Here is an 87,098-nt window from a genome sequence, read left to right on the forward strand (position 1 = left end):
TAGTCTAATGGCAATAGATAGAATTATTTTATTTTCAAGATTAATTCCTTCAGGTTCATTTAAACATAAATCTGCAGTTTCAAATATTATATCTATTATTTTATTTTCTAACTCAATATCTTGAAATTTTGCATTTCGAATATATTTTTCAATAACATTTTTAATATCCTTTAAAGTTATTTCTTCTGTCTTATTTTTATGGTGCAATGCTGATGTAAGAAGCAAATAATCATCATTTTCTTCACCTTGAGTATATTCAACAATATTTCTTATAAATGGAATTGAAGCTATTAACTTCTTATTATTATCTAAATTTTTCTTCCAATCATTAGCAAAAGGATTCTTTATATATTTGGCTTTTTCTAACTTTATCTCTTCATTATTCTTTATTGCCATGAGACAATTCTTATAACCAACAACACCTCTACTTTCAATTGTTCTATAAAAGTCAAAGTTATGCGTCAAAATTATCATATAAAAATTATTTATTTCTGACATATATTTCAAGTATTCAATTATCGCATATTTATTTTTATAATCAAATGAATCTGCAATATCGTCGATAATAAAAAGTGTTTCAGAATAATGTTTTTTTCGTATTTCTACATTAAAGATTATATTTAAAATATATAAAGCTCTTTGTTCTCCTGTACTTAAAACCTTTAATAATTCATCTTTTTCTTCAAAAGTTTTTTCAAACTCACCATCTTTAAAAATAAATTCTATAACAGGAACATCATCTTTAAGAATAACATCTGCTTTATTTTTTATTTTTAAATAAAATGGTAGATGTGAAAAACGGATATTAAACATTTTAATAACTTCTTCCCAGTCTGTTTGTTCTTCTTTTGCTTTATTAATAATTTTTTTTATTCTACCCTGTCCGTGTTTGTAGTGATTTATCAAATTCAAAGTTAATTCTTTTTTATTTATAAAATATGATAACCATATTTTCTTTTCAAATTCCTCTAAATTAACTAATTCTGGTAATATTTCTTTATTATCAAGTAAATAGTTACGAAAATTTCTTAAGTCAGCATTATTAGATAATTTTTTATCTATTTTATCAAACTTTATCTGAAGTTCATTATTTTCAAAAATTTTATTTTTTTCTTCTTCCAAAAGCTTTTTTAATTCTTCACTATTTTTGTATTCAATCTTTTTATTTCCATTAAATAAATTTACTGAATGGCCTGCTTTAAAAAAATTATTTGATGTAAGTTGTTTTTGAACATTTTCTGCATGATAAAAATTAAAATCTTTCTTTAAATATGGAGATTTATCTATAAGTTCATAATACTTTTCTATATATTCTTTAATAGCTAATTTAAAGTCCTCAGTTTCTAAAAATTTTCTTACCTTATCATTAAAAATCTTTTGATACTCAACATTATAATAAGGTAAATCTTCAGTTTCTAAAAAAATTTTTTCGTTTTCAAGAATAAAATCAAAAAAATCAAGGCCAAATATCCTTTTTACAATTTTTTCTACGTCAAAATTTCTACTATTTATTCCTGACAATATCTTCAATTCTTTTATTAAATTTGCTTTTACTTTATTAATATCTTTATGAATATTTTCATATTCTTTTCTTAGATTTTTATTTACAACTAACGTTGAGACTTTATCAAAATTAAAATCTCTAACATAAGATTCTATAACAAAGATATTATCAGGTTCAATTGGAATGATTTCTCTTATAGTTCTTCTTTCAGTAAAGACAAGGTCTTTCGTTTCTTTATCCTCAGAAAAATCTTTAAAAGTTTTAGCAAACGATGTTTTCATAACTCCATTTGGAGCATAAATAGCAAAAACTCTTTTAATAAATTCAAACTCGTGTTCAAGATTTTTTATTCCATAACAATTACGAAACTTTATTTTTAATTTATTCATTTTTATTCTCCTTTTTCTTATTTCTAAATTATTCAATTCTTTCATAAGGATATACATCTTTAAAATTACGATGCAAATAAGCCCCTACAGACGATGCGTGTAATAGCGCATTAAATTCTGATTCAGGAACTCTTTTATAAATATAAAGTACTCCATTTTTAAACCTCACATAGACAGTTCGATTTTCATCATCATATCCTACACTATCTATATTAGACGATTGAACTGGAATCATTTCCGGAATACTCATAACTATCCCCCTAAAAAATCTTTGATAGACATTTATATATAACACTCACATCAAAATTTTATCACTATTACCCATAATTTTTTACGATATTAAAAAAATTAATAGAAATTTTACTTTATATTTATTAATCACTTGATATATTAAAAATTTAACTTTTTCACAATTAAAATCAACCAAATCATTATAAAACTCCCTATTTAATCCAATAACAAAACCGGGCACTGCGCCCGGCTTTGTTATTTCACAATTATCTCTACATTCTTTCTATCAAATGCAATTGCTACTTTTATTACTTTTTCTATTCCATAACTCTTTATTTCTTTTTCATACCCTTTTTCTTCTATCTGTTTTATTCCTAACTCTGCACTATTTTTTAAATCCCTTCTTTTATGTAATGCTTTTTGAATTCAAATATTATTCCTGGTTCCTTTTTTTCTTTGGGTATTAATATTACATCTGCTCTTCCATATCCGGCTTCTCTATTGCTTTTTACTATGTATTTTTTGCTTAATCCCACTACCATTCCTAATATTAATCCATGATAAAACCTTTCCGGTTCTTCTCCACTTACGTCAAAATAACTTATTGTTCTTTCCACTATTTTTTTGAATGCTATTTTGAATTCTTCATAGTTTTCATGTATTAATTCCATTATGATACTTTCATAATGTATTTTACTTTCTTTTATTATATCCACTACTGTTTTTTTGAAGAATTGTAATGTTTCTTTGTTTGTTATTCTTAAACTGTATCTTGGCTCTCCTTCTTCTCCTGTGTGTTCTACCCAGGTTAAGTATCCTGTGAATAGAAATAATGTCCATATGCTTTCTTCTGTGCTTTTGTCTAAGTCTCCATATACTAAGTTTTCGTCTATACTGCTTTCTATTGTTTTTCCTTCTATTAATTCTTCTATTTTTGTTTTGACTTCTGCTGTGCTCTGTTTTATCAACCTTTTTATTAATTCATTTCCACTGCTGTTTATCCAGTAATACGCTATTTTCCCTTTGTTTCTTGCCAGGTTTATTATTGAATATGGATTATATATTTCTAATCCTCCAAAGTTATATCCGTTATACCATTCTATTACCTTTTCTTTTTCATATTCCAATCCATAATATTTTAATGTTTCTTCCACTTCTTCCCAGGTTAATCCGAATTTGTCATTGAATAATTCTCCTAATACCGTTGAGACATCAAGATTATTTACTCCTGTAAATATGCTTTCTTTTGCCACCCTTGTTATTCCTGTTAATACTCCTTTTTCTAAATACTCATTATCTTTTAATGCATTTCCTAACATGTTTCCCATGAAATTTATGAATTCTTTATAATATCCATTTAAATATGATTGTTGTATTGGTGTATCATATTCGTCTATTAGTAGTATTACTTTTTTTCCATAGTAGCGGTATAAGTATTCCGATATGTTTTTTAGACTGTTTATATATTCTGATTCATCTGCTTTTTTGTACATTATTTTGTTATATACTTCTTTTTCTGGTCCATATAATTTTTCCATTATTTTTTCATTTAATATATATACTTTCGCTATTTCTTCTATTATTATATCCTTTAATAGTTTTATATTATCTGCTTTTGCATCTTTAAAAGTTAAATATATTACAGGATATTTATTTAAATACTTTTCTATTATCTCTTTTTCTTTCCATATCTTCAGGTTTTCAAATAAATGTTTGTTATCCTGGTCATTTCTGAAAAAGTATTTCATCATGCTCATATTCAATGTTTTTCCAAATCTTCTTGGACGGGTTATTAATATTACATCTCCGCTTTCTATTATTTCTTTTATTAATAAGCTTTTATCTATGTAATACATATTATCTTCTATTATACTTTTAAAATCACTTCTTCCTATTGGTAATTTTTTCAATTTCATCAGTTTCACCCCCACAACCGAATTATATCACAATTCAATAATAAAAACCCCTCTGAAAATCAGAGGGTTTTGGATTATTCAACTGAATTAATTATTTCCATTATCTTTTCTTTCATCAAGGTTAATTTTTCTTTTGATTTATCTTCTTCTTTATCTTTTGAATATATGTAAATTTTTAATTTCGGTTCTGTTCCAGATGGTCTTACAGCATACCATGAACCATCATCAAAGAAAAATCTTAATACATTTGATTTTGGAACATCTGTTTCTTTAGTTTCTCCATTTACTAAATCATAATCTTTCTTTTCAAGGTAATCTATATATCTTACAAGTCTCATATCCCCAATTTCTCTTGGGAATTCTCTTCTATATACTTCCATGATTTTTTTCATTTTTGCCATACCTTCTAAACCTTCAATAATTATAGAGAAATTATTTTCAAAATAATATCCAATTTCTTTGTACATATCATTTAAAACATCAACCAATGTTTTACCTAATTTTTTATAATATCCTGCTGCTTCTGAAACAAACATTGAAGAAATAACTCCGTCTTTATCTCTTACAAAAGTTCCTGTTACATAACCTATACTTTCTTCATAACCAAATTCAAAATCATATTTACCTTCTAATTCATTTTCTAATCCACAAATGTTTTTAAATCCTGTTAATGTTTCAAATGTAACCACACCATATTTTTCTGCTAATTCTTTTCCCAAATCTCCTGTAACTATGGATTTTATAATCATTCCTTTATCTGAAAGTGTTCCTTTTTCTTTTCTTCCTTCAATAATATATTTTATTAATATTGCTCCTGTTTGATTACCATTTAGAGGAACATATTCTCCATTATGTTTTACCATAACTGCAGTTCTATCACAATCTGGATCTGTTGCTATAATAATATCTGCATCTTTTTCTGATGCCAATTTTTTAGCATATTCAAATGCTTTTATATCTTCAGGATTAGGATATCCTACTGTTGTAAAATCAGGATCTGGATTTTCCTGTTCTGGAACTACAAATATGTTTTTAAATCCTCTTTCAGCTAATACTCTTCTCACAGGTTTATTTCCTGTTCCATTTAATGGAGTATATACTATTTTAACTTCTTTATCAATGTCTTCTCTAATTGCTAATCCTTTTACTTTTTCTATATATTCATCTTCTATTTCTTTACCAACATATTCTAATAAGCCTTTTTCCAATGCTTCATCTTCTGATATTTTCTTTATCATTGAAAAATCTGTTAATTTTTTAATGTTTTCCATTACTGGAATTGCTACGTCATCTAATATTTGAGACCCTGTTCCCAATAAACCTTATAACCATTGTAATTTTTTGGATTATGACTTGCTGTAATAACTATACCTGCTGCAGTATTTAATCTTCTTACAGAGAAAGATAACAATGGTGTTGGTGCAATATGATCAAATAAATACGCTTTAATACCATTTGCAGCTAATATTAATGCTGCAGTTTTGGCAAATACATCAGAGTTATGTCTAACGTCATATGCTATAACCACACCACGTTTCATATATTCTTCGCCTTTTGAAACAATGAAATCTGCCAGTCCCTGTGTAGCTTTTCCAACTGTATAAATGTTCATTCTATTTGTTCCAGCTCCAAGAACTCCTCTTAATCCAGCTGTACCAAATTCCAATTCTTTATAAAATCTTTCCATAATTTCTTTTTCGTTATCTTTAATAGATAATAGTTCTTTTTTTGTATCTTCATCTACATATGGGCTGTTTAACCATTCCTCGTATACTTTCATGTAATCCACTTCTATCACTCCTTCACTTAATTTATCATCCACCACCAAGTAATGGCAATATTTGTAATTCACCATCTTTTATTTTTTTATCAATATTAATGAATTCGTTATTATGTAAAAATTTCACCCTCATTGTAATAAAACTTTTTTGACCCATGATTTCAATAAACAATTTTAAAACCATATGGTCTTTCTCTTTTTTATTATTTCAAATTTAGAATTTATTTCATTACCTATAATATCTAATAATTCTTCTATATTTTTTTCTTCATCAAGTTTAATTTTTATAGATTTTTTGTCTATAATGGTCCTTAAATTACTCATAAATTTGACATTTAGCATTTTTTCACCTCCTTTATATTATATCATAACAAATAAAAAATGCATCTAAAATCCGATGCATTTTTAATTACAATATCTTTAATTATTTTTATTATTCTTAAGATTTTTCATTTTATACATTTTTTCATCTGCTATTTTTAATGCTTCTATGTAATTTCTACCATTAAATTCCGAAATACCATAAGATATTGTTATTTCAAAATCGAAATTATTATCTCTTAATTTTTTACTTATCGTTTCCATCTTTTTTTCTATGTTCTCTATAGAAGCCTCTGGAAATACAAGAAGAAATTCATCTCCTCCAAATCTAACACCTATATCCATGCTTCTTATATTTTCCAAAAAACAATCCGAAACAAATCTCAACACTTCATCCCCTACAAGGTGTCCATATGTATCATTAATTTGTTTAAATTTATCTATATCTATCATTACTAATATGGACATTTTATTTTTCCTTTTAAGATATTCAGCATGTTTTATTATCCATTCATTAAAATAATATCTGGAATATAATTGAGTTAATGCATCTTTTGTGGCAAGTTCTTTAAAATGATTTTTCTCCTCATTATATTTTTCGAGAACATATTGATATTTTATAACAAAATCAATATGTGATGCAATCGAAGTCAATATCTTTTTATCTTTTTCAGAATATGCATCTCTACCTTTTTTTCCAAAAGCAAATAATCCATGAATTTTATTTTCAAAATAATAAGGAAAAATATAAAGGGTTAATTCATTAAAATTTTCATCCAATTCATATGATTCAATACTACTTTTATATCCATCTTTTGAAAAAGAAAAAGCTTCTGGAACATATAATTTATCCAAATTCTTATCAAAAAAATACCACGATAATGTTTTTTCTGTTCTAAAAAGTTTCTTTTCCATTTTTTTATTTTCATAATAAATTGTCACTTTTGCACTTTCATTATCTGAAGATAAAACATTATATGCAAAAACATCTATTAAATTTATTTTTCTTAAATAATTAAATATACTTTCCATTGTACCACTTAAATTAAAGCTTTTTGTATATGTTAAGTTTCTAATATTATCCAACACTTCTACACTACGTTGCATTTCTTCCAATTCCCTATTTTTATTTGAAAGTTCTGTTATATCTTCAAAAACCTCGAGAACAAAATCATTATTAAAAAAGGTTATTTTTGATGCTGTTATATAATATGTTCTTCCTTTTATTTTTCTAATAGTACTCTGAAGAAGTCCCTTTTTTTCATTTGAAAGAACTTGCAATATCTGTATCCTTTCTTCTTTATTAAAAAGATCCAAATATTCTTTTACTTTATTAATCTTTTTACCTATAACCTTTTCTACCCTGGACTTAAATAATAGATATCTTCCATATTATGAATAGCAATAAAAAATGGTAGTTTATCAAGAATAGAATAAAAATTCCTGATTTCTTTTTTTAACTTATTTTTTGTTTTTAAAAAGAGGTATACAAAAAATGATGTTAAAATAATAAACACAATAGAAATATATATCATTTTATCCTCCTACATCAGGAATCGTCAATTTCTCAAATGGATTTTCTTTAAAAAGAAGATACTTTTTTTCTCTACTAAATCCATCTATAAACTCCGGGAAAAATGTCATGTTATATATAATATATTTCAAAGGTATTCCAAAATTACTTAATATCTTTGCATCTCTAAACCAATCAGGTGTTTCAACTGGAGCATCTGAAGAGAAAAACATTGGAATTTTATTATTATATATATCTTTAAATCTATAGGCTAATTTTGTTCTTTCATCCAAACGCTCTTTTAACATTTCCTTATCGGATTCAACAAATTGTGGTTGCATATCAAGAATTAATTTATGTTTTTTTATAATCTCTAATTGCTCATCGTGTAAAAGAGAAGCATGAATAATTCTGTGATATTTAGACGGTTTTAACTCATTAAATATTTCCAATATTATATCAACAGCTTTATCTCCAATAGCATGCATGCATAAATGAAGAGCATTATTTTCACAAAATTCTAATACCTTTTTTAATTCTTCTTTTTTCCAAACCAAATAACCATTATTATCACCATCATTATATTTTTCTCTTAAATATGCTGTTTTTCCTCCAAAAGACCCATCAATATATACTTTTACTGCTTTAAAAATATTAAAATATCCTTTATTATAATAATCGATCAATTCATTATAATTATTTATAGCAACCTTTTCAAAAACTTTTAAATAATCATCAAAAGGTAAATCATTTTTGTTTATACCGTGTAAATCATCAGAATGAATAAAACCATATCCTTTATTTAATAAATATTCTTTTGCTTTTAAATATGCACCTTTTACATCAGAATAAAAACCATATATTTCATGAAATTTTTCCAGTGCTTTTTCTTTAATTATCTTTTTCTTAAAATCTATATATTCACTATCTACCTCTTTTGCGAGTTTTTCTAAAATGACAGAATTTACAATAGCTATATGGCCACATCTCCTTATTAATATTATAGGTATATTTTTAGAAAATTTATCCAGATCTATATCTAATTCACTCCATCCTCTTAAAACAATTTTTTCTGCATTATCCTTCAATTTATTCTTTATTATTCTTTTTATATCTTCTTTTTCTAAATTTTCCAGATCAGGATTTAATAATTTTTCACCAAAGCCCAAAATATGCATATGTGTATCTGTTATCAATGGTGTGATATACTTATTTATGTTATGTTTTGTATTTTTATATATAAATTCACCTTTCCTGGTTAAATAATACATCTTCTCACCTCTTTAATTTTTATTAATTTATTATTAATAAAATAATAATCTTTCACACTTTTATTATATCATATTTTGTAATACTTTTTTCTCACTATTTAAATTTTCTTGAAAGAAAATTATTATATTAGAGGAATATTATATAAACTGTTCTTTATATAAAAATATTTTTATATAAAAGGGGTGATAATATCTCTGAAAAAGATATTGAAAAATTAGCTAATATTTTTGCTTTATTAGGATCTCCTATTCGCATTAAAATTTTATCTTTACTGTCAGAAAGACCTTATTGTGTAAATCATATTTCAAAAAGCTTGAACATTTCTCAACCATTAGCTTCACAACATCTAAAATTATTAAAAGAAAATGGTTTTGTTGTTTGTGAAAGGGATGCACAAAAGATTAGATATAAAATCTCTTCTGAAGAAGTAAAAAAATTTCTCAATAAACTAATTTCTGAAACTAAAAATCTCGAGGTGATAAGATGACAATCAATGCAATTTTAGTATTAATAATCGTTGCAGCCGCTTATTTGTATATCATTTTTGGAAAGAAAAGCAAACCTGTAGTAGTTTTTAGCTTAGCATTGTTGATTTCTGCTTTAAGATTAGTAGAAGGATTAGATACAGAAAATTTTAGTCATGTTGTTGATGTTGACACTCTCGGATTATTAACTGGAATGATGATGATTGTTGCTTTTTTAAGTAAGTCTGGATTTTTTGAATATTTTTCAATAAAGATAATAAAACTTGGCGGAAAACGCTTTTTTTTAACTGTAACAATGTTAATGGTCATCGTCGCTCTAACCTCTGCATTTTTAGATAATGTTGTAACTATTCTGGTGATGGCACCTATGATTTTTTTAATCTCAGATATGCTTGAAATTAGTCCTATACCTTTAATTTCTTTAACTATTTTAATGGATAACATCGGTGGAGCTGCAACTTTAATTGGTAGTCCTTTAAACCTTGTTATTGGTTCTATAAGCGGGTATTCTTTTAATGATTTCATTACCAAGATGGGACCTGTTGCTATTTTTGCTTTTATAGGTGTATTGATATATTTCAAAAAGCATTTAACCATAGATGAAAAAGCTTTGAAGAATATAGAAAAACTGAAAGAAATGAATGAAAATAAAGCTATTACTGATAAAAAAATGATGATATATTCATTAATAGATTTTATAATAGTTATAATTCTTTTCATATTGCATTCATCACTTCATGTGGAATTAGCTGTAGTTGCACTATTAGGTGGGTCTATTCTTGTATTTAAATTTGCTCACGGATATGAAGATATCGCCAAAGACATTGATTGGGATATGCTATTTTTCTTTGCAGGGTTGTATATGACTTCTTATGCATTAGAAGAAGTAGGATTTACAGAAAAAATCGCACATATGTTTATACCTCTCGAAGGAAACTTGTTATTATTATTAGGTATATTTTATTTAATATCTATAATAACAATACCTATATTAAACAATGTTCCTTCAGCTCTGATATTAGCACCTGTTATTAAAATATTGGTTGGACAAGGGATAAATCCTGTATTATGGTGGACTTTTGCTATTGGTGCTAACTTCGCTACAAGTTTAACACCTCTTGGCGCAGTTCAAAACATTGTTGCAGTAAATTACCTTGAAAAAAACCTTGGAAGAAAATTCGGATTTGTCGAATATATGAGATGGAAGATAGTCCCAGTTCTAATCTCGCTCATTATAGGTGCATTATACATTGGGTACTTGCTATATGTTTAATAAAAACGGCTCAGCGAGCCGTTTTATAGGTATAATTAATCTTACAAAAAATTAAAAGCATCTATAATTGAAAATTCATAGAATGCTTTAAGGAGGCAATTATGAACGAAGTTGTATTAATAACCGGAGCATCATCTGGTATGGGTAAAGAAACGGCTATTTTATTAAAAGAAAATGGATATATTGTATATGGCGCCGCTAGAAATATGGATAAAATGAAAGATTTAGAGACATACGGAATAAACATATTATATTTGGATATTACTGATGAATATTCTATTCAAAAATGTGTGGGTGAAATATTAAAAAAAGAGGGAAAAATTGACATTTTAATTAATAATGCAGGATATGGTTCATATGGTGCAATCGAAGATGTTCCTATTGAAGAGGCTAAAAGACAATTTGAAGTAAATATATTTGGATTAGCAAGAATAACTCAATTAGTTTTACCAAATATGAGAAAAAACAAAAAAGGAAAAATAATTAATATATCTTCTATAGGAGGAAAAATGTATACCCCTTTTGGTGGATGGTATCATGCAACCAAACATGCATTAGAAGGTTTTTCTGACTGTTTAAGATATGAAGTAAAAGATTTCGGTATTGACGTAATTATAATTGAGCCAGGAGGAATAAAAACACCTTGGGGAATAATTGCAGCTGAAAACTTAAGAAAAAGGTCTTTAAACGGTCCATATGCAAAAAAAGCTAAAAAAATTGCAGATAGCATGGAAAAAATGTACTCTAAAAAAAATTTAACACATCCTAATGTTATTGCTAAAACAATATTGAAAGCTATAAAAGCTAAAAATCCTAAAACCAGATATTTGAAAGGATACATGGCTAAATCTTCTGTATTTATTAGAAATTTATTAGGCGATAAAATATTTGATAAACTTCTTGATATTATGTATAAATAGCTCCCAAACGGGAGCTATTATAATTTGAATTCTATATTATCTTCATTTTTTGACTTACCCATATTAAATGTTCCACCTAAAGCTAAGACTGTTGCAAGCTCTACAGGCAATCCCACTTTAATTATCTTCTCTACAGTAGTTTTTACATCATATTTCACCTTTACAAATTCATATTCATATACTTCATTATCTATATCCAAAATTAAATATGTTGCTAAAGGTTCTCCATCTTTTGTTCTTCCAACACTACCAGGATTTAATACGGTCTTTCCATTAATATGTTTAGCCATCATTAAGTGTGTGTGTCCATTTACTATTATGTCTGCGTCTAAATTATCTGTTAATTCCTTTAATCTTTCAGAAGTAATATTGGGTTTAACATATTCTAACAGGTGATTTAATGGGCTGCCATGAACTAATAATATTTTTACTCCTTCAATTTCTACTTCTTTTTTCATAGGTAATGATTTTAAAAATTCTTTATTTTCTTTTGATGTATTTTTTATTGTCCAGTTGATAGATTCATCTCCAACCTCTGTTTCTCTACCAGGATTATATGCACAACCACAACTTTCTTTTTCATATCCTATAGCATCATCATAATTTCCCATTACACTTTCTATTTGCTTTTCTCTAATTGTATCAACTACTTCATTTGGATTAGGGCCATATCCTACCAAATCACCTAAACAATATATCTTTTCAATACCTCTTTTTTCAATATCTTTTAATACTGCATTTAATGCTTCTATATTGCTATGAATATCTGAAATAAATGCTATTTTCATATTATGCCTCCCAAATAAATTTATTTTTCGTTTTATTAGCTATATTCACCAGTGTTAACATTACAGGAACTTCTACTAATACCCCTACTACAGTTGCTAAAACTGCTCCAGATTCCAAACCAAATAATGATATAGCCACTGCAACTGCTAATTCGAAGAAATTACTTGCTCCTATCATTGAAGCTGGTGCAGCAATTTCATGCGGTAATTTCCATTTATATGCCCATAGATACCCTATTGAGAATATAAAAAATGTTTGAATAATCAAAGGTACAGAAATTAATAATATATGGAAATAATTATTTAATATTACTTCTCCCTGGAAAGAGAATAATATAATTAATGTTAATAATAATCCGATAGTAGAAACAACAGAGAACTCTTTTAGAAAAACATTATTAAACCATTCTAACCCCTTTTTATTAATCAAATATTTTCTTGTTATAACAGCTGCAATTAATGGAATTAAAACAAAAATAATTACTGAAAATAATAATGTATCAAAGGGAACATCAACATTTCCAACCTTTAACAAGAAAGATACTATTGGAGCAAAAGCGAATAAAATAATTAAATCATTAACAGCGACCTGTACCAAAGTATATGCTGGATCGCCATCACTTAAATAACTCCATACAAACACCATAGCTGTACATGGCGCAGCACCTAACAATACTGCTCCTGCTATATATTCACTTGCTAATCCTGGAGTAATAAATGCTGCAAAAATATATTTAAAAAATACCCAGGCAAAAAAATACATCGTAAAAGGTTTAATTATCCAATTTACTGTAAGAGTAATTATTAAACCCTTAGGATTTCTTCCAACATTTTTTATACTGGAAAAATCAATTTTTAACATCATTGGAAATATCATTAACCATATTAGAATTGCAACTGGTATAGATACATTTGCATATTCCCATTTACTTAATGTTTCAGGAAAAGCTGGAAAAAAATTCCCTATTAATACACCTAAAATTATACACAAACCTACCCAAAGAGTTAAATATTTTTCAAAAAAACTTATCTTTTTTTCGGTCATTTTTTCACCCCTTTTTTATATGACATTTTTTTGGCAATTGTTCATGAATTTTAAGCTTTTTTAAATCACTTTTAAAAGGTTCAACTTCTTTTATCTCTTTTAATAATTCAAAAATAAACTCATGATTTTTTAATATTTCCTCATTCAAAGAATAATATGTCCAATATGATTCTTTTCTACTTTTAACAATATCCAATAATGCTAATTTCTTTAAATGCTTAGAAGTATTAGCTTGAGATATTTCCAACACATCTTCTATATCACAATTACAATATTCTCCCTGATTCAAGATATTTATTATCCTTAAACGTGTCTCATCCGAAAAAGCTTTAAGCAATTCGATAAACTTATTCATAATACCCCCTTCCACATAACTATATAACTATATGGTTATATGGTTATACAATCATTGTAGTTATACCGATATAATATTAAGATAAAGTTAAAAAACAATTAAGAATTATGTGGTGTTCTAAAATCATTTATTTAAGATGATTTTAAACAACAATTTTTTTCATCTTTTTTATTTTTGAGTTGACTTTTTATTTTTTTAGGTATATAATATTTGTAGATGGTCATATCGGCAGTTGTTCATATGTTAGTATGATGATATATCGATGTTTCTTAAAAAATTTTTTATGGAGGTGTTTATTATGACATGGAAAGGTTGGACAGTTTTAATTTTTGCAGTTTGGCTAATTATTGCAGCATTCATTCCTGGTGTTGTAGGTTCATCAAGTGCTAATTTAACAAATTTTTTAATCTCAGGTATTGTATTTATAGCAGCGGGATTACCAATGCTTAAAAATGCTAATAAAACAGCTGCATGGATAATATTAATTTCTGGTGTATGGCTACTTATTTCCGCTTTTATCCGGGAGTTACTGGTTCAAAAGCTGGAGCAATGACAAATGATCTATTATTTGGTATTTTAGCAGCAATATTTGCTTTCTTTGATAGAAAAACTTCTCCTGAAGTGTTCTTTGAACAGGATAACCGAAACAATCAATGACTTCTATTTACTAACCCTGTATTCTGTACAGGGTTTAATTTCAAAAAAGAAGGTGAGAATTTGGAACTTTCAATAAATAATCCTGAAATTTATGATATAGCTTCTGTTTTTTATATTTTTTCTGATCCTACCAGATTAAAAATCATGATTGCTTTACTTGATGGTGAGAAAAATGTAAAATCTATTTGTGAATCTTTAAATATTAAGCAATCCACGTGTTCACATCAATTAAAAATATTAAAACAGTTTAAATTTGTTGGAACAAGACGAAAAGGACAAAAAAATTTTACTATGTTATTAATAACTATATTAAAAATTTTTTGTTTCTTGGACATTCACTGGTTTCTCGTCTTTAAAAAAATAGTCCCCATATCATAATGATATGGGGACTATTTTTTATTATTCTATTTTACCTACTATTTCTACAGAATCTTTTAAAGTGTTATAAGTTGTACTTTTTCTTTCAGCCTTATTTTTTATTTCTTCCAAATTTAATCCTTCCAAATTTCCATCAACTTTGATATAGTATTCGATTTTAACTAACTTTGGAATTTCAGGATTTCTATAACCTTTTAATTCCATACTAATATCAGAGTATTCAATATTTTTCTCTAATAATATTCTTTGTAAATTTATTAACACACATGATCCTAATGCTGCAATTACCATTTCTACAGGAGTATGCGCATTTTTATGTTTCATTTCAGGGTTTACAGATATCTTTGTTTCTAAATCCTTGCGAGATGCAAAGCAACCGATTCTTCTGGTAAAAATTTTGTTTTTAATTTAAACTCTTGCAAAAATTCCATCATTCTTCCTCCCTTACAATATTGTGATGATAATGCTTTTTATTAAAGTACTTCCTTATTAAATTCTCCATGTGAATATACACAATTAATAATATTATTTGAAAAATTGGTAATACAGCAGCAGGAATGGCCACTAATGGTCCAAATGCCATTGTTGCTATTGCTACAGCTGTACCATTATTTTTCCCTGTACTTAAAAATATTATTCCCATATGTTCTTTATAATTTAATCCAGCTTTTTTATTAATAAAAGTTTCAAGTAATAACGCTAAAACAATATATATAAGGGTAATTATTCCTAATTGTATCAAAATTTGCCACTTAGCTAATAACATATTTCCTTTTAAGAAAAAAATAAAAAATATAACAAATAACATGGAAATTAATGTCATTAGACCTGTTAGTGGTTTTATTTTCTTTAATCCTTTTTCACCTTTTGACTTTACTATCAACCATCTGGTTATATAACCAAATATCATAGGAAAAATAACAACAATCAAAATTGATTTAAAAATTGAATTCATAGGAACATGAATATTACTTCCTCTTGCAACAAAATTTAAATAAATAGGAGTTAATATTGGAATCAGTAAAAAATTAAATGCCTGAGATATCATAGCAACTTCAACGCTTCCTTTAACAATGCCAGTATATCCAACACTTGAAGAACTTACAGGTATCATCATTACCAGCATAAATCCAAGAGCTAATTCTGTATTATGAATAAATACCTTTGCTAAAAAATATGCAATTAGTGGTGTCATTATATAATTATAAAAAATACTTAGCAAAACCGCTTTCGGTTCTTTAACAACTCTTTTTACTTCTCTCCAATCCATATTTATCATCATAGGATAAATCATAAAAAATACAAATAAAACTATCAAATTAGAATAAATGCTTTTATGGGATGATGCATATGCTGAATATTTTACTCCCAAACTCCATCCAATTATTATCGCTAATACTGAATATAAAACAAGAAATTTCTTTATATTTGCTGTTATCCTTTTTATTGTTTCCATTTTCTCACCCCCACATACCAATAATAATATAATAATTTTTCTTTTTGGTTAAAATTGCAAATAATATTCATATAATATGGTGACAAAATGTCACCATATTATATGAATATATTTATTATAATCCAGATTGCTGCAATTAAAATTACATAAACAAATATTTTTTTCAGATTTTCAGTTTTTACTTTTGTAGAGAAATGCGAGCCAATTAATGATCCCATCGCTGCAAATGTTGCCATAATAATATTAAATTTCCAGTCAATTCCTACACTTAATCCCCTACCAATAAAACCTGTTGTTGCAGAAAATAAAACCATTATGGAATTTGTTGCAAAAGCTAATCGCATTGGCATATTTCCAAGAATAATCAATAATGGAACTATCAATCCTCCACCTGAAATTCCAACCATTCCTGCTATAAAACCTATCAAAAAAACTGCCGGAATAACAATAAGAAGAGGAATATTGTACTCATGATCACAACATTTTCTTTTGAGTAATGGACCAAATTTAATATTTAAATTCTTTTTCTTTCTTGAAATAAGAAATGCCGATAATAGCAATAATAGTGAAAACGTAACTTTAAGAATCGTTACACTAATCTTAGCAGAAATAAAACCTCCTAAAAAAGAACCACTTGCCACTGATAAAATCATTATTATACCAGTATACCAATCTATTAATGCCTTTTTATGATAAATTAGCATCATCATAAACCCTGATACCATTAAAATAAATAAAGAGGCTGAAGCTGCTTGCTGATATGAAATACCATAAGCTAAAAATATGGAACAAAAAATTCTCCTCCACCTTTACCTAACATAGACAAAACAATAGTTATAAAAAATAAAATAATACCAAGAATAATCATTGGTTCATCTCCTATTCATTTATATGTTCTTCACCCACTTCTATTAAATCTTTAATATGTTCATCATCTAATGAATAACGTATAAACTTACCTTCTCTTTTAGCTTTAACAACTTTGTATTGTCTTAAAATTTTTAATTGATGTGAACATGTGGATTGATTCAATCCAACAATTTCGCATATTTTCTTGACACATTTTTCACCATCTAATAAAGCATGTAAAATTTTTAATCTTGTGGGATCAGCAAATATCGAAAAAAATTCTGCCATATCATAATAATAGTCATGCTCATGTTTCAATTCTGTCATTTCACCTTTTTTAGACATATTTACACCTCCAATATAATCAATTCACATATGAGAAAATGATAATATGTACATAATGATATTATACACCAAATTAAAGTTTTTGTCAATAAAAAAATAACAGTTGACAAATACAAAAATATGTTATATAATACATTTGTTCATATTGACATCTGTGCATATATGATAATTAAAATATTTATAAGGAGGTATTCAAATGGCACATACACATCATCACCATCATCATAATCATGGTGAAATAAAAGGAAAAAATTTAATTATTACTATGTTACTTAACTTTTCCATCACCACAGCTGAAATAATTGGTGGAATTTTTTCTGGAAGTTTATCTTTAATTTCTGATGCATTACACAATTTAAGTGACGGTATTTCTGTAATAATCACTTATATTGCTTTAAAATTAGCCCAAAAGAAAAATACTGAAAAAATGACTTTTGGATATAAGCGAGCAGAAATTTTCGCTGCGTTATTTAATTCTTCTGTATTAATTGTTGTATCTGTTTATTTGTTTAAAGAAGCATATTTAAAATTCATCAATCCTGAACCTATTAAAGGTGGCATAATGATAGCTATTGCATTAATAGGATTATTTGCAAACACTTTTTCTGTTTTTCTCCTGAGAAAAAATGCTAAAGATAATGTAAACATAAAATCTACTTATTTACATCTGCTTTCTGATGCTTTATCCTCTATTGGAGTGGTAATCGGTGGTATAATGATCTATTTTTACAATATAAATTGGATTGATCCTGTATTGACAGTAATAATTGGAATTTATGTTTTGAAAGAAAGTCTTGAAATTTTGTCTGACACTATAAAAATATTAATGCAAAAAGCTCCTGATCATATTGATGTTTATGAAATAAAAAAAGATATAGAAAATTTAGATAAAGTTGAAAACATTCATCATTTACATATCTGGCAGGTTAACGAACATGATATACATATTGAATTTCATGTAAAAGTAAAAGAAGATATAAAATTAAGTGCAGCTGATTCTATTAGAGATAGAATAAATAAATTATTACATGATAAATTTGAAATAAATCATTCTATAATTCAAATCGAATTCATTCAAAAAGATGAAACTACATTAATAAAAGTATAAAATTTTTTTCATAAACATATGCATATATTTTCATATTTACATATTATACTTTTATTATATATACTCTTGCGTTAGGAGGTCTTATAATGCTTGGAATAGATATTGGTTCTTCAACAGCTAAAATAGCTTTATTAGATAAAAATAAAAAACTAGTATATAAAAAATATATGAGGCATAATGGAAAAGTAAAAGAGTCGTTATATCATCTTTTGTATGATTTAAAAGATATTTTAAAAGACAAAAAAATAAAATTTTCCATAACTGGAACAGCTGGAATGGGAATTGCTAATAGAAATAATTTTGAATTTATACAGGAAGTTATTGCCATATCAAAAGTTATAAAAACTTTCTATAACCATGTACACACTTTAATTGAACTTGGAGGAGAAGATGCAAAAATAATTTTATTTGAAGAAGGTAAAACACCAGAAATGAGAATGAATGGGAGTTGTGCCGGAGGAACTGGATCTTTTATTGACCAGATGGCAACATTATTAAATACAACCCCTTCTCAATTAAATGAATTATCAAAAAATCCACAAAAAAGTTATATATTGCTTCAAGATGTGGTGTTTTTGCAAAAACTGATGTACAGGCATTATTAAACAGAGGAGAAAGCAAGGAAGATATTGCAAAATCTATTTTCATAGCTGTTGCTAATCAAACCATAACCACTTTATTATCAGGAGCTGAAGTTAAAGAAAAAGTCCTTTTTGCTGGAGGTCCCTTGACTTTTTTATCCGAATTAAGAAAAACTTTTCAAGAAACATTAAACCTCCCAGAAGATGCTTTTATTCTTCCTGAAAATTCCGAAGTTCTTGTTGCTATTGGTGCAGCTTTGCACTCAGAAAAATCAGAAAAGTTATATACAATTGATGAAATTTTAAATTATTTAAATAATGAAAAATCTTCTAATAAAACCATTCGTGTTTTAGAGCCGCTTTTTAAAGATATGAAAGAATACGAAGATTTTAAAATGAGGCATGCAAAAAGAAATCTTAAAAAAATAGAACATATTGATAAAAACAATACTAAAGAATTATATATTGGTATTGATGCGGGTTCTACTACTACTAAATTGATTTTAATTAATGAAAAAAATGAAATAATTGATACCTTTTATAAGAATAATATGGGAAAACCTCTTGAAATAGCTATTGAAGGATTAAAAAAATTCAGTAAATATATAAATAGCAGTAATTTAAAAGCTGTTTTTTCTACAGGGTATGGAGAAGAATTTATAACAAAAGCATTAAATCTTGATGGAGGAATAGTTGAGACAATTGCCCACTTTACTGCTGGAAAATTATTTGAAAAAAATTTAAGTTTTATTGTTGATATCGGAGGTCAAGATATTAAATCAATAAAAATAGAAAATGGTATAATTTCAGATATTCAATTGAATGAAGCATGCTCTTCAGGCACAGGTTCATTTATAGAAACTTTTGCAAAAAATTTAAATATGACAATTGATGAATTTGTAGAAAAAGCTATTAAAACAAAAAATCCTGTCGATCTTGGAACCAGATGTTCCGTTTTTATGAACAGCAAAGTTAAAGAAGCTCTAAAAGATGGTGTTGATGTTGGAGATATTGCAGCTGGTTTGGCTTATTCTGTTGTAAAAAATGCATTGTATAAAGTTATAAAGGTTAAAAATATTGATGAATTAGGTAATAACATTTTTGTTCAGGGAGGGACTTTTAAAAACGATGCTGTATTAAGAGCCTTTGAAAAAATCACTAAAAAAACGTATATAGATTAAACATATCAGAATATATGGGAGCTTTAGGAGCTGCATTATATGCAAAAAAATTCTACAATGCTCATAAAAACTACAAAACTAAATTTAATATAAATTCTATAGATAATATTCATTATGAAAAGAAATTTTTGAGATGTAATGGATGTGGAAATAAATGTTATATTACAAAGTTTATATTTGATAATAATAATATCTTTTATACTGGAAATAAATGCGAAAAAATTTTCTCAAATAAATCAAAAAAAGAAAAAAGTTCTGTTCCAAATTTTTTCATAGAGAAAGAAAAAATGTTATTTAGCATGAATGAAACAGATAATTTTGATCCATCAAAACCTATCATTGGTATACCAAGAATTCTTTCTATGTATGAACATTTTCAGTTTTTTTATACTTTGTTTAATAGGCTTGGTTTTAAAGTTATATTATCAGATAAATCTACAACTCCTCTATATTATAAAGGATTAAAAACTGTTTCGGCAGATAACATATGTTTCCCTGCTAAAATTTCGAATGGACATATTATTAATCTTTTAGAAAAAAAAGTCGATAGAATTTTTCTTCCAACTATAATATTTGAAAAAGAAGAAGGTAAAGATTCAAAAAACGCTTATAATTGTCCTATCGTTACAGGATATGGCGAAGTTTTAAAAAGAAATATTTTTACAAATATACCTATTGATACAATACCACTTAGCTTTAAATATGAAAAAGGTTTAAAAAAGAATTTATTCAATTATTTAAATAAAATTGGTAATGTAGAAAAAAATGATTTTGAAAAAGCTTTTAATCAGGCTAAATTAGCTGAATCTAATTTACAAAAGGAACAGATAGAACTCGCTAAAAAAATTATCGAGCAGGCCAAAAAAGAAAATAAAATTTTAGTAATACTTCTTGGAAGACCTTACCATTTAGATCCCATGGTAAATACTGGAATTATGAATCTTATATATGAACTTGGAGCATACGGTATAACGGAAAATGCCATTCCTGAATTATATAATATGGATTTAAAAGGCGTTTTACCGCTTACGCAATGGTCTTATCACAATAGATTGTATTTAGCTGCTAAATGGATTGCGAAACAAGATTATGAAAAAATAACAGCAATTCAATTAAATTCATTTGGATGTGGTCCCGATGCTGTAGTTGTAGATGAAATAAAAGCTATAATTGAATCTGGAGGAAAAATATTTACTGCTATTAAAATTGATGAAATGTCAAATTTGGGTGCTGCTAAAATACGTATAAGATCTACTTTTGAAGCTTTGAATCAAAATTCAAATATAAATCTCGCTAAAAAAAGAAAGTATACTAAACCATATACTAAAGAAGATAGAAAAAAAACTATTCTCGTTCCTAAATTTTCTAAATTTTATTCAGAATTATATGAAGCAGTTATGTATAATCTTGGATATAATATAAAAACTATAGAAAATCAAAGTCGGGAATCCATTGAAGAAGGATTAAAATATGTAAATAATGATATGTGTTACCCTGCAATAGTTGTTATAGGTGATATTATAAAAACTTTAAAGAGCCCTGAAGTTGATCCTGATAACTCAGTTGTAGCCTTATCTCAAACAGGTGGTCAGTGCAGAGCATCAAATTATGTTCCTTTATTAAAAAAAGCTTTAATTGATGCTGGATTCGAAAATACTCCTGTTATTTCTCTTGGAACAGATGCATCTATGGAAGGAATTAAAGTTAATCCTATAAAATTATTAAAATATAGCATAATTGCTTTTGCAGCCGGAGATTCATTATTAAGATTAAAACTTTCAACAAAACCATATGAAAAAAATCCAGGTGAAACATTAAAAATATTCAATTATTTATTAGGACATTTCAAAGAGCAAATGATTTTAAAACCACCTACAACAAAAATGCTAAAGAATTTTTAAAAAAAGCTGTTGATGAATTTAATAAAATTGAAGTTAATGAACCAAAAGAAAGGAAAAGAATAGGATTAGTTGGAGAAATTTATATGAAGACTAATTGTTTTTCAAACAACTATCTTATAAACAAGTTAGAAAATGAAGGATATGAAGTTGTAGTTCCAACATTCTTAAAATTTTTAGAATATGATTTTTATAGTAAGAAATTTAATAAAGTGGAAAATATTGACAATAATAAAAAAGCGTATTTAACAAAATATGTAATAAAAAAAACAATTGATTATTATAGAAAAATTGTAGAAACTGAACTTTCAAAGTTTAAAAGGTATACTCCTGATACTCCTTTAGAAGCGTCAATAAAAAATAAAAGAAATATTTTACCCCTTTCATTACAATTTGGAGAAGGTTGGCTGTTATCAAACGAAATTGGAGAAATGGCACACAATAATATTAAAAATATTATATCTATTCAGCCATTTGGTTGCATTTCAAATCATATTATCGCAAAAGGAATTTACAGAGAATTAAAAGAAAATTTTGATGTTAATTTGCTTTTATTAGATTATGAATCAGGAACAAGTGAGGTTAATATAGAAAATAGGTTAAAATTATTTCTCGAAAATATTTAACAAATGAGGCTAACGCCTCATTTGTTAAAATTTGATTCTGTTTGTTCGTCATCCAATGGTGTATCACAATGTATTAACGGCGCTATTTTTTCAAAAGACTTTTTTACTACATTATTTTTCCTGAGTTTGACAGTATTTATTTCAATAAAATTTGGAAAAGCTGTATTATTCTAAAAAACAGTTATTGTTAATTTTTTATTAAATACAAAAGTGTCATTACACCCCCTAAATTTTATATTTTTCTTTGAATTCTGTATAAGGTGATATTATTTTTGGTACAGGGATATTTAATGTATTTAATATTCTTTGTCCTAATTTATTTAAATTCATTCTCGCTACAAGATGTTGCTTTTGTGTTTTAAATTCAATGTATTCCATATTTTTAATAGCTTCTCTTATTTTTTCATGAGAGTATTCAACATTATTTTTTTCCAGTTCTAATTCTAGTGTTCTTTGAATTATGTAAGATATGAAACTCATTACAATATGTCCTTTTATTCTTTTTGGTGTCCAATGAAATACCGGTCTTGTTTCAAGATAATTTTTTAATGTTCTAAATGTTTCTTCTACTTTCCATAATGTATGATATTGTTCTAATATTTCTTTTGGAGATAGTTTTGTGTTTGTTATTATTCCATAGTATCCATCGTATTTTTCATCATTTTCTATTTTTTCTATGTCCAATATATAATTTTGTTTGTTCTGTTCTTTTAAATATTTTTTCGCTCCTCTTTTACTTTTTGAATCTATATTTCCTTCTTCTAACATTTTTTTCGCTTTTTCTATTAATCGTAGTCTATCTGCTCTGTCTTTTTTGGCTCTTTCTTCTGAATATATTATGAGTAATCTTTTATTTTCATATTCTACTTCTCTATATTTTATTCCTTTTGCTATTTCTATGAATTCTCCTTCAAATATATTTACTTTTTTTAACTGTTTTATTGATTTTCCTACTATGAATTCATAATTAGAATTTTCTACTACTTCTATATTTTTTTTACTCATCATTCCTCTATCTGCTACTACTATTACTTTTCCTAATTGATATTCTTTTTTCATTTTTTCTATTGAATCTTTAAATGTATGCCCTTCAAATGTATTTCCTGCATATATATCAAAACTAACTGGCATTCTATCCTGATCTATTGACATCCCTAATACTATTTGTGATTCATTAAATTTCTTATCTTTTGAATATCCCATTTGTAATATTTCATTTGTTTGTTGTGGTTCAAACGCTAATGTTGTTACATCGTAAAATACTAAATCTACCGTTGTATTAAACAAACTTATCCTTTGATTATACATATGTTTTTCTATCGACTCTTTATTATCTGCCAATATATCCAATGTTCTGTATAACCAGTGCAGCATTACATCTTTTTCTTCCAGGTCTTTTTCTTTTTTAACTTCCACTTTGTTATATCCAAAATACTCTAAATTATTAAATATTCCCAATTTACTTTTCGGTTCTACTATTCTATTCATCACCATTATTTTTAGCATCTCTTCTGCATTGTATTTTATTTCTTTATCCAGTCTTTCAAAATATCTTTTCATCTCATATCTTTCGAATATCTTATTTACTATTACTTTGGCTCCGTAATTCTTTTTATCCGGTGCCTTTTTTATATCTTCTGTATCAATATAATTTTTTAAATCAAATATTTGTATGAGTTTATTTACTATATTTTTCGCTTCATTTTCGCTAAAAGAGTCAATCCTTCCTAAGTTTGCAACAGTTCTTTGCTTTATCTTACCATTTTCCCTATAACTTTCAACAATTCTTAAATATTCAACACCTTTGTTATTTTTAACTACTCTCAAAAACACAAAAATCACCTCTTGATTTCATAATACCATTACTTATTATACCACAAAAATATTATGAAATCAAGAATATAACGCTATTGTTAAAAATATTTGTGTCACTACAAAAATTTTTCAACCCCCAATTTTCACCCTTTTCATCGTCGCAAACCCGCATTCTACCGTTTCGATTTTTCAAAAATCTTGAATTTGCTGTCAAACTCAGGTGTTAATTTGCTTTTATTAGATTATGAATCAGGAACAAGTGAGGTTAATATAGAAAATAGGTTAAAATTATTTCTCGAAAATATTTAACAAATGAGGCTAACGCCTCATTTGTTAAAATTTGATTCTGTTTGTTCGTCATCCAATGGTGTATCACAATGTATTAACGGCGCTATTTTTTCAAAAGACTTTTTTACTACATTATTTTTAGCTACTAACTTTTTCATTTCACTTACATCAGGGAAAGATATTGCACTGGTTGGGCAAAGATTTGCGCAAGTTTGACATCCAACCATACAATTATATGGTTGGGCTACTACAGGTTTTGATAACTTTTCATCCCAATCAAAAACCCTTCTTCCACATGTAATAAAACACAAACCACATCCTGCACATTTATCATGATCAATAGATGGATACCAATTTATCTCTTTTCTATCAACTCCCCACCATGGAACTTTTGTTAAATCTTTCACTTCTCTACCAAGGGCATCTTTACCTATTACAGGCATATTCATTGGTGACGACATATTACCACCTCCAAATGAAAATTTTCTCAATTCAATGCTATAACTTTTATATGTATATATTTTTTCTTTCTATATACAATTTGGTTAAATATGCAAAATAAAATATATATAAATGGTGCTAACAAATAGCACCATTTTTATATTCCAATATCATTGTTTTTTTCTAAATACAAAAATTGTTACGTTTATAAATGTTATTAACCATATAAAAGCCAAAAGAAAATATAATCCAAATCCTATATAATCTATTAATTTTATTTTAAACATCATTGAAATACTATGTGTTGATGCGACATATGCTCCCAATGGGAAAATAAATGCAAACCAGGATAATGTAAATGGTATTTTCATTCTTTTAATATAATGCAAAGTAAGAGAAATTGCCATAATTAACCACCATATTCCAAAACCCCAGAATATAAATCCAAAAATAAAAAATGGTTCTTTCACAGTTATAAATGGTGAAAATTTTACCAGATTTATCAATGCAATTGTGCCAGCACCTATTGGCCCTAAATTAACCCATACAGTTGGAGACATAACATTTGGTAATGGATGATGCAAAATAAATCTATACATTGAAATAGCTGATAATATAATAAATAAGAAAAATCCTGCTCCTAATCCAAAATAATTCAATAATATAATAAACTCTTTAAAAATTCCAGAATACATATTAATAAACACACTACCAGAAACCGGAATTACTATTAATGCAACAGGAGGAATAAACCATGCGGGACTAATATGATCTAATTGTACATGCGATTCTTTAAACATTACATAAGGTGTTAAAATACTAAAAAATATAGTTAATATGCTACCTATGAACCAATAAGCAAAAGAGGTTGTTAAATTATTAAACAAAACCTGATATGTGGCTGATATAACTATCATCGCAGCACCTATTGTTACATAAAAATTTGATAATACAGGATGGTATAAATCTTTTATCGCTTCTTTTGTATGCATAAACCATCTTAAAGTCCATGGAATTAAAAATACATAAAACAAAATCAAATTAAGATAAAATAAAACATATGAAAAACTTTTTAAAAATGGCATATATGATGAATATAAAAAACTTGATAAAGCAAAAATACCTGTTCCCATAATACCTGCAAACCATGATGGTGCAAATCTTTTAATTCTTTCTTCCATTTTTCTACCTCCTTATTGTATTTTTTTACAAAAATCATTATAATATTTTTTAGTTTAAATTTCTTTACTTTGTTATATTTTTTATATTACCAAAAATGCATATATACCTTGAATAATATATAAGCGAATATTTTTTCACTTATTATTAGTGCATTTTATTCTTTTTTATTTTTCTTATTTACCAAATTTTAATATTATAGAAATTTATAATTAATTTTAACATTTTATAATGAAAGTGAATTTAATCACCTGAATAAAGTTTTTGTTTTAAAGTGAATAAAATCACATTTATAAGGAGGGATTTTTTATGGGTAAATATGAAGTTACAAAAAGTATTGATGTTAGAGGTGAGGTTTGTCCAGTTCCTGACGTTGAAGCAAAAAGGGCTGTAAAAAAAATGAAACCTGGTGAAATTTTAGAAGTTTGGATTGATTATCCAATGTCCAAAGAAAGAATTCCTGAAGGTATGAAAAAAATGGGACATGAAGTTTTAGAAATAGAAGAAGTTGGAAACAGCGAATGGAAAATTTATATCAAAGTAAAATAATACCCTGAAACGAGGTGAATATTATGGCTTTGACAGGCATCATTTTTGGAATATTTTTTGGTATAGTTTTACAAAGAGGTAGAATTTGTTTCAATTCTGCATTTAGAGATGTTATGCTTTTTAAAGATAATTATTTAATGAAATTTGCTGCCTTAGTAATAGCCTTGCAAACTTTAACTTTTCTATTATTTGCACAGTTTGGATGGATTACTTTGAATCCAAAACCTTTAAATTGGGTAGGTAATATTATTGGTGGATATATATTTGGATTAGGAATGGTTTTAGCTGGTGGTTGTGCTTCCGGTGTTACATATAGATCAGGTGAAGGTATGACTACTGCATGGTTTGCCGCTATGTTCTATGGTTTAACAGCTTATGCTACAAAAGCAGGAGCATTCAAACCATGGTTGGACTGGATTTCAAAATTTAATGTAAAGGTGGAATATTCAACACCTATTTATGCCTCAAATTCAGGTCCAACATTACCAAGTGTCTTACATCTTAATCCTTGGATTGTTGGAATATTATTTTCCGCATTATTACTATGGTATACATTTGGAACAAAAACTACAGAGAGACATTCCAAAATGGGAATGAAAACTGCTGCAATAATATTGGCAATTTTAGCTCCTATTGCATGGATGTCAAGTGCTGCAAGTGGGAGAAATTATGGTTTTGGTATTACTGGTGGATGGATCAGCTTATTTAAAGGATTTCTTGCCGGTGCTTCAGTAAATTGGGAAGGGTGGCTGATAGTTGGAATTATTATTGGAGCTATGATTTCAGCAAAAATATCCGGAGAATTTAAATTAAGAATGCCTAGAAATCCTTTCACTTATTTACAGGTCATGATAGGTGGTATCTTAATGGGATTAGGCGCTGTTACAGCTGGCGGATGTAATATCGGGCACTTTTTTACCGGTGTTCCTCAAATGGCTATAGGATCAATTTTAGCTTCAATATTCTTTATTTTAGGAAATTGGTCTATGGCATGGTTATTGTACGGTAGAGATTAAGGAGGGTTATACTATGAAAATTGCAATTCAGGTTATGGTACAACCATATACTTATCAGGACATAGATACTGCTGCAAAACTTGCACATGCAGCTTTAGATAAAGGACATGAGGTTACAATATTTTTATTTTGTGATGCAGCAATTGCTTCTAACAAACAAATAAAACCCGTTAGATCAGATAGAAAAATACCTGATTTATTGAAAGAAGTTATTGATAGAGGTGGAAAAGTGGAGATATGCGGCATTTGTATGGATTACAGAGGAATTACAACTGATATGATCGTTGAGGGGTCAAACCCCAGTGGATTACCAGAACTTGCCGCATTAATATATGAAAGCGATAGATTTATTAGCTTAATGGCGTGAGGTGAGAATATATGGAAAAAAAAGTTTTATTTGTCGTTTATCAATCTCCAGTAGGTTCAATATGGGTAAATGAAGGATTCAGAACTGCATTTGGTATGTATGGAGAAGATATTGAGCCTGCTGTATTATTAATGGAAAGTGCTTCTGTTGCTCTATCAAAAAATACATCTCCTGAATCTTTAGGATTATTACCAGTAAAAATTGTTCAAAGATTTATAAAGCGTTATGAAACTCCTGTATATGCAATAAAAGAAGATATCAATAAGTATAATGTGAAAAATATTGACGAAAACTTTAATGCTGAAATTATAAATAAAGATTCATTATCAGATTTTTTCCACAAGTTTGATTATGTTATTTTCATGTGAGGTGAAACTATGGCTTTAATATTAATAAAATTTGGTATTGATCACCCTATAGAAAAACTTAAGATTAAAAGTGCAAAAAAAGAAGATTCTGTTGTGTTTATTCAAGATGGAATTTATTGGAATTTTGAAAACCTATCTGAATTAACCACAGGAAAAACTTATTTAATAAAAGAAGATTTTTTTGCACGTGGATATACCGAAGAAGAGGCAAATACAAATTTAATAAATTACCATGAATTTATAGATTTGATAGAAAAAGAATCTAAATTTATTGGATAAAGGGGAGTTTTCTCCCTCCTTTTTAAATCATTTAACCTTTTTGTAAAAGAAAATTGCTGTACAAAAGGTAAAATATTTGCGACAAAAAACGCAAAGGGGTGGATTATATGTATGATGTTATTATAATCGGAGGCGGACCTGGAGGATATGTCGCTGCTATTAGATTGGCTCAATTAAATAAAAAAGTAGCTTTAGTTGAAAAGGAAAACCTCGGGGAACATGTACAAACCAGGGTGTATTCCAACAAAAGCTATGTTAACTGCTGCACATTTATATACAGATATTATTTCCAAATCAAAAAAATTTGGAATTAAAGTAGATAATGTAACATATGATTTAAAAGGAATTATGAAACATATGAATAAAGCTATTACTATGTCCCGAAAAGGTATAGAATTTTTAATGAAAAAAAATAAAATTGATGTATTTAATGGAATAGGGGAAATAATTGATAAAAATCATGTAAAGGTTAATGATGAAATTATTGAAGGGGAATATTTGATTTTAGCTCACGGTTCCATCCCTTCTGTTTTCCCTCCATTTGATAAAGTTGAAGGATTATGGACAAGTGATGATGTGTTCAAAATGGCAGAATTACCTGAAAGTATTGCTATTATTGGTGGTGGAGTAATCGGCATAGAATTTGCTACATTTTTCTCTTCATTAGGAAAAAAGGTGTATGTAATTGAATTAGCTGATCATATTTTACCTTTTGAAGATAATGATATTGCTGATGCGGTAAAAAAATCATTAATAAAAAAAGGTGTTAAAATATTTGAAAAGTCAAAGGTAAAAGATGTTATTAAAAATGAAAATGATTATACAGTAATTATAGAAGGTGATGAAAACTTTGAAATCATTTCTGAAAAAGTGTTATTAGCTGTTGGGAGAAAACCAAATATTCCAGAAGATATTAGAAAATTAGGGTGGAGATTGATAGAGGAGTTATTACTGGTAATACAATGAAAACAAATATCGACAATGTATATGCCATTGGCGATATTAGAGCACAAGTTATGCTTGCTCACGTTGCAATGTATGAAGGTATTGTTGCAGCACATAATATTGCTGGAGAAAAAACGGAAATGGATTACTCTGCAGTTCCATCAATAATTTTCTCTTCTCCAGAGGTTGCTTCAACTGGATTAAAAGAAAAAGACTTAAATCCGGAAAAATTATTATAGGAAAATTCCCAGTTTCTGCTAATGGTAGAGCCAGAACGATGGAAGAACGAGAAGGATTTGCAAAGGTTATAGCAGATAAAGAAACAAAAAAGTATTGGGATTTGCTGTTGTTTCACCTTCAGCAACAGATATGATTATGGAAGGTGTTATCGCTGTTAAACATGGTTTAACTATTGAAGAGATCTCTAATTCTATTCATCCACATCCAACATTAACCGAAACCATTTTGGGTGCTTTTGAAGATGCTGAAGGACTGGCTTTACACATATAAAAATTCATTATAATAAAAAACTCAGGAAGATTTCAACCTTTCCTGAGTTTTTTTGCTCTTTTGATATATAATTTAGTTTCTCCTGGAATTTCATTAATCTTTCCTAATAATGTATGTCCTTCTTTAGCAATTGAAATAGGAATTCTTTCAGCTGAAAGTGGGTAATCCACTATTACTAAAAGAATTTGCCCTTTTTTCATATTTTTCAATACTTTTCTTGCTTTTATATCAGGAACTGGACATATTTCTCCTCTCATATCTAAAATCATATCAGGTTCAATATCTAAAGAATTTTGATCTAATAAGCATTTCTCCATTTCTGTACAATCTATAATCTTATTTCCTTTTATTTCAGAAATAAAATCAATAGCATTCTCTATTATATGAAATATTTTAGTCGAAGAAAAATCAAAAAATTCTATTCCATTCCTTCTTTCAGATTTCAAAATACCCAGTTTTTTCATATGAAGTAAATGTCTATATATTGTAGATATATCATAATTTAATTTTCTAGCAATTTCTGAAGCAGTTAGATAATTATCAAAAATAGCCATTAGAATTTCCAATCTTGTTTGGTTTGAAAGCACTTTAAAAAGATCCTGTAATGATATGTTTTTTTTCATTATTTCACCTTACTTTACAGCTTTTCTGCTTCTTTTATTAACTCCATTACTTTTCTGGATGAAATCGAAAGTATTTTTGAGGTCCCTGTCTTTCTTCTTTCACAATTCCAACTTTTTTAGCATGTTAAGATGTCGGGATAAGGTACTTACATCTAAAGGAAAATCTTTTTGTAACTCGCATAAACAAACACCTTTATTTTTTGCAATAGTTTTTACTATTTCAACTCTCCACTTACATCCAGAGCTTTAAATACTTTATAAGCTTCCATAATCAGTCCTCCAAAAACTATTTTTTATATTATATCATTTTTTTATAACATAAGATAAAAATTGTTATGATATATCGTTATTTGCTTAAATATGCATATTTTAATATATTATGATTTTTCACTATAATTATCCTTAATCGTTTCTTAATACTTTTATTCTATGAATATACATAATTTTTTCTTGGAATTTTAAAAATTAAAGGAGTATAATCTTACACAGGAGGTGGTAAAATGAACTTATCCCCTAATGAGATATTGAACAAAATAGTAAATGCTGAAGTAGAAACAAACAAAAAATTAAAAAAAGCCGATGATGATTTTAAAAAAGAGCTGAAGGAAAAAATATCGGCTTTAGAAAAGAAAAAAATGAGGATATTAAGCGTATAGATGAAGAATGCAATAATATTATACAAAATGCAAAAAATACCGCTAAAAAAATTATGGAAGACTCCGAAAAAGATATAATTTCTTTAAAAGAAAAGTTTGATGCTTTTGATGAAAAAATAGACGCCATTGCTTCTTCCGTCATTGAAAAAATAATTTCATAATTGGGGATGATTAAATTGAAATTTCCAGCATTAATGGCAAAAATAAAAGTTTTAAATTCTAGAATTCTAAATGATAATGATTTTCAAAATTTAATAAATATCAATTCTGTTATTGAAATTGCTGATTATTTAAAAAATAACACTCATTATGATAAATCATTTAAAAATGAGGATATTGAAAAACTTCATAGAAGAGATGTTGAAATATTATTAAGAAAGTCAATGTTAGAAGATCTATATAATATATTCTTCTTCCTTCCGATAGAAGGACAAAAATTTTTTAAATTAATGGAAAAACGATTTGAAATTGAAAATATAAAGTTTATCTTAAGATCACTTCATTCGAATCATTCTGAATATATTACAAAAGAAAAACTCTTTCCTTTAAACCACAAAACTGTCAATGAAGATACCCTTGTATCAATAACCTCCTTTGAAGATGTCCTCAATGTATTCAAAAATACTATTTATGAACCTATTATAAATTCAGTTTATCAGAATTATGTAAAAACCAGGAAAATTCAATATTTACTAAATGCTTTTGATTTCTGGTATTTCACTAAAATGAAGTCTGTTTTAAGTATAATGCCATCCTTTGGGAAAAATTTAAAAAATTATTTTATATTCAAATGGATTTAGCAAATATACAATGGATTTATAGAGCAAAGGTTCTATTTAAACTTTCAACAGAAGAAGTATTGAATTTTTGATACCTATTTCTTTTAATTTATCTCAAGATGAATTAAAAAGCATGGCAACAGCTGAAAACACTGAAGATTTTATAAATAAAATTTCTATTTGTTCATATGGTCAATATTTTCGAAATATTGATAAAGAAATATTCCCTTATGTAATAGAAAGAACCTGTGAAAAATCATCTTAAAAAATGCAAAAACTTTATTAAGTAGAACCAAAATGGCTTTGATGTAATGAGCGGTTATTTATATGTAAGGGAATATGAATATAAAGATTTGATTACTCTAATCGAAGGAAAGAGATATGAAATACCCAATGAAAAAATCAAAAGTTTTTTAATCCTGGTAGGTGATAACGATGCATGAAAAATTAAAACCTTTCACTATAATTTCAAATAAGTATGAATTAGAAGAAATATCAAAAAAAATATTGGACTCGCAGGAAGTAGAAATAATACCACTTGAAAAAATTATAAAACAGGAATTATTGAAAGAATTAAAGGTTCAAAAAGAAAATGCATACAAAGAAATATATGATAAATTTATGAAAATATTTGATTATGCAGAAAAAATTCCTGAACCAAAAACAAAAAAAATAAAATTTCCTTTAATAATCGATAAAGATGAAATTTTAAGTTTTTCTAATAACTTAAATGAAAAAATGGAAAAGATTTTTTTAAGATGGAAGAATTAAAAGAAAAAAGAAAAAATCTGGAAACTGAAATAGAATTATTTGAAAAACTCCGAACTATTGATATAAAAGTTGAAAGATTCAGAAAAATGAGAAAATTAAAATACAAAGTTGGAAAAATAAGTACTATGTATTATGAACGATTTATTCAAAGTTTAAATGATAAAAATGCACTATCTATAAATTTTGCAAAAGATGATGATTTTGACTGGATAATAATTATTTATGACACCACTATTGATATTGAGAAAGTGTTATCAATTGCTAATTTTATGGAGTATTATATTCCAGAAAATTATTCTGGAATACCAAAGGAAATATTATGGGAATTACAGGATAAATATCGTTCTTTAGAATATGAAATTGAAATGTTAAATATGTCATTAAAAAAATTATTTTTCGAAAATAGACGTCACATATATCAATATTTTGACTATATATTCGTTTTAAAAAACATCTACGATTTAACTCATTCCATCAAATTTACCGAAAATTTCTTTTTGATTTCTGGTTGGACTACAGAGAAAACCTATTATGAGTTACTTAATTATTCAAAATCAAATGATTATATTCTATTTCTCGATTATTCTTTTAATGAAAAAGCTCCAACATTATTAAAAAACAAAGGATTTTTTAAACACTTTGAGTTTATCGTAAAAATGTTTGGAACTCCTTCAAGCGATGAAATAGATCCTACACCTATTATATCGATTCTATTTCTATTATTTTATGGAATGATGTTTGGAGATGTTGGGCATGGTTTTATATTAACCTTATTTGGTTTCTGGATTTATAAAAAGAAAAAATCGGATTTGTTTTATGTTATCGGAACAGCTGGAATTTTTTCAATGATTTTTGGTGTACTATACGGTAGTGTTTTTGGATTTGAAGATATTATTAAGCCATTGTGGAAACGGCCTATGGATAACATAAATTATTTTTTAATGTTATCAATTTATTTTGGAATCACGATACTTACCCTTGCAATGATATTAAATATAATAAATAAGATAAAAAATAGAAAAAACAGGGAGTTAATTTTTGATCCAAACGGATTTGCAGGAATATCTTTATATTGGATTTTATTGGGTTCTATTTTCTATATGATGAAAAACGGTTTTTTTCCTAAAATTAGCTACATTTTCATAATTGGATTAATAATTATTATTTATTTAAAAAGCATTATTTTTGAAGAAGGTAAATTAGGCGAAAAATTAGTTCAGGGATTTTTTGAATTATTCGAGGTTTTATTGGGATATCTTAGCAATACTTTGTCCTTTATCAGGTTAGGGGCTTTTGCTTTAAACCATGCTGGATTATTTCTTGCATTTTATATGATGTCACAAATGACTCATAATTCTATTTTATCTTTTATTATTTTACTATTTGGAAATATCTTAATAGTTGTATTAGAAGGATTAGTTGTGTTTATACAAACATTAAGGCTTGAATATTATGAATTTTTCACAAGATTTTTCAATGGTAATGGAAGAGAGTTCAAACCTATAAAATATAAATTTTAATACTAAAACTTTTATGGAGGTGTTAGTTATGGCATACGTTGTTTCTCTTTTTATTCTTGTATTCTTAACAGTTATGTTTGGTTTTTATTTTGCAAAAAATCCGGAAAAATCAAGAAAATTTGCAAAAAAGTTTTTGCTGGTAATATCGCAATTTTTGTAGCTATTATGGTGTTCGCATTAATCAGTTTAAATCCTTCAACCGCTTATGCTGCTACTGATAATCAAACAGCAACAACCACAGTAGACACAACTAATAACACAGGTTTGGGACTAATTGGTGCTGCTTTAGCAACAGGTTTGGCTGCAGTGGGTGCAGGTGTTGGTGTTGGTATGGTTGGTGCTGCTTCTGTTGGAGCTATCAGTGAAAAACCTGAATTATTGGGAAAGACTTTAATCTACGTTGGATTGGCAGAAGGTATTGCAATTTATGGTTTGATTGTTACTATAATGATTCTTGGGAGGATATAATATATGAAATTCTTTCTCATCAGCGACAATATCGATACCGCTACAGGACTCAGGTTAAGTGGTGTTAGTGGTGTTGTCGTTCATGAAAGGAATGAAATCCTTGAAGCCTTTAATAATGCTTTAAATAATAAAGAATACGGAGTTATTCTTATAACCGAATTAGCTGCTGAAAAAATATCAGAAGAATTAAAAACACATAAACTTTCTGGAAAACTTCCTCTAATTTTTGTTATACCAGATAGACATGGCTGGCGTGGAGAAAAGGACTTTATTACCAGATATGTAGAGGAAGCTATTGGGGTGAGAGTAAATGAATGAAATTGAAAATAAACTCGAAAAAATGTTGAAATTGTTAGAAGAAGATTTTAAAGTAGAATATGATTCTTTAAAAAGAAAATATGAAGAGGAATATAATAAAGTCGTAGAAAGTTATGAAGAAGAAATAAAAAAAATCAGTAATAAAAAGATAAAAGAAGCTAATGAAAAGGCTAATCATATTGTAAAATTAGCTAAATCAAAATCAGAACTTCAACTTAAACAGGAAAAATTGAAATTAAAAAATGATTTATTAATGAAAATATTGGCTAATTTAGAAGAAAAACTAATTGACCTCGAACCAAAAAAGAAAAAATATTTCTATGAGAAGCTATATAATGATGCTGTTAAAATCATAGATGAAGACTTTATAGTATTATGTAATTCCAAAGATGTCGATATTGTAAAATCATTTATAACAGATCATCAAATAAAAGCAGATGATACTATTAAAGGTGGAATTATATTAAAAGGGAAAAACTTAATAATAAGAAATACCATAGAATCTTATATACAGGAAAATAAGAATAAAATATTTGGCTTTGTTTTAGAAGAGGTAGGTGATATTAATGCAGATTAAAGAAATTAATGGTCCTGTTGTTAAGGTTAAAGATGCCAAAGGATTATTTATGAACGAAATGGTTAAAGTAGGAAATTTCAAATTAACAGGTGAGGTTATTGGTATAAACGAAGATATCGCCACAGTTCAGGTTTACGAAGAAACTTCCATGTTAAAACCAGGCGAACCTGTTGAAGGAACTGGAAAAATGCTCTCTGTAGCGTTAGGCCCTGGATTACTTGGTAGTATTTATGATGGAATTCAAAGACCTTTAAATGAATTAATAAAAAAATCCGGTTCATTTATCGGAAGAGGAATAGATGCTTTTGGACTTAATCAATCAAAATTATGGGAAGTTAAATTTATCAAAAAAGCCGGAGATTTTATATCTGGTGGAGATGTAATAGCTGAAGTTCAAGAAACTCAAAGTTTAACTCACAAAATCATGGTTCCTCCAGATATTAGTGGAAAAATCATAGAAATCAAAGAAAATGGAAATTATAAAGTTACTGAGGTATTGGCAAAAATAGAAACAGAAAATGGCATAAAAGAAATAAAAATGTATCAGGAATGGCCGGTTAAGATTTCAAGACCTGTAAAAAAGAGATTAGAACCAAAGATTCCTTTGATAACCGGGCAAAGGGTTATTGATTTATTTTTCCCTATAAGTAAAGGGGAACAGCTGCTATACCTGGAGGTTTTGGAACAGGAAAAACAATAACTCAACACCAATTAGCAAAATGGTCTGATGCTGATATAATAGTCTATATTGGTTGTGGAGAGCGCGGAAATGAAATGACAGAAGTTTTGGAAGAATTTCCAAACTTAAAGGATCCAAAAACTGGTGCACCGTTAATGGATAGAACAGTATTAATTGCAAATACGTCAAACATGCCTGTTTCTGCAAGAGAGGCTTCTATATACACCGGGATTACAATAGCTGAATATTTTAGAGATATGGGATACAATGTTGCAATAATGGCTGATTCAACATCACGTTGGGCAGAAGCTCTAAGGGAATTGTCAGGACGTCTTGAAGAAATGCCTGCAGAAGAAGGTTATCCTTCCTATCTTGCATCAAGGATTGGACAATTTTATGAAAGGGCAGGACTTACAGAAAATTTAAACGGAACAAAAGGTTCTGTTACTATAATAGGTGCTGTTTCACCTCCTGGTGGAGATTTTTCAGAACCCGTTACACAAAATACTAAAAGATTTGTAAAATGTTTCTGGGTCTGGATAAAAATCTTGCCTATTCAAGACATTATCCATCAATTAACTGGCTTACCAGTTATAGTGAATATACTGAAGATTTAAAAGAATGGTTCTCTGAAAATGTAACTAATGATTGGAATTATTATAGAGATGAGGCAATGAAATTATTAACAGAAGATGATAGATTACAACAAATAATAAAAATAGTCGGTGAAGATGTTTTACCTGATGATCAAAAATTAGTCGTCTTAATATCAAAGATAATAAAAATTGGTGTTTTACAACAAAGTGCTTTTAGCGAAGTTGATTCATATTGTCCTTTAGAAAAACAGTATAATCTAATTAAAATAATTATGGATACATATACCAGAGCTAAAAAATACGTTGAAAAATCAATAGCTTTAAGTCAAATATTACCTTCTGAAATGGTATCAAAATTATTAACTATGAAAGAAGAAATAAAGGAAATCGCTGAATTTAAAAATATAGAAAATATGTTAAATGAACATTTTGAAAAGTTAGAAGGAATTTACAGTAAATAATAATCTCACCGGAGGTGAGCTCATGGCAATAAGGGAATATAGTGGTGTATCTCAAATTCGTGGTCCTCTTATGGTAATAGAAAATATTAAAGACATCAAATATGATGAAGTTGTTGAAATAGAGTCTGGAAATATTAAAAGAACTGGTAAAGTTATTATGGTCAGTGAAGATGCTGCTGTTATACAGGTTTTCGAGGGAACACAGGGTTTATCTTTAACACAACCAAAAATTAAATTTTTAGGAAAACCATTAGAAATTAATTTATCACCTGATATTTTAGGAAGAACATTTGATGGTTTGGGAAGACCAATTGATGGCATGGGAGAAATTATAGCAGAAAAGAGCATTGATATTAACGGCTCTGCTATTAACCCTGCTGCCAGAGAATATCCGAGAAATTTTATACAAACTGGAATCTCAGCAATAGATAGTATGTTAACATTAATTAGAGGACAAAAATTACCTATTTTTTCTGGTAATGGTTTACCTCATAATAAATTAGCAGTTCAAATTGCTAAACAGGCAAAATTAAAGTCAAATGAAGAATTTGCTGTTGTTTTTGGAGCTATTGGTCTTAAAAAAGATGATGCTAATTTTATAATTAAAAATTTTGAAGAAAGTGGCGCAATTAAAAATATGGTTGTATTTTTAAACCTAGCAAGTGACCCTGTTGTAGAAAGGATTGCAACACCAAGAATGGCTTTAACTGTTGCAGAATATCTGGCTTTTGAATTAGGAAAACATGTACTTGTTATACTAAATGATATGACTAATTACTGTGAGGCATTAAGGGAATTGTCAAATTACAGAGGTGAAATTCCTGGAAGAAAAGGTTTCCCTGGATATTTATATTCTGACCTTGCATCTATTTATGAAAGAGCGGGAATGATACGAGGAAAAGAAGGTTCTGTTACTCAAATACCAATTTTAACAATGCCAAATGATGATATTACACATCCTATTCCTGACTTAACTGGTTTTATAACAGAAGGTCAAATTGTTCTATCTCGTGATTTACATAGAAAAAACATATATCCACCAATTAACGTTTTACCTTCGCTTTCCAGATTAATGAAAGATGGTATAGGTAAAGGTTACACAAGAGATGATCATCCAGATGTTTCATCTCAATTGTTCGCATCATATTCAAGAGTATTTGAAATAAGATCATTAGCTGCTATTATTGGTGAAGATGATTTATCCGAAACAGATAGATTATACTTAAGTTTTGGTAAAGAATTTGAAGAAATTTTTATTAATCAGGGTTTTGATGAGGAAAGACCTCTTGAAGAAACGCTTAATTTGGCCTGGAAAATACTTTCAATACTTCCAAAAACAGAATTAACAAGAATCAAAAAAGAATATATTGAAAAGTATTATAATGAAAGGTAACCTTTCTACCAACAGATTGAAGGTGAAATTATGATTTTTAACCAAACTATTCCAACAAAAGGAAATTTAATTAACTTAAAACAACAGTTTAAACTCGCAAAACAGGGACATGATTTATTAGAGAAAAAAAGAAATATTATTATGAAAGAATTGGTCGATTTAATAGATCAAGCCAAAGAAATACAGGAAAGAATTTTAACTATATTTGAAAAAGCTTATGAATCCTTACAATTGGCAAATCTGGATTTAGGTATAGAAAATGTTGAAGAATATGCAAATGGTGTTCCTGAATATGATAATCTAAAAATTAGATTTAGAAGTATTATGGGAGTTGAAGTTCCAGAAATATATCGTGAAAAACAACAGATAGATATACCTTATGAAATATATAGAACAGATGCCGCACTTGACCAGGCTTATATTTCTTTTAAAACCGTTTTAGAATTGATAACTGAAGCTTCAATGATAGAAAACAAGGTTTATAAACTTGCATTTGAAGTAAAAAAGACAAAAAAAGAGTTTCTGCTCTTGAAAACATTGTTATTCCTCAATTAAAAGAATCAATAAAATTTATTCAGGATACATTAGAGGAATTCGAAAGAGAAGAATTTTTCAAATTGAAAAAATTAAAAAAATAACCTCTTGACAAAAACTGTTTTTTGTGGTATAATTAGAAACGGAATTTTATTTTACGGCCTGAAAATTCAGGCCGTTTTTATTTTGTTTTAATATGATATAATATTTATGAATAAAAGATATTGGAGGGATAAAATGATTAATGTTGCTTTAATTGCACATGACAAGAAAAAATTGGACTTAGTAATGTTTGTAAAAGAATGGAAACATGTTTTTGAAAAATGTAATTTATACGCTACAAGTTCCACAGGAACTTTAATTGAAGAAAAGGTTGGGTTAAAAATAACAAAATTTGCTTCAGGACCCTACGGAGGCGATTTGCAAATTGGGGCATTAATAGCTTCTGGTAATATGGATTTCGTAATATTTTTAAGAGATCCATTAACAGCACAACCTCATGAACCTGATGTTTCAGCTCTAATGAGGGTTTGTGATGTTCATAATATACCATTGGCTACAAATTTAGCCACTGCAGAAGGTTTAGTTTTAGAGATTGAAAAAAAATTACATCGATAGAAGGTGAATATTATAAAAGATTTAGAAAATCATGAAAAATATACATTAGGTGAGGAAATTGCAAATTCAATTACACATGGTGTTGGTGCTTTACTGAGTCTTATAGGCCTTATAGTATTAATAGTATTTTCTGCTTTGAAAGGAAATAGCTTGCAAACATTGAGTGTAACCATTTATGGAATTAGTTTATTTTTATTATATTTAGCTTCAACTCTTTATCACAGTATTCAAAACAAAAAAGCAAAACAAATATTAGAAATTATCGACCATTCTTCAATATATTTGCTAATCGCCGGAACATATACACCATTTACTTTAGTAACTCTAAATGGAAAGACTGGATGGACCATATTTATTACAGTTTGGATTCTTGCATTCATCGGAATTGCTTTAAAACCATTTTTTGTAAAAAAATTTATGATATTATCTACATTACTTTATATAGCCATGGGATGGATGATAATTTTTGCAATTAAACCATTAATAGCAAGCCTACCATTAGGCGGTATTATATGGCTTGTTACTGGTGGGCTTCTATATACAATAGGCGCGGTATTTTATATATGGAGAAAACTCCCTTACGGGCACATGATATGGCATTTATTTGTTTTAGGCGGTAGTGTCTCACATTTTATTGCCGTATTTTTCTATGTCCTTAACTAATTTAGCCACAGCAAATGCTGTGGCTATTTATTTAGATAAACTCTTCTATTCTTTTAAAACCCTCGTTTAAAATTTCTATTGGCTTTGAAAAGGATAATCTCACAAAACCTTTTTTATTAAAAGCACTTCCAGGTATTAAAGCTACATATTTTTCTTCAAGAAGCTTTTTACAAAATAATTCATCATTATATAATGGAGATTTGAAAAATAGATAAAACGCACCTTCTGGATATACAAATTCAAGCCCTATTTCTTTAGATTTTTCAACTACAAAATTCCTTCTTTTTCTATATTCTTCTATCATATATGTATTATCCACTTCATCTATTACAGTAGCTGCCTTTTGAGTCACATAATTTACTGAAGTTATTGAATGAGATTGCACTTTTAAAATTCTATTATATATTAAACTATTTTTTAAGGCAACATAGCCAATCTCCAACCAGTCATAGCATAACTCTTTGAAAAGGAATTAATATATATTAATAAATTTTCATCTACAAAATTGGCAAAAGAATAATATTCTTTATCATATACCAGCGAATCATATACTTCATCAGTTATAACAAAAATATCATTTTTATTAGCAATATCAGCAATCCCTTAATAATTTCTTTAGGATAAACCACTCCTGTAGGATTATTCGGAGAATTAACTATAATAATTTTCGTTTTTGATGTAATTAATTTTTCTAACTTTTCAATATCTGGTAAAAAAGCATTTTCAAAGTTTGTTTCTAATATTACTGGTTTTGCACCACTTAATAATATTGCAGGTATATAACTAACCCAAAATGGCGAAAATAATATAACTTCATCTTCTTCATTTAATATAGAAATCAATGCATTAAACAATGCTTGTTTAGCACCATTTGTTATTATTATTTCTTCAGAAGAAAACATAATATTTTTTCTATTTAGAAATAACGAAATGGTATTCTTTAATTCCTGAATTCCATCACTATTTGTATATTTTATTGCATTTTCATCTAATACTTCTTTTGCCTTTTCAATAATTATTTGAGGAGTTGAGAAGTCTGGTTCTCCTGCAGTTAAATTTATTATATTTTTCCCTTCTTTTTTTAACTTTTTAGCTAAAGAATTAATTTCTATTGTTTTTGAAAATGGTATTTTATCAATTATATCCATAATTCCTCCTATAATACATTTTTTCTTAATTTATCTAAGAAATATCCTAATTCTTCTTTATCTTTCGTTTTTATAATATGTTTTAAATACTCTAAATTAGAAGTTATACGACCAATTTCATTTACTGTTAAAGAATTAAACAAAATTTCAGAAACTAATTCTGTATCTTCCATTAATACTCCTTTTGCTATTGATAAATGTTTTGCAAATGTCGTTCCAGGAACCACGGTTTTATCAACACAACCTGCAAAAACCAATGAAGATATAAAAGGGACACTCAAAGAATAAGCCATCATCCTATCATGTTCGTCAAAATCAAGAAAATAATATTTTAAGTTATATGGTAAAAAGAATGATTTAAAAAATTCTAAGTACTCAGATTCAGAACCTGATATAAAAACTATATTTTCTCCTTTCAAATTTCCCATATTAGCAAATGTTGGACCAAACATTGGATGAAATGATATATATTTTAAATCATTTGTTTGGTAAAAACTTTTTACCTCTCCTTTTATAGAAGCTATATCTCCAAATACAATATTTTTATTAACTTTTATATTTTCCAATACATTCTCAAATGCTTTAATTGTATTTGATAACGAAACACAATTTAAAACAAGATCCGGATTAAATTCATTTATTTTATTAAAGTCATCTGTTAAATAATAATTGCTTATATTATTCTTATTAACTTTAATATCATAAACCATAATATTAATATTTGGAGTTTTCGATAATTCTTTTGCTAACCAACTTCCCATTCTTCCATGTCCTAAAATAAGAATATTTTTCGTCATATTATCACTCCAATCTACTCAATTATTTTTTTCAATGTTTCAAAAAAATTTGGAAAAGATTTCTTTACACATGATGGATTTTTATTATTACACCCTCCTCACTTACAAGCCCTGCAACTGCAAGAGTCATAGCTATTCTATGATCATTCTCAGGATCAACTATACCACCTTTTATTTTTCCACTTTTTATATACAATGTTCCGTTGTTTTTTGGTTCATACCAGATTTTTATTCCTATATTTGTAAATGCTTCTATTAAACTTTTTATTCTATTACTTTCTTTATACTTCAACCTATTTACATTATTTATTTCACTTATTCCATCACATTGTGTTGCCAATGTTGTCAGAGTTGGAACAATATCAGGAGAATTATTTGCATCAAATTTAAATGGTTTATAAGTATTATTTATTTTAGAAACGTATAATATATCATTTTTGTATTCCACACTTGCTCCAACTTCTTTTAATATATCTACTATTACAGAATCTGCCTGAAAAGATTCGAAATTTAGTCCTTTCACTCCTATATTTCCTGCAATTGCACCCGCAACAAGAATATATGTTGCACCCGACCAGTCATTTTCAACGGTATATTCAGAAAATGAATAATTTTGACCACCTATAACTTCAAATTTAGTTAAATCATCTGAAAATTTAATCCTTATATTACACTCTTTCATCACATCAAGTGTTGCCATAACATAAGGAACGCTGGTTTTATTAATAACTCTCAAAATACTTTTACCTTCAATAATTGGCAATGACATTAACAAACCAGAAAAAAACTGTGTGGTTAATGAAAGATCGATTATTTCATTATTATGAGATAATCTTCCTTTTACCAGTGCAGGTAATTTATTATCTTTCAAAGAAATGTTTAAGCCAAAATCCTCTAAAAAATAAACTGCGTTAAAAGGTCTTTTTAATAGAGAGCCTTTGCCTGTAACAGTAAAATACTTATCATTACCAATCAATCCAAGTATTGGGATTAACATTCTTGCACATAAACCTGATTCTCCACAATTAAAAGAAGATTTATTTATTTCATTCTTTAAACCACAGGTCCCTTTTACTGTTAAATCCATACTGGTATCAGATTTTCTTTCAATTTTTATTTTTGCTCCTAATTTTTTTATAACCTCAATGGTAGCTAATGAGTCTTCGCAATTTGAAACATTATATAATTTAGCCTCTTTGCAATTAAGCAATGCTGCAAATAATGCTCTTATTGAGTAACTTTTAGATGATGGAATAGTACATACATCATTTACAACTGATTTAGATATTTTTATATAATCCATACATACAACTCCTTTAACTTTAATCTTCTATAGCTTTTCTTATTGCAAAAACTTTTTTTACAACTTCTTTAAATTGTTCAGGAGTTAATGCTTGTTCTTTATCAGATAAAGCCTCTTCAGGATTAATATGAACCTCAACAATTAATCCATCAGAACTTACTGCAGCAGCTGCCTGTGCAAGAGGAGGTACTAATGAGCTTTTACCCGCTGCATGTGATGGATCAACAATAACCGGAAGATGAGTGAGTTCTTTCAGAGACGGAACTGCAGATATATCTAATGTGTTTCTGGTATAATTTTCAAATGTTCTAATTCCTCTTTCACATAGCACAACATTTTCATTACCTTCTGCTAAAATATATTCTGCACTATGCAAAAAATCCATTAATGTTGAATTCATTCCTCGTTTTAATAATACAGGTTTATTGGTCTTTCCTACTTCACGAAGCAAAGAAAAATTCTGCATATTTCTTGCACCTATTTGCAACATATCTACAAATTCAGCTACCCAATGAACATCTCTGGGATCCAGCACTTCTGTTACAACAGGTAATTCTGTTATTTCAGAGGCTTTTCTTAATATTTTTAATCCTTTTAAGCCAAGTCCCTGAAATGAATATGGCGATGTTCGGGGTTTAAAAACACCACCTCTTAACATATGAGCTCCCGCCTCTTTTACAGCGATTGCAGTCTTAACTGTTTGTTCTTCTGACTCCACAGAGCAAGGTCCTGCAATAAATACAAAATCTTTTCCAAATACAACATTTGAAGACACAGTAATTAAAGTCTTTTCTCTATAATTCTTTGAAACAAGTCGCAAATCATTAATTGCCATATTTTTTCCTCCTCGAAAAAATAAATTTAAAAAAGGCCGTAAGTGCGTTAATTTAGCACTTACGGCCTTGAATTTTAAGTGGTTAAACATCAAAAACCACAGGAGACCATAAGCGCCCTCCTGTATAATAATAATATAATTTATTTTTCATTGTATTAAATTTGTTCTTTTTCATCCTGATCACCTCTTTGTTTTTTGTATTATATCAAAAACAACTATTAATGTCAAGAAAAAATAATAATTCTATAATTCATTGTTAAAATATATATTCTCTATTATATAATCTTCAATATTCCTTTTTTCATTATACAATATTTTTTCATCAGTTTTTCCTTTAATTTGTTATAATAGTTATAATATATATTTATATATTTTTTTGGAGGAGATTATGAAAAAATATTTATTTTTATTATGATAAATGTTTCTATGCTTTCTTTCTCTTATAAAATCTTCATTACACCTTCTTATGAAATATACAATTTTATTAAAGAAAAAACATTATCTTCAGATGATATAAAGTTTGTTTCATTAAGCATTGATGATACTTTTTTAAAGTTATTGGATAACAATAAAACTACCGGTTTGTTGAATATGAGATGATGAATTTTGAAAGTAAAAATATACTTCCTGATAAAAATATAGATGGCTACTTACATGAAAAATTTATTATTTTGATGATAAGGAAGTTTTATTTGGCACAGGAAATTTCACAAAGGGAAGCATTTTTGAAGATCTAAATATTTTTATTTATACTGAAGATAGAGAAGTTGTTAATTTATTTTTAAAAGAATTCAGTAATTTCGAAAATGGGAATTTTGGTAAAAATAAAAGAATAATAGATAAAAAGATAAAATCAAAAGATATCGGTAAAATACATTTTGTTACTGGACCTTCTAAAAATATCTATAAAAAAATAGATGAATTTATAAATTCTACGAAAAAATATCTTTATGTATTTTCTTTTTCCTTTACCGATGGAAGAATATTATATGATTTAGAAAAATTATCTTCTAAAAATATAGAAATAAAAGTTATTGCAGATTCCTGGAATGAAAAATATTTTTCTAATATAAGATTCCTAAAAGGTATCGAGTTTAAAATAATAAACAATTACAGAAACATGCATTTAAAGCTATTGATAAATGAAAAAGGAATATTATTGGGAAGCTATAATTTAACTTATAGAGCAAGAGAAAAAAATGATGAATATTTGATAGCTATATATAATGAGAATATAAGAAATCTTTTTGTAAAGATAGCAAAAAACTTTTTTATTATAAAATAAATAATAAAATTTAATTTTTATAGTATAATACGATGTTATTATCTTTTATATGGGGAATTCTATGAAAAAAATTTATTTCTTTTCTTTAATAATAGTAATTCTAGCACTTTCAATATTTTTATATATAAAAAGTAAAACTTTAAATATTGGAATAATAGCTAATTTTTCCGGCGATGAAACCTTTACTATGAAAGACATAATTAGTACAGTTAATCTTTTTTAGAGAAAAATAAACATTCAAATATAAAAATTTATTATGAAGATGCAAAAGGTATTGCTGAAAATTCGTTAAAAGCATATAATAATTTAAAAAACAAAGGAATAAAAATAATAATATTTGCTACAGATTCCACTTCTTTTGAGCAAATCTATCCATTATTAAAAAAAGATAAAATTTTAGGAATAGGGCATCTATTACTTCGGATTCATATACTTCTTCAGATGATTATTTCATCAGAACAAGCCTTACAAATAAAAATGAGCAAAAACAAATTGCAGAATATTTAAATTCTAAAACCTCAAATATTTTTGTTGTAAAAGGTTTCGAAAATCCAGTATATGTGAATAATTCTTTTGAGAATTTTAGCAAGTTTTATTCTGGAACTATAAATCTTATTCCTTTAAATGATATTACACAATCTATTGAAAAAATAAAATTCTATTATAACAATGAAGATTATGCCTATATTATGGTAAATTCTCTGAATAAAACAGCGATAATAATAAACTTATTAAAAAAAATTAATCCATATATACATATCATTATTTTCCCATGGATAAATGATGAATATTTGATAAATCTTGTCGACAATAAAAAAAACATAATTTTACCAGGTTATTTTTCTAAAAATTCTGAATTTGAAAAAACATTTTTGACTAAATATGATAAAAGGCCAAATATTTATGCATATACTATATATCAAGCACTGGAAATTTTAGATTATTCCTATAAAAAAGTCGAAAACATCCCAGAGAAAATGATAACTTATATTTTAAATAATGAGTTCAATTCAAAATTCGGAACCATTAGATTTGATAAAAACGGAGAAATAAATAGAAAACTCACATTTAGGGTGATAGAATAATGAAAAAAACATTATTAATATTATTAATTCTTGTTGTTTCTACATTTTATTTCGGTATAACTTTAAAAGTAGGCGTTTATGAAAATCCTCCTTTATCTTACGCAGAAGGAGGAAAAATAAAAGGTATATTACCTGATATTTTTAATTATATCACCAAAAAAGAAAACATAAATGTTAAATATATTTATTTACCTTTTTCTGAAACTTTAGATTCGTTAGAAAATGACTTAGTTGATATTGTTTTAGGTGCTGGATACACAGAAGAAAGAAATAAAATATTTTATTATAATAAAATTCCATTCTATATAAATTACGGAAAAATTTATACGCAAAAAAATGAAAAAATAAATGCTTTTTTTGATTTAAAAAATAAAAAAATCGGTGTATTGAAAAAAGATATTTTTTATATTGGGGATAAAGGTATTAAAAAAATAAATGATGAATTCGATCTTAATATAAAATTCAAAGAATATGATACTTATGAAGAGATTTTTGAAGCCTTATCAAAAAAAGAAATCGAAGCAGGTGTTGTAAATAGATTTGCAGGAAAATTATTATATAAAAAATATAACGTTTCAGAAACGCCTATTTCTTTTTATTTAATAAATGTATATCTTACATATCACAATCCTGAACTTAAAGATTTAATATCCAAAATTGATCGTGAGCTAAAAAATTTAAAGGATACTCCTGATTCAATATATTATCAAGTAATTAATAAATATACACATCGCTCAGAAATACCTACATGGGTTACTTTACTATTAATTGTCTCTATAATAGCTTTTATCTTATTACTTTTCATTATATGGCTAATGGAAAAATTGATAAAAAAGAGAACTTTTGAATTAAGAAATCAGGTTGAATTGTCAAAAAAACAAAAGGAAGAAATTGAAAGATTATTTAATTCGCTAAACGAATATACTAAAGAATTAAATGTTACAAAAGAAAAATTGGCAAATTCTGAAAAATTATTAAAGTCTATAATCGAAAATAGTATGGATGGAATTTTATATGTGGATAAAGAGTTAAATGTAATATTTGCAAATTCTATTTTCAAATATTGGACTAAAAGGGATTTTGGTAGAGATTTAAAAGAAGGGGATAACTTAAAAGATATATTTAAGGGCGAAGATAGATTTTTTGATGAGTTTAATCTTGCTCTAAAAAATGAGAAAAACTTTATTATAGAAAAACCTATAAAAAGATTGGATGGCTCAATATATTGGGTAAGTAACAATTATTATCCTATTTATAATGATAAATCTGAAATTATTGGTGCTGCTTTAATTAGCAGAGACATAACAGAATTAAAAGAAAATGAAGAAAAACTCAGACATTTTGCTTATTATGATTCTTTAACAAAGATTTTTAATAGAAGAGCTGGTTTTTACTTTATGGAAGAATTGATCCTGCTTTCTAAAAGAGAAAAGACTCCTGTTACTATTGGATTTATCGATGTTGATAATTTAAAAACTATAAATGACAAATATGGTCATGCTGCAGGAGATAAAGCTCTTCAAATTATAGCAAATGTTATAAAAAAGCATATAAGAAAATCTGATATTGTAGCGAGATATGGTGGTGATGAATTTTTTGTTTTTCTTTATAATTGTAAATTAGAAGATGCAAAACGCATTGAGAAAAATATAATTGATGAGCTCACTAAAATCAGCAAAAAAGAAAATATTAATTATAGTGTAAGCTTTGGATTTGTTGAATATAACCACGAAGAAACACTTGATTCTATTATTTCAAAAGCTGATGAAGTTATGTATGAAAACAAGAAAAAGAAGAGAATATCATTTAAATGAAATCGATATACATGCATAAAATAAAAATCATTCAATTATTAACCCCTTCATTAGAGAAGGGGTTAATAATTTCATAATTTAGTTTGAGGAAATGTTTTTTAAAATATCGATAGTTTCTTCTAACGTAATATCAAATATATTATTTGTTATTTCTTCTATTTTTTCAGGCGCTAGATAATCAAGATTATTAATATATTTTGCAACATCTTTACCAAATTTTTTTAATAAAAGGTTTCTGGCAGTAAATCTCATTCCTTCTATTTTACCTTCATCATATGTTTCTTTTAATTTCTCACTAACCGCTTTTACTGCTCTTTCAAACATGTTATTCACCTCCTCTATTTCTTCTATTTCCAGGTCAAGATATTCTATTTTATTTTTTTGCGATAGTACTTTTAAAAAGGCTTTTGCATATTCTCCAAATTTTGTTTTTTCATGTTCTGATAAATTATTTAATGCTTTTGATATTTCATTAAACGCTTCACTGATTTCATTTTTGTTCGTTCTATCTATACTCAGTAATAATCCCAATGCATTTTTTAACCCTATTAGTTGTTTTCTATCTATTTGTGATAAGTCAACTACTTCATATTTAAATCTCGGTATATACTGATCAAATAATTGCCAGTTTTCTACTTTTTCCATATACCATACTTCTGCTGTCCATCTCCTGCTACCGTTGTATAATACCACTGGTATTATTGGAGGTAATTTAAATCTTTTGGTCTTTGATTCTTTTTTATCATTTATATAATTCCTCCATATTCTAACCATGTATTCCAGTATTCTAAATTGCATTAAATAATCCACTGTTGATTGATGCTCTAATAATAGATATACATATACTTCATTACCATCATAATTTATTTTATATAATAGATCAGACTCCTTATCTCCATATTTTAAATCGGTAAATTTAGTTTTTTCTATAGTTATTTTATCCGACGTTATATTATACTTATTTAAAATGGGTAGAAACATATTAATGAATTCAACTATCATTTCTTTATCCTGAAATAATTCTTTAAACAATTGGTCGTATATTCCCATTTCTTTCACCTTCTGAATTTGTTATCAATATTATTATAACATAAAATTTAATCTTATGGACACATTATTATATTTCTCCACCACAAGCAGTCTGCACAGGAAGGTTCATTCCCCAACAATCCTGAGCAGTGGTTTCCACAAACTGACAGCCATCTTTTAAATCACAATCAGTACAGGATGGAAATAATGCATTCTTTACCTTATATCTAAACCACGTATAATTCTTTGAACTCCATATTTTAGATAACGATTTATTTAAAACATTTCCAAATGAATATGCTTTTATCTCTTTTTTCTGACCATATACATATTCAACCCCATCATGCAAAAACCTATAGCATGGAACAACTTCACCATCCCATCTAATAACTGTAGCGTTTTTCTCAATAAAATTACAATGTCTTTCTGTTTTTAATTTAAAATTTGGAATAACTGCACTAACCTTTGCAGTTACCGCATTTGAAATTAACTTCCTTAATTCAAGATCTTTTTCTTTACTATCTTCAGTGTATAATTCAAGTCCTAAGAAATGCTCGGACACAGGTAATAAATTAGAAATTACAACCTTTCTAATTCCATATGAAAGAAGTGATTTAACAATATTACCAAAATCTTTATAGTTTTTTTCAGTTAATACTGTTTCTATCGATAATGCTGGTTTTCCTGTGTTTCTTTGATCCTTGTATTTTGCTATCTTTTCCAATAATTTTTCAACATATTTGAAACTTGGATGTCCTACATCCCCGTTTCAACAGAGACAACTAATTCATCAACCTTCAAATCAATTAATTGCATAATCAAAAGATCTGTAAGCATATAGCCATTAGAAGTAATGGTGAGCATATATCCTTCATTTTTTACCCTTCTAATCATATCAAGAAAATGAGGATTCATTGTGCATTCTCCAATACCCCAAAAATCACATGTTCCATTTCAGGAAAATTCCTTAAATCCTCAATAATCTTATCAAACGTTTTTTTTGTCATAAATCCTTCTGGATCCGTAAAAGTATTTTTAAAGCACATTGGACAATCAAGATTACATCTCGAAGATAATTCAATATAAATCTTTTTCATGTCTAATTTTGGTTTTAATATTAAATTCCCAGCATCCATATGAAAAATATATTCTTTCATTTTATCCACCAACCCTAAATATTATTTAAATGAATAAAATTCACATAATTCGTCTTTATATAATCCCTCCTTACCAAGCGGAATTCTTACGACACCATCCGCCATTCTAAATGGAGAAGCAATTCCAGATTCCCCAAAATAGGATGTGCTAAAAATTCATTATTCTTTCTTTCCAACTTTACAAATATAAATCTTTCCCTTCCCTGTGCTGTTGGAACATTTGTAGTAATTCTTACATACTTATCTATTTCAGGAACAAATTCGCTAAATCCAGATACCTTTTTTATTACTGGAAATAAAAATAAATAAGAACTTACAATAAAAGATGTTGGATTACCAGGCAACCCCAAAATTATCTTTTCATCAGTTTTCCCAAATATTACAGGCTTACCTGGTTTTACCTGTACCCCGTTATATAAAACCTCACCAAAATGTTCTATTGTTGATAGTGAATAATCGCGTGCTCCTAAAGAACTCCCTCCTGAAATTACCACAATATCTCCATTCTCCAATCCCCATTTAACTCCTTCTTTAAATTCTTCTGGATCATCCTTTATCAATTTATATCTTTCTACTTCAATACCCTGTAATTTTAACCATGACATTAATGCGTATGAATTTCCATCTCTAATTTGAGTTTTTCTTCTATTTTCAGATGGTTCTACCACTTCATCACCTGTTGGAACAATACATATCTTTGGTTTTTTATAAACCTTTATTTTTGTTATTCCCAAACTCATTAAATTATGAATATGGCCTATGTTTATCGTTTCTCCTTTCTTTAATACTATGCTATTTTTACTTACATCCTCATCCATTTTTAAAACATTTTCACCTGGTGCAACAGATTTATATATCTCAACTCTTTTTCCAAATTCTTTTGTATTTTCAATCATTACACATGCATTAGCTCCTTTTGGAAGCATGCCACCTGTAGGAATTTTTACACATTCTCCTGGTTTTATCTCTCCTGTATATTCTTCTCCCATAAACACTTCACCAATTACCTTCAAAAATGCAGGATTTCCATCGCTTGCACCAAAAGTATCTTCCGCTATTACTGCATATCCATCAATTGTCGATTTATCAAACCCTGGTAAATTTTCAGGTGAATATACTTCTTCTGCAGATGCATATCCTATTGAATTTTCTGTATTTAATTCTATAATTTTCGTTCTTATATTTAATTTATCAATAAAGTTTTCATAAATTTCCACTCTTGGAACAAATACCTGAAATCTTTTTTTCATCTTACTACCTCCCATATTTTTCCTGTATCCTTTAAAGAATAACCACCTAATTCTTCTGCTTTTTTCTTAAATTCCTTTGATGTAATTATATTCATTATCATTTCAAATCTTTTGTCATTTAGAAAGCTTTCGTGAATTAATAAATCATATCTTTCATGTGCTACAGGAATAAAATCCAAATCGTATATATTAGCCGCTGCTTTTATACCAAGTCCAACATCAGCCATATCTTTTTTAATCTTTAAAGCCAGGTTTACATGAGAATATTCCTCATCTGAATATCCATGTATATCCTTTGGAGATAATCCATATTTATCTAAATAATAATCTAATAATATTCTCGTACCAGCAGTTTTTTGCCTGTTTATATACCTAATCACATCTTTTGTTAAATCCTTAAAGTCCTTTATATTCTTAGGATTACCTTTTTGAACGATGAACCCCTGTTCTCGATAGGATAAATTCATTAATCTAAATTCATCCATGTATTCTTTTATATAAGGAATATTATATTCGCCTGTTTCTGGATCCAATAGATGCATACCTGCCATATGACTATATCCTTTAGCAATTGAAAGAATACCACCTAAACTACCAACATTTGCCGATATCAAATTAATATCCTTATCATACTTTTTTATTAAATCTGCCAGTATATCTATTAACAAATCATGACTACCAATAACCAGTATATTATTATCTATAATATCTTTAGCCCTTTTTAAATATATATTTATTTCTTCGCCATCCTCTATTACTTCAACCCTTTATCTATATATACAATTCCATTTTGTTTCGATACCGCGGAGATATTTGCTGCACCTCTTTTCAAAGGCACTGCTATATAATTTTCACCAACCTTACCCACGCCAACTCTTAAATATTCTTTTTCTGTAATTGACGAATGTAATCTTTTAGCAGAAATCCCAACTACTTTTTCATTGTCATAATATATTTCTTCTTTTGATTTATTTAATATTAATGGTTTTACAATATCTTCCAGAATAATATTACATGAAACAGGAAATCCAGGTAATCCGATTATCGGTTTTTCATTTACCACTCCCAAAATAGCTGGTTTCCCGGTTTTATATTTATTCCATGAACTACAACTTCACCTATTTCATTTATCACATGATAAGTAAAATCTTTAGACCCTGCAGATGATCCGGCATTTAATAATATTAAATCGTAATTATCAATGTTTTGAGTAATAGTATTTTTTATTATTTCAAAATCATCAGGCAATATATCATTCACATCAACTGTTGCATTAAACTTCTCAAGATAATTTTTTATCATCAAAGAATTGGTTTCTGGAATTTGAAATTCTTCATTTTTTTCTTCAGGTTTGACAATTTCATTTCCTGTTGGAATAAGTAATATTTTTAATTTCTTTATTACCGGCACTTCAAAAACCTTTGCCATCATTAAGAATGATAAATCTGATGGTGTTAAAGTATGATATCTGGTAAATAGCATTTCACCTAAACAGATATCTTCTCCAACCTTTCTCACATCTTTATATGGAAATATACTGCTCCTTATTTGAACATGTTCATCATCTAATATTTCAATATTTTCTATCATGATTACGCTATCATATGGATGTTCCATGGGATAACCTGTATTTATATATTTAAAATCCTCATCTTTTTTCAATATCTTTGGATTTGATTCATTAGCTCCATATGTTTTTTTACTTATTACCTGAATTCCATCCATTGCGCTACTATTGTATGAAGGAACATTCTCATTTGCAAATATAGGTTTTGCTGTAACTCTGTTAATAGCTTCTCGTGTTTTTATGATTTCAATATCATTTTTTTTAAAATAACTCTGCAATTTATTAAAATAAAGTTCTATAGCTTCTTCTAAATCCTTTTTGTTTAAATAATATCTCCTTTTCAATTTTACCCCCCTGTTAGTTTAGCTAACTTTAATTATACAACAAAATAACAAAAAAATGAAGATTATTTTTATTTTAATACCCGAGAAATAATATTACGCTATTTTGTAAAAAAAATGAAAAGTGATATAATCTTTTCTGATAAGTGGGAGTTTTTTTATCTATTTTAAAAAAGGGGGAGCTTTATAACAGGTTATATTATTTCTTTAAATATCTCTGAAAAACGTGGCACAAGGAAAGAACCTGTAGAAATCGTAACAGTAAAAGAAAATTGGGGATTGCGGGAGATGCTCATGCTGGTAATTGGCACAGACAGGTGTCGTTACTTTCAACAAAAAGCATTGAAAAAGTTGATAAAGAAAAACTAAAAGATCTTACTTATGGCGATTTTGCAGCAAATATTATAGTTAAAGATCTAATCATACATACTCTTCCTATAGGTACGAAGATAAAAATAAATAATGTGTTGTTAGAAATAACTCAAATAGGTAAAGAATGCGAAGAAGATAATCTTGTTAGAAGATTGACAGGAAAGTGTATCACCCCTGAAGAAGGTATATTTGCTAAAGTTTTAAAAGGCGGAAAGATTAAAACAGGAGATAAAATAGAATTTTTGATGGAGGGATAACCTTGATAGAAAGCTTTGTCGTATCTATTAATATTTCAAGAAAAAAAGGTGTTGTAAAAGAACCGATTGAAAGAGCCGAAATAAAAGAAAATTGGGGAATTGTAGGAGATGCTCATGCTGGTAATTGGCATAGGCAAATTTCTATGCTCTCTGAAGAAAGTATTGATAAAATGCGAAAATACGGATATGAATTAAAATATGGCGATTTTGCAGAAAATATTACCATAAAAAACGGAGAAATATATAAATTACCAATTGGAACAAAAGTAAAAATAGGAAATACTCTATTAGAAATAACTCAAATAGGCAAAGAATGTCATACTTCATGCGCAATTTCACAAACTATAGGAAAATGCGTTATGCCACTTGAGGGTATCTTTTTGAAAGTGTTAAAAGGAGGAGAAATCAAGGTTGGTGATAAAGTTATATTTTATATCAACGATCTAACGAAGGAGGCTATTTGATGAAAAAATTTTTAATTTCCTTATTTGTCATTCTAACCGTATTTTCTTTTTCTGAAAAATTGATTATTTTTCATGCAGGTTCTTTAACCAATGTTTTAAAAGCTATCTCTGTTGAGTTTGAAAAAGAAAATCCTGATGTACATGTTCAATTAATGGGTCAGGTAGTCTCGTTGTTGCAAGAAAGATTACCGAATTAAATCAATTAGCTGACATTGCATTTGTTGCTGATTATACCATTATACCCAAATTTTTATATGATAATTATGCAGATTTTAATGTTGTTTTTTCCAATAATAGTATGGTCTTAACATATACAGATAATTCAAAATATGGCGAAAAGATAAATAAAGATAATTGGTATAAAGTTATTTTTAATAAAGGGTAATCTTTGGACATTCTAATCCAGATTTAGATCCAGCTGGATACAGAACATTGATGACTATACAACTTGCTGAAAAATACTATAATTCAAACGGATTATACGAAAAGTTTATGAATACAAAAAATAGAATGGTATTAAAAAAATCTATAGACTTAATAGCATATTTAGAAGCAAACGAAATGGATTATGCTTTCTTATACAAATCCGAAGCATTTCAGCATAATTTAAAATATATCGAATTTCCAGAAGAGATAAATCTTTCTTCTGTTAAATTTGAAGAAAATTATAAAAAAGCATTTGTTGAAGTGCCTGGGAAAAACGGAAAAAAAATAAAGATTTATGGAAAATCAATAAACTACGGTTTTACTGTATTAAAAAACGCACCAAACAAAGATTTAGCAATTAAGTTTATAAAATTCATGTATTCAGAGAAAGGAAAAAATATCTTTAAAGAAAAAGGTATGGAACTATTTGCAGATGTGGATAATCCAGAAAATTTACCTGAAGATTTAAAAACATTGTGGGGTATTAATTTGGAAATTATAATCAAAGATTTTATAATTAATCTTCAGCATTTTTCTTTAAAAATAGATTATTTAAAAATCAATTCAGGTGAATATGTCTATATAATCGGTCCTACTGGAGCAGGGAAAACCTTATTTCTTGAATCAATTGCAGGATTTGTAAATCATAATGGAAAGATTCTTTTGAATAATAAGGATATTACCCGGTTACCTCCAGAAAAAAGAAATATAGGTTTTGTTTATCAGAATTATCATCTTTTTCCACATTTAAATGTAAGAAAAAATATTGAATTTGGTATGAAAATGAAAAATATCAAAGATGAAGATTTCTTCTATTACATCTTAAAAAGATTAAATATAGAACATCTTTTAAATAGACGGGTTCAAAACCTATCAGGTGGTGAAAAACAACGCATTTCATTGGCTCGAGCATTGGTTACAAAACCAGATATATTATTGTTTGATGAGCCATTATCTGCATTAGATCAGGATATAAAAAGCGAAATTTTGAAATTACTGCATGAAATCAATCAGGAATATAAATTAACCACCATTCATGTAACTCATGATAAGAATGAAATAATAAATAATTCAAGAGTTTTTAAGATATCAAATGGAACTTTAATGGAGGAACAATATGTTCAGGAATATAATTATAATTATTAGTTTTCTATTTATAATCGCTATAATATTGCCTTTTTTAACTGTTTTTTTAAATGTCGATTATAATCTATTATTTGAAATTTCAAAAAGCCCGGAGTTTTTAGATGCTGTTAGAACTACCTTTCTTGCAGCATTATTGGCAACTATAATCGCTATAATTTTTGGTATTCCATTTGCATATGGTATTGCAAGATATGATTTTCCATTTAAATCCATTCTGGAAGCTATCGTTGATATACCTCAAACAATTCCTCATACTGCTGCAGGTATTGCATTATTAATGACATTGGGAAGAAGCTCTGCTATTGGAAAAACTGCTGGAATTATAGGAATTTCGTTTGTCCACACCTTTTGGGGTGTTGTTGCAGCTATGGGATTTTTAAGCTTCAGTATTTTTGTAAATTCTGTAAAAGAAGGATTTAAAAAAATAGATGTTAGGTATGAAAAGGTAGCTCGTTCATTAGGTGCCACACCATTTAAAACATTTATTTTTATCTCTTTGCCAATGATTAAACATGAAATAATAACAGGTTCATTGTTAATGTGGGCAAGAGGAATATCAGAATTCGGTGCTGTAGCTATCTTAGCTTACTATCCAATGACACTTTCTATATTGACATACGATAAATTTCAGGGATATGGATTAAAACAGGCATTGGCATTAACCGCCTTGATATTCATCATGTCAATGATTATCTTTGTAATTATTAGAATAATACAAAATCTATGGAAATATACAGAATCGAGGTAATTATATGATAGATAAGTTCAATAGGAAAATAGAATATGTAAGAATATCCTTAACAGACAAATGTAATTTTAGATGTAATTATTGCATGAATGAAAATGTTGAATTCATGCAGGATGATGAGTTACTTACATTGGAAGAACTTAAAACTTTGATTAAAGTCTTAAAAGATTTAAATATCAAAAAATACGATTAACTGGTGGAGAACCTACTTTAAGACCGGATATTATCGATATAGCAAAAGTTATAAAAAAGTATTTTCATTCATTTAGTATTACCACAAATGGCTCATTGATGTATTATCTTGCAGAAGATTTAAAAGAAAATGGTCTGGACAATGTAAATTTCAGTCTTGATTCTTTAAATAAAGAAAACTTTAAAAGTATAACCAGAAGAGATGATCTTGAAAACGTCTTAAAAGGGCTTGAAAAATCTCTCGAAATAGGATTAAATGTGAAATTAAATACTGTAATTCAGAAAAGAAATTTATCGGAAGTCTTTGATCTCATAGAATTTTCCGCAAAAAGAAAATTACCCATACGTTTTATTGAATTAATGCCCATTGGCAACAGTTATAACGAAGATGATTTTATCAGCGAAGATGCTTTAAAAAGTAAAATCAAAGAAAAATACAATTTAGAACCTGTAAAAACAAAATTCGGTTTTGGCCTTCAAATTATTTTTTTATTAAGGATTTAAATTCCTATGTTGGTTTCATATCTGCTATGACACATAACTTTTGTTCATCATGTAATAAAATTAGAATTGCTGCTAATGGTGATATTTATCCATGCCTTGCATTTGATTATCATATACCAATTAAAGATTTTATAGATAATGAAGAAAAGTTAAAAGAAAGAATAAAATATGCCGTCTTACAAAAACCTGAAAGGCATTATTTGAATGAATTAAAGAAAAAAACACCTATGCACAAGATGGGGGATAATATGAACTTTACTCATATAGATGAAAATGGAAATGTTCAAATGGTTGACGTTTCAAATAAAGATATTACACTCAGAGTAGCAAAAGCACATGGAAAAATAAAGATGAAAAAAGAAACATTAGAAGCTATAGTTTCTGGAAAGATTACCAAGGGTAATGTTTTAACAACAGCAAAGATTGCAGGAATAATGGGAGCAAAAAAAACATCAGAATTAATACCAATGTGCCATAATATTTTTATATCAAAAATAGATATAGAATTTAAAATAAATGAAGATAATATCGAGATTTTTTCTTTTGCCAAAACGAATTCACAAACAGGTATTGAAATGGAAGCATTAACAGCTGTAAACATAGCTGCTTTAACTATATATGATATGTGTAAGGCAGTGGATAGAGAAATGGAAATAACTGAAATATATTTACTTGAAAAATCTGGAGGTAAAAGTGGTCATTTTAAAAGGAGTGAAAATAAATGAAATATTTCGTTTTAACATTAAGCGATAAGGCTCAAAAGGAGAAAGAGAAGATTTAAGCGGAAAAGTTATTAAAGAAATTATGGATTCTATAGGTGGAGAATTAGCAGGATATAAGATATTGCCTGATGAAGAACAATTAATAACAACTGAATTAAAAGATTTAGTAAAAAAAGATATAGATGTTATACTCACCACTGGCGGAACAGGTCTTACTCCCAGAGATGTAACTCCGGAAGCTACATTAAAGGTTATTGAAAGAAGAATATACGGAATGGAAATTGCAATGATAACAGAGGCATTAAAACATACACCTCACGGCATGTTATCAAGAGCTGTTGTTGGTGTTGCTAATGAAACTTTAATAATTAATCTTCCAGGAAGTCCAAAAGCTGTAAAGGAAAATCTAAAGGTATTATTACCTGCAATACCTCATGCTGTTGAAAAAATTAAAAATTTAGGCGGCGATTGTGCAAGGTAAAATCAGATAAAAATTATTATTATGTATAAAAACTTAAATAAAAAAAGTGCTTAATTTCTACATAATGTGGAGTTAAGCACTTTTTTGATTTAAATCATTTTTTAGTGAATATTCTTTATATATTTACCATTTTTATAACAGTTAGTCATTATTTTAGTGTATTTATATGTTTAGTATATTCTTCAAAAATTACGCAAGGAGGTACTAAATGAAAAGTATATTTAGCAAATTAATTTTATTTTCGTCTATTTTTATAGTTTTATCTGCTTTGATAGGTATATTCAGTTTTTTTGGATTAAACAACATTACCGCGATTTCTAATAATATATTAAACTTTTATTCTTATGTTCATAAATTAGAAAAATTAAATAAAGATTTATTATTAGAAAGTGGTAATAACCCTCAGATCATTAAAGAGTATAAAAATACATATACCACGATGATTGATTTGGTTAAAGAAAAAGTTCCACAGGAGACTTTAAAAAATTTGAAAGGTACATATGGGAAAATAATTGAAAATATTATAAATAATAAACATAATGGTTCTATAACAATTTTATTCAATGAATTAGATAATGAACTTGAAAATATTTTATTTATTTTAAAAAAGAATATTTTAAAAGAACAAAATATTACAAAAATAATACTTTCTTCTTTAATTGCTATTGTATTCATAGCATCTATAATAATCGCTATTTTATTTTCAAAAAATATAACAAAACCGGTTAAAATCCTTTCAAAAACCTTAAAAGATATTAGTGATGGTAATTTAAATATAAAAATGGATAATATTAAGTCACGTGATGAGATTGGTCAAGCAGCAAATGCGATTGAAAAATTACGCGAATTTCTATTGGAAATCATTACTTCTATTTCAAATGCATCAGGTGAAACATCTGCTGCATCAGAGGAATTATCTGCAGCATCAAATGAAGTTTCTAATAATTTAAATGAAGCCACAATTATTTTTGATAAAATAAACAAAGAAACCACAGAAAATGCTGCTTCCTTAGAAGAGTTAACAGCAAGTATTGAAGAAATGGCGGCTTCGGCTGATGAAAATTCAAAATCAGCAATGTTACTATTGAAAAAAGTGAAGCATCTATTGAGGTTATTCAAAGCAATAAAAATGGAATTAAACGAACCATAGAAATCAGCAAAAAAACTAAAGAAATTAGTAATAAAACTAAAGAAGGGTTAAATAAATTAGCTCATTTTACAGATAATATAAACGAAATAATATTTACAATAAACAACATAACAGAGCAAACAAGCTTGCTGGCATTAAACGCAGCAATTGAAGCAGCTAGAGCAGGAGAAGCTGGAAAAGGATTTGCTGTTGTTGCTGATGAAATCAGAAAATTGTCCGAACAAAGTAAAGAATCTACTGAACAAATTGCAAAAATTCTTGTTAATCTTGTAAATGAAGTTCAAACTTCGGTGAAAAATATTGATTTAACAGAAGATTCAGTAGAAGAGTTATCCGAAAACATAATAAATATTGAAGAAAGCTTTAATATTTTAACTAAACTCATAGAAGAAATACAGGAAATGATACAAAACATAAGTGCTTCAGCCGAGGAACAGGGAGCAACCTCAGAAGAGATGGCTGCAGCAACTTCAAAGTTAAACGAATTGTTAGAAACAACATCAAATGGCATTAATAACATGAATGGAGTTTTACAAGAAATCAATGCATCTCTCGAAGAATTAAATGCAGCGTCACAAAATTTATCTGCTTTATCTCAGGAGTTACAGTCTAAAATTAATTTCTTTAAAATATAATACAAGTCTAATAAACATAAATGATAATAACAGAAATTATAAAATCTGGAAGTAAAAGTTTGATATATGCCTGAAATACTAAATATTGGAAATAAAACTATATCACAATCAAAACACTCAAAATTTTTACATATTTAGAAACTTTTATGATAAAAATAAAAATGACTTTGATAAAATTAATATCGAAGAAGGAAAAGTTTTATTTTTTTACGATGATTATATCGATAATGTTTATTACATAGAGAAAGAAGCATCCTTAATTTTATTGAAAAAATAACTTATATAAAGACTAATTGAATACTCATTATTAGTTATTACATACACATTCAATAAACTATTAGAAACACAATATACTGCTGAAGAAAAAATTTTAAATTACTTTTATCAAACAACCTTTTCACAAGGAAAAAAATTAATTAAAATAGTCTTTAGAAGAAGTTTCAAAATTTTTAAATTTAAGAAAAGAAACAATTATTAGAACTTTGAAAACATTAGAATATTCCAGAAAAATTAAAAAAATTGGGCCTAAAAGGTATAGAATAAACCATTTTAATTTTTTAACAAACATAAATAAAAAATATCCCTTCAACAATAAGGGGATATTTTTTATTTTAATTCTATAATATCAAACGAATTAAATACTAAATCCATAATTAGCATTTTATTTATAAGCGCCTTTTCATAGTCTTCAAATATAATTTTTATAGCCTCATTTACCTGTAAAGATGCTATTATTGATACTGCGTATGGTGTTACTAATTTTGTTTCTTTTGTATCTTCAACATCACCTAATATTTCTCTTAATGATTTGGTTTTACCAGGAAGGATATCTGTAACCTGACCAAAAAATCTTTCAACTCCGCCATGAATTAATGGAATCTTTAATTCATGTATTTTCATATCCAATATTTTTCTACTTTCAAAATTATCAAAACAATCTATTGCCAGATCAACTTCTGGCAATTTTGTATTTTCATATATCCTTTCATCGTAAATATGCACTTCTATTTCAGGATTAATTTTCATCAATTTTTCTTTAGCTACAAAAACCTTTTTCTTACCTAAATCTTCATGATCATATAATATTTGTCTATTAAGGTCTGGCATATCCAAAATCCCTGCATCAAAAATATATAATTCTCCAACACCTAATCTTGAAAGATGCATCAAAACATTACTCCCAAGACCTCCTGCTCCTGCAACCAATATTTTTGCTTTTCTAATTTTATTAAAATCATTATATAAACTCATATGCCTTGAATATCTTTCCAAATTACCCACCACCTGCTGGAGGAAATATTGAAATAATCCCTTCCTCGATCAATGTATTTAATCCGTCCATATGGATTAAATTTTTTCCATTTATTAAAATCATAGTTCCAACCTTTATCTTTTTTTCTTCTACCAGATATTCTCTAATTTTTTTATCCTGAAATTTTTCAACCAGAATATCTATTAATTTATCGACAGTTATAGGATTTTCAAATTCCATATCTATAGAAGCAACCTTGAGATATAGTCTTAAGGTTGCAAAAAACTTTATTTTAACCTTCATTGAATATTTAGCTCCTTTAATTTTTCTTCTGTTGGAATACCTTCTTTACTCCAACCTCTTACTTCATAGTATTTTGGTAATAATACGTCTAAATGAACAACCTGACCTTTATTCGGACCTTCTTTAACAGGTTCTTCCAACAATCTTTTTGGCAATGTATCCTGTGATGGACCTATTCCTGCTTCTAAATTAAATTTTCTCTCTAAATTCCATATTCTTTCACCAATTTTTAATGTTTCTTTCGACGTCAAACTCCAACCCAATGCTGCATTTATAAGGTCCTTATAATCATCTAATCCCAATGCAAATGATGTAAAGAGACATAATCCAGCAGCATCAATTACAGCTGTTAAATCCTGAAATGTCTTTACCCATTCTGCTTTTCCTTCTAATTCCTGTGGATCGATTTTTTCTGGCGCTCCTAAAATTTCTGGAGAAATCATATAACCTCTAACATGACAGCCACCTCTATTACTCGTAGCGTATTCAAGACCATGCCCTGAGCACCTCTTGGATCATATGCAGGAATTTCCTGTTTTTTAACTGTCATTGAATATTCAGGATGGCCATAGCTCTCTGCCAATCTATAAGAACCTTCTGCTAATTTATCGCCAAAGCCTTCTCTTAACCCTATTTGTTTTGTATAGAATACAACGGCTTCAGAACTTCCGAATTTTAATTCTGGTCCATTATTTAATTCTTCTTTTTTAATTAGACCTTTTTCATACATTTCCATTGCAGCTGCAATTGTTGCACCAGCGGAAATTGTGTCAAGACCAAATTGATTACATAAATGGTTGGCTTCTACTATAGCTATTAAATCTGAAACGCCACAGTTAGCCCCAAATGCCCAACCTGTTTCGTATTCTGGACCTTCTGTTTCTATTCCATTAGGCAATGTTACCCTTCTTCCACAGGCAATTGGACATCCGAAACATGGCATATTTTTTATCAAATACCCTTTTTCCACCAATGCTTCACCAGAAATTTCATCTGTTAATTCAAATACAGAGTCCAGGAAATTTCTTGTTGGATATAATCCATTTTGGTTTATAATATTATCCAAAACCTTTGTTCCCAATTTAGGCAATCCTTCTCCAGTAATTCCATTTTCTTTTAATTTCTTTATTTTTTCTTTTACCGTTTCCATAAATCTTGCTGGATCTTTTACCTCAGGTCTCTTTGTCCCTCTAACTACAACACCTTTTAAATTCTTACTACCCATTACGGCACCAACGCCTGTTCTTCCAGCAGCTCTATGCTTATCATTCATAATAGCAGCAAATTTAACCAATTTTTCACCTGCAGGTCCTATACATGCAACTCTTGCTCTTGGATCATCAATTTCCTCTAATAATTTATCGGTTGTCTCAAAAACATCTTTGCCCCATAAATGTGATGCATCCTTTAATTCAACATGATCATCTTTAATCATAAGATATACAGGCTTATCTGCTTTACCTTCAAAGATAATCATATCATAACCAGCAAATTTCAATTCTGCACCAAAATAACCTCCAGAATTACTCGAAGCTATTGTTCCAGTCAAAGGTCCTTTGGTTACAACCATATACCTTCCACCAGTCGGCGCGGCTGTTCCAGATAATGGACCTGTTGCAAAGAATAACTTATTTTCTGGAGATAATGGATCTACATCAGGCCCAACCTCATCATAAAACATCTTTGTAGCAAGTCCTCTACCTCCAAGATAAAGTTCTGCATCTTTTGGTAATTCCTCAACCTTAATACTTTTTTCAGTTAAATTTACCCTTAAAATCTTTCCGTTAAATGACACTTTTACCCCCCTTATAATTTTCCTTCCTTTCCAAACACGGGAGGCATAACCGTTTCCAGTTATACCCATTGGCCTTTTACCCTGGCATATGCTTTAGATAAAAAGGCTCGGAAGGGTAATGTTTTTACTTTAATTTTATCACATTTTCACATATAATTCAATAAGTATTTTTATATTATAAAAGTTTTTGTCTATAATTACCTTATATTTTAAATTATTTATTTTTATATTTATTACACTTTTGTATTAACATCATGTTAACTAATTGATAAAAATTAAATATATCTAATAATTATTGTAAATAAAATGAAAAAAAAAAAAAAAAAAAAAAAAAAAATAATATAATAATGTTAAAGATGAATAAATAGTGCTGCATATCATAGGAGGAAAAGATGGGGAAAAAAGGGATTTTTTTATTATTCTCTTTGGTTTTAGTTATAAATATTGCCTATGTATCTAAAAATTTAATAGTTGGTATATATGATAATCCCCCTTTGGTTTATTATGAAAATAATAAACCAAAGGGTTTTTTTGTCGACTTATTAAATGAAATTGCAAAAGAAGAAAACTGGAAACTGAAATATACACACGATTCTTTCAATAATTTACTTGAATCACTAAAAAATGAAAAAATTGATATTTTACCTGATATTGCATACTCAAAAGAAAGAGCAATTTTTCTCAAATATAACTCAGAAACCGTTTTCACTAACTGGGGCGTGGTTTATTCAAAAAAATCACTGGATTCATTGTTTAAATTAAATAATAAAATAGTAGCCGTTCCAAAAGATGACATTTATTATATTGGTCCAGAAGGTATTAAAGAATTAGCCAAAAATTTTCATTTAAATATTCAATTTCTCGAATTAAATTCATATAATGATGTTTTAAAGGCTGTTGCTGATGGTAAAGCTTACACTGGTATAATAAGCCGTTCATACAACGGAGAAAAATATGGTCTGAAAAAAACTTCTATTATCTTTTCACCAATAGATGTATATATAGCCTTTTCAAAAGACCTGAATAAAACTATTATAGAAAATATAGATTTACATATAAAAAAATGGAAAAATGAAAAAAAGTCCATTTATTATAGGCTAATAGACAAATACTTTTTTAATGATATATCAAAAATACCAGAATGGTTAAAATGGATTTTAATCTCTTCTTTTTTATTATATTATTATTTGCCATTATCATTTATATATATAAAAAATCATTATTAAAAGCAACAAAAACATTGAGAGAAAAAAATAAAGAATTAGAAAATTCAAATGAGGAATTATTGGCTCTAAGTGAAGAATTAGAAGATTTATATAAAAAGAATGAAGAATTTTCAAAAGATTTAATAAAGATGACAGAAATTTTGTCCAATCTAAAGCCTTCAAAAACATTAGATGAATTTTACTCAAATGTCCTGGAAGTAGCATTGGAGATTATTCCCGAAGCTGATTACGGCAGCATTATTTTAATAGATATGGAGAAAATGGAAACGAAATTTATTCATTCTATAGGTCATGATATTAAAAAACTAAAATCGCTTAAATCCTTTTTGGGTGAAATTCCAAAATATGAAAATATTCGTATTTCCAAAGATGTTATAAACGAAGAAAGAAATAAAAATTTTAACCCTGAAGATTTTAAACTATTATTAGAAGCCACAAAACCTATAAAACAAACGTTAATTTATGATATAAAGTTAAATAATAAGACGTGGATAAAACTCACTCTCGATATAGCTGAAAATAGTAATGAAAGATTTACAGAAAATTCTTTTAGATTAATTGAAGGGTTTGGGAATTTAATAAAAGCTTTCTGGATAGAAAAATTATCTACAAAAGAAATAAAGGATGCTTATTTGAGATTTGCAACAAAGCTTTCAATAATAGCAGAAGCTCATGATGATATTACTGGAATGCATATTTACAGAGTTGGAGAGATATCCGCATTTATAGCCGAAAAACTGGGTTTAAATAGAGAAAAAATTATAGAAATTAAAAATTTTGCCCCATTGCATGATATTGGAAAAATATTCATAGATAAAAATTTACTGAGGAAAAACGGCATCCTTTCAGATGAAGAATTTGAGGAAATAAAAATGCATACTATATATGCTATGAAATTATTGGATGACCCTTATTTTGAAACAGCGAAAAATATAGCATTATATCATCATGAAAATCATGATGGTACAGGATACCCCTTTAAATTAAAAGGAAAAGAAATCCCTATAGAAGCTCAAATTGTCGCTCTGGCAGATAAATATGATGCTTTAAGATCTTTAAGAACATATAAAGAAGGTTTTTCTCATAAAAAAGTGTATGAAATTATTACCCGGGGTGATGGTAGAGTTGAACCTTCTCATTTTCATCCTGAAATATTAGCAACATTTAAGAAATACCATATGGAAATTTATGAAATTTATGAAAAAATATCAAGAAGTGATAATAAAAATAACAAACATAAGGAGTGGATTTTATGAAGTTAAAAACTCGTATATGGTTATTGGTAGGAGTGTTGTTAATTTCACAATTTGTCCTTTTTCTAATCAGTAATAATGCTTTTTCGACTATTCGAAAAAGTGAAAAAATTTTATCTGAAAAATATATCACACACATAAAAAATATTGGAATTTATGCCACAGACTTCATGGAAGCAAGAAAATTAATTGCAGAGTATCTTGCTTTTAATGAGTCGTCTTTAAAATCTGATGCAGAAGATAAAATGAAAAGTGTTGTAAATAATATTTTAAATATGAACCTTGATGCGGATTTTAAATCTTTAAAAAATAATGCCGTTAAATATATGACTGATTATTTGAATCTTTTAAAGACTTATAAATCTGTTGATGATATAAAAAAGGATGTTGAAAAATTTAAAAAGGTTGGCGGAAATGCAGAAAAATATTTTATTAAATTGCAGGAAGCTATAGATAAAAAGGCAGATGAAGTTGCTTCTAACAATGAGAATAACATAAATAAAGCTATAACCTCTGGAATATTCACTATTATATCTTCCTTGATTGTTGGATTAATATTTGCTATAATATTAATAAAAGGTATAACAAAACCGTTAGAAATTTTGATGAATTATGCAAAACATTTAGCTGAAAAAGATTATACAATTGCTATACCAGAAATAAAGGATAAAAGCGAATTAGGTCAATTAATACAAAATTTTAAAATTATGCATCAACAATTGGTTAAAGACATGAAAGAACTTAAAAATGAAAGCATTACTTTAATCTCTTCGATGAAAGAAATAACTGATACACTGGAAGTGTCAGCAGAGGCCACACAGGAAACAACCACGGCAATCACAAACATTGCAGCAGAAATGGAAAATATAACTGCAGCTATTGAAGAAACAACAGCTTCTGTTGAGGAAATATCATCTGCAACAAAATTAATTGCAGATAGTGCAAAAGAAGCCGCTCAATTTGGGCATTCCTCTACCGAACAAACCGAAGAAGCAGGAAATACTGTTAAAAAAGCTATAGAAAAAATGAATGAAATAACTGATGTAACAAAAGAAATCGATAAGGTGGTTAAAGAGTTTAACGAAAGTGCTGTTAAAATAAACGAATTCGTTGATACCGTTTCAAATATCGCTGAACAAACCAATTTACTGGCTTTAAATGCGGCAATAGAAGCGGCAAGAGCGGGAGAAGCCGGAAAAGGTTTTGCTGTTGTTGCAGATGAAGTTAGAGTATTGGCAGAAGAAAGCAGAAAAGCTGCCAACGAAATAAGAGAAGTGGTTGAAGGCGTAATGATCGTTTCAAATGAAGCTGTTAATGTTTCAAAATCAGTAAATGAAAAGGTTAAAGAGGGTTCAGAATTATCTAACGAAGCAGGAGAAAATTTAGAAAAAATATTGAAAGCTATTAGAGAAATAACTTCAAAGCTTGAAAATATAGCTGCAAGCGTTGAAGAACAAACAGCTTCAATTGATGAAATATCCACTGCAATGGCAGAACTTTCAGAGAATACAACTAAAATCAATGCATCGGTTCAGGAAATAAATGCTGCTTCTGAAGAGCAAACTGCAAATATAGAAAATATTGCATCAGAAGCAAGACAATCAGAGGAATTAGCAGAAAGATTGGAGGATATTGTGAAGCAATTTAAATTAAATTAAATTAAATTAAGCAGGTGATAGTATGTCACAATTTATTACAGTAATGTTAGAAAAGGAAAAATATGCTATACCAATGGAATACGTTCAGGAAGTAATAAAATATGAAAATATTGTAAGAGTTCCAGGAGCAGAAGAATATATTTTAGGAATTATAAATTTAAGGAATAAAACTATTCCTATAATGAATATAAAAAGCAAATTGGATTTGGGAAATGAAATAAAACCAGATTCGAAAATAGTAATCTTAATCAAAAATGGTGTTTTGCTGGGTATTATTGTTGATGATACTGCAGAAATGTTACACATAGAAAATGATTCTCATATTGAGGAAATAAATGGTGTCGAACATTTTTCTTCTGTAATAAAAAAGGATAATTCATTGTATAAAGTAATAAATATAGAAAAATTATTTGAAGGTAATATAAACAAATATATTAAAAACGCTGAGTCAGAAAATATTGAAGAATTAGTAAGAGAGGATTTAGTTCAAATATTAAAGTTCAAATTGGGCAATGAGATAATGGCTATTCCAATAGAATATGTCCAGGAAATAGTTAAAAAACCAACGATATATTCTGTGCCAGATATGCCTGATTTTGTTAAAGGAGTTACTTCATTAAGAGGCGATATTATCCAGATTATCGATTTAAATGAATTATTCAAAAAAGAAAATTTAAATCTTAAAGAATTAATAGTAATAGAAATTCGCGGAATAAAATTTGGATTACACGTAGAAGAGGTTAGAAATATAGTAAGCATAGGTATTGAAGAAATTAACAAATTGCCAGTTACAAATAAAAATTCAAAGGTAATTGGCGTTATTAATTTAAACAATGAAATTGTTACTTTATTAGATTTAGAAAAAGTGTTTGAAGAGTTAGGTATAGAAGTACAGGAAAATATTAATGAGAAAACAGAAGAAAAGAATTTTACAGGTGAGAAAACAAAGTTATTCTTAAAATTCAAATTATTAGAAGAATATTATGCTTTAGAAATAGAAAAGGTTAGAGAAGTTACAACGTTGGAAAAAGATAATGCTGGTGATGTTGTAAATATCAGGGGGAAATAATCCCATTAATAGATTTAAAAGAAAAATTCAATCACATGAAAAATAATTCAAGAAATATCGTTATAGCTAAGGGAAAAGAAAAGGATTTTGGAATGGTTGTTGATGAAGTTGAAGAAATAATGAGAGTTTTAAATCATGAAATAGAAAGTGTCCCTGAAGAAATTTCAAGAAATACTATTAATGGGAAATATCTAAAAAATATTATTAATAAGAAAGATGACTTAATTTTTGTAATTGACGTTGATAAATTTTCTGTTTAAAATAAAAAACGGCTCTCAAAAAATTGAGAGCCGTTTTTATTATTTTTTAAATAATTTTTTTAAGTTTTCAGAATACGGTGGTTTTACTACACCTTTTTCAGTAATAATAGCTGTAACTAATTCATTAGGAGTTACATCAAATGCAGGATTATAAACCTTTATCTCTTCTGGTACCATTTTTGATTTATGACAATATCTTACCTCTTTATGCGACCTTTCTTCTATTGGAATTTCATTTCCAGTTGGTGTATTTAGATCTATTGTTGATAATGGTGCTGCTACGTAAAATGGAATTCCGTGTTCTTTTGCGAGCAATGCAACAGAATATGTCCCAATTTTATTGGCAACATCACCATTTGCTGCTATTCTGTCTGCACCAACAACCACTGCATTAATTTTCCCCTGTTTCATTACCCAACCAGCCATATTATCAGAAATTAATGTAACATCAAATCCATCTTTATATAATTCCCATACAGTTAATCTTGCACCCTGTAAATATGGCCTTGTTTCATCTGCATATACTTTTATATTTTTACCTAATTCCCTTGCACCTCTAATTACACCTAATGCTGTTCCATAATCTACCGTTGCTAAAGCCCTGCATTACAATGAGTTAATACAGTATCACCATCATTTAATAATTCACCACCAAATCTTCCCATAGCTTTATTCGCTTCTATATCTTCATATGCAATATCTAAGGCTTCTTTTTCAATTAATTCTATTAAATTATCTTCATTTTTTATTTCATTAAATTTCTTTTCAATTCTATCTAATGCCCAAAATAGGTTAACTGCAGTTGGTCTTGTATTGGCTAATGTTTCTTTCACTTCTTTCATTTTTTCTTCTAAATCCTTTGAATCAGCAAACTCTTTCACTCCAAGAACATATCCAAATGCAGCAGATGCACCTATTGCGGGAGCGCCTCTTACAACCATATCTTTTATAGCAACTGCAACTTCTTTATAATTTTTACATGTAACGTATGTTTCTTCCAAAGGCAAATATCTTTGATCGACTAAAACAAGAGAATCACCCGTCCACTCCATTGTTATAGTCTTTAATTTACTCATTCTTTATCATCCTTCTCCATTTCATTTATAACTCTTTTTGCTAATTGAACATATGGAGCCACATGCTCCGGTTTTCCAAAATAAGCTGCAGGTTTTCCACTATCCATATTATCTCTAATTTCTTCGCTTATTGGAATTTCCGCCAAAATTGGTAAATTATACTTTTCCGCTAAATTTTTAGCTCCGTTTTTACCAAATATATAATGCTTTGTATGACAGTTTGGACATTCAAAATATGCCATATTTTCTACTAATCCCAATACTTTTTTGTTCATAACTTTAAAGAAATTAATAGCTCTTTCTACATCATCTTTTGAAACTTCTGATGGTGTTGTTACTATTATTGCCCCATCAAATTTTTTTAACATTTGCATTACTGTTAATGGTTCATCACCTGTACCTGGAGGTGCATCTATAATCATATAATCCAATTCTTCCCATTCAATATCATTGAAAAATTGTTTTATTGTTCCTGTTTTAATTGGTCCTCTCCAAACTATTGGTTTTCCTGAATCAGGAACAAATTGAGAAACAGAAATTACCTTTACTCCATTAACTTCCGGTGGAACAATTTTTTCCCCAACTTGATACGGATGGTCTTTTTCTGTTCCGCCTAACATTCTCATAACATTTGGACCATGCATGTCAATATCCATTAACCCCACTTTTCTACCTTCTAAAGATAAAGCAACTGCTAAATTTACCGCTATTGTAGATTTTCCAACGCCACCTTTTCCACTCATAACCATAATAATGTGTTTGATGTTTTTTAATTCATTTTGATCTGGTAAATTAAATTGAACTTTTTTATCAGCCATATTATTCCTCCTCAACAATGATTTCGTATGTTACTTCTGCCATTCCTTTTACTGTTGCAGAAGCAGAGCAATATTTATCTTGAGATAATTTTACTGCTCTTTCTAATTTTTCCTTGGGCAAATCTTTCCCTTTAAATATATATTTCACATTAATCTTTTTAAAGTATCTTGGATGATTTTCATTTCTTTCTGTTTCCAATTTTACTCTTAATTCTTTATAATCTACTTTCATTTTCTTTAAAATCATTGCAACATCTATGCCTGTACAGCCACCTATACCTAATAAAAATAATTCCAATGCTCTTGGTCCACTATTTGTACCTCCAACCTCTGGAGAAGCATCAATTATTACTTCATGGCCTGATGGTGTTTTTGATACAAACTGCATTCCTAAAGTATTTTTTAATTCTATTTCCATTTTTTTACCCCCTAAATATGATTTTTTATGTCAAGTATAATTATAACGCTATACTTATAATAATGTATAACAGAATTTTTAAAAATTATTTTTTTGAGTTTTTAATATTTTTGATGTATAATTACTAAGAATATACAACAAATAACAGGTGCAATTATTGATGGAGGTACTGTATGCTAAAAATAAATTTAAAAATTATTCTATATTTTTTTATTCTAATATCTGGATTATCTTTTGCTTCACCTGATACTTTTCAAATTGTCGATAGGATTCCTGTAGGAGAAAGAACATTTCATATTGATGTTTATGGAAATTATGCGACAATTTGTAATTACAGCGGAACTGTGAAGGTTATTGATTATGTAAATGGCGATGTTACTCTATATGTGGATAACGGCATTATTGCCAGACCAATGGCTGGATATTATATAAACAATTATTTATATATAATAGATAACGGGGACCCTTCTATTAAAGTTATAAATAAATGGGGTAATTTAAGCAGAAAATTAAGATTAAAAGCCAGACCAATAAATATGAAAGTGTTAAATGATAAATTTTATATAACTACAACTAACCCATATGGTTTATATATTGTAAACAAAAAATCTTTAAAAATAGAAAATTTTTACGAATTTCCAGTAAAAACACCTTTTATTTCCATTATAGATAACGATGTGTTAATTCCAATGTATGAAAATGAAAAAGATAATATACTAAATACATATAAACTTTTATTTAGAGTAAATGATAAAAAGTTTATTATGAACTTAAAAAGAATTGTATTTCCTATAGATATAGAAAAATACAATGATAAATACTATTTAGGAGAATATTTTGATGGAGGTATATATGAATTCTGGATAATTATCAGAAAAAAATCGCACAATTTGGAAAGATGTTAATTAACATAGGTGTTTTCAATGAAAATATTGTAGGAAACTCTCTTTTTGGTGGGCTATATATTTATTCTTTAAAAGATAAAACAACAAAAGTTATTTTAAAAGATGTCCCATTACTGATTTTGCATATAATTCAAAAATGATTTTTTATTCGCTATATCCCATATAACTGGAGAATTTTTTGTCATCGATAAAAATTTCAATATTTATGAAACTTTAAAATTGGATGATTACCCTATAGATGTTGAAGTTCCTACAGATGATATTATTTTAGTACTCTGTACTGATGGGAAAACTTTAAATATTATAAGAAGGTTTTAACCATTTTCAGTGTCTTTTCATGAGTTTTATTTAGTTTATTTATATATTTTTCTTGCATTTTTTTAAATTCAAAACTATTTAAATTTGATAAAGCATTTATTAACTCATCTTCGGATCTAAAAAATAAGTTATATTCTTTATCTATTGTTTTAAAAACCCTATAATTTTTATGATTCTTATACATAATAACTGGAACTCCTAAATATAAGGCTAATATTCCACCATGCAATCTATCGGAAATAATAAATTGCGATTTTAGTAATTCATTTATTATTTTGTTCTCCTCTGAAACTGGAAAAGAAATGTCTATTTTGTTTTTATATTTTTCAAAAAATTCATATGCAATAATAGAGTCTTGAGACTTGTTTAAAACAATAGGTGTTATTCTTGTAATATCAACCTGCTTTAGTATATATATTATTTTATTCCAGTCTTTTCTATTTTTTATAATTATTGAAATATGATTTTTCTGAGGATCTTTTTCAAAAACAATATTCTTATATTTAATCATTCCAATATCTGTTCCCAGATCAAAATTATCAGAACACATTTTAGCAAATTTAAAGCTCGTCTCATCTCTTAAAATTCCGTGTAAATTTTTATATTTTAATATTTTTTTCAATCTGCCTGTAGCATACTTATGTTTAAAATGTCCAAATCCTTGAGACAAAAATAGTATATCCTTTTTATAGTGTTTGGCCACACTAAATAAAAAATCATAATACATGAAACTTCTCAATGATGTTTCTGTTTGAAAAAGATTTCCACCACCATAAATTAATAAATCTATCTCTTTAATTGTGCTTATAATTTTTGGGAAATCGTATTTGTCAATACCTATAATCTTAAATTCATATTTTTTATTTAATTTTATTTTATCTGAAATAATATAGATTTTTCCGTCAAAAGCAATTTCTTTAAATATTTCTAACATTGATTCAAAAAGCATTTCATCACCAAGATTTGTATAGCCATAATATCCAATAAGAAATATTTTTTTCATTTTTTCAACTCCTTAGGTTTTTTGTCCTAATATATAGAATTATAACTCAGGAGGCAGATAATATGTTCATTAAAGATCTTACAATAAATATTATACCAAAAGCTTTAGATGCTGTTGAAACAAGACAAAAAATATATTCGCATAATATAGCTAATTATAACACACCTGGCTATAAAAGGAAAGATGTTTCTTTTGAAGAGGAATTAAGAAAAGCTATGGGAGATTCTAATGAAATCAAATTAAAAACAAATAACAGTAAACATTTGAAAAATATTCCTTCTATAAACGAAGTTAATTATAAAATAATTGAAGATGATTCAAGATCAAATAGGGAAGATGGAAACAATGTTGATATTGACGTTGAAATGGTAAAAATGATGGAAAACACCTTACAATATAATGCTTTGACAAGGTTAATTAATTATAGATTTTCAGATTATAAAACTGTTATAGGAGGAATTAGATGATGAATTTAAATGCATTTAAAATAATGGATATTGCCGCAAGTGGTATGACTGCAGAAAGATTTAGATCTGAAGTTATCTCTAATAATCTTGCAAACGCAAATACAACCAGAACAGAAAACGAAGGTCCTTATAGAAGGAAAATCGTTACTTTTAAAGAAGTCTTAAATAAACAGTTTAATTCTAAAGATGAACAATTATCAGGTGTAAAGATAGCAAAACTTGAAGAAGATAAAAGTCCTTTTAGATTGGTTTATGATCCAGGCCATCCAGATGCAGACAAAAATGGATATGTTAAGTATCCTAACGTTAATCCTCTCAGAGAAATGGTCGATTTAATTACTGCACAAAGAGCTTATGAAGCCAATGTTGCTGTAGTAAACTCTGCAAAAACAATGTTTAATTCAGCATTATCTATAGGTCGTGGAGCTTAGGAGGTGTAGGGCATGATTGAGAAAATACCAGGAGTATCAGGAATAAATGGAATTAATAATATAGCAAGGACGCAAAAAAATAATAAAACATCATCAAAAAATTTAAATTTCGCAGATATTTTAAGAAATGCAATTGATGATGTTAATAAAACTCAAAAAATCTCTCAGCAGATGAGCGCAGATTATGCTGCTGGAAAAATTGACAATATTCATAATGTCATTATTTCAGCAGAAAAAGCTTCTTTATCTTTAAAATTAACTACAGAAGTAACGAATAAGATTGTACAGGCTTATAAAGAAATTATGAGAATGCAAATTTAAAGTGAGGGTAAAATATGGAAGAAATTATCAAAGCTGTTGATGAATTTTTCGAAAAACATCCAGAGGCGGATTTTGAAACTCTGGAATTGTTTCTTTATGATAATTTTGAAAAAAAAGATGTTGAAGAATATTTCGGAATGTTAGGCGAAGCCATTCTAAGTGCAGAAGGAGGGTTAAGAGATCCCATGGGAGCCTTGTTAGATAACGAACCTGAAGTTAAAATTATCGAAAATCCTTCAGAAGAACTGTTAAAAAAACTCGATGTTAAAAAATGGCCCATTTGGGAAAAAGAGATTTCTACTTTTGACTGGTATTATGATGATTCAGAAGTATGCTATATTCTTGAAGGCGAGGTAATAGTTCATATTAAAAACCATGATTATAAAATAAAAAAAGGGGATTTAGTAAGATTTAAAAAAGGGCTTTCTTGTAAATGGGAAATCTTAAAAGGCATTAAAAAACATTATAATTTTGGTATTGATATATAGGCAGGTTATTACCTGCCTATTTTTTTACGCTCTTTAAAAGTATAAGATTTTGATTTGTAATTGCTAATATTTGCTGTTAAAGTCTTGTAAAAAGGAATATCTGCATTTTTTTATTTTTGTTAAGATGACTATAATTATAGTCAAGGAGGAATTTTATGGATATCGAAAATTTGAAATTTTATAGCGTAGCCGAAGCAAAATCAAAATTTTCCCAGGTTACAGAAGAATCAAAAAGAAACTTTATTGTAATTACCAAAAATGGAAAGCCAGAATTTGTTTTAATCGGATTTGACAAATTCAAAAAACTGATGAATTTTATAGATGAGATTAGGGATTTATATCTTATGGAAATAGGTGATCCCAGTAAATATAATGATGTTAAAGATATTTTTAAAGAAATTGAAAATTTAGAAGATTAATGGAGGTGTATTAAATGGCACAAGTCGTATTGGAAAATATTGATAAAATTTATCCTAATGGATTCCATGCAGTTAAAAATGCAAGTTTTACTATTGAAGACAAAGAATTTTGTGTTTTATTAGGTCCTTCCGGTTGTGGTAAAACTACAACATTGAGGATGATTGCAGGATTAGAAGAAATATCTAAAGGAACTTTAAAAATTGACGGAAAGGTTGTTAACGATGTTGAACCAAAAGATAGGGACATCGCTTTCGTTTTCCAGAATTATGCTCTTTATCCACATATGACTGTATATGATAACATGGCTTTTGGTTTAAAATTAAGAAAATTTCCAAAAGAAGAAATTGATCAAAGAGTTAAAAATGCTGCAAAAATTTTAGATATCGCTCATTTATTAGACAGAAAACCAAAACAATTATCAGGTGGTCAAAGACAAAGGGTTGCTGTTGGTAGGGCTATTGTTAGGGATCCTAAGGTTTTCTTATTTGATGAGCCATTATCAAACTTAGATGCTAAATTGAGGGTACAAATGAGATCTGAATTAAAAAAATTACACCATAGATTAGATGCAACTATTGTATATGTTACACATGACCAGGTAGAAGCTATGACAATGGCTGATAAAATTGTTATTATGAAAGACGGGGTAATTCAACAAATAGGAAGTCCATATGATGTTTATTTCAAACCAAAAAATAAATTTGTCGCTGGATTTATCGGAACACCTCCTATGAACTTCCTGGAAGCAAAAGTTGTTAAAGGCGATGGCGGATTATGGATTTCCGCTGAAGATTTAAAGGTTAAAATACCTAAAGAATTCGAAGAAAAATTAGAATCATATATTGATAAAGACATAATATTCGGTATTAGACCAGAAAATATTCATGATAAATCCATTTATAAAGGCGAGCATACAAATGACGTTGTTAAAGGAAAAGTAGACGTTGCAGAACCTCTTGGTAGTGAAACATTATTACATGTTACATTAGGAGGGCAATATTTAGTTGCAAAGGTTGATCCTACTACTACTGCAAGAGAAGGAACAGAAGTAGAGTTGATTTTAGAAATGGAAACAATGCACGTGTTTGATAAAGAAACAGAATTGGCAGTTATATAACCTTAAAAATCTCCCTTTTGGGAGATTTCAGTTTGTAGACAAAGTACAAAATAAAATACTCAAATAATATTCGCTCATCCGGTGAAAATTCTTATTCCTCAAAAATGTTCATTCCCACCGGTCGCTCAAACTCACATCCTTGTTCGGTTTCGCTTAATTTTGCATCCGTGCAAAATTGACCGGCTCCATTCACATTTTTTCGGGAATTTTCAAGGATTCGCTCATATTATTTTTCTTATTTTATTTTGTCAACAGTCTGAAATCTCCCTTTCGGGAGATTTTTTTGTGTTATAATCCGTAGAAATTTTAAGGAGGGGAAAGAATGAGAACCGAGTATGAAAGAGGATATATAACAGGATATGAAAATGCATTAATGCGAGTTATAAGAATAGCAGAGAAAATAAAGGATCCACAATTATTAAAAAGTATATTAGATCTGATATATGAAGTATATAAAATAGAAAAAGGCGATCAGCACACAAGTATGCCAACCGCCAGCACATTGGGATCCCACGCCAATGAGTCCCATAATAATTATAGCAAAAAAAGACGTATAGTGCAAGAGGGTGGGGAAGTTGTACAAAGAAAACAAAGTTACTAAAACATTCAATGTTGCAACACTATTTATTGAATTTCAAAAAATAGCATTAGAAAAGAACTATAAGCCAATAGTATATAAAGTGTATAATTATTTGTTATACAAACTCAATGAAAATTTTTTTAATAACCCTATCGATAATGTTAGCATTAGAAGTGCTGCAAAAGAATTAAAATCTGATTTTAAATACATTTACTCTATTTTTAAATTCTTAAAACAAGAAGGATTAATATATTACGAAAGTAAATACAACAAAACAAAAATATATTTCGGAGAGTTGGCCAAAGAAAAAATAAGAGAAGAAAAGGCAAAAAAGTAAAACAACAAGAAAAGGCAAATATTGAAGAAATAAGTGAAAAAATAAAAGTATTAAAATACCTGGTATCAGAAGAATTATTTACAGAATTACAATTATATGCAGGATTCTTAAATGTAGATATAAAAGAAGAAACAAGAGAAATAATATTTAATACGGATAATACGTTTGTAAAAGACCACATAAGAAAAAAATTATTATACAAAATGCAAAAAGAAGTAAAAGAATATAGTTTAAAATTGATATAGTCCTGGTAACTCTTGGTGTTATAATGAAACAATGATTTTTTTTTGATTAGTGGAGTGCCAGGACATATAAAAGCCAGTTCCAAAAGCTCGTAAGGGTATATTGGTAATAAAAGTATATTTAACGGATTAGTGGGCAAGGAACTGGCTTTTATTTTAGCTCAAAAAAAGGGGGTAACACGGGGTGGTAGCAGGCATTGACGTAGGAAAAAGCATGCATTATGTAAGCATAAACCAGAAAGTAAAAAGGTTTTCATCAAAAGAAATAAACAAACTAAAAAAACATTTAAAAGAAAACAAAATAAAAAATATATTATTAGAACCCACAGGAGTATATTCAATACCTTTAATAGAAAAATTATATAAAGAATTTAACGTATATGTAGTACCAACATATTTAATAGCAAAATTCAAAGGAAACAGATTTCAAAAAAACGACTCAATAGACGCAAAAATACTTGAAACATATTATTACACGCAAGAAAAGCAATTTACAAAATACAAAGTAGATAAAAAATATATAATAGCGAAAAAACTTAACTTAATGATTTCAGAAAGGGAAAGCTTATTAAAAGCGAAAACAAGAGAATTTAACAGGCTTAGATCAGAATTATATGTAATAGACGAAAAAACGCATGATCTAACAAAAGCGAAGCTAATAAAATATGCATTAAACACAGAAAACAAATTAATACACTTAAGGGTAAACAGGATAAAAAACATAGAAGAAAGCATTGAATTATTAGAAGAAAAAATAAATAAATACGTAGATTCACATAAATTCATAAAAGAACAGATAAAAGCGATAATGACAATACCGAAATTCTCATATTATGACGCGTGTATAATAGTATCAAAAATAGTAGATATAAAACGATTTAAAACAGTAAAAGCATTTAAAAAGTTCTTAGGCTTTGGAGTAGCAAAAGAAGAATCGGGAACGAGCATAAAAAGGACGAAAAAAATAATATCCCACAAAGTATTTAAAGCAAAAATGTATCTATTCATACTAAGAAACATGCAAAAAAGCGGGGATAATAACATAAAAAGAGCGGTATATTACTACACATATAAATACAACAATCACTATAAAGCGGTAATGAAAGTAGCGGCGAGAATAATAATAAGGATATTTTATATATTAAAATATAAAAGAGAATACAATAAAAGTATTGAATATATAGACAGAAAAACCTTAATATTAATAAAAGAAATAATAGAAGTAGAAAACAACAAACTATCAAACAAAAAATCAAGAAAATATATAGCGAATGAAAAAATAATAAAGTTCCTGGGTAAAAATATGGTGATATATGAAAAATAACGGCCAAAATAAGCCGTTTTTTATTTATTATGTATAAAACTATATCTTTTTGTACTTCAATAAGCTTAGAGGCTCAAATTTTAGCGGACAAAAAATGTGATGACTTGTTATAAACTGTGAAAAAATATAAAAAAAATCGTACAAATTTGTACGAAAATATATTATTATTTGTACAAAAGGCGGTCAAATTAGTATCAAAATTTGACCGTCTTTTTGTTATTATCCTGAGTTTGACACTATTATTATCAACAAAATTCTAAAAAGTAGAATTATTCAAAAAAATAGCTATTGTTAACTTTTTATAAAAAGAGAAATTAGCCACACACATCCTCCTTTTTGGCTTTTCATGCGTGTTTTAGGAGATTATTTTTTAAATTCATCTAATTCCATCATTTTTTTCGGTTTTTCTATTTTTAATGTTTTTAATATGGCTTTTTGAAAATCGTTTAAATTGGCTCTTAATGCAAATAATTTGTCTTTTAATCTTATTTCAGAGTATTCCATTTTTTTATAGCTTCTCTTATTTTTTCATGAGAGTATTCAATATTATTTTTTTCCAGTTCTAATTCTAATGTTCTTTGAATTATGTAAGATATGAAACTCATTACAATATGTCCTTTTATTCTTTTCGGTGTCCAATGAAATACCGGTCTTGTTTCAAGATAATTTTTTAATGTTCTGAATGTTTCTTCTACTTTCCATAATGTATGATATTGTTCTAATATTTCTTTTGGAGATAGTTTTGTGTTTGTTATTATTCCATAGTATCCATCGTATTTTTCATCATTTTCTATTTTTTCTATGTCCAATATATAATTTTGTTTGTTCTGTTCTTTTAAATATTTTTTCGCTCCTCTTTTACTTTTTGAATCTATATTTCCTTCTTCTAACATTTTTTTCGCTTTTTCTATTAATCGTAGTCTATCTGCTCTGTCTTTTTTGGCTCTTTCTTCTGAATATATTATGAGTAATCTTTTATTTTCATATTCTACTTCTCTATATTTTATTCCTTTTGCTATTTCTATGAATTCTCCTTCAAATATATTTACTTTTTTTAACTGTTTTATTGATTTTCCTACTATGAATTCATAATTAGAATTTTCTACTACTTCTATATTTTTTTTACTCATCATTCCTCTATCTGCTACTACTATTACTTTTCCTAATTGATATTCTTTTTTCATTTTTTCTATTGAATCTTTAAATGTATGCCTTCAAATGTATTTCCTGCATATATATCAAAACTAACTGGCATTCTATCCTGATCTATTGACATCCCTAATACTACTTGCGACTCATTAAATTTCTTATCCTTTGAATATCCCATTTGTAATATTTCATTTGTTTGTTGTGTTTCAAACGCTAATGTTGTTACATCGTAAAATACTAAATCTACCGTTGTATTAAACAAACTTATCCTTTGATTATACATATGTTTTTCTATCGACTCTTTATTATCTGCTAATATATCCAATGTTCTGTATAACCAGTGCAACATTACATCTTTTTCTTCCAGGTCTTTTTCTTTTTTAACTTCCACTTTGTTATATCCAAAATACTCTAAATTATTAAATATTCCCAATTTACTTTTCGGTTCTACTATTCTATTCATCACCATTATTTTTAACATTTCTTCTGCATTGTATTTTATTTCTTTATCCAGTCTTTCAAAATATCTTTTCATCTCATATCTTTCAAATATCTTATTTACTATTACTTTGGCTCCGTAATTTCTTCTTGCTATTTCTTCCATTAAATCATCTTCTATTTTTTCATATTCATCTATTTCAAATATTTTAAAAAGACTATCTACAAGTTTTGTTATATCTTTTTTACTATACTTATCTATATTTCCAAAATTTATTACTGTATGCTGTTTCACTTTTCCATTTTCTCTTTTGCTTTCCATTATCCTTAAATATCTTTTTCCTTTCACTTTTGATATTTTAGGATACATTTTAAAACATCTCCTTTCAGTGGTTGTCATATATATTATACCACCAAAAGGACTAATATATTACTAATTATAGTTAATTCTCTGTAACAAAAGTTAGCCACACAATTTTTCGACTTCCTGAAAAATACACGCCTCAAACCCGCATTCTACCGTTCCATTTCCCTTAAAATCGCCAAATTGCTGTCAAAGGCAGGAATGAAAAAATAATAAAGTTCCTGGGTAAAAATATGGTGATATATGAAAAATAACGGCCAAAATAAGCCGTTTTTTTATTTATTATGTATAAAACTATATCTTTTTGTACTTCAATAAGCTTAGAGGCTCAAATTTTAGCGGACAAAAAATGTGATGACTTGTTATAAACTGTGAAAAAATATAAAAAAAATCGTACAAATTTGTACGAAAATATATTATTATTTGTACAAAAGGCGGTCAAATTAGTATCAAAATTTGACCGTCTTTTTGTTATTATATGTGCTTTTTACCATCTTGAATTTGTACAACAAAAAAGAACAAAATAACACTGTATCGCACAAAAAGCGACAAAAAAACTCAAGGAGGTAGAAAGTATGGATAAATTAGTAGATTACTTAAAAACAAACTGGAAGGATTTAGCAGCAGGAGCAGCAGCGGGAGCAGGAATATTATTTGTAGTATTAAAAATGACAAAAAAATTAAAGAAGTAAGAGGAGGTAAGAAAATATGAATCAAAGAGTACTTTCATTAAGTGATGAATGGGCAAGTTATTCAGACACAGTAAGTTTAAAAGCCGGACAGGCTATAAAAATATTGGAAATAGTACCGCCAAGAAAAAGTGCATTTGTAATATTAAATAACCCTGCAATAAGAATGAAATTAAGAGACGCAGCAGGAAACGAATTATCAGCAGACACAAAAATTTGTTTTGCAGGTAAAAGTAGTAAAGAAATGCTTGCAACACAATTGAGTGCAGAAAAAGAATACAGAGCATACAGAGAAATAACAGAAAGTGATCAATACAACGAAAAATATCAAGAAGCATTAACATTCCCTGTTGAAAACGACCTATTATTTGAAGAATTAGAAAAATTTGAAGTATTTGTAGAAGTAAGTTCAGACATAACCCTTGATTTAACAAAATCAAAAATAGAAATTCCAGCAGTTGAATTAACAACATCAGAAGTACAAGAAATGGATCTATTAGGAGCAGATTATGAAGTGGATATACCAGAAGAATATGAAGACTATGAAGAATATTGAGGTGATGTAAATGAATACAGTAAAAACCTTATTTTTAAATGACTTTGAAAAATATGCAAATGTAGTAAACAAAGATTCAAAAGTCCTGGAATTTGACGTACCAGGACAAAAAATATATCAAATTGACAGTGATAGACCATTTAGAATGAAATTAGCTTCAAAACATGAAGCAGCTAATTACACAATTAGCGCTACTGAATTTAACGTAACAGTTGCAGGTAAAATCGCTGTTGTTGATACAGATGACTTAAGCAAATCAGTATATGCCGTACTTGATGAAGGAAACGGAACAGTACATACATTGGGCGTGAAAGCCATAGATAGCATAAACAAAAAAATAACATTAACCAGTTCAGAAACAGGAATAACAGGAACATTAAAAGTCTATTATTTATTCTTAGATGGATATTACAAAATTGCATGGGAAGCACCGCTCGGATCCTCTACAGAAATTAAGTCATTCATGAAAGGATCCTTAGGAGATTTAAACAGCAAAAAAATTTTTGAAAGTTCATACTATCTTCCATACATTGCATTACTTGATGATTTCATGCTTCAAGTATATGTAAATGCACCAGTTGCAGTTGATTTTGACAACCCATTGACATTTGTTGAAATACCGGTTATTGAATTTGACAAAGCAGAATTCGAAGAAATTGCAGCAAGTATGGGATACAGTATAGAAATGGTGCTTGAACATCAAAGAAAGTTATAAGCGAGGTGAAACGCATGGATATATTAGGAGGTATCTTTAATGCAGCAAAAGGCGTAGTAGGATTTGCAAATAATTTATTAAATGGGGGTTCTAAACCAGCCCCCGCACCTGCACCAGCACCAAGACCACAACCACAACAAATAGTGGTAAAAACAGAAGAAAAGAAAAATGATAATACAATGTTATTCGCTATTTTAGGGCTTGCAGGTGTATTATTAATAGTTTTGCTTATGAATAAGTGAGGTGATTAGATGAGAATGAGGCAACATAAATATACAAGATTAACACCAGGAAGAATAAAAAAACCACCAAGAAGTATAGGAATGAGAAGACCAGGAGTAATGCCAAGAAAACCCAGACCACATGTAAAAAGACCTGTAATAAGGCCTAAACCAGTAAAAGTGTCACATGTAAAAAAAATTAAACAGGCAAAAAAGACTATACCTATAAGCTGGGGCCATTTGATTTCTTTAAAGGTGCTGCTGAATTTGTTGGTGGTGTAGTTGATGGAGTAACAAAAACCGTTGGCGGTGTAGTGGGGTCTATGTTTGGGAAAAAAAGAAAACCCAGACCTAAACCAAGGTCAAAGCCAAAACCTGTTGTACATAGAGCAGTTTCAAGACCTTCAATTCACAGAGTTACCTCTGCAGTTCATAGAGTAACACCGCAACCTACACACAGAGTTTCAAGATCATATATTCCCAGAACAGTTCAAAGAAAAACCTTTCAAGTTGCAGCGGCAGTTGATCCAACAGGTGGAAAAATCAGAGATACTGCAAGAAAAGCCGCAGTACCAACAAGAACAGAGAAAAAAACAAATTTCTTACCTGTTATTCTTGCTGGAGCTGCAGCAGTTGGAGGATTCCTGCTTTTAAGGAAGTGATTTAATGGATCAATTAATGAGCATGATAAGCAATGTAGGATTACCCACAGCATATAGTGCATTTTTATTATATTACACAGTACGTGAAATTAAAAAAAGTTTAGATCGTAATACCGAGGCGATTAATAAACTCAGAGAGGATATGTATAAATTATTTGTAAGAAAGGACTGAGAAAATGTTTAATTTAAGATTTATTGTACCTATGATTATAAGTCTTGTACCGTTTTTAAAAAGTGCATTAAAACAAATGCTTGTAGATATTTTAGAGAGAATAAGAAAAAAGATTGATGAAAATGATGAAAAAATAGCTCAAAGTGTAAAGGAAGAGATTTTGACATTCTATGATGAACATGAAGAAAAGATACCAGATGAATTAAGAGGCATTACAAAAAAAGCATTTGAAGTATTAGCAGATGTGATTTATTCAATTATCGATCATGCAGATGACGCAGCAGGATTATTAACGGAGGTAGCAAAAATAATCGAGGTGATTTAATGAAAGAAGTTATAAAAAAGATTGTAATAGATACTTCTAAAGAATTAATAGACAAGGAATACAGAGAAAAAGGTACTGGAATTGTAGTTTTACAAACACCCAAAGAAGCAACTATTAAATTTGATAGTACATTAAGCCAGGAAATACCTTTACAGGATATTGAAAGTATTAACCTGGTAAATTTTGAAAAGTTTTATATTTCTTGTCCTGCAGATATAGCCCCACTTGAAATATTAGTTTTAAAAGAAAATATATACGTTGATGCAAATACTAATTACAGGATTATAAACGATAATATAAAACATTTACCTGAATTTTTTACTGGTGGTGTTCAAGGTGGTAATAATTTTGACTTTGAAGAATTAGACGGAACAACAGCAAAAACATATCAAAAAAATGGAGTTATACCTGCTATTCAGGTTTTCAGGTATTCGGTGATCTAACAAACTGGCAAATTTTTGTTACTCTTGAACCTTTACCTGTTGCATTGGTGAACGGTAACAATAAAAGAGTATCCAAAAGAAATTGCAGGATCGACTTTTGTAAGGCTTGTAGCAAGAGCAATAACCTTTCAACCACTGGCAAATGCTTCACCGATTAATGTATATATTGAATATTTTGAAACGCAGTAATAGTGCAGTTTTTAGCTTCTAAATATGACGATTTAAGGATGGTGTATTTTTTTAGGTATGTAATTTATCACAGAAACTTTAAAAAGCGCTTAAAAAGGCTAA

Annotated in this window: 104 protein-coding genes, 12 pseudogenes and 1 riboswitch (1 of these 117 running past the window's edge); of the genes and pseudogenes, 71 read left to right on the forward strand and 45 right to left on the reverse strand. The window is 27.9% G+C overall.

Features of this window, described 5'->3' with window-relative positions; translation table 11 throughout:
* The 10 genes and pseudogenes from DJ007_RS11665 to DJ007_RS11690 form a co-directional block, all read right to left on the reverse strand.
* Window positions 1-1,893: the 5' portion of a hypothetical protein gene (locus DJ007_RS11665; RefSeq protein ID WP_129409744.1), read on the reverse strand. The gene continues 270 nt to the left of window position 1, outside the view; only the first 1,893 of its 2,163 coding nucleotides appear in the window; its start codon is at window positions 1,891-1,893; the stop codon falls past the left edge of the window.
* 28 nt (window positions 1,894-1,921) lie between these two features.
* Window positions 1,922-2,143 carry a KTSC domain-containing protein gene (locus tag DJ007_RS11670; protein ID WP_129409745.1) on the reverse strand — a complete coding sequence of 74 codons (222 nt, stop codon included), beginning with the start codon at window positions 2,141-2,143 and terminating at the stop codon, window positions 1,922-1,924.
* Window positions 2,144-2,379: 236 nt separating this feature from the next.
* Complete coding sequence (locus DJ007_RS20480) at window positions 2,380-2,550, reverse strand: PD-(D/E)XK nuclease domain-containing protein (protein WP_368359839.1); 171 nt, start codon at window positions 2,548-2,550, stop codon at window positions 2,380-2,382.
* A complete protein-coding gene (locus DJ007_RS11675) occupies window positions 2,517-4,040 on the reverse strand; it encodes an AAA family ATPase (protein WP_240739570.1) in 1,524 nt (507 codons plus the stop codon). Before DJ007_RS11675 ends, DJ007_RS20480 begins: the two co-directional genes overlap by 34 nt.
* Before the next feature lie 74 nt (window positions 4,041-4,114).
* A pseudogene (locus tag DJ007_RS11680) lies at window positions 4,115-5,829 on the reverse strand (phospho-sugar mutase).
* A 25-nt stretch (window positions 5,830-5,854) separates the two neighbouring features.
* A complete protein-coding gene (locus tag DJ007_RS14865) occupies window positions 5,855-6,004 on the reverse strand; it encodes a hypothetical protein (RefSeq protein WP_165974151.1) in 150 nt (49 codons plus the stop codon).
* Window positions 5,995-6,162, reverse strand: coding sequence for a hypothetical protein (locus DJ007_RS14870; protein WP_165974152.1), 168 nt, complete (start codon window positions 6,160-6,162; stop codon window positions 5,995-5,997). The genes DJ007_RS14865 and DJ007_RS14870 overlap by 10 nt, the downstream gene beginning before the upstream one ends.
* 78 nt (window positions 6,163-6,240) lie before the next feature.
* Window positions 6,241-7,458 (reverse strand): sensor domain-containing diguanylate cyclase, encoded by a 1,218-nt coding sequence (locus tag DJ007_RS11685; RefSeq protein ID WP_129409746.1) that lies wholly within the window; start codon window positions 7,456-7,458, stop codon window positions 6,241-6,243.
* Between the two features lie 41 nt (window positions 7,459-7,499).
* Window positions 7,500-7,676 (reverse strand): hypothetical protein, encoded by a 177-nt coding sequence (locus DJ007_RS14875; protein WP_165974153.1) that lies wholly within the window; start codon window positions 7,674-7,676, stop codon window positions 7,500-7,502.
* Window position 7,677: 1 nt separating this feature from the next.
* Complete coding sequence (locus tag DJ007_RS11690) at window positions 7,678-8,925, reverse strand: amidohydrolase family protein (protein ID WP_129409747.1); 1,248 nt, start codon at window positions 8,923-8,925, stop codon at window positions 7,678-7,680.
* 224 nt (window positions 8,926-9,149) lie between these two features.
* On the opposite strand from DJ007_RS11690, the gene DJ007_RS11695 reads away from it, so the two are divergent.
* The 3 genes from DJ007_RS11695 (at window position 9,150) to DJ007_RS11705 (ending at window position 11,604) form a co-directional block, all read left to right on the forward strand.
* Window positions 9,150-9,413 (forward strand): ArsR/SmtB family transcription factor, encoded by a 264-nt coding sequence (locus DJ007_RS11695; RefSeq protein ID WP_276318777.1) that lies wholly within the window; start codon window positions 9,150-9,152, stop codon window positions 9,411-9,413.
* A complete protein-coding gene (locus DJ007_RS11700) occupies window positions 9,410-10,684 on the forward strand; it encodes an ArsB/NhaD family transporter (protein WP_129409749.1) in 1,275 nt (424 codons plus the stop codon). Before DJ007_RS11695 ends, DJ007_RS11700 begins: the two co-directional genes overlap by 4 nt.
* Before the next feature lie 101 nt (window positions 10,685-10,785).
* A complete protein-coding gene (locus DJ007_RS11705) occupies window positions 10,786-11,604 on the forward strand; it encodes an oxidoreductase (protein ID WP_206076352.1) in 819 nt (272 codons plus the stop codon).
* A gap of 17 nt (window positions 11,605-11,621) precedes the next feature.
* On the opposite strand, the gene DJ007_RS11710 is transcribed toward DJ007_RS11705, so the two are convergent.
* From DJ007_RS11710 to DJ007_RS11720, 3 genes are read right to left on the reverse strand one after another with little or no spacing between them, the layout of a single operon-like run.
* The gene (locus DJ007_RS11710) at window positions 11,622-12,392 is read right to left on the reverse strand and encodes a metallophosphoesterase family protein (RefSeq protein WP_129409751.1); all 771 of its coding nucleotides are present in this window, start codon (window positions 12,390-12,392) and stop codon (window positions 11,622-11,624) included.
* A gap of 1 nt (window position 12,393) precedes the next feature.
* Window positions 12,394-13,437 carry an ACR3 family arsenite efflux transporter gene (arsB, locus tag DJ007_RS11715; protein WP_129409752.1) on the reverse strand — a complete coding sequence of 348 codons (1,044 nt, stop codon included), beginning with the start codon at window positions 13,435-13,437 and terminating at the stop codon, window positions 12,394-12,396.
* Window positions 13,438-13,441: 4 nt separating this feature from the next.
* Window positions 13,442-13,792, reverse strand: a complete 351-nt coding sequence (locus tag DJ007_RS11720; RefSeq protein WP_129409753.1) for an ArsR/SmtB family transcription factor — start codon at window positions 13,790-13,792, stop codon at window positions 13,442-13,444.
* Window positions 13,793-14,090: 298 nt separating this feature from the next.
* Between DJ007_RS11720 and DJ007_RS11725 the strand changes: the two genes are divergently transcribed.
* Both DJ007_RS11725 and DJ007_RS11730 read left to right on the forward strand, forming a co-directional pair.
* The gene (locus DJ007_RS11725; RefSeq protein ID WP_206076353.1) at window positions 14,091-14,345 is read left to right on the forward strand and encodes an SPW repeat domain-containing protein; all 255 of its coding nucleotides are present in this window, start codon (window positions 14,091-14,093) and stop codon (window positions 14,343-14,345) included.
* A gap of 164 nt (window positions 14,346-14,509) precedes the next feature.
* Window positions 14,510-14,827 carry an ArsR/SmtB family transcription factor gene (locus DJ007_RS11730; protein ID WP_129409754.1) on the forward strand — a complete coding sequence of 106 codons (318 nt, stop codon included), beginning with the start codon at window positions 14,510-14,512 and terminating at the stop codon, window positions 14,825-14,827.
* Between the two features lie 21 nt (window positions 14,828-14,848).
* Here the strand turns inward: DJ007_RS11730 and DJ007_RS11735 are convergent, their stop codons facing one another.
* The 4 genes from DJ007_RS11735 to DJ007_RS11750 form a co-directional block, all read right to left on the reverse strand.
* Window positions 14,849-15,151, reverse strand: coding sequence for an OsmC family protein (locus DJ007_RS11735; RefSeq protein WP_129409755.1), 303 nt, complete (start codon window positions 15,149-15,151; stop codon window positions 14,849-14,851).
* A 106-nt stretch (window positions 15,152-15,257) separates the two neighbouring features.
* Complete coding sequence (locus tag DJ007_RS11740) at window positions 15,258-16,283, reverse strand: arsenic resistance protein (RefSeq protein WP_129409756.1); 1,026 nt, start codon at window positions 16,281-16,283, stop codon at window positions 15,258-15,260.
* A gap of 98 nt (window positions 16,284-16,381) precedes the next feature.
* A complete protein-coding gene (locus DJ007_RS11745) occupies window positions 16,382-17,008 on the reverse strand; it encodes a sulfite exporter TauE/SafE family protein (protein ID WP_240739572.1) in 627 nt (208 codons plus the stop codon).
* A gap of 154 nt (window positions 17,009-17,162) precedes the next feature.
* A complete protein-coding gene (locus DJ007_RS11750; RefSeq protein WP_206076354.1) occupies window positions 17,163-17,477 on the reverse strand; it encodes an ArsR/SmtB family transcription factor in 315 nt (104 codons plus the stop codon).
* 196 nt (window positions 17,478-17,673) lie between these two features.
* Here DJ007_RS11750 and DJ007_RS11755 point away from each other — a divergent pair, with 196 nt between their 5' ends.
* The 5 genes and pseudogenes from DJ007_RS11755 to DJ007_RS11775 all read left to right on the forward strand — a co-directional run bounded on the left by DJ007_RS11755 (window position 17,674) and on the right by DJ007_RS11775 (window position 22,871).
* Window positions 17,674-18,585 carry a cation diffusion facilitator family transporter gene (locus DJ007_RS11755; RefSeq protein ID WP_129409758.1) on the forward strand — a complete coding sequence of 304 codons (912 nt, stop codon included), beginning with the start codon at window positions 17,674-17,676 and terminating at the stop codon, window positions 18,583-18,585.
* A gap of 86 nt (window positions 18,586-18,671) precedes the next feature.
* Window positions 18,672-19,366: pseudogene (locus DJ007_RS11760) on the forward strand (acyl-CoA dehydratase activase); the annotation flags it as partial.
* A 195-nt stretch (window positions 19,367-19,561) separates the two neighbouring features.
* On the forward strand, window positions 19,562-20,347 hold the full coding sequence (locus DJ007_RS11765) for a BadF/BadG/BcrA/BcrD ATPase family protein (RefSeq protein ID WP_240739592.1): 786 nt from the start codon (window positions 19,562-19,564) through the stop codon (window positions 20,345-20,347).
* A 14-nt stretch (window positions 20,348-20,361) separates the two neighbouring features.
* Entirely contained in the window at window positions 20,362-22,248 is a 1,887-nt protein-coding gene (locus DJ007_RS11770; RefSeq protein ID WP_129409761.1) for an acyl-CoA dehydratase activase-related protein, read from the forward strand.
* Window positions 22,249-22,331: 83 nt separating this feature from the next.
* Window positions 22,332-22,871, forward strand: a complete 540-nt coding sequence (locus DJ007_RS11775; protein ID WP_129409762.1) for a hypothetical protein — start codon at window positions 22,332-22,334, stop codon at window positions 22,869-22,871.
* 225 nt (window positions 22,872-23,096) lie between these two features.
* Here DJ007_RS11775 and DJ007_RS11780 read toward each other — a convergent pair whose 3' ends face one another.
* From DJ007_RS11780 to DJ007_RS11790, 3 genes are all read right to left on the reverse strand, one after another.
* Window positions 23,097-24,704 (reverse strand): IS1634 family transposase, encoded by a 1,608-nt coding sequence (locus tag DJ007_RS11780; protein WP_129409763.1) that lies wholly within the window; start codon window positions 24,702-24,704, stop codon window positions 23,097-23,099.
* A gap of 308 nt (window positions 24,705-25,012) precedes the next feature.
* Window positions 25,013-25,435 carry a 4Fe-4S dicluster domain-containing protein gene (locus tag DJ007_RS11785; protein ID WP_165974154.1) on the reverse strand — a complete coding sequence of 141 codons (423 nt, stop codon included), beginning with the start codon at window positions 25,433-25,435 and terminating at the stop codon, window positions 25,013-25,015.
* Window positions 25,436-25,585: 150 nt separating this feature from the next.
* Window positions 25,586-26,596, reverse strand: coding sequence for a TDT family transporter (locus DJ007_RS11790; RefSeq protein WP_129409764.1), 1,011 nt, complete (start codon window positions 26,594-26,596; stop codon window positions 25,586-25,588).
* 307 nt (window positions 26,597-26,903) lie between these two features.
* On the opposite strand from DJ007_RS11790, the gene DJ007_RS11795 reads away from it, so the two are divergent.
* The 6 genes and pseudogenes from DJ007_RS11795 (at window position 26,904) to lpdA (ending at window position 30,628) form a co-directional block, all read left to right on the forward strand.
* Complete coding sequence (locus DJ007_RS11795; RefSeq protein WP_129409765.1) at window positions 26,904-27,143, forward strand: sulfurtransferase TusA family protein; 240 nt, start codon at window positions 26,904-26,906, stop codon at window positions 27,141-27,143.
* Between the two features lie 23 nt (window positions 27,144-27,166).
* Window positions 27,167-28,159: a thiosulfate transporter TsuA gene (gene tsuA / locus DJ007_RS11800; RefSeq protein WP_129409766.1), complete on the forward strand. Its 993-nt coding sequence runs from the start codon at window positions 27,167-27,169 to the stop codon at window positions 28,157-28,159.
* A gap of 13 nt (window positions 28,160-28,172) precedes the next feature.
* Window positions 28,173-28,526 carry a DsrE/DsrF/TusD sulfur relay family protein gene (locus tag DJ007_RS11805; RefSeq protein ID WP_129409767.1) on the forward strand — a complete coding sequence of 118 codons (354 nt, stop codon included), beginning with the start codon at window positions 28,173-28,175 and terminating at the stop codon, window positions 28,524-28,526.
* A gap of 11 nt (window positions 28,527-28,537) precedes the next feature.
* Complete coding sequence (locus tag DJ007_RS11810; RefSeq protein ID WP_129409768.1) at window positions 28,538-28,894, forward strand: intracellular sulfur oxidation protein; 357 nt, start codon at window positions 28,538-28,540, stop codon at window positions 28,892-28,894.
* Between the two features lie 9 nt (window positions 28,895-28,903).
* Window positions 28,904-29,173 (forward strand): DsrH/TusB family sulfur relay protein, encoded by a 270-nt coding sequence (locus DJ007_RS11815; RefSeq protein ID WP_129409769.1) that lies wholly within the window; start codon window positions 28,904-28,906, stop codon window positions 29,171-29,173.
* A gap of 107 nt (window positions 29,174-29,280) precedes the next feature.
* Window positions 29,281-30,628, forward strand: a pseudogene (gene lpdA / locus DJ007_RS20485) (dihydrolipoyl dehydrogenase).
* A gap of 32 nt (window positions 30,629-30,660) precedes the next feature.
* Here the strand turns inward: lpdA and DJ007_RS11825 are convergent.
* Together DJ007_RS11825 and DJ007_RS20490 are read right to left on the reverse strand one after the other, a co-directional pair.
* On the reverse strand, window positions 30,661-31,251 hold the full coding sequence (locus tag DJ007_RS11825; RefSeq protein WP_129409770.1) for a sulfurtransferase TusA family protein: 591 nt from the start codon (window positions 31,249-31,251) through the stop codon (window positions 30,661-30,663).
* A 99-nt stretch (window positions 31,252-31,350) separates the two neighbouring features.
* Entirely contained in the window at window positions 31,351-31,470 is a 120-nt protein-coding gene (locus DJ007_RS20490; RefSeq protein WP_129409830.1) for an ArsR family transcriptional regulator, read from the reverse strand.
* A 281-nt stretch (window positions 31,471-31,751) separates the two neighbouring features.
* Between DJ007_RS20490 and DJ007_RS14880 the strand changes: the two genes are divergently transcribed.
* The 15 genes and pseudogenes from DJ007_RS14880 to trhA all read left to right on the forward strand — a co-directional run bounded on the left by DJ007_RS14880 (window position 31,752) and on the right by trhA (window position 41,284).
* Window positions 31,752-31,907: a hypothetical protein gene (locus DJ007_RS14880; protein ID WP_165974155.1), complete on the forward strand. Its 156-nt coding sequence runs from the start codon at window positions 31,752-31,754 to the stop codon at window positions 31,905-31,907.
* A gap of 167 nt (window positions 31,908-32,074) precedes the next feature.
* Entirely contained in the window at window positions 32,075-32,707 is a 633-nt protein-coding gene (locus DJ007_RS11835; protein ID WP_206076355.1) for a V-type ATPase subunit, read from the forward strand.
* A 67-nt stretch (window positions 32,708-32,774) separates the two neighbouring features.
* On the forward strand, window positions 32,775-32,951 hold the full coding sequence (locus tag DJ007_RS14885) for a V-type ATPase subunit (RefSeq protein ID WP_165974157.1): 177 nt from the start codon (window positions 32,775-32,777) through the stop codon (window positions 32,949-32,951).
* 46 nt (window positions 32,952-32,997) lie between these two features.
* The gene (locus DJ007_RS11840; RefSeq protein ID WP_129409772.1) at window positions 32,998-33,129 is read left to right on the forward strand and encodes a V-type ATPase subunit; all 132 of its coding nucleotides are present in this window, start codon (window positions 32,998-33,000) and stop codon (window positions 33,127-33,129) included.
* Entirely contained in the window at window positions 33,122-33,457 is a 336-nt protein-coding gene (locus tag DJ007_RS11845) for a hypothetical protein (RefSeq protein WP_129409773.1), read from the forward strand. The genes DJ007_RS11840 and DJ007_RS11845 overlap by 8 nt, the downstream gene beginning before the upstream one ends.
* Window positions 33,445-34,977: a V-type ATP synthase subunit I gene (locus tag DJ007_RS11850; RefSeq protein ID WP_129409774.1), complete on the forward strand. Its 1,533-nt coding sequence runs from the start codon at window positions 33,445-33,447 to the stop codon at window positions 34,975-34,977. The genes DJ007_RS11845 and DJ007_RS11850 overlap by 13 nt, the downstream gene beginning before the upstream one ends.
* Before the next feature lie 28 nt (window positions 34,978-35,005).
* Window positions 35,006-35,137: a hypothetical protein gene (locus DJ007_RS19400; protein WP_276318766.1), complete on the forward strand. Its 132-nt coding sequence runs from the start codon at window positions 35,006-35,008 to the stop codon at window positions 35,135-35,137.
* A 5-nt stretch (window positions 35,138-35,142) separates the two neighbouring features.
* Window positions 35,143-35,445: an ATP synthase subunit C gene (locus DJ007_RS11855; RefSeq protein ID WP_206076356.1), complete on the forward strand. Its 303-nt coding sequence runs from the start codon at window positions 35,143-35,145 to the stop codon at window positions 35,443-35,445.
* 3 nt (window positions 35,446-35,448) lie between these two features.
* Window positions 35,449-35,763 carry a V-type ATP synthase subunit F gene (locus DJ007_RS11860; protein ID WP_129409775.1) on the forward strand — a complete coding sequence of 105 codons (315 nt, stop codon included), beginning with the start codon at window positions 35,449-35,451 and terminating at the stop codon, window positions 35,761-35,763.
* The gene (locus DJ007_RS11865) at window positions 35,756-36,340 is read left to right on the forward strand and encodes a V-type ATP synthase subunit E family protein (RefSeq protein WP_129409776.1); all 585 of its coding nucleotides are present in this window, start codon (window positions 35,756-35,758) and stop codon (window positions 36,338-36,340) included. Before DJ007_RS11860 ends, DJ007_RS11865 begins: the two co-directional genes overlap by 8 nt.
* A pseudogene (locus DJ007_RS20495) lies at window positions 36,330-38,076 on the forward strand (V-type ATP synthase subunit A). The gene DJ007_RS11865 and the pseudogene DJ007_RS20495 overlap by 11 nt, the downstream one beginning before the upstream one ends.
* Window positions 38,077-38,098: 22 nt before the next feature.
* Entirely contained in the window at window positions 38,099-39,469 is a 1,371-nt protein-coding gene (locus DJ007_RS11875; protein WP_129409777.1) for a V-type ATP synthase subunit B, read from the forward strand.
* A gap of 30 nt (window positions 39,470-39,499) precedes the next feature.
* Window positions 39,500-40,107 (forward strand): annotated as a pseudogene (locus DJ007_RS11880) (V-type ATP synthase subunit D).
* 133 nt (window positions 40,108-40,240) lie between these two features.
* A complete protein-coding gene (locus DJ007_RS11885; protein ID WP_129409778.1) occupies window positions 40,241-40,621 on the forward strand; it encodes a methylglyoxal synthase in 381 nt (126 codons plus the stop codon).
* Window positions 40,622-40,633: 12 nt separating this feature from the next.
* A complete protein-coding gene (trhA, locus tag DJ007_RS11890) occupies window positions 40,634-41,284 on the forward strand; it encodes a PAQR family membrane homeostasis protein TrhA (RefSeq protein ID WP_129409831.1) in 651 nt (216 codons plus the stop codon).
* Between the two features lie 31 nt (window positions 41,285-41,315).
* Here the strand turns inward: trhA and DJ007_RS20500 are convergent.
* The 4 genes and pseudogenes from DJ007_RS20500 to aroF form a co-directional block, all read right to left on the reverse strand.
* Window positions 41,316-42,432: pseudogene (locus DJ007_RS20500) on the reverse strand (aminotransferase class I/II-fold pyridoxal phosphate-dependent enzyme).
* 8 nt (window positions 42,433-42,440) lie between these two features.
* Window positions 42,441-43,229 (reverse strand): prephenate dehydrogenase/arogenate dehydrogenase family protein, encoded by a 789-nt coding sequence (locus DJ007_RS11900; RefSeq protein ID WP_129409779.1) that lies wholly within the window; start codon window positions 43,227-43,229, stop codon window positions 42,441-42,443.
* Window positions 43,230-43,293: 64 nt separating this feature from the next.
* The gene (aroA, locus tag DJ007_RS11905) at window positions 43,294-44,532 is read right to left on the reverse strand and encodes a 3-phosphoshikimate 1-carboxyvinyltransferase (protein WP_129409780.1); all 1,239 of its coding nucleotides are present in this window, start codon (window positions 44,530-44,532) and stop codon (window positions 43,294-43,296) included.
* 19 nt (window positions 44,533-44,551) lie between these two features.
* Window positions 44,552-45,367 (reverse strand): 3-deoxy-7-phosphoheptulonate synthase, encoded by an 816-nt coding sequence (aroF, locus tag DJ007_RS11910; protein ID WP_129409781.1) that lies wholly within the window; start codon window positions 45,365-45,367, stop codon window positions 44,552-44,554.
* A 411-nt stretch (window positions 45,368-45,778) separates the two neighbouring features.
* Between aroF and DJ007_RS11915 the strand changes: the two genes are divergently transcribed.
* Window positions 45,779-45,967: a hypothetical protein gene (locus tag DJ007_RS11915; RefSeq protein WP_129409782.1), complete on the forward strand. Its 189-nt coding sequence runs from the start codon at window positions 45,779-45,781 to the stop codon at window positions 45,965-45,967.
* 325 nt (window positions 45,968-46,292) lie between these two features.
* A complete protein-coding gene (locus tag DJ007_RS18200; RefSeq protein ID WP_240739594.1) occupies window positions 46,293-46,652 on the forward strand; it encodes a phospholipase D-like domain-containing protein in 360 nt (119 codons plus the stop codon).
* A 72-nt stretch (window positions 46,653-46,724) separates the two neighbouring features.
* On the opposite strand, the gene DJ007_RS19405 is transcribed toward DJ007_RS18200, so the two are convergent.
* The gene (locus DJ007_RS19405) at window positions 46,725-46,850 is read right to left on the reverse strand and encodes a hypothetical protein (protein ID WP_276318767.1); all 126 of its coding nucleotides are present in this window, start codon (window positions 46,848-46,850) and stop codon (window positions 46,725-46,727) included.
* 362 nt (window positions 46,851-47,212) lie between these two features.
* Here DJ007_RS19405 and DJ007_RS11925 point away from each other — a divergent pair, with 362 nt between their 5' ends.
* Together DJ007_RS11925 and DJ007_RS11930 are read left to right on the forward strand one after the other, a co-directional pair.
* On the forward strand, window positions 47,213-47,737 hold the full coding sequence (locus DJ007_RS11925) for a type 1 periplasmic-binding domain-containing protein (protein WP_129409784.1): 525 nt from the start codon (window positions 47,213-47,215) through the stop codon (window positions 47,735-47,737).
* Entirely contained in the window at window positions 47,737-49,551 is a 1,815-nt protein-coding gene (locus DJ007_RS11930) for a GGDEF domain-containing protein (RefSeq protein WP_129409785.1), read from the forward strand. The genes DJ007_RS11925 and DJ007_RS11930 overlap by 1 nt, the downstream gene beginning before the upstream one ends.
* A 78-nt stretch (window positions 49,552-49,629) precedes the next feature.
* Here the strand turns inward: DJ007_RS11930 and DJ007_RS11935 are convergent, their stop codons facing one another.
* The 8 genes from DJ007_RS11935 to DJ007_RS16330 form a co-directional block, all read right to left on the reverse strand.
* Entirely contained in the window at window positions 49,630-50,601 is a 972-nt protein-coding gene (locus tag DJ007_RS11935; RefSeq protein WP_129409786.1) for an Rpn family recombination-promoting nuclease/putative transposase, read from the reverse strand.
* A gap of 67 nt (window positions 50,602-50,668) precedes the next feature.
* Window positions 50,669-51,304 (reverse strand): SPASM domain-containing protein, encoded by a 636-nt coding sequence (locus tag DJ007_RS11940; protein ID WP_129409787.1) that lies wholly within the window; start codon window positions 51,302-51,304, stop codon window positions 50,669-50,671.
* A 32-nt stretch (window positions 51,305-51,336) separates the two neighbouring features.
* Window positions 51,337-51,495, reverse strand: a complete 159-nt coding sequence (locus DJ007_RS14890; protein WP_165974159.1) for a hypothetical protein — start codon at window positions 51,493-51,495, stop codon at window positions 51,337-51,339.
* On the reverse strand, window positions 51,492-51,737 hold the full coding sequence (locus DJ007_RS11945; RefSeq protein WP_129409788.1) for a hypothetical protein: 246 nt from the start codon (window positions 51,735-51,737) through the stop codon (window positions 51,492-51,494). Before DJ007_RS11945 ends, DJ007_RS14890 begins: the two co-directional genes overlap by 4 nt.
* A gap of 86 nt (window positions 51,738-51,823) precedes the next feature.
* Window positions 51,824-52,987, reverse strand: a complete 1,164-nt coding sequence (locus DJ007_RS11950; RefSeq protein WP_206076361.1) for a molybdopterin molybdotransferase MoeA — start codon at window positions 52,985-52,987, stop codon at window positions 51,824-51,826.
* On the reverse strand, window positions 52,984-53,655 hold the full coding sequence (locus DJ007_RS16320; protein WP_206076362.1) for a substrate-binding domain-containing protein: 672 nt from the start codon (window positions 53,653-53,655) through the stop codon (window positions 52,984-52,986). The genes DJ007_RS11950 and DJ007_RS16320 overlap by 4 nt, the downstream gene beginning before the upstream one ends.
* Window positions 53,656-53,741: 86 nt before the next feature.
* On the reverse strand, window positions 53,742-54,050 hold the full coding sequence (locus DJ007_RS16325) for a hypothetical protein (RefSeq protein WP_368359843.1): 309 nt from the start codon (window positions 54,048-54,050) through the stop codon (window positions 53,742-53,744).
* Window positions 54,044-54,898 carry a molybdopterin-binding protein gene (locus DJ007_RS16330; protein WP_206076364.1) on the reverse strand — a complete coding sequence of 285 codons (855 nt, stop codon included), beginning with the start codon at window positions 54,896-54,898 and terminating at the stop codon, window positions 54,044-54,046. Before DJ007_RS16330 ends, DJ007_RS16325 begins: the two co-directional genes overlap by 7 nt.
* A 183-nt stretch (window positions 54,899-55,081) precedes the next feature.
* Here DJ007_RS16330 and DJ007_RS11960 point away from each other — a divergent pair.
* The 3 genes and pseudogenes from DJ007_RS11960 (at window position 55,082) to DJ007_RS11970 (ending at window position 56,185) form a co-directional block, all read left to right on the forward strand.
* Window positions 55,082-55,524, forward strand: a pseudogene (locus DJ007_RS11960) (MOSC domain-containing protein).
* Window positions 55,521-55,988 carry an MOSC domain-containing protein gene (locus DJ007_RS11965; RefSeq protein ID WP_438268391.1) on the forward strand — a complete coding sequence of 156 codons (468 nt, stop codon included), beginning with the start codon at window positions 55,521-55,523 and terminating at the stop codon, window positions 55,986-55,988. Before DJ007_RS11960 ends, DJ007_RS11965 begins: the two are co-directional and overlap by 4 nt.
* On the forward strand, window positions 55,988-56,185 hold the full coding sequence (locus DJ007_RS11970; protein WP_129409789.1) for a hypothetical protein: 198 nt from the start codon (window positions 55,988-55,990) through the stop codon (window positions 56,183-56,185). The genes DJ007_RS11965 and DJ007_RS11970 overlap by 1 nt, the downstream gene beginning before the upstream one ends.
* 64 nt (window positions 56,186-56,249) lie before the next feature.
* Here DJ007_RS11970 and DJ007_RS19410 read toward each other — a convergent pair whose 3' ends face one another.
* Window positions 56,250-56,384 (reverse strand): hypothetical protein, encoded by a 135-nt coding sequence (locus DJ007_RS19410; protein WP_276318768.1) that lies wholly within the window; start codon window positions 56,382-56,384, stop codon window positions 56,250-56,252.
* 39 nt (window positions 56,385-56,423) lie between these two features.
* Here DJ007_RS19410 and DJ007_RS11975 point away from each other — a divergent pair, with 39 nt between their 5' ends.
* The 10 genes and pseudogenes from DJ007_RS11975 to DJ007_RS16335 all read left to right on the forward strand — a co-directional run bounded on the left by DJ007_RS11975 (window position 56,424) and on the right by DJ007_RS16335 (window position 62,269).
* A complete protein-coding gene (locus DJ007_RS11975) occupies window positions 56,424-57,560 on the forward strand; it encodes an extracellular solute-binding protein (RefSeq protein WP_129409790.1) in 1,137 nt (378 codons plus the stop codon).
* Complete coding sequence (locus tag DJ007_RS11980) at window positions 57,532-58,308, forward strand: ABC transporter permease (protein ID WP_129409791.1); 777 nt, start codon at window positions 57,532-57,534, stop codon at window positions 58,306-58,308. The genes DJ007_RS11975 and DJ007_RS11980 overlap by 29 nt, the downstream gene beginning before the upstream one ends.
* Before the next feature lie 4 nt (window positions 58,309-58,312).
* Window positions 58,313-58,501 (forward strand): radical SAM protein, encoded by a 189-nt coding sequence (locus DJ007_RS11985; RefSeq protein WP_129409792.1) that lies wholly within the window; start codon window positions 58,313-58,315, stop codon window positions 58,499-58,501.
* Between the two features lie 32 nt (window positions 58,502-58,533).
* Window positions 58,534-59,004 carry a radical SAM protein gene (locus tag DJ007_RS11990; RefSeq protein WP_368359844.1) on the forward strand — a complete coding sequence of 157 codons (471 nt, stop codon included), beginning with the start codon at window positions 58,534-58,536 and terminating at the stop codon, window positions 59,002-59,004.
* Between the two features lie 26 nt (window positions 59,005-59,030).
* Window positions 59,031-59,144: pseudogene (locus tag DJ007_RS20505) on the forward strand (hypothetical protein); the annotation flags it as partial.
* Between the two features lie 108 nt (window positions 59,145-59,252).
* Window positions 59,253-59,729, forward strand: coding sequence for a cyclic pyranopterin monophosphate synthase MoaC (gene moaC, locus DJ007_RS11995; RefSeq protein ID WP_165974164.1), 477 nt, complete (start codon window positions 59,253-59,255; stop codon window positions 59,727-59,729).
* Between the two features lie 79 nt (window positions 59,730-59,808).
* Window positions 59,809-60,207, forward strand: coding sequence for a MogA/MoaB family molybdenum cofactor biosynthesis protein (locus DJ007_RS12000; RefSeq protein ID WP_206076373.1), 399 nt, complete (start codon window positions 59,809-59,811; stop codon window positions 60,205-60,207).
* 208 nt (window positions 60,208-60,415) lie between these two features.
* Window positions 60,416-61,357, forward strand: a complete 942-nt coding sequence (locus tag DJ007_RS12005) for a methyl-accepting chemotaxis protein (protein ID WP_129409795.1) — start codon at window positions 60,416-60,418, stop codon at window positions 61,355-61,357.
* A 23-nt stretch (window positions 61,358-61,380) separates the two neighbouring features.
* Window positions 61,381-61,992 (forward strand): methyl-accepting chemotaxis protein, encoded by a 612-nt coding sequence (locus tag DJ007_RS12010; protein WP_240739597.1) that lies wholly within the window; start codon window positions 61,381-61,383, stop codon window positions 61,990-61,992.
* Between the two features lie 85 nt (window positions 61,993-62,077).
* Window positions 62,078-62,269 (forward strand): hypothetical protein, encoded by a 192-nt coding sequence (locus tag DJ007_RS16335; RefSeq protein ID WP_206076366.1) that lies wholly within the window; start codon window positions 62,078-62,080, stop codon window positions 62,267-62,269.
* A gap of 329 nt (window positions 62,270-62,598) precedes the next feature.
* On the opposite strand, the gene DJ007_RS12015 is transcribed toward DJ007_RS16335, so the two are convergent.
* From DJ007_RS12015 to DJ007_RS12025, 3 genes and pseudogenes are all read right to left on the reverse strand, one after another.
* Complete coding sequence (locus DJ007_RS12015) at window positions 62,599-63,264, reverse strand: HesA/MoeB/ThiF family protein (protein ID WP_129409797.1); 666 nt, start codon at window positions 63,262-63,264, stop codon at window positions 62,599-62,601.
* Between the two features lies 1 nt (window position 63,265).
* Window positions 63,266-63,547, reverse strand: a complete 282-nt coding sequence (locus DJ007_RS12020; RefSeq protein WP_129409798.1) for a MoaD family protein — start codon at window positions 63,545-63,547, stop codon at window positions 63,266-63,268.
* Window positions 63,544-65,342 (reverse strand): annotated as a pseudogene (locus DJ007_RS12025) (aldehyde ferredoxin oxidoreductase family protein). Before DJ007_RS12025 ends, DJ007_RS12020 begins: the two are co-directional and overlap by 4 nt.
* A 7-nt stretch (window positions 65,343-65,349) precedes the next feature.
* A riboswitch (molybdenum cofactor riboswitch) is annotated at window positions 65,350-65,467 on the reverse strand.
* Between the two features lie 267 nt (window positions 65,468-65,734).
* Between DJ007_RS12025 and DJ007_RS12030 the strand changes: the two are divergent.
* From DJ007_RS12030 to DJ007_RS12050, 5 genes are read left to right on the forward strand one after another with little or no spacing between them, the layout of a single operon-like run.
* Window positions 65,735-66,568 (forward strand): transporter substrate-binding domain-containing protein, encoded by an 834-nt coding sequence (locus DJ007_RS12030; protein WP_129409799.1) that lies wholly within the window; start codon window positions 65,735-65,737, stop codon window positions 66,566-66,568.
* A gap of 14 nt (window positions 66,569-66,582) precedes the next feature.
* A complete protein-coding gene (locus DJ007_RS12035) occupies window positions 66,583-67,824 on the forward strand; it encodes an HD domain-containing phosphohydrolase (RefSeq protein WP_165974160.1) in 1,242 nt (413 codons plus the stop codon).
* The gene (locus DJ007_RS12040; protein WP_129409801.1) at window positions 67,821-69,479 is read left to right on the forward strand and encodes a methyl-accepting chemotaxis protein; all 1,659 of its coding nucleotides are present in this window, start codon (window positions 67,821-67,823) and stop codon (window positions 69,477-69,479) included. The genes DJ007_RS12035 and DJ007_RS12040 overlap by 4 nt, the downstream gene beginning before the upstream one ends.
* Window positions 69,480-69,501: 22 nt before the next feature.
* A complete protein-coding gene (locus DJ007_RS12045; RefSeq protein ID WP_129409802.1) occupies window positions 69,502-70,548 on the forward strand; it encodes a chemotaxis protein CheW in 1,047 nt (348 codons plus the stop codon).
* Window positions 70,549-70,583: 35 nt separating this feature from the next.
* Window positions 70,584-70,808 carry a chemotaxis protein CheW gene (locus tag DJ007_RS12050; protein WP_240739578.1) on the forward strand — a complete coding sequence of 75 codons (225 nt, stop codon included), beginning with the start codon at window positions 70,584-70,586 and terminating at the stop codon, window positions 70,806-70,808.
* Between the two features lie 39 nt (window positions 70,809-70,847).
* Here DJ007_RS12050 and mtnA read toward each other — a convergent pair.
* The 3 genes and pseudogenes from mtnA to DJ007_RS12065 all read right to left on the reverse strand — a co-directional run bounded on the left by mtnA (window position 70,848) and on the right by DJ007_RS12065 (window position 73,120).
* Window positions 70,848-71,884 (reverse strand): annotated as a pseudogene (gene mtnA, locus DJ007_RS20510) (S-methyl-5-thioribose-1-phosphate isomerase).
* Window positions 71,881-72,702 (reverse strand): Mrp/NBP35 family ATP-binding protein, encoded by an 822-nt coding sequence (locus DJ007_RS12060; RefSeq protein ID WP_129409804.1) that lies wholly within the window; start codon window positions 72,700-72,702, stop codon window positions 71,881-71,883. The pseudogene mtnA and the gene DJ007_RS12060 overlap by 4 nt, the downstream one beginning before the upstream one ends.
* Before the next feature lies 1 nt (window position 72,703).
* Window positions 72,704-73,120: an OsmC family protein gene (locus tag DJ007_RS12065; protein ID WP_129409805.1), complete on the reverse strand. Its 417-nt coding sequence runs from the start codon at window positions 73,118-73,120 to the stop codon at window positions 72,704-72,706.
* Between the two features lie 173 nt (window positions 73,121-73,293).
* Here DJ007_RS12065 and DJ007_RS12070 point away from each other — a divergent pair, with 173 nt between their 5' ends.
* Complete coding sequence (locus tag DJ007_RS12070; RefSeq protein WP_129409806.1) at window positions 73,294-74,025, forward strand: hypothetical protein; 732 nt, start codon at window positions 73,294-73,296, stop codon at window positions 74,023-74,025.
* The gene (locus tag DJ007_RS14900; protein ID WP_165974161.1) at window positions 74,019-74,165 is read left to right on the forward strand and encodes a hypothetical protein; all 147 of its coding nucleotides are present in this window, start codon (window positions 74,019-74,021) and stop codon (window positions 74,163-74,165) included. Before DJ007_RS12070 ends, DJ007_RS14900 begins: the two co-directional genes overlap by 7 nt.
* 161 nt (window positions 74,166-74,326) lie before the next feature.
* Here the strand turns inward: DJ007_RS14900 and DJ007_RS12075 are convergent, their stop codons facing one another.
* Window positions 74,327-75,346, reverse strand: a complete 1,020-nt coding sequence (locus tag DJ007_RS12075; protein ID WP_129409807.1) for a polysaccharide pyruvyl transferase family protein — start codon at window positions 75,344-75,346, stop codon at window positions 74,327-74,329.
* A 62-nt stretch (window positions 75,347-75,408) separates the two neighbouring features.
* On the opposite strand from DJ007_RS12075, the gene flgB reads away from it, so the two are divergent.
* The 9 genes from flgB to DJ007_RS12120 all read left to right on the forward strand — a co-directional run bounded on the left by flgB (window position 75,409) and on the right by DJ007_RS12120 (window position 81,073).
* A complete protein-coding gene (gene flgB, locus DJ007_RS12080; protein WP_129409808.1) occupies window positions 75,409-75,813 on the forward strand; it encodes a flagellar basal body rod protein FlgB in 405 nt (134 codons plus the stop codon).
* Window positions 75,813-76,244 (forward strand): flagellar basal body rod protein FlgC, encoded by a 432-nt coding sequence (gene flgC, locus DJ007_RS12085; protein ID WP_129409833.1) that lies wholly within the window; start codon window positions 75,813-75,815, stop codon window positions 76,242-76,244. The genes flgB and flgC overlap by 1 nt, the downstream gene beginning before the upstream one ends.
* Window positions 76,245-76,256: 12 nt before the next feature.
* Window positions 76,257-76,565 (forward strand): flagellar hook-basal body complex protein FliE, encoded by a 309-nt coding sequence (fliE, locus tag DJ007_RS12090; RefSeq protein ID WP_129409809.1) that lies wholly within the window; start codon window positions 76,257-76,259, stop codon window positions 76,563-76,565.
* Window positions 76,566-76,750: 185 nt separating this feature from the next.
* Window positions 76,751-77,053 carry a cupin domain-containing protein gene (locus DJ007_RS20515; protein WP_129409834.1) on the forward strand — a complete coding sequence of 101 codons (303 nt, stop codon included), beginning with the start codon at window positions 76,751-76,753 and terminating at the stop codon, window positions 77,051-77,053.
* Between the two features lie 155 nt (window positions 77,054-77,208).
* Window positions 77,209-77,472, forward strand: a complete 264-nt coding sequence (locus DJ007_RS12100; RefSeq protein WP_129409810.1) for a type II toxin-antitoxin system Phd/YefM family antitoxin — start codon at window positions 77,209-77,211, stop codon at window positions 77,470-77,472.
* Between the two features lie 14 nt (window positions 77,473-77,486).
* Window positions 77,487-78,590: an ABC transporter ATP-binding protein gene (locus tag DJ007_RS12105; RefSeq protein ID WP_129409811.1), complete on the forward strand. Its 1,104-nt coding sequence runs from the start codon at window positions 77,487-77,489 to the stop codon at window positions 78,588-78,590.
* Between the two features lie 322 nt (window positions 78,591-78,912).
* Entirely contained in the window at window positions 78,913-79,191 is a 279-nt protein-coding gene (locus DJ007_RS12110; protein WP_129409812.1) for a hypothetical protein, read from the forward strand.
* Complete coding sequence (locus DJ007_RS12115) at window positions 79,166-79,507, forward strand: hypothetical protein (protein WP_129409813.1); 342 nt, start codon at window positions 79,166-79,168, stop codon at window positions 79,505-79,507. The genes DJ007_RS12110 and DJ007_RS12115 overlap by 26 nt, the downstream gene beginning before the upstream one ends.
* Before the next feature lie 426 nt (window positions 79,508-79,933).
* A complete protein-coding gene (locus tag DJ007_RS12120; RefSeq protein ID WP_129409814.1) occupies window positions 79,934-81,073 on the forward strand; it encodes an IS110 family transposase in 1,140 nt (379 codons plus the stop codon).
* Window positions 81,074-81,436: 363 nt separating this feature from the next.
* Here the strand turns inward: DJ007_RS12120 and DJ007_RS20885 are convergent.
* Both DJ007_RS20885 and DJ007_RS21075 read right to left on the reverse strand, forming a co-directional pair.
* A pseudogene (locus DJ007_RS20885) lies at window positions 81,437-82,955 on the reverse strand (IS1634 family transposase).
* A pseudogene (locus DJ007_RS21075) lies at window positions 82,929-83,060 on the reverse strand (IS1634 family transposase N-terminal domain-related protein); the annotation flags it as partial. The pseudogenes DJ007_RS21075 and DJ007_RS20885, both read right to left, overlap by 27 nt.
* 672 nt (window positions 83,061-83,732) lie before the next feature.
* Between DJ007_RS21075 and DJ007_RS12135 the strand changes: the two are divergent.
* The 7 genes from DJ007_RS12135 (at window position 83,733) to DJ007_RS12165 (ending at window position 86,807) form a co-directional block, all read left to right on the forward strand.
* The gene (locus DJ007_RS12135) at window positions 83,733-84,269 is read left to right on the forward strand and encodes a hypothetical protein (RefSeq protein ID WP_129409061.1); all 537 of its coding nucleotides are present in this window, start codon (window positions 83,733-83,735) and stop codon (window positions 84,267-84,269) included.
* Window positions 84,270-84,279: 10 nt separating this feature from the next.
* The gene (locus DJ007_RS12140; RefSeq protein WP_129409817.1) at window positions 84,280-84,984 is read left to right on the forward strand and encodes a hypothetical protein; all 705 of its coding nucleotides are present in this window, start codon (window positions 84,280-84,282) and stop codon (window positions 84,982-84,984) included.
* A gap of 14 nt (window positions 84,985-84,998) precedes the next feature.
* On the forward strand, window positions 84,999-85,226 hold the full coding sequence (locus DJ007_RS12145; protein WP_129409818.1) for a hypothetical protein: 228 nt from the start codon (window positions 84,999-85,001) through the stop codon (window positions 85,224-85,226).
* Window positions 85,227-85,241: 15 nt separating this feature from the next.
* A complete protein-coding gene (locus tag DJ007_RS12150) occupies window positions 85,242-85,487 on the forward strand; it encodes a hypothetical protein (RefSeq protein WP_165974066.1) in 246 nt (81 codons plus the stop codon).
* A 41-nt stretch (window positions 85,488-85,528) separates the two neighbouring features.
* A complete protein-coding gene (locus DJ007_RS12155) occupies window positions 85,529-85,867 on the forward strand; it encodes a hypothetical protein (protein WP_129409057.1) in 339 nt (112 codons plus the stop codon).
* A 176-nt stretch (window positions 85,868-86,043) separates the two neighbouring features.
* A complete protein-coding gene (locus DJ007_RS12160; protein WP_129409056.1) occupies window positions 86,044-86,364 on the forward strand; it encodes a hypothetical protein in 321 nt (106 codons plus the stop codon).
* Window positions 86,364-86,807, forward strand: coding sequence for a hypothetical protein (locus DJ007_RS12165; protein ID WP_129409819.1), 444 nt, complete (start codon window positions 86,364-86,366; stop codon window positions 86,805-86,807). The genes DJ007_RS12160 and DJ007_RS12165 overlap by 1 nt, the downstream gene beginning before the upstream one ends.
* The last annotated feature ends 291 nt before the right edge of the window (window positions 86,808-87,098 follow it).

Source organism: Marinitoga lauensis, from assembly GCF_004135675.1.
Taxonomy (GTDB): domain Bacteria; phylum Thermotogota; class Thermotogae; order Petrotogales; family Petrotogaceae; genus Marinitoga; species Marinitoga lauensis.

What these genes read in the sequence shown, in the direction of transcription:
- DJ007_RS11900 (WP_129409779.1), bottom strand. Translation starts at nt 43,229, where the DNA reads ATGACGAAAAATATTCTTATTTTAGGACATGGAAGAATGGGAAGTTGG.
- DJ007_RS11745 (WP_240739572.1), bottom strand. Translation starts at nt 17,008, where the DNA reads ATGGTATCAGGGTTTATGATGATGCTAATTTATCATAAAAAGGCATTA.
- DJ007_RS11875 (WP_129409777.1), top strand. Translation starts at nt 38,099, where the DNA reads ATGGCAATAAGGGAATATAGTGGTGTATCTCAAATTCGTGGTCCTCTT.
- DJ007_RS12155 (WP_129409057.1), top strand. Translation starts at nt 85,529, where the DNA reads ATGTTTGGGAAAAAAAGAAAACCCAGACCTAAACCAAGGTCAAAGCCA.
- DJ007_RS12020 (WP_129409798.1), bottom strand. Translation starts at nt 63,547, where the DNA reads ATGAAGGTTAAAATAAAGTTTTTTGCAACCTTAAGACTATATCTCAAG.
- DJ007_RS12045 (WP_129409802.1), top strand. Translation starts at nt 69,502, where the DNA reads ATGTCACAATTTATTACAGTAATGTTAGAAAAGGAAAAATATGCTATA.
- DJ007_RS11735 (WP_129409755.1), bottom strand. Translation starts at nt 15,151, where the DNA reads ATGAAACATAAAAATGCGCATACTCCTGTAGAAATGGTAATTGCAGCA.
- DJ007_RS12065 (WP_129409805.1), bottom strand. Translation starts at nt 73,120, where the DNA reads ATGGAAATAGAATTAAAAAATACTTTAGGAATGCAGTTTGTATCAAAA.
- DJ007_RS14865 (WP_165974151.1), bottom strand. Translation starts at nt 6,004, where the DNA reads ATGGTTTTAAAATTGTTTATTGAAATCATGGGTCAAAAAAGTTTTATT.
- DJ007_RS11885 (WP_129409778.1), top strand. Translation starts at nt 40,241, where the DNA reads ATGATTAATGTTGCTTTAATTGCACATGACAAGAAAAAATTGGACTTA.
- DJ007_RS12105 (WP_129409811.1), top strand. Translation starts at nt 77,487, where the DNA reads ATGGCACAAGTCGTATTGGAAAATATTGATAAAATTTATCCTAATGGA.
- DJ007_RS12140 (WP_129409817.1), top strand. Translation starts at nt 84,280, where the DNA reads ATGAATACAGTAAAAACCTTATTTTTAAATGACTTTGAAAAATATGCA.
- DJ007_RS12100 (WP_129409810.1), top strand. Translation starts at nt 77,209, where the DNA reads ATGGATATCGAAAATTTGAAATTTTATAGCGTAGCCGAAGCAAAATCA.
- DJ007_RS11670 (WP_129409745.1), bottom strand. Translation starts at nt 2,143, where the DNA reads ATGAGTATTCCGGAAATGATTCCAGTTCAATCGTCTAATATAGATAGT.
- DJ007_RS11675 (WP_240739570.1), bottom strand. Translation starts at nt 4,040, where the DNA reads ATGAAATTGAAAAAATTACCAATAGGAAGAAGTGATTTTAAAAGTATA.
- DJ007_RS12160 (WP_129409056.1), top strand. Translation starts at nt 86,044, where the DNA reads ATGTTTAATTTAAGATTTATTGTACCTATGATTATAAGTCTTGTACCG.
- DJ007_RS12165 (WP_129409819.1), top strand. Translation starts at nt 86,364, where the DNA reads ATGAAAGAAGTTATAAAAAAGATTGTAATAGATACTTCTAAAGAATTA.
- DJ007_RS11705 (WP_206076352.1), top strand. Translation starts at nt 10,786, where the DNA reads ATGAACGAAGTTGTATTAATAACCGGAGCATCATCTGGTATGGGTAAA.
- DJ007_RS12150 (WP_165974066.1), top strand. Translation starts at nt 85,242, where the DNA reads ATGAGGCAACATAAATATACAAGATTAACACCAGGAAGAATAAAAAAA.
- DJ007_RS12060 (WP_129409804.1), bottom strand. Translation starts at nt 72,702, where the DNA reads ATGGCTGATAAAAAAGTTCAATTTAATTTACCAGATCAAAATGAATTA.
- DJ007_RS11815 (WP_129409769.1), top strand. Translation starts at nt 28,904, where the DNA reads ATGGCTTTAATATTAATAAAATTTGGTATTGATCACCCTATAGAAAAA.
- DJ007_RS14890 (WP_165974159.1), bottom strand. Translation starts at nt 51,495, where the DNA reads ATGAATCCTCATTTTCTTGATATGATTAGAAGGGTAAAAAATGAAGGA.
- DJ007_RS11700 (WP_129409749.1), top strand. Translation starts at nt 9,410, where the DNA reads ATGACAATCAATGCAATTTTAGTATTAATAATCGTTGCAGCCGCTTAT.
- DJ007_RS11765 (WP_240739592.1), top strand. Translation starts at nt 19,562, where the DNA reads ATGAGGCATGCAAAAAGAAATCTTAAAAAAATAGAACATATTGATAAA.
- DJ007_RS11770 (WP_129409761.1), top strand. Translation starts at nt 20,362, where the DNA reads ATGGGAGCTTTAGGAGCTGCATTATATGCAAAAAAATTCTACAATGCT.
- DJ007_RS11850 (WP_129409774.1), top strand. Translation starts at nt 33,445, where the DNA reads ATGGAAGAATTAAAAGAAAAAAGAAAAAATCTGGAAACTGAAATAGAA.
- DJ007_RS11795 (WP_129409765.1), top strand. Translation starts at nt 26,904, where the DNA reads ATGGGTAAATATGAAGTTACAAAAAGTATTGATGTTAGAGGTGAGGTT.
- DJ007_RS14900 (WP_165974161.1), top strand. Translation starts at nt 74,019, where the DNA reads ATGTTAATTAACATAGGTGTTTTCAATGAAAATATTGTAGGAAACTCT.
- DJ007_RS12040 (WP_129409801.1), top strand. Translation starts at nt 67,821, where the DNA reads ATGAAGTTAAAAACTCGTATATGGTTATTGGTAGGAGTGTTGTTAATT.
- DJ007_RS11740 (WP_129409756.1), bottom strand. Translation starts at nt 16,283, where the DNA reads ATGGAAACAATAAAAAGGATAACAGCAAATATAAAGAAATTTCTTGTT.
- DJ007_RS11945 (WP_129409788.1), bottom strand. Translation starts at nt 51,737, where the DNA reads ATGAAAGAATATATTTTTCATATGGATGCTGGGAATTTAATATTAAAA.
- DJ007_RS12135 (WP_129409061.1), top strand. Translation starts at nt 83,733, where the DNA reads ATGAATCAAAGAGTACTTTCATTAAGTGATGAATGGGCAAGTTATTCA.
- DJ007_RS11840 (WP_129409772.1), top strand. Translation starts at nt 32,998, where the DNA reads ATGAGCGGTTATTTATATGTAAGGGAATATGAATATAAAGATTTGATT.
- DJ007_RS14870 (WP_165974152.1), bottom strand. Translation starts at nt 6,162, where the DNA reads ATGCTAAATGTCAAATTTATGAGTAATTTAAGGACCATTATAGACAAA.
- DJ007_RS11825 (WP_129409770.1), bottom strand. Translation starts at nt 31,251, where the DNA reads ATGAAAAAAAACATATCATTACAGGATCTTTTTAAAGTGCTTTCAAAC.
- DJ007_RS12050 (WP_240739578.1), top strand. Translation starts at nt 70,584, where the DNA reads ATGAAAAATAATTCAAGAAATATCGTTATAGCTAAGGGAAAAGAAAAG.
- DJ007_RS11810 (WP_129409768.1), top strand. Translation starts at nt 28,538, where the DNA reads ATGGAAAAAAAAGTTTTATTTGTCGTTTATCAATCTCCAGTAGGTTCA.
- DJ007_RS11935 (WP_129409786.1), bottom strand. Translation starts at nt 50,601, where the DNA reads ATGGGAATATACGACCAATTGTTTAAAGAATTATTTCAGGATAAAGAA.
- DJ007_RS19410 (WP_276318768.1), bottom strand. Translation starts at nt 56,384, where the DNA reads ATGTCCAAAGATTACCCTTTATTAAAAATAACTTTATACCAATTATCT.
- DJ007_RS11845 (WP_129409773.1), top strand. Translation starts at nt 33,122, where the DNA reads ATGCATGAAAAATTAAAACCTTTCACTATAATTTCAAATAAGTATGAA.
- DJ007_RS12070 (WP_129409806.1), top strand. Translation starts at nt 73,294, where the DNA reads ATGCTAAAAATAAATTTAAAAATTATTCTATATTTTTTTATTCTAATA.
- DJ007_RS12030 (WP_129409799.1), top strand. Translation starts at nt 65,735, where the DNA reads ATGGGGAAAAAAGGGATTTTTTTATTATTCTCTTTGGTTTTAGTTATA.
- DJ007_RS12000 (WP_206076373.1), top strand. Translation starts at nt 59,809, where the DNA reads ATGGATTCTATAGGTGGAGAATTAGCAGGATATAAGATATTGCCTGAT.
- DJ007_RS11950 (WP_206076361.1), bottom strand. Translation starts at nt 52,987, where the DNA reads ATGAAAAAAAGATTTCAGGTATTTGTTCCAAGAGTGGAAATTTATGAA.
- DJ007_RS19405 (WP_276318767.1), bottom strand. Translation starts at nt 46,850, where the DNA reads ATGTCTTTCATAGTAAAGGTTTCATCGCCGGAAAAATTAGCTATTATT.
- DJ007_RS11725 (WP_206076353.1), top strand. Translation starts at nt 14,091, where the DNA reads ATGACATGGAAAGGTTGGACAGTTTTAATTTTTGCAGTTTGGCTAATT.
- DJ007_RS12075 (WP_129409807.1), bottom strand. Translation starts at nt 75,346, where the DNA reads ATGAAAAAAATATTTCTTATTGGATATTATGGCTATACAAATCTTGGT.
- DJ007_RS11690 (WP_129409747.1), bottom strand. Translation starts at nt 8,925, where the DNA reads ATGTATTATTTAACCAGGAAAGGTGAATTTATATATAAAAATACAAAA.
- DJ007_RS14880 (WP_165974155.1), top strand. Translation starts at nt 31,752, where the DNA reads ATGAACTTATCCCCTAATGAGATATTGAACAAAATAGTAAATGCTGAA.
- DJ007_RS11720 (WP_129409753.1), bottom strand. Translation starts at nt 13,792, where the DNA reads ATGAATAAGTTTATCGAATTGCTTAAAGCTTTTTCGGATGAGACACGT.
- flgC (WP_129409833.1), top strand. Translation starts at nt 75,813, where the DNA reads ATGAATTTAAATGCATTTAAAATAATGGATATTGCCGCAAGTGGTATG.
- DJ007_RS11865 (WP_129409776.1), top strand. Translation starts at nt 35,756, where the DNA reads ATGAATGAAATTGAAAATAAACTCGAAAAAATGTTGAAATTGTTAGAA.
- DJ007_RS11710 (WP_129409751.1), bottom strand. Translation starts at nt 12,392, where the DNA reads ATGAAAATAGCATTTATTTCAGATATTCATAGCAATATAGAAGCATTA.
- DJ007_RS11915 (WP_129409782.1), top strand. Translation starts at nt 45,779, where the DNA reads ATGATAAATGTTTCTATGCTTTCTTTCTCTTATAAAATCTTCATTACA.
- DJ007_RS11805 (WP_129409767.1), top strand. Translation starts at nt 28,173, where the DNA reads ATGAAAATTGCAATTCAGGTTATGGTACAACCATATACTTATCAGGAC.
- DJ007_RS11980 (WP_129409791.1), top strand. Translation starts at nt 57,532, where the DNA reads ATGTTCAGGAATATAATTATAATTATTAGTTTTCTATTTATAATCGCT.
- DJ007_RS12145 (WP_129409818.1), top strand. Translation starts at nt 84,999, where the DNA reads ATGGATATATTAGGAGGTATCTTTAATGCAGCAAAAGGCGTAGTAGGA.
- DJ007_RS11750 (WP_206076354.1), bottom strand. Translation starts at nt 17,477, where the DNA reads ATGTCTAAAAAAGGTGAAATGACAGAATTGAAACATGAGCATGACTAT.
- aroF (WP_129409781.1), bottom strand. Translation starts at nt 45,367, where the DNA reads ATGGCAATTAATGATTTGCGACTTGTTTCAAAGAATTATAGAGAAAAG.
- aroA (WP_129409780.1), bottom strand. Translation starts at nt 44,532, where the DNA reads ATGGATTATATAAAAATATCTAAATCAGTTGTAAATGATGTATGTACT.
- DJ007_RS12110 (WP_129409812.1), top strand. Translation starts at nt 78,913, where the DNA reads ATGAGAACCGAGTATGAAAGAGGATATATAACAGGATATGAAAATGCA.
- tsuA (WP_129409766.1), top strand. Translation starts at nt 27,167, where the DNA reads ATGGCTTTGACAGGCATCATTTTTGGAATATTTTTTGGTATAGTTTTA.
- DJ007_RS11755 (WP_129409758.1), top strand. Translation starts at nt 17,674, where the DNA reads ATGGCACATACACATCATCACCATCATCATAATCATGGTGAAATAAAA.
- DJ007_RS11860 (WP_129409775.1), top strand. Translation starts at nt 35,449, where the DNA reads ATGAAATTCTTTCTCATCAGCGACAATATCGATACCGCTACAGGACTC.
- DJ007_RS11930 (WP_129409785.1), top strand. Translation starts at nt 47,737, where the DNA reads ATGAAAAAAACATTATTAATATTATTAATTCTTGTTGTTTCTACATTT.
- arsB (WP_129409752.1), bottom strand. Translation starts at nt 13,437, where the DNA reads ATGACCGAAAAAAAGATAAGTTTTTTTGAAAAATATTTAACTCTTTGG.
- DJ007_RS11785 (WP_165974154.1), bottom strand. Translation starts at nt 25,435, where the DNA reads ATGTCGTCACCAATGAATATGCCTGTAATAGGTAAAGATGCCCTTGGT.
- DJ007_RS11835 (WP_206076355.1), top strand. Translation starts at nt 32,075, where the DNA reads ATGATTAAATTGAAATTTCCAGCATTAATGGCAAAAATAAAAGTTTTA.
- DJ007_RS11775 (WP_129409762.1), top strand. Translation starts at nt 22,332, where the DNA reads ATGAAGACTAATTGTTTTTCAAACAACTATCTTATAAACAAGTTAGAA.
- DJ007_RS11970 (WP_129409789.1), top strand. Translation starts at nt 55,988, where the DNA reads ATGAAAAAATTTTTAATTTCCTTATTTGTCATTCTAACCGTATTTTCT.
- DJ007_RS11855 (WP_206076356.1), top strand. Translation starts at nt 35,143, where the DNA reads ATGGTGTTCGCATTAATCAGTTTAAATCCTTCAACCGCTTATGCTGCT.
- moaC (WP_165974164.1), top strand. Translation starts at nt 59,253, where the DNA reads ATGAACTTTACTCATATAGATGAAAATGGAAATGTTCAAATGGTTGAC.
- DJ007_RS11985 (WP_129409792.1), top strand. Translation starts at nt 58,313, where the DNA reads ATGATAGATAAGTTCAATAGGAAAATAGAATATGTAAGAATATCCTTA.
- DJ007_RS12005 (WP_129409795.1), top strand. Translation starts at nt 60,416, where the DNA reads ATGAAAAGTATATTTAGCAAATTAATTTTATTTTCGTCTATTTTTATA.
- fliE (WP_129409809.1), top strand. Translation starts at nt 76,257, where the DNA reads ATGATTGAGAAAATACCAGGAGTATCAGGAATAAATGGAATTAATAAT.
- DJ007_RS11975 (WP_129409790.1), top strand. Translation starts at nt 56,424, where the DNA reads ATGACTATACAACTTGCTGAAAAATACTATAATTCAAACGGATTATAC.
- flgB (WP_129409808.1), top strand. Translation starts at nt 75,409, where the DNA reads ATGTTCATTAAAGATCTTACAATAAATATTATACCAAAAGCTTTAGAT.
- DJ007_RS14875 (WP_165974153.1), bottom strand. Translation starts at nt 7,676, where the DNA reads ATGATATATATTTCTATTGTGTTTATTATTTTAACATCATTTTTTGTA.
- DJ007_RS11790 (WP_129409764.1), bottom strand. Translation starts at nt 26,596, where the DNA reads ATGGAAGAAAGAATTAAAAGATTTGCACCATCATGGTTTGCAGGTATT.
- DJ007_RS19400 (WP_276318766.1), top strand. Translation starts at nt 35,006, where the DNA reads ATGGCATACGTTGTTTCTCTTTTTATTCTTGTATTCTTAACAGTTATG.
- DJ007_RS20515 (WP_129409834.1), top strand. Translation starts at nt 76,751, where the DNA reads ATGGGAGCCTTGTTAGATAACGAACCTGAAGTTAAAATTATCGAAAAT.